Source organism: Candidatus Margulisiibacteriota bacterium (genome assembly GCA_041661965.1).
Taxonomy (GTDB): domain Bacteria; phylum Margulisbacteria; class WOR-1; order O2-12-FULL-45-9; family XYB2-FULL-48-7; genus XYB2-FULL-45-9.
Map to the genome: position 1 here is coordinate 371535 of JBAZTH010000003.1, position 105898 is coordinate 477432.

Annotated in this window: 103 protein-coding genes, 7 tRNA genes and 1 pseudogene (1 of these 111 running past the window's edge); 82 read left to right on the plus strand and 29 right to left on the minus strand. The window is 52.6% G+C overall.

Translation table 11 applies throughout. The features are described from left to right. Positions 1 to 724 carry the 5' portion of an ROK family protein gene (locus WC772_07605; protein ID MFA6170616.1) on the minus strand. 149 nt of this gene lie to the left of the window's left edge, so the window shows 724 of its 873 coding nt (coding positions 1–724); the start codon lies at positions 722 to 724; its stop codon lies beyond the left edge, outside the window. 157 nt (positions 725 to 881) lie between these two features. On the opposite strand from WC772_07605, the gene groES reads away from it, so the two are divergent. From groES to WC772_07700, 19 genes are all read left to right on the plus strand, one after another. Further along, positions 882 to 1178 (plus strand): co-chaperone GroES, encoded by a 297-nt coding sequence (groES, locus tag WC772_07610; protein ID MFA6170617.1) that lies wholly within the window; start codon positions 882 to 884, stop codon positions 1176 to 1178. 15 nt (positions 1179 to 1193) lie between these two features. Then, a complete protein-coding gene (gene groL, locus WC772_07615; GenBank protein MFA6170618.1) occupies positions 1194 to 2846 on the plus strand; it encodes a chaperonin GroEL in 1653 nt (550 codons plus the stop codon). Positions 2847 to 3027: 181 nt separating this feature from the next. Further along, positions 3028 to 4164, plus strand: coding sequence for a transcription termination factor NusA (gene nusA / locus WC772_07620; GenBank protein ID MFA6170619.1), 1137 nt, complete (start codon positions 3028 to 3030; stop codon positions 4162 to 4164). Continuing rightward, positions 4165 to 6300, plus strand: a complete 2136-nt coding sequence (infB, locus tag WC772_07625; GenBank protein MFA6170620.1) for a translation initiation factor IF-2 — start codon at positions 4165 to 4167, stop codon at positions 6298 to 6300. It abuts the gene before it with no gap. Beyond that, complete coding sequence (rbfA, locus tag WC772_07630; protein ID MFA6170621.1) at positions 6297 to 6677, plus strand: 30S ribosome-binding factor RbfA; 381 nt, start codon at positions 6297 to 6299, stop codon at positions 6675 to 6677. The genes infB and rbfA overlap by 4 nt, the downstream gene beginning before the upstream one ends. After that, positions 6628 to 7614, plus strand: a complete 987-nt coding sequence (locus WC772_07635; GenBank protein MFA6170622.1) for a bifunctional oligoribonuclease/PAP phosphatase NrnA — start codon at positions 6628 to 6630, stop codon at positions 7612 to 7614. The genes rbfA and WC772_07635 overlap by 50 nt, the downstream gene beginning before the upstream one ends. After that, entirely contained in the window at positions 7614 to 8399 is a 786-nt protein-coding gene (gene truB / locus WC772_07640; GenBank protein MFA6170623.1) for a tRNA pseudouridine(55) synthase TruB, read from the plus strand. Before WC772_07635 ends, truB begins: the two co-directional genes overlap by 1 nt. Continuing rightward, positions 8396 to 10381, plus strand: a complete 1986-nt coding sequence (ligA, locus tag WC772_07645) for an NAD-dependent DNA ligase LigA (protein ID MFA6170624.1) — start codon at positions 8396 to 8398, stop codon at positions 10379 to 10381. The genes truB and ligA overlap by 4 nt, the downstream gene beginning before the upstream one ends. Before the next feature lie 278 nt (positions 10382 to 10659). After that, positions 10660 to 11226: a hypothetical protein gene (locus WC772_07650; protein MFA6170625.1), complete on the plus strand. Its 567-nt coding sequence runs from the start codon at positions 10660 to 10662 to the stop codon at positions 11224 to 11226. A gap of 65 nt (positions 11227 to 11291) precedes the next feature. Beyond that, a complete protein-coding gene (gene tnpA / locus WC772_07655) occupies positions 11292 to 11720 on the plus strand; it encodes an IS200/IS605 family transposase (GenBank protein ID MFA6170626.1) in 429 nt (142 codons plus the stop codon). Positions 11721 to 11866: 146 nt separating this feature from the next. Next, positions 11867 to 12643, plus strand: a complete 777-nt coding sequence (locus tag WC772_07660; GenBank protein MFA6170627.1) for an RNA methyltransferase — start codon at positions 11867 to 11869, stop codon at positions 12641 to 12643. Position 12644: 1 nt separating this feature from the next. Then, positions 12645 to 13667 (plus strand): phenylalanine--tRNA ligase subunit alpha, encoded by a 1023-nt coding sequence (gene pheS / locus WC772_07665; GenBank protein MFA6170628.1) that lies wholly within the window; start codon positions 12645 to 12647, stop codon positions 13665 to 13667. Continuing rightward, entirely contained in the window at positions 13667 to 15652 is a 1986-nt protein-coding gene (pheT, locus tag WC772_07670; GenBank protein MFA6170629.1) for a phenylalanine--tRNA ligase subunit beta, read from the plus strand. Before pheS ends, pheT begins: the two co-directional genes overlap by 1 nt. Positions 15653 to 15760: 108 nt before the next feature. Then, positions 15761 to 16141 (plus strand): IS200/IS605 family transposase, encoded by a 381-nt coding sequence (gene tnpA, locus WC772_07675; GenBank protein MFA6170630.1) that lies wholly within the window; start codon positions 15761 to 15763, stop codon positions 16139 to 16141. A gap of 119 nt (positions 16142 to 16260) precedes the next feature. Then, entirely contained in the window at positions 16261 to 17145 is an 885-nt protein-coding gene (locus tag WC772_07680; GenBank protein MFA6170631.1) for a restriction endonuclease, read from the plus strand. Between the two features lie 88 nt (positions 17146 to 17233). Beyond that, the gene (locus WC772_07685; protein ID MFA6170632.1) at positions 17234 to 17788 is read left to right on the plus strand and encodes a hypothetical protein; all 555 of its coding nucleotides are present in this window, start codon (positions 17234 to 17236) and stop codon (positions 17786 to 17788) included. Positions 17789 to 18024: 236 nt separating this feature from the next. Then, the gene (gene mutS / locus WC772_07690; protein MFA6170633.1) at positions 18025 to 20532 is read left to right on the plus strand and encodes a DNA mismatch repair protein MutS; all 2508 of its coding nucleotides are present in this window, start codon (positions 18025 to 18027) and stop codon (positions 20530 to 20532) included. A 32-nt stretch (positions 20533 to 20564) separates the two neighbouring features. Then, the gene (locus tag WC772_07695) at positions 20565 to 21119 is read left to right on the plus strand and encodes an arginine decarboxylase, pyruvoyl-dependent (GenBank protein MFA6170634.1); all 555 of its coding nucleotides are present in this window, start codon (positions 20565 to 20567) and stop codon (positions 21117 to 21119) included. Further along, a complete protein-coding gene (locus WC772_07700) occupies positions 21119 to 21841 on the plus strand; it encodes an anaerobic ribonucleoside-triphosphate reductase activating protein (protein ID MFA6170635.1) in 723 nt (240 codons plus the stop codon). The genes WC772_07695 and WC772_07700 overlap by 1 nt, the downstream gene beginning before the upstream one ends. Here the strand turns inward: WC772_07700 and WC772_07705 are convergent, their stop codons facing one another. Beyond that, positions 21842 to 23395, minus strand: coding sequence for a CHASE4 domain-containing protein (locus tag WC772_07705; protein ID MFA6170636.1), 1554 nt, complete (start codon positions 23393 to 23395; stop codon positions 21842 to 21844). A 115-nt stretch (positions 23396 to 23510) separates the two neighbouring features. Between WC772_07705 and WC772_07710 the strand changes: the two genes are divergently transcribed. From WC772_07710 to WC772_07720, 3 genes are read left to right on the plus strand one after another with little or no spacing between them, the layout of a single operon-like run. Next, the gene (locus WC772_07710) at positions 23511 to 24026 is read left to right on the plus strand and encodes a TlpA disulfide reductase family protein (GenBank protein ID MFA6170637.1); all 516 of its coding nucleotides are present in this window, start codon (positions 23511 to 23513) and stop codon (positions 24024 to 24026) included. A 3-nt stretch (positions 24027 to 24029) separates the two neighbouring features. After that, entirely contained in the window at positions 24030 to 24731 is a 702-nt protein-coding gene (locus WC772_07715; protein ID MFA6170638.1) for a cytochrome c biogenesis protein CcdA, read from the plus strand. Beyond that, positions 24731 to 25642 (plus strand): FAD-dependent oxidoreductase, encoded by a 912-nt coding sequence (locus WC772_07720; protein MFA6170639.1) that lies wholly within the window; start codon positions 24731 to 24733, stop codon positions 25640 to 25642. The genes WC772_07715 and WC772_07720 overlap by 1 nt, the downstream gene beginning before the upstream one ends. An 8-nt stretch (positions 25643 to 25650) precedes the next feature. On the opposite strand, the gene WC772_07725 is transcribed toward WC772_07720, so the two are convergent. After that, positions 25651 to 26181 (minus strand): ferritin family protein, encoded by a 531-nt coding sequence (locus tag WC772_07725; GenBank protein ID MFA6170640.1) that lies wholly within the window; start codon positions 26179 to 26181, stop codon positions 25651 to 25653. Between the two features lie 167 nt (positions 26182 to 26348). Between WC772_07725 and WC772_07730 the strand changes: the two genes are divergently transcribed. The 29 genes from WC772_07730 to glgA all read left to right on the plus strand — a co-directional run bounded on the left by WC772_07730 (position 26349) and on the right by glgA (position 56744). After that, on the plus strand, positions 26349 to 27035 hold the full coding sequence (locus tag WC772_07730) for a response regulator transcription factor (GenBank protein MFA6170641.1): 687 nt from the start codon (positions 26349 to 26351) through the stop codon (positions 27033 to 27035). Then, positions 27032 to 28798: an ATP-binding protein gene (locus WC772_07735; GenBank protein ID MFA6170642.1), complete on the plus strand. Its 1767-nt coding sequence runs from the start codon at positions 27032 to 27034 to the stop codon at positions 28796 to 28798. The genes WC772_07730 and WC772_07735 overlap by 4 nt, the downstream gene beginning before the upstream one ends. 138 nt (positions 28799 to 28936) lie before the next feature. Beyond that, positions 28937 to 30238 carry a hypothetical protein gene (locus tag WC772_07740; protein MFA6170643.1) on the plus strand — a complete coding sequence of 434 codons (1302 nt, stop codon included), beginning with the start codon at positions 28937 to 28939 and terminating at the stop codon, positions 30236 to 30238. Positions 30239 to 30250: 12 nt separating this feature from the next. Then, positions 30251 to 31282, plus strand: a complete 1032-nt coding sequence (gene pstS, locus WC772_07745) for a phosphate ABC transporter substrate-binding protein PstS (GenBank protein ID MFA6170644.1) — start codon at positions 30251 to 30253, stop codon at positions 31280 to 31282. Then, positions 31269 to 32189: a phosphate ABC transporter permease subunit PstC gene (gene pstC / locus WC772_07750; GenBank protein ID MFA6170645.1), complete on the plus strand. Its 921-nt coding sequence runs from the start codon at positions 31269 to 31271 to the stop codon at positions 32187 to 32189. Before pstS ends, pstC (WC772_07750) begins: the two co-directional genes overlap by 14 nt. Next, positions 32165 to 33013 carry a phosphate ABC transporter permease PstA gene (gene pstA, locus WC772_07755; GenBank protein MFA6170646.1) on the plus strand — a complete coding sequence of 283 codons (849 nt, stop codon included), beginning with the start codon at positions 32165 to 32167 and terminating at the stop codon, positions 33011 to 33013. The genes pstC (WC772_07750) and pstA (WC772_07755) overlap by 25 nt, the downstream gene beginning before the upstream one ends. Before the next feature lie 13 nt (positions 33014 to 33026). Continuing rightward, a complete protein-coding gene (gene pstB / locus WC772_07760; GenBank protein ID MFA6170647.1) occupies positions 33027 to 33773 on the plus strand; it encodes a phosphate ABC transporter ATP-binding protein PstB in 747 nt (248 codons plus the stop codon). 76 nt (positions 33774 to 33849) lie between these two features. Then, positions 33850 to 34701, plus strand: coding sequence for a phosphate ABC transporter substrate-binding protein (locus WC772_07765; GenBank protein ID MFA6170648.1), 852 nt, complete (start codon positions 33850 to 33852; stop codon positions 34699 to 34701). After that, a complete protein-coding gene (gene pstC / locus WC772_07770; GenBank protein MFA6170649.1) occupies positions 34698 to 35579 on the plus strand; it encodes a phosphate ABC transporter permease subunit PstC in 882 nt (293 codons plus the stop codon). Before WC772_07765 ends, pstC (WC772_07770) begins: the two co-directional genes overlap by 4 nt. Then, the gene (gene pstA, locus WC772_07775) at positions 35576 to 36424 is read left to right on the plus strand and encodes a phosphate ABC transporter permease PstA (GenBank protein ID MFA6170650.1); all 849 of its coding nucleotides are present in this window, start codon (positions 35576 to 35578) and stop codon (positions 36422 to 36424) included. Before pstC (WC772_07770) ends, pstA (WC772_07775) begins: the two co-directional genes overlap by 4 nt. Further along, positions 36418 to 37167 carry a phosphate ABC transporter ATP-binding protein gene (locus WC772_07780; GenBank protein MFA6170651.1) on the plus strand — a complete coding sequence of 250 codons (750 nt, stop codon included), beginning with the start codon at positions 36418 to 36420 and terminating at the stop codon, positions 37165 to 37167. Before pstA (WC772_07775) ends, WC772_07780 begins: the two co-directional genes overlap by 7 nt. Beyond that, positions 37167 to 37922, plus strand: a complete 756-nt coding sequence (gene pstB / locus WC772_07785) for a phosphate ABC transporter ATP-binding protein PstB (protein MFA6170652.1) — start codon at positions 37167 to 37169, stop codon at positions 37920 to 37922. Before WC772_07780 ends, pstB (WC772_07785) begins: the two co-directional genes overlap by 1 nt. A gap of 14 nt (positions 37923 to 37936) precedes the next feature. Beyond that, positions 37937 to 38611, plus strand: coding sequence for a phosphate signaling complex protein PhoU (phoU, locus tag WC772_07790; protein MFA6170653.1), 675 nt, complete (start codon positions 37937 to 37939; stop codon positions 38609 to 38611). A gap of 68 nt (positions 38612 to 38679) precedes the next feature. Further along, positions 38680 to 39057 carry a desulfoferrodoxin gene (locus WC772_07795; protein MFA6170654.1) on the plus strand — a complete coding sequence of 126 codons (378 nt, stop codon included), beginning with the start codon at positions 38680 to 38682 and terminating at the stop codon, positions 39055 to 39057. A 14-nt stretch (positions 39058 to 39071) separates the two neighbouring features. Further along, complete coding sequence (locus WC772_07800) at positions 39072 to 39233, plus strand: rubredoxin (protein MFA6170655.1); 162 nt, start codon at positions 39072 to 39074, stop codon at positions 39231 to 39233. Positions 39234 to 39235: 2 nt separating this feature from the next. Continuing rightward, positions 39236 to 40417, plus strand: a complete 1182-nt coding sequence (locus WC772_07805; GenBank protein ID MFA6170656.1) for an FprA family A-type flavoprotein — start codon at positions 39236 to 39238, stop codon at positions 40415 to 40417. Then, on the plus strand, positions 40414 to 40836 hold the full coding sequence (sixA, locus tag WC772_07810) for a phosphohistidine phosphatase SixA (protein ID MFA6170657.1): 423 nt from the start codon (positions 40414 to 40416) through the stop codon (positions 40834 to 40836). The genes WC772_07805 and sixA overlap by 4 nt, the downstream gene beginning before the upstream one ends. Positions 40837 to 40861: 25 nt before the next feature. After that, positions 40862 to 41263 (plus strand): DUF559 domain-containing protein, encoded by a 402-nt coding sequence (locus WC772_07815; protein ID MFA6170658.1) that lies wholly within the window; start codon positions 40862 to 40864, stop codon positions 41261 to 41263. A 471-nt stretch (positions 41264 to 41734) separates the two neighbouring features. Then, positions 41735 to 42463 (plus strand): ATP-binding cassette domain-containing protein, encoded by a 729-nt coding sequence (locus tag WC772_07820; protein MFA6170659.1) that lies wholly within the window; start codon positions 41735 to 41737, stop codon positions 42461 to 42463. Then, a complete protein-coding gene (locus WC772_07825; GenBank protein ID MFA6170660.1) occupies positions 42463 to 43407 on the plus strand; it encodes a SufD family Fe-S cluster assembly protein in 945 nt (314 codons plus the stop codon). Before WC772_07820 ends, WC772_07825 begins: the two co-directional genes overlap by 1 nt. A 4-nt stretch (positions 43408 to 43411) precedes the next feature. Next, entirely contained in the window at positions 43412 to 44791 is a 1380-nt protein-coding gene (locus WC772_07830) for an FAD-dependent thymidylate synthase (GenBank protein ID MFA6170661.1), read from the plus strand. Beyond that, positions 44788 to 44910: a hypothetical protein gene (locus WC772_07835; GenBank protein MFA6170662.1), complete on the plus strand. Its 123-nt coding sequence runs from the start codon at positions 44788 to 44790 to the stop codon at positions 44908 to 44910. Before WC772_07830 ends, WC772_07835 begins: the two co-directional genes overlap by 4 nt. Next, positions 44907 to 47087, plus strand: a complete 2181-nt coding sequence (locus WC772_07840; GenBank protein MFA6170663.1) for a glycoside hydrolase family 57 protein — start codon at positions 44907 to 44909, stop codon at positions 47085 to 47087. Before WC772_07835 ends, WC772_07840 begins: the two co-directional genes overlap by 4 nt. Further along, complete coding sequence (locus WC772_07845) at positions 47062 to 49224, plus strand: alpha-amylase/4-alpha-glucanotransferase domain-containing protein (GenBank protein MFA6170664.1); 2163 nt, start codon at positions 47062 to 47064, stop codon at positions 49222 to 49224. Before WC772_07840 ends, WC772_07845 begins: the two co-directional genes overlap by 26 nt. Before the next feature lie 28 nt (positions 49225 to 49252). Next, complete coding sequence (galT, locus tag WC772_07850) at positions 49253 to 50293, plus strand: galactose-1-phosphate uridylyltransferase (GenBank protein ID MFA6170665.1); 1041 nt, start codon at positions 49253 to 49255, stop codon at positions 50291 to 50293. A gap of 24 nt (positions 50294 to 50317) precedes the next feature. Continuing rightward, a complete protein-coding gene (locus tag WC772_07855) occupies positions 50318 to 51277 on the plus strand; it encodes a DUF4912 domain-containing protein (GenBank protein ID MFA6170666.1) in 960 nt (319 codons plus the stop codon). Beyond that, positions 51278 to 52864: a 1,4-alpha-glucan branching protein domain-containing protein gene (locus WC772_07860; protein MFA6170667.1), complete on the plus strand. Its 1587-nt coding sequence runs from the start codon at positions 51278 to 51280 to the stop codon at positions 52862 to 52864. After that, on the plus strand, positions 52861 to 55314 hold the full coding sequence (locus WC772_07865) for a mannose-1-phosphate guanyltransferase (GenBank protein MFA6170668.1): 2454 nt from the start codon (positions 52861 to 52863) through the stop codon (positions 55312 to 55314). Before WC772_07860 ends, WC772_07865 begins: the two co-directional genes overlap by 4 nt. Then, positions 55311 to 56744, plus strand: coding sequence for a glycogen synthase GlgA (gene glgA / locus WC772_07870; GenBank protein ID MFA6170669.1), 1434 nt, complete (start codon positions 55311 to 55313; stop codon positions 56742 to 56744). Before WC772_07865 ends, glgA begins: the two co-directional genes overlap by 4 nt. 3 nt (positions 56745 to 56747) lie before the next feature. Here the strand turns inward: glgA and WC772_07875 are convergent, their stop codons facing one another. Beyond that, the gene (locus tag WC772_07875) at positions 56748 to 57506 is read right to left on the minus strand and encodes a hypothetical protein (GenBank protein ID MFA6170670.1); all 759 of its coding nucleotides are present in this window, start codon (positions 57504 to 57506) and stop codon (positions 56748 to 56750) included. 86 nt (positions 57507 to 57592) lie between these two features. On the opposite strand from WC772_07875, the gene WC772_07880 reads away from it, so the two are divergent. From WC772_07880 to rodA, 7 genes are all read left to right on the plus strand, one after another. After that, the gene (locus WC772_07880) at positions 57593 to 58333 is read left to right on the plus strand and encodes a YebC/PmpR family DNA-binding transcriptional regulator (protein ID MFA6170671.1); all 741 of its coding nucleotides are present in this window, start codon (positions 57593 to 57595) and stop codon (positions 58331 to 58333) included. Between the two features lie 28 nt (positions 58334 to 58361). Then, the gene (locus tag WC772_07885) at positions 58362 to 59072 is read left to right on the plus strand and encodes a PHP domain-containing protein (GenBank protein ID MFA6170672.1); all 711 of its coding nucleotides are present in this window, start codon (positions 58362 to 58364) and stop codon (positions 59070 to 59072) included. Beyond that, positions 59069 to 59332 (plus strand): MGMT family protein, encoded by a 264-nt coding sequence (locus WC772_07890; protein MFA6170673.1) that lies wholly within the window; start codon positions 59069 to 59071, stop codon positions 59330 to 59332. Before WC772_07885 ends, WC772_07890 begins: the two co-directional genes overlap by 4 nt. A 92-nt stretch (positions 59333 to 59424) precedes the next feature. Then, on the plus strand, positions 59425 to 60180 hold the full coding sequence (hisF, locus tag WC772_07895) for an imidazole glycerol phosphate synthase subunit HisF (GenBank protein MFA6170674.1): 756 nt from the start codon (positions 59425 to 59427) through the stop codon (positions 60178 to 60180). Next, positions 60177 to 61001 (plus strand): polyprenyl synthetase family protein, encoded by an 825-nt coding sequence (locus tag WC772_07900; GenBank protein ID MFA6170675.1) that lies wholly within the window; start codon positions 60177 to 60179, stop codon positions 60999 to 61001. The genes hisF and WC772_07900 overlap by 4 nt, the downstream gene beginning before the upstream one ends. After that, entirely contained in the window at positions 61001 to 62419 is a 1419-nt protein-coding gene (trpE, locus tag WC772_07905) for an anthranilate synthase component I (GenBank protein ID MFA6170676.1), read from the plus strand. Before WC772_07900 ends, trpE begins: the two co-directional genes overlap by 1 nt. Then, entirely contained in the window at positions 62416 to 63654 is a 1239-nt protein-coding gene (gene rodA / locus WC772_07910) for a rod shape-determining protein RodA (GenBank protein MFA6170677.1), read from the plus strand. The genes trpE and rodA overlap by 4 nt, the downstream gene beginning before the upstream one ends. Here rodA and WC772_07915 read toward each other — a convergent pair. Next, positions 63651 to 64868 carry an LptA/OstA family protein gene (locus tag WC772_07915; GenBank protein ID MFA6170678.1) on the minus strand — a complete coding sequence of 406 codons (1218 nt, stop codon included), beginning with the start codon at positions 64866 to 64868 and terminating at the stop codon, positions 63651 to 63653. The two genes, rodA and WC772_07915, sit on opposite strands and share 4 nt — an antisense overlap. A 123-nt stretch (positions 64869 to 64991) precedes the next feature. Here WC772_07915 and gap point away from each other — a divergent pair, with 123 nt between their 5' ends. From gap to WC772_07975, 12 genes are all read left to right on the plus strand, one after another. Beyond that, positions 64992 to 66056: a type I glyceraldehyde-3-phosphate dehydrogenase gene (gap, locus tag WC772_07920; GenBank protein ID MFA6170679.1), complete on the plus strand. Its 1065-nt coding sequence runs from the start codon at positions 64992 to 64994 to the stop codon at positions 66054 to 66056. A gap of 9 nt (positions 66057 to 66065) precedes the next feature. Further along, positions 66066 to 67265: a phosphoglycerate kinase gene (locus tag WC772_07925; protein ID MFA6170680.1), complete on the plus strand. Its 1200-nt coding sequence runs from the start codon at positions 66066 to 66068 to the stop codon at positions 67263 to 67265. A 49-nt stretch (positions 67266 to 67314) separates the two neighbouring features. Beyond that, positions 67315 to 67387, plus strand: a tRNA-Ala gene (locus WC772_07930). Between the two features lie 26 nt (positions 67388 to 67413). Then, positions 67414 to 67635 carry a preprotein translocase subunit SecG gene (gene secG, locus WC772_07935; GenBank protein ID MFA6170681.1) on the plus strand — a complete coding sequence of 74 codons (222 nt, stop codon included), beginning with the start codon at positions 67414 to 67416 and terminating at the stop codon, positions 67633 to 67635. A gap of 17 nt (positions 67636 to 67652) precedes the next feature. Continuing rightward, positions 67653 to 68306: a hypothetical protein gene (locus WC772_07940; GenBank protein MFA6170682.1), complete on the plus strand. Its 654-nt coding sequence runs from the start codon at positions 67653 to 67655 to the stop codon at positions 68304 to 68306. A 12-nt stretch (positions 68307 to 68318) separates the two neighbouring features. Next, positions 68319 to 68789 (plus strand): hypothetical protein, encoded by a 471-nt coding sequence (locus WC772_07945; GenBank protein MFA6170683.1) that lies wholly within the window; start codon positions 68319 to 68321, stop codon positions 68787 to 68789. 75 nt (positions 68790 to 68864) lie between these two features. Beyond that, positions 68865 to 68937: transfer RNA gene (locus WC772_07950), tRNA-Gly, on the plus strand. A gap of 17 nt (positions 68938 to 68954) precedes the next feature. Then, a tRNA-Cys gene (locus WC772_07955) sits at positions 68955 to 69025 on the plus strand. A 54-nt stretch (positions 69026 to 69079) separates the two neighbouring features. Further along, a tRNA-Val gene (locus WC772_07960) sits at positions 69080 to 69153 on the plus strand. 108 nt (positions 69154 to 69261) lie between these two features. Continuing rightward, positions 69262 to 70173, plus strand: coding sequence for a PAS domain S-box protein (locus tag WC772_07965; protein ID MFA6170684.1), 912 nt, complete (start codon positions 69262 to 69264; stop codon positions 70171 to 70173). Further along, on the plus strand, positions 70170 to 72059 hold the full coding sequence (locus WC772_07970; GenBank protein ID MFA6170685.1) for an ATP-binding protein: 1890 nt from the start codon (positions 70170 to 70172) through the stop codon (positions 72057 to 72059). Before WC772_07965 ends, WC772_07970 begins: the two co-directional genes overlap by 4 nt. Continuing rightward, complete coding sequence (locus WC772_07975) at positions 72056 to 72412, plus strand: response regulator (GenBank protein MFA6170686.1); 357 nt, start codon at positions 72056 to 72058, stop codon at positions 72410 to 72412. The genes WC772_07970 and WC772_07975 overlap by 4 nt, the downstream gene beginning before the upstream one ends. On the opposite strand, the gene WC772_07980 is transcribed toward WC772_07975, so the two are convergent. From WC772_07980 to accD, 19 genes are all read right to left on the minus strand, one after another. Next, on the minus strand, positions 72409 to 73005 hold the full coding sequence (locus WC772_07980; GenBank protein MFA6170687.1) for a sigma-70 family RNA polymerase sigma factor: 597 nt from the start codon (positions 73003 to 73005) through the stop codon (positions 72409 to 72411). The two genes, WC772_07975 and WC772_07980, sit on opposite strands and share 4 nt — an antisense overlap. Further along, positions 73002 to 73211 carry a hypothetical protein gene (locus tag WC772_07985; protein ID MFA6170688.1) on the minus strand — a complete coding sequence of 70 codons (210 nt, stop codon included), beginning with the start codon at positions 73209 to 73211 and terminating at the stop codon, positions 73002 to 73004. Before WC772_07985 ends, WC772_07980 begins: the two co-directional genes overlap by 4 nt. Positions 73212 to 73256: 45 nt before the next feature. Continuing rightward, on the minus strand, positions 73257 to 75341 hold the full coding sequence (locus WC772_07990) for a flagellar biosynthesis protein FlhA (GenBank protein ID MFA6170689.1): 2085 nt from the start codon (positions 75339 to 75341) through the stop codon (positions 73257 to 73259). A gap of 17 nt (positions 75342 to 75358) precedes the next feature. Then, positions 75359 to 76459 (minus strand): flagellar biosynthesis protein FlhB, encoded by a 1101-nt coding sequence (gene flhB / locus WC772_07995; GenBank protein ID MFA6170690.1) that lies wholly within the window; start codon positions 76457 to 76459, stop codon positions 75359 to 75361. A 7-nt stretch (positions 76460 to 76466) separates the two neighbouring features. Next, positions 76467 to 77240, minus strand: a complete 774-nt coding sequence (fliR, locus tag WC772_08000; GenBank protein ID MFA6170691.1) for a flagellar biosynthetic protein FliR — start codon at positions 77238 to 77240, stop codon at positions 76467 to 76469. After that, positions 77237 to 77506 (minus strand): flagellar biosynthesis protein FliQ, encoded by a 270-nt coding sequence (gene fliQ, locus WC772_08005; GenBank protein MFA6170692.1) that lies wholly within the window; start codon positions 77504 to 77506, stop codon positions 77237 to 77239. The genes fliR and fliQ overlap by 4 nt, the downstream gene beginning before the upstream one ends. Next, entirely contained in the window at positions 77503 to 78255 is a 753-nt protein-coding gene (gene fliP / locus WC772_08010) for a flagellar type III secretion system pore protein FliP (protein MFA6170693.1), read from the minus strand. The genes fliQ and fliP overlap by 4 nt, the downstream gene beginning before the upstream one ends. Before the next feature lies 1 nt (position 78256). Then, a complete protein-coding gene (locus WC772_08015) occupies positions 78257 to 78553 on the minus strand; it encodes a flagellar biosynthetic protein FliO (GenBank protein ID MFA6170694.1) in 297 nt (98 codons plus the stop codon). Further along, positions 78550 to 78837, minus strand: coding sequence for a flagellar motor switch protein FliN (gene fliN / locus WC772_08020; GenBank protein ID MFA6170695.1), 288 nt, complete (start codon positions 78835 to 78837; stop codon positions 78550 to 78552). Before fliN ends, WC772_08015 begins: the two co-directional genes overlap by 4 nt. A gap of 13 nt (positions 78838 to 78850) precedes the next feature. Beyond that, the gene (locus WC772_08025) at positions 78851 to 80059 is read right to left on the minus strand and encodes a FliM/FliN family flagellar motor switch protein (protein ID MFA6170696.1); all 1209 of its coding nucleotides are present in this window, start codon (positions 80057 to 80059) and stop codon (positions 78851 to 78853) included. Positions 80060 to 80066: 7 nt separating this feature from the next. Then, positions 80067 to 80876, minus strand: a complete 810-nt coding sequence (locus WC772_08030; protein MFA6170697.1) for a flagellar hook-basal body complex protein — start codon at positions 80874 to 80876, stop codon at positions 80067 to 80069. Then, the gene (locus tag WC772_08035; GenBank protein MFA6170698.1) at positions 80860 to 81609 is read right to left on the minus strand and encodes a flagellar hook-length control protein FliK; all 750 of its coding nucleotides are present in this window, start codon (positions 81607 to 81609) and stop codon (positions 80860 to 80862) included. The genes WC772_08030 and WC772_08035 overlap by 17 nt, the downstream gene beginning before the upstream one ends. Before the next feature lie 61 nt (positions 81610 to 81670). After that, positions 81671 to 81752 (minus strand) — tRNA-Leu (locus WC772_08040). Between the two features lie 5 nt (positions 81753 to 81757). Beyond that, the gene (gene murF / locus WC772_08045) at positions 81758 to 82987 is read right to left on the minus strand and encodes a UDP-N-acetylmuramoyl-tripeptide--D-alanyl-D-alanine ligase (protein ID MFA6170699.1); all 1230 of its coding nucleotides are present in this window, start codon (positions 82985 to 82987) and stop codon (positions 81758 to 81760) included. A 39-nt stretch (positions 82988 to 83026) separates the two neighbouring features. After that, positions 83027 to 84274, minus strand: coding sequence for a transcription termination factor Rho (rho, locus tag WC772_08050; GenBank protein ID MFA6170700.1), 1248 nt, complete (start codon positions 84272 to 84274; stop codon positions 83027 to 83029). 164 nt (positions 84275 to 84438) lie between these two features. Continuing rightward, positions 84439 to 84522, minus strand: a tRNA-Leu gene (locus WC772_08055). A 25-nt stretch (positions 84523 to 84547) separates the two neighbouring features. Then, a tRNA-Leu gene (locus WC772_08060) sits at positions 84548 to 84632 on the minus strand. A gap of 104 nt (positions 84633 to 84736) precedes the next feature. Then, positions 84737 to 85705 carry an acetyl-CoA carboxylase carboxyltransferase subunit alpha gene (locus WC772_08065; protein MFA6170701.1) on the minus strand — a complete coding sequence of 323 codons (969 nt, stop codon included), beginning with the start codon at positions 85703 to 85705 and terminating at the stop codon, positions 84737 to 84739. Between the two features lies 1 nt (position 85706). Beyond that, a complete protein-coding gene (gene accD / locus WC772_08070; GenBank protein MFA6170702.1) occupies positions 85707 to 86573 on the minus strand; it encodes an acetyl-CoA carboxylase, carboxyltransferase subunit beta in 867 nt (288 codons plus the stop codon). Between the two features lie 56 nt (positions 86574 to 86629). Between accD and rpsT the strand changes: the two genes are divergently transcribed. Genes rpsT through WC772_08085 form a run of 3 tightly spaced genes read left to right on the plus strand, consistent with a single transcriptional unit; the run spans position 86630 to position 88327 of the window. Then, on the plus strand, positions 86630 to 86914 hold the full coding sequence (gene rpsT, locus WC772_08075) for a 30S ribosomal protein S20 (GenBank protein ID MFA6170703.1): 285 nt from the start codon (positions 86630 to 86632) through the stop codon (positions 86912 to 86914). Beyond that, positions 86914 to 87735, plus strand: coding sequence for a 4-(cytidine 5'-diphospho)-2-C-methyl-D-erythritol kinase (gene ispE / locus WC772_08080; protein MFA6170704.1), 822 nt, complete (start codon positions 86914 to 86916; stop codon positions 87733 to 87735). The genes rpsT and ispE overlap by 1 nt, the downstream gene beginning before the upstream one ends. After that, positions 87722 to 88327 (plus strand): DNA-3-methyladenine glycosylase, encoded by a 606-nt coding sequence (locus tag WC772_08085; GenBank protein ID MFA6170705.1) that lies wholly within the window; start codon positions 87722 to 87724, stop codon positions 88325 to 88327. Before ispE ends, WC772_08085 begins: the two co-directional genes overlap by 14 nt. Before the next feature lie 5 nt (positions 88328 to 88332). On the opposite strand, the gene WC772_08090 is transcribed toward WC772_08085, so the two are convergent. Continuing rightward, a complete protein-coding gene (locus tag WC772_08090; GenBank protein ID MFA6170706.1) occupies positions 88333 to 89046 on the minus strand; it encodes a nucleotidyltransferase domain-containing protein in 714 nt (237 codons plus the stop codon). A gap of 85 nt (positions 89047 to 89131) precedes the next feature. Between WC772_08090 and WC772_08095 the strand changes: the two genes are divergently transcribed. From WC772_08095 to WC772_08105, 3 genes are read left to right on the plus strand one after another with little or no spacing between them, the layout of a single operon-like run. Continuing rightward, a complete protein-coding gene (locus WC772_08095) occupies positions 89132 to 89647 on the plus strand; it encodes a hypothetical protein (GenBank protein ID MFA6170707.1) in 516 nt (171 codons plus the stop codon). A 46-nt stretch (positions 89648 to 89693) separates the two neighbouring features. Further along, positions 89694 to 90707, plus strand: coding sequence for a Fic family protein (locus WC772_08100; GenBank protein MFA6170708.1), 1014 nt, complete (start codon positions 89694 to 89696; stop codon positions 90705 to 90707). Between the two features lie 25 nt (positions 90708 to 90732). Next, the gene (locus WC772_08105) at positions 90733 to 92658 is read left to right on the plus strand and encodes a DUF2207 domain-containing protein (GenBank protein ID MFA6170709.1); all 1926 of its coding nucleotides are present in this window, start codon (positions 90733 to 90735) and stop codon (positions 92656 to 92658) included. Here WC772_08105 and WC772_08110 read toward each other — a convergent pair whose 3' ends face one another. From WC772_08110 to WC772_08125, 4 genes and pseudogenes are all read right to left on the minus strand, one after another. Then, positions 92659 to 93441, minus strand: coding sequence for an ABC transporter permease (locus WC772_08110; GenBank protein MFA6170710.1), 783 nt, complete (start codon positions 93439 to 93441; stop codon positions 92659 to 92661). A gap of 71 nt (positions 93442 to 93512) precedes the next feature. After that, a pseudogene (locus WC772_08115) lies at positions 93513 to 94184 on the minus strand (ATP-binding cassette domain-containing protein). Positions 94185 to 94202: 18 nt separating this feature from the next. Further along, positions 94203 to 95582, minus strand: coding sequence for a PAS domain-containing sensor histidine kinase (locus WC772_08120; GenBank protein ID MFA6170711.1), 1380 nt, complete (start codon positions 95580 to 95582; stop codon positions 94203 to 94205). A gap of 280 nt (positions 95583 to 95862) precedes the next feature. After that, a complete protein-coding gene (locus WC772_08125; protein MFA6170712.1) occupies positions 95863 to 96498 on the minus strand; it encodes a hemolysin III family protein in 636 nt (211 codons plus the stop codon). Positions 96499 to 96574: 76 nt separating this feature from the next. Here WC772_08125 and WC772_08130 point away from each other — a divergent pair, with 76 nt between their 5' ends. The 6 genes from WC772_08130 to WC772_08155 form a co-directional block, all read left to right on the plus strand. Next, positions 96575 to 97225: a hypothetical protein gene (locus WC772_08130; GenBank protein ID MFA6170713.1), complete on the plus strand. Its 651-nt coding sequence runs from the start codon at positions 96575 to 96577 to the stop codon at positions 97223 to 97225. 237 nt (positions 97226 to 97462) lie between these two features. Continuing rightward, entirely contained in the window at positions 97463 to 97759 is a 297-nt protein-coding gene (locus tag WC772_08135; GenBank protein MFA6170714.1) for an RNA-binding protein, read from the plus strand. A gap of 139 nt (positions 97760 to 97898) precedes the next feature. Continuing rightward, the gene (gene carA / locus WC772_08140) at positions 97899 to 99023 is read left to right on the plus strand and encodes a glutamine-hydrolyzing carbamoyl-phosphate synthase small subunit (GenBank protein ID MFA6170715.1); all 1125 of its coding nucleotides are present in this window, start codon (positions 97899 to 97901) and stop codon (positions 99021 to 99023) included. 83 nt (positions 99024 to 99106) lie between these two features. Next, the gene (locus WC772_08145) at positions 99107 to 99745 is read left to right on the plus strand and encodes a hypothetical protein (GenBank protein MFA6170716.1); all 639 of its coding nucleotides are present in this window, start codon (positions 99107 to 99109) and stop codon (positions 99743 to 99745) included. A gap of 98 nt (positions 99746 to 99843) precedes the next feature. Then, entirely contained in the window at positions 99844 to 103047 is a 3204-nt protein-coding gene (gene carB / locus WC772_08150; GenBank protein MFA6170717.1) for a carbamoyl-phosphate synthase large subunit, read from the plus strand. A gap of 97 nt (positions 103048 to 103144) precedes the next feature. Next, on the plus strand, positions 103145 to 105898 hold a 2754-nt coding region (locus tag WC772_08155), incomplete at its 3' end, for a DUF1565 domain-containing protein (protein ID MFA6170718.1).

Consider the following 105898-nt stretch of genomic DNA (forward strand, 5'->3'; position numbering starts at 1 on the left):
CGCCGCCGCCGACGATCACCAGTTCCGGATTGAAGATATTCACGAGATTAGCGAGCCCGACCGCTAAGTAATGGGCGGTTTCGTCAATTACCGCCAGCGCTTTCTTATCTCCCTGGCGGGCGGCCAGCTCCACCGATGCGCCGTCCATCCCGGCCCGCTTCCGGATCGCCGTCCCTGAAGCCATCGCTTCAAAACAGCCGACATTCCCGCAGCCGCAGGTAAAGCCTTGCGGATCGATAATCATGTGGCCAAACTCGCCGGCCGAGCCGTTAGCTCCGCGGTAGAGTTGGCCGTCAATAATGATCCCGCCGCCGATCCCGGTGGAAACGGTGATGTAAATAAAGTGCTTGCGGCCGATGCCGGCGCCGAATTTGGCTTCGGCCAGCGCGGCGCAGTTGGCGTCATTGTCGATATTAACCGGAAGCTTGAATTCCTTTTCCAGGATCTGTTTGAGATTGACCTGTTTCCAGCCGGGGAGATTGGGCGGGCCGATGACGACCCCTTTTTCGTAGAGGATCGGCCCGGGGACCCCGAGGCCGATCGCTTTGACCGGTTCTTTACTGGTACAGATCAAATGGCTGATCGCTTTTTTGATCGCGCCGATGACGTGCTTTTTACCTTTATGCGCTTCGGTCGGGATATTGACGTCCGTGACGATCTTGCCGGTCTCGGCGACCAGCGCGGCGGCGATCTTCGTTCCCCCAAGATCAACTCCAATGAACATTATCTTAGTATAACCAGTTTTTTTTCCTCGCGCAACAGATTAGTGGACCCAAGTCGGGCGTATCAGCTTCGCTTGACAAGAAAAATCCGCTCATGCTAAGATGTTAGCACTCGATCATGGAGAGTGCTAATAAGAAATCAAGGAGGTGAGTTCAGGTATGGCAAAGGTGAAGTTAACCCCGATTGGCGACAAGGTGGTGGTGAAGCAGGACCCCGAAGAGATCAAGACCAAGTCCGGCATCGTTCTCCCTGAAACGGCGAAGGAAAAACCGTCGGAAGGGACGATCGTGGCGGTAGGGACCGGTCGGATCCTCGATAACGGCCAGAAAGTTCCGCATGAAGTTAAAATCGGCGACAAGGTCTTGTACAGCAAGTACGGCGGGACCGAAGTCAAAGTTGAAGGCGAAGAATTTATTATTTTGTCCGAAAGGGACATTTTAGCGATCAAAGCATAAAGGAGGCGACTTTACATGGGAGCGAAAGAGATACTGTTTGGAGACGAAGCGTGGAAAAAGCTCGAAAAAGGAGTCGCCAAAGTAGCCAACGCGGTTAAGGTTACTCTCGGCCCGCGCGGACGAAACGTGGTATTAGAGAAGAAATGGGGATCGCCGACGATCACCAATGACGGCGTGACCATCGCCAAGGAGATCGATCTGGAAGATCCGTACGAGAACATGGGGGCCCAGCTGTTGCGGGAAGTGGCCAGCAAGACCAACGATATTGCCGGTGACGGAACGACCACCGCGACCGTGCTCGGCCACATCATATTTAAGGAAGGGCTGAAGAATGTGGTCTCCGGCGCCAACCCGATGTCGATCAAACGCGGCATCCAGACGGCGGTTGACATGTCGGTCGAAGATCTGAAAAAGATCAGCAAGACCGTTGATTCCAAGGAAGCGATCGCCCAGGTCGCCACGATCTCGGCCAACAACGATTCCGTGATCGGCGCCCTGATCTCCGACGCGATGGAAAAAGTCGGCAAGGACGGGGTTATCACGGTTGAGGAATCAAAAGGGATCGAGACCACTTTGGACGTCGTTGAAGGGATGCAGTTTGACAAGGGGTACGCTTCTCCATACATGGTTACCGACCGGGAAAGAATGGAGTGCGTCCTCGAAGACGCTTTTATCCTTTTGAGCGATAAGAAGATCAGCGCGATCAAGGACCTTTTGCCGACCCTCGAAAAGGTCGTCCAGCTGGGGCGGCCGCTGCTCATTCTGGCCGACGAGATCGAAGGGGAAGCCTTGGCGACCCTGGTCGTCAATAAACTGCGCGGCACCATTAACGCCGTCGCGGTCAAAGCCCCGGGTTTCGGCGACCGGCGGAAAGCGATGCTCGATGATATCGCGGTCCTGACCGGCGGCGAAGTCGTGGCCGAAGAAAAGGGGATGACCCTCGAAAATATCAGCGACGCCTGGTTGGGTAAGGCTAAGAAAGTGGTCATTCGGAAAGAATCGACCACGATCATTGAAGGGGCCGGCACCGCCAAAGCGGTGAAGGACCGGATCGCCCAGATCAAGAAAGAAGTCGAAGCCTCCGACTCTTCTTATGATAAGGAAAAACTTCAGGAACGGTTGGCCAAACTCTCCGGCGGCGTCGCGGTCATCAAGGCCGGGGCGGCGACCGAGACCGAACTGAAGGAAAAAAAGCACCGGATCGAAGACGCCCTGTCGGCGACCCGTGCCGCGGTTGAAGAGGGGATTATTCCGGGGGGCGGTTCCGCTTTTGTCCACATTGTTTCCGATCCGAAGTCGAAACTGATGGAATTCTGGGCCGGCGCGCAAGGTGATGAAAAAGTAGGCGCGGCGATCGTAATCAGGGCGCTCGAAGAACCGCTCAAGCAGATCGCCTTCAATGCCGGATTAGAAGGTTCCGTGGTTGTCGAACGGGTCAAAAAAGAAAAGACCGGGATCGGTTTCAACGCCCAGTCGCTTGAATATACCGATATGTTCAAGGCGGGGATTGTTGATCCGCTTAAGGTCACCCGTTCCGCGCTGCAAAATGCCGCTTCGATCGCTTCCATGCTCTTGACCACCGAAGCTTTGGTGGCCGAGATGCCGGATAACGATAAGAAGCAGGCCCCGGCGATGCCGGGTGGCGGCGGCTATGGCGACATGATGTAGTTTTCGGCTGAATTCAGGCTGTTTTAGGGAGGGTCGGAGCTTATTCCGACCCTCCTTAATATTCCAGTCCGGTTGACATTGGAATAGGCGGTTGCTATAATTCTTGTGCAATCAACGGGAGTCGAATTTTATTGAAAGGAGTGGGATTTTCTTCCCACTTTTGCGTTTATAGGGGGACAAAATGAAGATCGAAAATTTTGGGGCGATGCTGGAAGAGATCCAGAGGGAACGGGGCCTTTCCAAAGAGGTCCTGTTGGAAACTATTAAAGCCTCCCTCCTTTCGGCCGCAAAGAAAAGATTTAATGAAGGCGATAATATTGACGTCCACATCTCTGATGATGGGGAGGTTAAACTTTTAAAGATCGTTGAAGGGGTGGAACCGGAAGATGTTACTCCGGCTGATTTCAGCCGCTTTGCCGCCCAAACTGCCAAACAGGTAATTATTCAACGCTTAAGAGAAGCCGAAAAAGAAGAGACTTTTGACGAGTTCACCAAAAAGCAGGGGGAGATCGTCAATGGGATCGTGCAGCGGAAGGAATTCGGCGGTTACCTGGTCAATCTTGGCCGGTTGGAAACTATCTTGCCGGTCACCGAACAGATCCCGGGGGAAGCTTTCCGGGAGCGCGACCGGGTCAAATTCTACATTGTCGAAACTAAAAAAACCTCAAAAGGCCCGCTGGTCATTATTTCCCGCTCTCATCCCAACCTGGTCCGGCGGCTCTTTGAAATGGAAGTGCCGGAGATCAAAGAAGGGATCCTGGAGATCAAAGGGATTGCCAGAGAACCTGGCAAGCGGACCAAGGTCGCGATCTTCTCCAACGACCCGAACGTTGGCGCGGTCGGGACGTGCGTCGGTAAAATGGGCCAGCGGATCCAGAACATTGTTCGCGAACTGGGGCCCGAACGGATCGATATCGTGGAATGGAGCGATAATCCTAAAACTTTTATTTCCAACTCCCTTAGCCCGGCCAAGGTCAATAAAGTTGAATTAAATGAAGCGGAAAAAAGCGCTAGAGTCCACGTTTCCGATAAGGAAGTTTCGCTGGCGATCGGCAAAGAAGGCCAGAACGTCCGGTTGGCGGTCAAGCTGACCGGTTGGAAGATCGATCTGATCTCTGAAGGGCGGGAAAACCCGCCGGCCAGCCCAGCCGCGCCGACCGAAAATTATAAGGTCCATGAATTAGCGAAAGAACTTGAACTTGCCAGCAGTGATCTGATCCAGAAACTGCGGGAAATGGGTTTTTCCGTGAAAGCGGCGAACTCGACCGTGCCGCCTGAAGCGGTCGTCAAAATAAAAGCAGAGCAGAAGGGGAACTAAGTGGCAAAGATTACCAAGACCGAAAAAGCTCCCAAGAAAGCGGCCGGAAAAACTGTTAAAAAGACCGAAAAAGCCCCGGCAAAAAAGGCCCCGGCTAAAGCGATTGTTAAGAAAGTTGAAGAAAAACCGGTTGAGAAACCGAAAGCAACCCCTAAAGTTGCTGAGAAACCGGTTGTTAAGCCGGTTGAAAAGCCAGTCGTTAAACCGGTCGAGAAACCAGTTGTCAAAGCGGTTGAAAAACCGATCGTAAAACCAGTTGAAAAACCAGTCGTTAAATCGGAGCCAAAGCCGGTCGTTCCTGTTCCAGCTCCAGTCCCACCACCAGTAGTCATCCCGCCGCCAGAACCAGTTGTTGTCGTCAAGCCGGCTCCGGTCGTGCCGCCAAAACCGGCCGCTCCGGCGATCGTGATTACCGGTGATGATATCTCGGTCAAAGATCTTGGTGATAAACTGCAGATCAAAGCCTCCGACCTCATTAAGGAATTGATGAGAAAGGGGATGATGGTGACGATCAATCAGCGGATCGCGGCCGAAGTCGCGAAAGAGGTTGGCACTATTTTGGGCAAAGAAGTCGTCCTCCAAGCGGCGCAGGAAGTGACCATCACCCATCGCCAGCATAATATTGAAAAACGGGCCCTTCGTCCGCCGGTCGTGACCGTTATGGGGCACGTCGACCACGGTAAGACCAAACTCCTTGACGCGATCCGCAAAACCAAAGTTGCCGAAAGCGAAGCCGGCGGCATTACCCAGCATATCGGCGCGTATCAGGTCAAGGTCCAGGGACGCAAAGTGACCTTCCTCGATACCCCGGGCCACGAAGCTTTTACCGCCTTGCGTGCCCGCGGCGCCAAAGTTACCGACATCGTCATCCTGGTCGTGGCGGCCGATGACGGGGTCAAACCGCAGACGATCGAAGCGATCAACCATTCGAAAGCGGCCGGAGTGCCGATCATCGTGGCGATCAACAAGATGGACAAACCGGACGCCAACCCTGACCGGGTCAAGGCCCAACTGGCCGAACACGGGCTGACCCCGGAAGATTGGGGCGGACAAACCGTGACGGTCCCCGTTTCCGCCCGGCAGTTGACCGGGATCGATGAACTGCTGGAAATGGTCCTTTTGGTGGCCGACCTGGCCGAACTGAAGGCTGATCCGGAAGCCAAGCCGATGGGGGTGGTTATTGAGTCGCGGCTCGATAAAGGGCGCGGTCCGGTAGCGACCCTGCTCATCAAGAACGGGACCTTAAAGATCGGTGATATTTTTGTCGTTGGGTCAACCTACGGTAGAGTGAGAGCGTTATTTACCGATACCGGCGCGAGGTTGGAAAAAGCCGGTCCGGCGATGCCGGTCGAGCTCCTCGGCTGTGCCGAAGTCCCGGCCTCCGGCGATGTCTTGGAATGGATGCCGACCGAAAAAGAAGCCCGCCAGATCGCCGAACAGCGGAAAGATTCGCAAACCAAAGCGTCGCGCAACAAAGTCGTCTCGCTCGAAGATTTCTCCAAACTGGTCAAAGAAGGCGAGAACAAAGACCTGCCGCTGGTCATTAAAGCCGACGTGCAGGGTTCGATCGACGCGATCACCCAGTCGTTGCAGGATGTCCGGGTCGGGGGGATCGGCGTTCACATCGTCCATGCGGGGGTCGGCGGGATCAATGAATCGGATATCATGCTGGCCAAAGCTTCGGGGGCCATTCTGGCCGGCTTCAACGTCGGCTTTGAAGGAAATTCCGAAGTCATGAGCCTGGACGAAGGGGTCGAAGTCCGCAAGTACAATATTATTTACAACCTCCTCGACGACGTTAAACTGGCGATGGAAGGGACCCTGGAGCCGGAATACGAGGAAGTGGTCATCGGCCACGCCGAAGTTCGCCAGCTCTTTTCCTTCTCCAAGGTCGGGACGATCGCCGGTTCTTTCATTACCGACGGCAAGATGGTCAGAGGGGTCGGGATGAGGATCTTCCGCGGCAAAGAAAAGATCTATGAAGGGAAGCTGGAAGCGCTCAAGCGCTTTAAAGAGGATGTCAAACAGGTGGAGCAGAACTATGAATGCGGTATTTCCATCAATGGTTATACCGATTTCAAGGTCGGAGATATCGTCGAAGCTTTTGAGACAAGAGAAAAACCCCGCCAAAGATGACAAGAGTTGAACGAGTCGAAGAAGTGATCCGGGACGAAGTCAGCAAGATCATCAGACAGGAAGTCAATGATCCGCGCATCGGCTTTGTCAGTATCACCAAAGTCGAGATGTCCCCCGATCTGCGCAACGCCAACATCCACGTCAGTATTTTCGGCGATGAAAAACAAAAAACGGAAGCGATGGACGGCCTGCGTTCAGCCACCAGATTTATCAGAGGAGAGCTGGGGAACCGCGTCGATTTTCGGGCGACCCCGGAGATCCGCTTTGTCCGCGACGACTCGTTGGAGAAAGGGAGCCGGGTCTTAAATCTTATCCGTAAGCTGAAAAATGAAGAACATCCCATTCGAACAAATAAAAGAACTTCTAAGAAAGGCTAACACGGTCCTGGTCGCCGGGCACAGCGATCCCGACGGCGACTCGATCGGTTCGATGCTGGGGCTGGGTCATCTGCTCCAACTGTCGGGTGTTACCGTCCACTATCTTTGCGTCGACGCCGTTCCCAGGGTTTACGGCTTCCTCCCCGGCGCCGACAAGATCAAAAAGAACCTCCCCTTTAACCAGATATTCGACCTCCTGTTCGTCGTCGACTCTTCCGACCTTTCCCGCATCGGCGATAAGACGACCGATTTCCGGGCCGTCGCCAAAAAGATCGTCAATTTGGACCATCACCCCGACAACACCAATTTCGGCGATATCAACTGCGTCGGCAGCGCTTCTTCGGCCGCGGAGGTGGTCTTTGACCTGGCGGCTTACCTAAAACTGCCGTTTAATAAACAGATCGCCGAATGCCTCTATGTCGGTCTGATCACCGACACGGGTAATTTTCGCTACGAAAACACCTCGGTGAAAACTTTTTGCATGGCGGCGGAACTGATGAAGTACGGGATCAACACCCATGACATTACTACCCGCATTTACGACACCCGCACCGTCAAGGCGGTGAAAATAGCCGCGTTGGCCCTGGCGAACGTTCAGTTCGCGGGAGAGGGGAAGATCTGCTGGTCGGCGATAACCGGCGAAATGATGGAACAGGTCGGCGCGATGGGGGAAGACGTGATCGGGATCGTCGATCATCTCCGGTCGATCGAGGGGGTGGAAGTGGCGATCTTTTTTCGGGAAAAAGAAGGGATGGTCAAGATGAACTTCCGCTCCAAGAGCCGGGTCAATGTTTCGGAGATCGCCCGGAAATTCGGCGGCGGCGGGCACATTAAGGCGGCCGGGGCCGGGATGGCCGGCCCGATCGAAAAAGTAGAGGCGCTGGTGATCGCGGAAACGGAAAAGCATATCCAGGCCCTCAAGTATTTGGTCACTTAATGGACGGGATAATTATTGTCAATAAACCTGCCGGCTGGACCTCGTTCGACGTCGTCGCTAAGATCCGCAACCTCACCAAAGTCAAAAAAGTCGGTCACTCCGGGACCCTCGATCCAATCGCGACCGGGGTCTTGCCGGTCTTTCTCGGCAGCGCGACCAAGCAAATTGAACGGTTCCTGAACGGGGACAAAGGGTATTTGGCTGAGATGTTGTTAGGAGTTAAAACTGATACGGGTGATGCTGACGGAAAAGTCATAAGACAAAATGAAAAATGTAAAATTAAAAATGAAGGAATAGAGAAAGCATTTGAAAAGTACAGGGGTAAGATCAAACAGGTGCCGCCGATGTATTCGGCGATCAAGATCAAGGGGCAGAAGCTGTATGAGTTGGCTCGTAAGGGGATAGAAGTTGAGCGGGCGCCCAGGGAGATCACGATCCATAAGCTGGAATTGATCCGGCCGGACGGAAAGAGGCCCGATTCAGAGCTGATCGCCGGGCTGGTTGACGGGTGGCCGGTGTCTGGTCCGGATGAGTTTCAGAGGGTCGTCTTTTACGTGGAGTGTTCTAAAGGGACTTATATCCGGAAGCTGATCGAGGACGTAGGTGACGATTTGGGGTGCGGCGCCCATATGACCAGATTGGTCAGGACCTACGCGCATCCTTTCCATTTATCGCAGGCGCTGGACCTGGAAACAATCGTCACCATGGGCCAACACGACCAATTAGCGACGGTGATAATCAAACCGGAAGAAGTCCTCACCTCAAGCGGAAGCGGAGCCCAATGAGCAAAGAAGAAGCAAAGAAGAAGATCGAGAAGTTACGGCAAGTGATTCAGCACCACGACAATCTTTACTATGTTCAGGACCAGCCGGAGATTGCCGATTCGGAATACGATAAGCTCTTCCGCCAACTGGTTGAGCTGGAGAAGGAATATCCCGATCTGGTGACCCCCGATTCCCCAACCCAGCGGGTGGGGGGCGAGCCGCTCAAAGAGTTTAAGCCCTACCACCATAAAAAGCCCCTTCTTTCCCTAGATAACGCCATGAACCTGGAAGAACTTGACGACTTTGACCGGCGGGTCAGAGAGGCCTTGGGGGAAGAAAAGATCGAGTACGTCGCGGAACTGAAGATGGATGGGTTGGCGGTCGCCTTGGTCTATAATAATGGTCATTTCACGGTCGGTTCGACTCGGGGGGATGGAGTCCGGGGTGAAGATATCACCCAAAACTTGCGGACCGTTAAAGCGATCCCACTGGGCCTAAAAGAAGAGCTCGATCTGGAAGTCCGGGGGGAGACCTATCTTCCTTACGACGACTTCCTGAAACTGAACGAAGAGCGGCAGGAAAAGGGAGAAGCCCTTTTTGCCAATCCCCGCAACGCCGCCGCCGGATCGGTCCGCCAGCTAGACCCAAAGATCACCGCCGGACGGCCGCTCGATATTTTTCTTTATTACGGCGAGGTGCCAGAAATGGCGACCCATCTCGAAACCCTCAAGTATTTGAAAAAACTTGGCTTTAAGACCAATCCGAACACCCGGCTTTGCCACGGTCTCTCCGAAGTTAAAGAATACATCAAGGAGTGGGAGAAGAAACGGGAAAAGCTCCCTTACGAGATCGACGGGATCGTAATCAAGGTCAACAAACTAGCCGACCAGAAAAAACTCGGCTTTACCGCCCGCGCCCCGCGCTGGGCGATCGCTTTTAAATACCCACCGATGCAGGCAGAGACGGTGATCGAAAACATTGAAGTCCAAGTCGGCCGGACCGGGGCGATCACGCCGGTCGCCCACTTAAAACCGGTCCATCTGGCCGGAGTTGTCGTTAAACGGGCGACCCTCCACAACGAAGACGAGATCCGCCGCAAAGAGATCAAGATCGGTGACCACGTGAAGGTCCAGCGGGCGGGGGAAGTGATCCCCGAAGTGGTTGAAGTCGTTAAGAACAAACGGAGCGGCCACGAGAAAGAGTTTCATATGCCGACCCATTGTCCGGTCTGCGGCGGGAAGATCTACCGGCCGGAGGGGGAAGCGATCGCCCGCTGTACGAACGCCACTTGTCCGGCGCAGGTGATGGGGCGGGTCCGCCTTTTTACCTCCCGCGAAGCGATGGACATTGAACATGTCGGTTGGGCGCTGATCGATCAGCTGGTCGAAAAGAAACTGATCGCCGACGCGGCCGATCTCTACACTCTCACTAAAGAAGCTATCCTTAAACTTGAACGGATGGGGGAGAAGTCGGCCCAAAACGTGATCGATTCGATCCAGGGGAGCTTGTCGCGGCCGTTCGATCGGCTGATCTATTCCCTGGGGATCCGGTTAGTCGGCCGTCGGACCGCCCAACTCTTGGCCGATCATTACGTTGATATCGATGAGCTTTCTAACGCGACCGCCGAAGAGTTGGGGAAGATCCACGAGATCGGACCGAAAGTCGCGGAAGGGATCGTCGTTTTCTTTAAGGAAAAAGCTAACCGCCATTTAATTGAAAAACTAAAAAAGGCGGGGGTGAAAGTCAAAGGTGGTGGCCAGCGGCAGAGTGGCCCGCTTAAGGGGAAGAAGTTTGTTTTCACCGGCGGGATGGAGTACTACACCCGGCCGGAAGCGGAAGATTTGGTCCGCCAGCTTGGCGGCTCGGCCAGCTCCGCAGTCTCTAAAGAGACTGACTACGTCGTCGCCGGGACCGATCCCGGCTCCAAGTACAATAAAGCGAAAAAATTGGGCGTGACGATTTTGACGGAAGAGGAGTTTGTGAAGCTCACAAAGAGATCTTAACGATTCATGGAAGCCGGCGAATGAAGGCGGAAACCTGCGGCAATATCGCCGCGGTTTCCTTGGGTTTATGTAGGGACAGGGCTTGTCCCTGTCCGAAGGATCAGAAAGACTGGGAAGACCGCGAATGAAGGCGGATTGCGGCTTCCGAGAAAAGCTGAGCAGACCGACGGAAACCTGCGACAATATCGTCGCGGTTTCCTTGGGCTTATGTAGGGACAGGGCTTGTCCCTGTCCGAAGTAATGGGAAGACCGGGACGCTGTCCGCCGAGGCGGATCGCGTGCTTCCTAGAATAGCTGAACTTAATGCGGAAACCTGCGGCAGTATCGCCGCGGTTTCCGGGGGGAGTAAAAAAGAATTCAATATGAATGAGCAGAAGAGTCTGTATGATGTCTTGATAGTTTTGATCCAAATGGGAATGCCAGTTGTGACAGCTGCTTTTGGCTTTTTAATTGGTAAATGGTGGGACGATAAAACAAAGAAAAATGATTTTAAAAGGGAAATATTATTTAAGGCAAACAGAGGTTTAAGTAGGTTTGTGTATTTTTATATTACTTCCTTTGCTTATCGCGATAATAATAATGAATTTGAAAAAGAATACGAACAAGAAACGTCTCAATTTGATGAGATAAAAGCTGATTTAGAAATATTTGTTGGAATTAATGTTTATAATATATTCTTAGAATGTGCTAGTTGTGCGAAATTATGTGGGGAAGAGGCTTATGAGCGAATTAGAAAGGGTGAGTTTGTTACTAAACAAGAAGAATTGATTAATTTTAAGGCGTATTCAATAAGTCATTATAAATGGATTCAAGCAGTTAGGGATGAGTTGAAAATTAGGGATTGATTGCCTGGAAGCTGCGACGATAGTGTCGCATGCTTCTGTCAGTGGTGGGGAGGGAAAGTGGCAGTATGGGGAAGTATGTTCATTATGTCTTTTCGACTTATAAAAGAAGGCAATTGATATCGGAAGACGTTGCCGAATGCTTAAAAACAGCGTTTGCCGATATTTGTAGGGGGAAGGGCTTTAGGATCGAATGTTATGATATTTTGATAGATCATGTTCATTTGCTCATTGAAAAACAGGATAACGATAGCAATGAGTATGTAATGAAGATGGTCAAAGGACTTAGCTCCAAAGCAGTGTTGGCTAAGTTTTCGACCAATCGTTTTGATAATCGGAAGCTCTGGGGAAGAGGCTATCGGGCTTACGAGATTATTGATTCAGATTCATTGCGAAAAGTGATAGATTATATAAAAGGGCAGAAGGCGAATGGTGAAGACAAACGATTTTTACAGCTTGGAAACCGCGACGATATTGTCGCAGGTTTCCAAGCGTGATATGGCCACGTTTGAGTTAAGCAGGTTTCTAGGTGCAATGGAGCGATGTGTAGGTTGTTCGCAGGTTTCCATGCGTAGAAGGTAGATAGACCCGGAAGCCGCGACGATATTGTCGCTGGCTTCCGATAAGAAAGGGTAAGATATAAATGCAACAACAACTAAAATTAATTAAAAATCTCCTCGAGACCCGCAAGGCGCGGCGGAAGGAGAAGCTCTTCGTTGTTGAAGGGGTGAGGATGGTCGAAGAGGCGGGGGAGCGGGTAAAAACGTTCTTCTACTCCGAAAACCTGCCGATCGTTAAGAAGCTGGAAGAACAGATGAGTGTCGGTTACAAAGTCTCGAAAAAACAACTGGCCGAGATTTCCCAGGTGGAAACGCCGCAAGGGATCGTCGCGATTGTTAGAGAACAGGAATACTCCTTAGACCAGATAGATACCAAGGGAGTGATCGTTTACTGCCTCGGTGTCCAGGACCCGGGGAACCTGGGGACAATCATCAGGACCGCCGACGCTTTTGGGGCGAGCGGAGTGATCCTTTCTAAAGGGACCGTCGACCTCTATAACCCGAAAGTGGTTCGCGCGACGATGGGCTCGCTCTTTCACCTGCCGATCGTCATGGCGGCCGATGACGCCGAAACTATTAGTCAATTAAAGGGGAAAAATGTTAAAATAGTAACAACCGATCTAAAGGCGACGAAAACCGCGGCCGCCGGGGATTACCGGGGCGGGGTCGCTTTCCTGGTTGGGAACGAAGGGGCCGGGTTGCCCCCCGAGATCGTCGCTCTGGGCGAAGCGGTCAAGATCCCGATGCCGGGAAACGCCGAATCGCTTAATGTCGCCGTCTCGACCGCGATTCTTTTATATGAAGCGACAAAACAAAGACTAGGAAACCGCGACGATATTGTCGCAGGTTTCCAGGGATAACATGGAAAAGATTAAACAACTACAGGACGAAGCGCTTGGCCTGATCCGTCAGGCGAAAGATCTGGCCGAGCTCGACTCGGTTAGGATCCGCTTTCTCGGTAAAAAAGGGGAACTGACCGAAGTCCTCAAGTCGCTTGGCTCACTTTCACCGGAAGAACGGCCGAAGGTCGGCGCCCTCGTTAACGAAGCCAAAGTTGTGGTTGAAGTTGCCTTGAACGATCAGAAGGTCAGCCTCTTGGCGCAAGCCCAAAAACAAAAGATTGCCGCCGAAAAGATCGATATCACTCTCCCCGGGAAAGGGATCAAACTCGGTAAACTCCACCCGCTAACCCAGACGATGGAACAAGCCAAAGATATCTTTTTACGCCTTGGCTTTGAGATCGCGGAAGGGCCGGAAGTCGAGCTGGAGTATTATAATTTCGACGGCCTCAATATCCCGGCCCACCATCCGTCGCGCGACGTTGATTCAACTTTCGTCATTAAAGACGAGGTTGTTATGCGGACCCACACTTCGCCGGTCCAGGTCCGGGTGATGGAAAAGAGACAGCCGCCGCTGGCGATCATCGCTCCCGGCCGGGTCTTCCGCCGTGATTACGACGCCACCCATTCGCCGGTCTTCCAACAATTGGAAGGGTTCCTGGTCAATAAGAACATTACTTTCGGCGACCTCAAAGGGGTTCTCACCGAATTCCTCCGCCAGATGTTCGGCTCGGAGAAAAAGGTCCGCTTTCGGCCGAGCTTTTTCCCCTTTACCGAACCGTCGGCTGAAGTTGACGTTGAATGTTTGAAATGCGGGAGTGAAGGGCAGAAAGGGTGCAACATCTGCAAAGGGACCGGCTGGCTCGAGATCCTCGGCTCCGGGATGATCGACCCGAACGTTTTTAAAGCGGTTGGCTACGACCCGGAGAAATACACCGGCTTTGCTTTTGGGGTGGGGATCGAACGGATCGCGATGCTGAAATACGGGATCGATGACATCCGCCTATTTTACGAGAACGATCTTCGTTTTCTGGAGCAATTTTAATGAAAGTGCCAATAGAGTGGCTTAAAGAACTGGTCCCCATTAAAGCGACGGCCGAGAAATTGGCCGAACTGATCGCTTTAGGCGGGCTGGAAACGAATCTGATCGCCGAGGATATCCTCGAAGTCGATATCCTGCCGAACCGGGCCGACTGCTGGAGCCTGCGCGGGATCGCCCGGGAAGTCGCGGCTCTCACCAAAGTTAAAGTTAAAGCCGACAAACCGAAAGTCAAAGAGACGGCCGAGAAGACCAAAAAATTTGTCCAGGTCGATATCCTGGAGCCGACTCTGTGTTCCCGTTACATGGCGCGGGTGATCAAGAACGTTAAGATCGGCGACTCCCCAGAGTGGCTTAAACGCCGCCTGGAAAAGGCGGGGGTCCGCTCGATCAATAACGTCGTTGACGTGACCAACTACCTGATGCTGGAGATCGGCCAGCCGATGCACGCTTTCGACGCCTCGCTGGTCAAAGACCGGCACATTGTCGTCCGCCGGGCCGAACCGAAAGAAAAAGTCCTTGCCCTCGATGGTAAAGAATATGAACTCGATTCCGAAGTCCTGGTCATTGCCGATCCGGACAAGGCGATCGCCATTGCCGGGATCATGGGCTTGGCCAACAGCGAAGTCCGGCCGACCACGACCACCATTATTTTAGAATCGGCCTCCTTCGATCCGGTCTCGGTCCACGAGAATTCCAGAAAACTTCGGCTGCGGAGCGAATCGTCGGTCCGCTTCGCCCACGGTCTTGATTGGCTGGGGGTGGAAGAGGCGCTTGATCGCGGCGCCGCTTTGATCGCCGAGCTGGCGGGGGGCGAAGTCTTCTCCGGTAGTGTCGATGCCAAAAAGAAAGACCCGACCCCCAAGAACATCCTCCTCCGCCCCGCGCGGGTCGAAAAAGTTCTAGGCGAACATCTCGCGGTCGGGACAATGACCAGTATCCTCAAAGGGTTGGGGTTCGGGGTCAAAACGAAAGGGAACGACCTAATGGTCGAGATCCCATTGTTCAGGGCGATGGACGTGGAGCGGGAAGCCGACCTGATCGAAGAGCTCGCCCGGATCAACGGTTACGACAAGATCAAACCGACTATGCCGGATACTTCTTTTGCCGGTAAAAAAGCGCCGGTCGAAGACTTTTTAAAACTCCGCCAGGTTTTGACCGGTTGCGGCTTAAATGAGGTCCAGTCCTATACTTTAGTTTGTGAAAAGGACCTGGAACTGTCGACTTTTCCGCTGGCAGGGACGATCCAGACCGTTAATCCGCTCAATAGCGATCAGGTAATATTACGGCCGAGCCTACTGCCTGGACTACTGAAGATCGCCCAGTACAACCAGAACCGCCAGATCGAGAATGTCCTGATCTTTGAGATCGGCAAAACATTTAAACAAAGCGGGGAGAAGCTTCCTCATGAGAACTGGCGGATCACCGGTGTTTTAATGGCATCGCCGTTCCAGAGCTTACTGGATAAAGGGACGGTCGATTACTTCTTTGTTAAAGGGGCAATGGAAAGTCTGTTTAGCGCGCTTGGGTTGAACTTGCCGGAACAAAAAGAAAGTTCCAGCTCGTTCACGCAATACGGGAGCGCGGCGGAAATTCCGGCCGGGTTCTTCGGCGCGCTGAATCCAAACCTTCAACGCAATTATGATTTTAAAAAACCGGTCTTTGTTTTTGACCTCGATCTTGATCTGCTTGTGGCGCAAGCAAGACATGACCGGCACTATCAACAGCTTCCCAAGTTCCCCTATGTGACGAGAGATATCTCTCTTACCATGCCGGACGACGCGGCCAATCAAAATGTGATCTCTTTGGTGAAAGAGCTGGGCGGCGGACTGGTTGAAGCGGTCTTTCCGTTCGATAAGTATAAGGAGAGCGTCGCTTACCGGATCATTTACCGCCATCAGGAGCGGACCCTCACCGAAGAGGAAGTTAACCAGAAGCACCAATCGATCGTTGACGCTTTAGTCTCGCGGCTGCACGTTAAGTTGAGGTAGCTACGCTTTTCCGCCCGATTGAACCGGCTAATCTGTCGGTAGGCTTGAGAAACCCGCGGCTGAATAAGTTGTATGCCCCGCGGCTAAACGCCGCGGTTAATCCTAACAATGTTTTACCACTATATTTTTAATACTTATAAAGGGAAATCATCACTTCTTGAAAAAGAGATGCGGCAATTTCTTGAGGCTGAGTTTAAGCAGATAGCCCAAAAGAGAGGACTTGGGCTACTTGCTTCAAATATTCTCGAAGAACATGTTCATTTGTTAGTGGAGCAAGAAGCGACTGATTCCACCGAGTATGTTATGAAAATGTTTAAGGGGAGTTCTTCTAGGGCATTTTTTCTGGAATATCCATCAAATAGATTTGTTGATCGGAAATTATGGGGAAGGGGTTATTTTGCCCGTAAAATAAGTGAAAAAGACCTTCCTAAAGTGATACAATATATTAACGAACAGCATGACGCTGCTGGCGTAGACAAAAGATATTAGCCTTAACCGCGACGTTCAGTCGCGGGGCTGGTGACGGGATTCGTAACCAGCAGCTGAGCGCTGCTGTTCTGTTAAGCTTTGAGTGATGGTTGTCTGTGAATATTTGCGAGGAGGGGTTTATGAAAAAAATATCATATGAGCGAATTGGTTTATTTTGTCAGGCAGCATTAAGGATAATCTTAGAGCAAGGCGGATCATGTCCGGTAAAGAAAATTCACGAGGAAATTGAAAAGAAAATCGAATTTAATGAATACGAAAAAGGGCTTTATGAAAAGAGTGGCTATATTCGTTGGCAATCAATTTTGCATTTTTATTCAATTGATCTTGTTAAGGCTGGATGGTTAAGGAAACATAAAGGGACCTGGTTTATTACCGAAGAAGGCAAGAAGGCGCTTGAAATGACGCCGAACCAATTTATTGATGTTGCAAGAAAAAAATATATGGAATGGGCTGAGGCGAGAGAATTAATTAGGCAAGAGTCAAATGAGACAGATAATGAAAATCATTCGCTTGCAACAACATATGAGCAGGCGCAATCAACATCAAGAGAGGAAATAAAAGAGTACATTAGAAATATTAATCCATATGATTTTCAGGATCTAGTTGCGGCCTTATTTCGAGGTATGGGGTATTATACGCCATTTGTTGCGTCAAAAGGCCCAGATGGGGGCATTGATATTGTTGCATACAAAGATCCCATTGGTGCTCAATCTCCAAGAATACGTATACAAGTTAAGCATAGAATGGAAACAAAAGTTGGGAGGCCAGAGGTCGCCTCATTAAACGGCGACTTGCAGAAAGAAGGGTATATTGGAGTTATTGTTTCTACTGGTGGTTTTTCTGCTGATGCTTTGGTCGAAATTAGGAAGGCAAATAAACATATTGAAAAAATTAATTTCGATGAATTCATCGATCTTTGGGAAGAACACTATGATAAGTTATCTGATGAAGATAAAAACTTATTGCCACTAAGAAAAGTGTTGTTTTTGGCTCCAGAAGAATAGATGTAACCGCGACGGTCAGTTGCGAGCGGGGATTTGTAAAACAATAGAAGCATAAACAGCAGTTGAATGCTGCTGTTAAAGTTAACAAATGAATAAAACAGAGTTGAATAAATTGATCAATAAAGAGGCTCATGGGGAAATTAACTACAACAGAAGTGTGGTTAACCAGTTGTTGTATTTTTCGATTATGATAATTGGTGCTTATTTTTGGCTTATAATTAATGTTGAGGACAAGGTCATCCTTGAATTGAATCCGAATGTTGTTATTCTTTTACTTTCAATATGCATAATAATAATTATTGGTTTAATTGGTGTTTCTATAAGTAAGCAGCTTCAACAAGAAAATGTGCAATGGAAGCGAATTAATGAAATCGAAAAATCCCTAGATAGCCAGCTTAGTTATGACGGTTATAAAATAATTCCAAGATTGTATTCGTGGATATTGTTGATAATATTTTGTTTTCTGTCTTTTATCAATATTACTATTTTTAATTGGTGTGTTTTGATTGTTTATGGATGGACTGCTTGCCAAATAATAGTTGCAGGTGCTTTATATGTTTTAATACCAATTTATGGGTATTTCTTTTATCAAATAGGCATTAAAGAGGTTGAATTGAAGCCAGCAGATAAAGGCTGTGATTAATTATAAATCCCTAACCGCGACGTTCAGTCGCGGGGGAAAAAATAGTTGTTGGGGTAGGATCGTCAGCGGATTAGCCTCGTAACCAGCAGCTAAACGCTGCGGTTAAAGGAAAGAATATAACCGCGACGTTCAGTCGCGGGGGCAGTGAAAGAGAATCTAACCGCGACGTTCAGTCGCGGGGAGATTGGTAGTCAGTCGCGGTTGATACATTAGCTAGGAGAGAAAAGGATAAAATAATGACCGACCTCACCCCGATGATGAAACAGTACCAGGAGATCAAGGCCCGGCACCAGGACGCGATCCTCTTTTACCGCCTCGGTGATTTCTACGAAATGTTTTTTGACGACGCCTTGCTTGCGTCGCGCGAATTAGACCTGACTTTAACCGGTCGCGGCAAAGACGACAACCGGATGCCGATGTGCGGCATTCCGTACCACGCCGCCGAAGGGTATCTGGCCAAACTTATCGAGAAAGGGTACAAGGTCGCGATCTGCGAACAGGTTGAAGATCCAAAATTCGCCAAAGATAACCTTGTTAGACGGGAAGTGATTCGGATCGTCACCCCTGGGACGGTGAACGAGCCGTCGATGCTTTCGGCCAAAGCGAATAACTATTTGCTGGCGGTCAATCAGGACAAAGGGAAATACGGCCTCGCTTACGTTGATTCAACGACCGGGGAATTCAAATTGACCGGTTTTAATTCTCTCGACGGGCTTCTGGACGAGGTCCGCCGGATCGCGCCGGTAGAATTGTTGGTTTCCGATCTCTTTGAACCAGAAGGAGCGGCCGCCCTCAAAGAGCTTCGGCTGAAAAGCCAGTCTTCCTTCAAAGATATTTACGACAGCGAGACGGCGGTTAGGAAAATTAAAGGGCAGTTTAACCTTCATTCGCTGGAATCGTTTGGTTTGAATGAGGATGAGGTTTCGCTTGGCGCGGCGGCGGCGATCCTAGATTATCTCCGGGAAACGCAAAAGACCGCTCTCCGCCAGATCGGCGCGCTGAAAAAATACCAGGTCGGCGATTACATGTTCATCGATAACGTTACCCGCCGCAATTTAGAATTGACCCAAACAGCCCGCGACAAATCGCACCAGGGGAGCTTGCTCTGGGTCATTGACCGGACTAAAACCCCGATGGGCGGAAGACTGCTTCGCCAATGGCTGGTCCAACCATTATTAAATCAAGCCGAGATCGAACGGCGCCTCGACGCGGTTGAAGTTTTTACTAAAGACGCGATCCTCCGGAGCGAACTGGCGGCCGCCCTTGATAAAGTCTTTGATGTGGAGCGGCTGACCGGCAAAGTTGCGACCGGGACCGCCAATCCGCGCGACTTGGCCGCGCTGAAGGAATCGCTCTTTCAACTTCCGCTGATCGAGAAAGTCGTTCAAACGAACGTCCCTCTGGCCGGTTTTGTCGCGCCGATCAAAGAGTCCCTGGCGGTCCGGCAGGCGGTAGTTGAGCTGATCGGCAACGCGATTGTCGCTGATCCTCCGTTCACGATCAAAGAAGGGGGGATCATTAAGGACGGCTACCACGCGGAGCTCGACGAACTGAAGAAAGGGAGCCGCGGCGGGAAGCAATGGATCGCCGAGCTGGAAGCGTCGGAGCGGAAACGGACCGGGATCAAATCGCTCAAGGTCGGCTACACTAAAGTTTTCGGTTATTTCATTGAAGTGACCAATTCCAATCTTGACCAGGTGCCGCCCGATTATATCCGCAAGCAAACGTTAGTGAACGCCGAACGGTTCATCACGCCGGAACTAAAAGACCGGGAGACGATGATCCTGAACGCGGAAGTCAGGACCAAAGAGCTGGAATACCAGCTCTTTACCGAGGTCCGGACCAAAGTCGCGGAACATACCCGGCAGCTGCAGTCGCTGGCTGGCGCGCTCGCCAGTCTTGATGTCCTTTTATCTTTAGCCGAAGCGGCGGTGGAAAATAAATACAGCCGCCCGTCGTTTAGCGACCAAAAAGCGATCACGATCAAACAAGGGCGCCATCCGGTAGTTGAAAAGATGCTGGGTGAATTTAAATTTGTCGCCAACGATACCGATCTTAACGAGGCACGCCGCTTTCTGCTGATCACCGGCCCGAATATGGGCGGTAAGTCGACCTACATGCGCCAGACGGCGCTGATCTCTCTCCTGGCCCAGATCGGCTCTTTTGTTCCCGCGGCCAGTGCCAAGCTTTGCCTGATCGACCGGATCTTTACCCGGATCGGCGCGATGGACGATATCTATTCCGGCCAGTCGACTTTTATGCTGGAGATGACCGAGACCGCCAACATCGTCAACAACGCGACCGAGCGGAGCCTGGTGATCTTAGACGAGATCGGCCGGGGGACCTCGACCTTCGACGGGATGTCGATCGCGGCGGCGGTGGCCGAACATATCCACGCCAAGATCGGGGCGCTGACCTTATTTGCCACTCATTATCACGAGATTACTCAACTGGCGGACAAACATCCTGGCATGGTCAACGTTAACGTGACCGTCCGCGACCAGAATGGCGAGATCACTTTCTTGCGCGTCATCGCCGAAGGACCGGCCGATAAGTCTTACGGCATCCAGGTCGCCAAGCTGGCCGGTATTCCGGCCGAAGTTCTCAAACGGGCCGAGGAGATCTACGCCACGCTCGAAATGGTCGAGAACGACCTGGGAGCGGAAAAGAAAAAAGCCCTTCGCAAGAAGCACGGTCTTTACAAAACCCCCGACGACCAGCGCGAACAGGCGAGTTTGTTTTGATATTTAGAAAAAAGCTTGTATAATAATAACCAATGAATTTAGTACCGACGAAAGTATTTTTTACCAAGGGAGTGGGCCGCCACCGGGAAAAGCTGGCCAGTTTCGAGATGGCCTTGCGCGACGCGGGGATCCAGGCGGTCAACTACGTCCAGGTTTCCAGCATCTTCCCGCCGGGCTGTAAGATGATCACCCGGGAGCAGGGGATGAAACTGATCAAGCCGGGCGAGATCACTTTTATCGTCATGTCGCGCAACGATACCAACGAGTCGCACCGCCTGATCTCGGCTTCGGTCGGGATGGCGATCCCCTCGGACCCGAATTCCTACGGTTATTTGAGCGAACACCATGGCAACGGGATGACCGACGAAGAATGCGGCGATTACGCCGAAGACATTGCCGCGCAGATGTTAGCCACAACCCTGGGGGTTCCTTTTGACGAGGATTCCAGCTGGGACGACCGCCAGGAGCTGTGGAAAGTTTCCGACCGGATCGTTCGGACCACCCATATTACCCAAAGCGCCATTGGCCAGAGGAACGTCTGGACCACGGTTATCGCCGCGGCTGTTTTCCTCTTTGACGAAAACTAATGACTGCCGCCGACCAGCTGGTGATCAAAGGCTTTCTCGAAACTTCTTTCGTCGACTGGGACGGGAAGATTGTCGCGGTCGTTTTTCTCCCGTATTGTAATTTCCGCTGTCCCTTCTGCCATAACGCCGGGCTCGTTAACCAGCCGGACAAATATGAAACTATTCCCGTTGCGCGGATCTTTTCTTTTTTGAAAGAACACACGGATTTTCTGGATGGGGTCTGTATCACCGGCGGGGAGCCGGTCCTGCACGTCAACCAGGGGCTGGTCGAGTTTATCGAAGAGATCAAAAAACTGCCTCTGTTGGTCAAGCTCGACACCAACGGGACCGATCCGGAGCTGATCAAGCGTTTGCTCGACCGCAAGCTGGTCGACTTTATCGCCATGGACGTCAAAGCGCCGCTGGATGAGCGGTATTATAAGCTCTGCGGGGTGGAAACCGATCTGGCCAAGATCAAACAGAGCGTCGCGCTGATAATTAAGAGCGGGATCGAAAGTGAATTCCGGACCACGGTCGTTCCAAATCTCTTGTATTTAAAAGATATCGAGGACCTGGCTCGGGGGATCAAAGGGGCGAAAAAATTCGTCCTGCAGCAATTTGATCCGCGTAACACTTTGGATCCGGCCTTGGCTGCTTATGAGCCTTATCCGCTGGAAAAACTGCAGGAAATGGCCGATCTTGCCAAACGCTGGGTTCAGAACGTTCAGATCAGAGGAAAGTAGCTACTTATATTTGGGCGGCTGACCGAGTTTCTTGAGCAATTCGTTGATCTCTTTTTCCATTTCCGTCATCTTCAATTCCCGCCCGACCGCCAGCAATTGGAATTCTTCCAGCTCTTTAACTTTTTCGTTCAGTTGTTTTTCGAAGCGTTTCCGTTCGGTCACGTCGCGGGCGATCCCGAAGACCGCGACCGGTTTGCCGTTTTCGAGCTGGACCTGGCTGTTGATCTCCAGGGTCAGGACACGTCCGTCTTTTGTTTTGATCGCCGCTTCATAAGAGGTCCGCTGCTGCTGGCCGGAGATCTTTTCATCGAGTTTTGCCTTGAGGACGGCCCGCGAATCAGGCGTGGCCAAAAAATCGAAAGGCCGGCCGATGATGTCTTCCGGTTTATAGCCGAGGATTCTTTTAGCCGCTTTATTGATGGAGGTGAATTCTCCTTTTAAGTTCGCGGTAAAAACGATATCATTGACGTCTTCGAAGATGGCGTTATAAGACTGCTGGCTTTGAAAAAGCATGATTTGCGCCTGGTTGAGCGACCGAAGGGTTGCATTGATCGACCTTTGCAGTGAGGTGATCTCGTCGTTTCCCTCTTCCGGCACGGTCAGGTTGAGCTTCTCTTTTTTACCGATGGCGACGATCGCTTCGGCCAGCTTGGCGATCCGGGTGGTGATCAGCCGGTCAAGGGCGGTCAGGATGACCGCGCCGAGCAGAAAGCCGACACCAACAATGATCGCGATAAAAACAGTGATCGTTCGTTCCAGCTTATTGTAAATGATCCGAGAAACCGTCCGGGTGATGACCGCGACCGGTTCGCCGTTAAGGTCCCTTAAAATAGTGTAGCCCATGATCGTCGTGTCGTCGATCGATTCGATTGACAGGTCGTTCCGGCTTTTACCGACAATCTCCTTGAACTTTTCCAGGGAAAGGTCTTTGCTGCCCGGTAATTGAACTCTAATGTTTAGTTGCAGGCTTTTAGCCAGATAGTTTGTTTCGGTGTCATTTAGGAACCGGCCAAAGATCAAGGTCCCACGGACCGGTCCTTGATTATTGCTGGTTAGGATTGGCTGCGCGGCGAAGAGCAGCGGCCCTTCCGGCAGGGAAATTAAGCCTTTGGTCCCTTCTTTTCGCGTAATTTGAGACAGCTTTTTAAACTGCGCGTTGAACTGGGCGGGGAGCGGCGTCCTTATCTTTTTTACCAAGTCATAGCCGGCCCCGTAAACCAGCTTGCCGTTCAGGTCGAGAAATAAAAGGGCGTTGAGCCGCAAATTGCCCATAGTGGAGTCGGAGATGTTAACCTCGACGAATTTCTTGTTGCGATCGACAACGAATTGGTAGGCGTCGTCCCAAATCGACCAGTCAAGGAGCATGTATTCCAGCGTCTCAAGTTCGATCGCCTGGAAGGCTCCCTGGATCCTCTCGGTCCGGCTAACGGCGTCATTCAGTTCCGCTTCCAGAAAATTAGGGACCAGGATCAAGCGCACTCCCAACAAGACGACTAAAATGGCAGTGATCATGGTCAGGGCGGTGAAGATAATGAGCTTGGTTCTTAATTTCATAACTCTGAACTGATTATGACATCATCAATTTAAGAATTCAATTCAAAATTGACTTTATGGAAAGCAATGGCTATACTTCGAAAAAAGAGGGGGACAAATTATGTGTGGAGCGGTTATGAAAAAAACATTTTATTTGCTTTTCCTGGTTGTTTGTCTGGCCGGCTTGGTTTGGGGAATGGGAGAAAAAGAGCCGGCCGCGTCGAAGAAAGAACTCCTTGATTTTACTTTGCCCGATCTGGCCGGTAAGCCGATCAAGCTCTCTGATTATCGTGGGAAAGTGATTATGCTTAATTTTTGGGCGACCTGGTGTCCTCCCTGCCGTTCGGAAATGCCGATCATGCAAAAGCTCCATGAAAAAATGGCCGATAAACCGTTTGTGATCGTTGCCGTCAATCTGGAACGGGGTGCGGGGGACGCGGTCTGTAAATTTGTCGCCAAGGAAGGATATACTTTTAAAGTTTTGCTTGATAACGAGGGTGAAGTCGCCGGCCGCTATTCAATTTACAGTATTCCCACTACTTATGTCATTAATAAGAAAGGGAAGGTGGTCGACAAACTGATCGGCGCCCGAGATTGGTTGAGCGATGAATACCTTAAAGCTTGGTCAAAATTGATCGAGCAGGCGAAATAAGCGATGGCCGGCCTCTCTTTTGCCGTTGCTTTTGCCGCCGGCCTGTTATCTTTTCTTTCGCCCTGCATTCTACCCTTGATTCCTTCTTACATCCTTTTTTTGACCGGCATCTCCCTGCATGATTATCGCCTGTCGGTCGGGGAAGCCAGGCTGAAGACTTTGCTCAACGCCCTTTTCTTCGTTTTCGGTTTTTCTCTGGTCTTTATAGCCCTTGGGGCGACTGCCAGCGTGCTTGGTCAGGCGCTCATGGAATTCCGCGGGGTGATGCGGATCGTTGGAGGATTGATCGTGATCGGCCTGGGGCTTTTTTTGCTCAAAATTATCAGGCTGGATTTTCTGCAGTCGCATTTTGGCTGGCAGTTAAAATTTAAACCGGGGAGCTATCTTGGTTCGTTCGTGTTCGGGATGGCCTTTTCCGCCGCCTGGGTCCCGTGCGCCGGCCCGATCCTCGGTTCGATCCTGGTCCTTTCCAGCGTCTCGTCGACCATGTGGAACGGGGTGCTGCTGCTCGGTTTTTATTCGCTCGGCCTGGCGATCCCTTTTCTTCTCACCGCCTTAATGCTTGACCTGGCGATCGTTTACATTAAAAGGATGGAGAATATCCTGCACTATGTTGAGATTTTCAGCGGGGTTTTGCTTATCTTGATCGGCCTGATGATCCTGACCAACTCCCAGCAGGTCGTTTCGCTCTGGTTGAGCCGCTGATGCCGCTCGATCTGGTGATAATCGGCGGCGGCCCGGCCGGCATTACTGCCGCGGTCTACGCCGCCCGCAAAAAAATGAGCTTAGCAGTCGTGGCCAAGGAGATCGGCGGTCAGGCCGCTTGGTCATCGAATGTCGAAAATTACACCGGCTTTCAAGTTATTACCGGCCCCGAGCTGGTCAAAAAGTTTTCCGATCATTTAAGCCAATATAAGTTTGAAATGCGCGAGGGGGTCGAAGCGACGTTGGTTGAGCGCGCGGGCTCTAATTTTCAAGTCAAACTATCCGACGGTCAAGCGCTTGCCGCCAAGTCGGTGATCATTGCTTCCGGGAAGCGGCCGCGCCCCCTAAACGTTCCCGGTGAGCGGGAATTCCGCGGTCGCGGCGTGGCTTACTGCGCGACCTGCGACGGCCCTCTTTTTGCCGGTAAAACGGTCGCGGTCGTCGGCGGGGGGAATTCCGCCCTCGACGCGGCATTGCAGATGGAGCGGATCGCCGCCAAGGTCTATTTGATCAATCTTGCTCCGGCCCTGACCGGCGACCCGGTCATGAGCGAGAAGCTGGTCGGACTGCCGAAAGTTGAGATCATGAACTCCGCCAAGATAACGGAAATTTTCGGCGATCAATTTGTCCGCGGCCTGAAAATCGACCGCGCCGGCCGAATCGAGGCCCTGGCGCTGGAGGGGATCTTTGTCGAGATCGGCCTGACGCCTAACTCCGCGCTGGTCGATTGCGTGTCTAAGAATGAACTGGGGGAGATCGAGATCGATTGCGCCGCGCGGACCTCTTGTCCCGGACTTTTTGCCGCCGGGGATGTGACCGCTGTGCCGTCCAAGCAGATCATCATTGCCGCCGGTGACGGGGCCAAAGCCGCCTTGTCCGCTTTTACCTACTTAAATACCCGCGGCGGCTAAAAGTCCGGTTACCCTTCGACGATCCAGTGTTCTTGTTGTTTGAACCATTCCGTCGGATCGTTTAAGTAGAGCATTGTTTCGTCCAGAATAGCGAAATGTTCTTTCTCTTCCCGGGCGAGGGCGGCGTAAAAAATATTCGCGGTTTGATCGGTGCTTTCCGCCGCGATCTTATCGTATAAAGTGTAACTGTCCCTTTCCAGTCCTTCGGCGACCAGGTAAGCGTCGTTAATGTCCTTTTGGGTCTCAAAATTTCGGTCGAGGCTTTTTTGCAGTTTCTTGAGAATTATTTTCAAGAGGTCCTCTTTGGTCGGCGCAACCTCCACGTCTTTCAGCCAGTCCGAGGCGAGTTTTTTTTCGCCGGTCAAGTTGCGGTAGAACTCCTTGATCTTTTCCAGGTGGACCAATTCCCTTTCCGCCAGGCTGGACAAGGTCGCGGCCGCGAGGGGGTTACCGGTCCTCTTGGCGGTTTGAGTGTAAAAATCGTAGCCTTTCTTTTCCAGTTCGATCGAGAGCTTGACGTCGGCAATTAGGTCGTTCATAGGTGGGACCTCCTTTAATTATCGCTAAAAGTTTAGCAGTTGTAAGATATAATGACAAGGGATACGTTTCCAGCTGTAAGCTCCCAGCTTTAAGCTTACAGCTTTAAGCTTAAAGCTGGGAGCTTTCTTGCTTGGCAATATTTGAATGGGCTGCTACAATTACGATCATGAAGGAAATATTGGTGGTTGACGACGAAAAGGATATTGTCGAGGCGATCGAATACAACCTGAAGAACGAAGGTTATAAGGTCGCCAAGGCTTTTGACGGGCCGTCCGCCGTCAAAATGGCCAAAGAAAAAAATCCCGCTTTGATCTTGCTTGATCTCATGCTGCCCGGGATGAACGGTCTTGACGTCTGCAAAACCTTGAAAAATAACGCCGCGACCGCCGCTATTCCTATAATTATGCTGACCGCCAGAGGCGAAGAGGCGGACAAGGTCATCGGGCTTGAACTGGGGGCCGACGATTATCTGACCAAACCGTTCAGCATGCGCGAACTAACCGCCCGGATCAAAGCGATTCTGAAGCGTTATGGCGGGGGAGCGCCGGCCGGGAAAAAGGTCTTTAAAGCGCCGCAACTTGAATTGGACGTTGATAAGCATGAGGTTCGCGTCGCCGGTAAAGCGATCGAATTGACCGCAAAAGAATTCGCGCTGTTGTTGTACCTTTGGGAAAATGAAGGGAAGGTTTTCAGCCGGGAGCGGCTGCTCGATACGGTCTGGGGGATCGACGTCGCGATCGAAACCAGGACCGTCGATGTGCATGTCCGCCGCCTGCGGGAAAAACTTGGTAAAGCGGAAAAATATATCCACACCCTGCGCGGGGTTGGTTACAAATTCGAGGCGAGGCCGTGAAGCTTTTTAATAATTTCCGCTTCGCCCTTTTCTTTTCCTTCATCGGGATCGTCGTTATTAGTTTCGCGATCCTGATCTCGATCGCTGTTCCCCGCCTAAAAACGATCGAAGTTAGCCGCGAGAGCGAGGCCCTTTCGCAGCAGCTCTTTCTCTCGGCCAATGATTTTTCCCGGGTCCTGGCCCGGCCGAAAGAGCTTCAGGGTTTGAGCCTGGAATACGCCAATATTCTGGGGAACCGGATAACGGTTGTCGATCTTAACGGTCGGGTCCTGGCCGATTCGCAGGTTAAGGCGGCAGGGCTTGAAAATCACCGCGATCGGCCGGAAATCATCGAGGCTCGGGAAAAAGGGCTGGGGAAGGCGATCCGCTACAGCGCGACTTTACGCAAAGAGCTGATCTATGTCGCCGTGCCGATCAAAAAAGACGGCCAAAAGATCGGGTTCCTCCGGTTTGCCGTCCCCTTAAATTACGCCACTAATGTTTTTCGTTTATATAAATCGGTCTGGCTGGCTCTGTTTATTTCGGTGATCGTGGCGGTTATTTCGAGCGCCTGGCTGGCCCGCTCGTTCGCCAATCCGATCAGCCGCTTATCGGACGTCGCCAAGCGGATCGCCGCCGGCAAATTTGAGAACCGGTTCTTCCGCCGCTCCCGTTACGAAGTCGGGGAATTGGAGCGGGCGATGGAGCGGATGAGCCAGTACTTAAGGATCACCTTCGATAAACTTTCGGCCAAGAAAAGCCAGATCGGCGCGGTCCTATCCAGCCTGAACGAGGGGGTCCTGGCGGTCGATCGCGAGGGGAACGTGATCCTGGCCAACCCGGTCATTGAAAAAATTCTCGGGGTGACCGAACCGGAGATCAAGGGGAAAACGATCCGTGAAGTCGTGCGGAACAACGAGATTACCGAGCTGATAACCAAGGCGCTGCGGACGGGAGAACGGGTTAGGGAGGAGATCCAGGTTTTTCACCCTTTTGAAGGGATCTTTGACGCCCACGCCGGGCCGGTCTTAAACGAAGAGAATATCGTGATCGGCGTGGTCTGTGTTTTGCATGACATGACCGACTTGCGCAAGTTGGAGAAGATCCGTTCGGAATTCGTGGCCAATGTTTCCCATGAGTTGAAAACACCGCTAACGGTGATCAGGACGAACGTGGAAAATCTTCTCGGGGGCGCCCTGAACGATCCGGCCCATAACGCCGAATTCGTGAAAAAGATCGATAAGCACGCCCGCAATCTGTCGGTTTTGATCGATGATATTCTGGAGCTTTCCCGCCTGGAAGCGAAGAAGGAGCTCGGCCCGTTCACCCGGATCAATATGGAGGAGATCATGATCAAAGCGATCGAAACGATTGCCGAAAAGGCCCGCCAGAAAGAGATCGGCATTGTGACCCAATGCCCCGGTGAACCGGTCATCATCAATGGGATCGAAGATCATCTCTACCGGGCGATCCTTAATCTGCTGGAGAACGCGGTCAATTATTCCGATCCTAAGGCGCAGATCTCGATCAGTTGCCGGAGAGAAGCCGACCGGGTTAAGATAATGATCGCCGACACCGGGGTCGGGATCGCCGAACATCATCTTCCCAGGATCTTTGAGCGTTTCTACCGGACCGATGTCGCCCGCTCCCGGGAGCTTGGCGGGACCGGCCTGGGGCTGGCGATCGTCAAGCACGTTATCAACCTGCACAATGGAACGATCGAAGTTAAAAGCGTCGAGGGGAAGGGGTCGACCTTTATCTTAACTCTGCCGATTGTAACCTAGTATTTTACCTGCTTGTAACAAATTATTCATTATCCCTTAACCTTGTTAATCCATAATCAACTTGCAAGCTCTGATAAAGGAGGAGGGCGGCAATAACCGGATCGTTAACCAGGTTAATAATTGAAAAGGAGTGAAGCGATGAAAAAAATGATTGTCCTAACTTTTTTATTGATCCTGACCGTGACGCTGACCGCTTCTTTGACATCGGCCCAAACCGCGGAACAGAAAAAAGTTGAAAATTATATTGACGGCTTAAAAGTGAAGTTGGCGGCGGCCCAAAAGATACGAGATAATAAAAGAATAACTATCCTGCGGCAATTGATCGGCGACGCCGGGCTTCGTTTGGACAAGATCAAAGCTACGGAGGCTTCGGTCGCGGCGGCCGAAAAGGACGATCAACTGACGGAGTTGAAAGAAGAGACCAACGCGGCGCTGGTCAGCTTAAAGAGCGAATTAGAAAAGGTGAAAGCGGAAAATAAAGACGCCAAAGTTGGCGGCGTGATATTTTTCCACTGGCAGAAATACACCCAGAATGCCGGCTCGTCAAATTATAATCAGTTTGATGTCAGCCGGGCTTATTTGGATTTCAAGAAGAAGTTGGGTGATGACGCCGGTGTCCGGGTGACCCTGGACGTTCGGCGGCTGGACACTTCCTCTACCGGGCCCGATCCGAACAAAAAGACCCAGAACCTGTTTGATTACCTTAAATACGCCTATCTCGAAAAACCGGTCCCGGTTCCGGCCGCCATTCAGTTGGTTCCGTTCACCTTGACCGCCAAGATCGGCTTGCAGCACACCGCCTGGATCGATTGGGCGGACAAGCTACTCAACATCCGCTTTATTGCCAAGACCCTGCTTGATAATGAAGGGGTGATGAGCTCTTCCGATTTTGGGTTGGGAGCCTTGGGGAAAGTCAGCGTCAGCGGTTTCCCGGAGGTCGAGTACCACGCGACCCTCCTTAACGGGGCGGGTTACGCCAAGCCGGAATCCGACGCGCGCAAAGACCTGGGCTTGCGGCTTAACGCGACCGTTTACAATGATGATAATTTGGGGGGCGTGATCGTCGGCTTGTTCGGCAATGTCGCCGGCCTAAAGACCGACGCTTCAATGGATAGCCACACCAAGAAGCAGGCGGTCGCTTTGCTGGGACTAAAAAATAATACTTACTCCGCCGGGATCGAATACCTTTATGGGACCAATATTTCCGGCTACAGCGTCGGCGGGACATTTTTAGTCAATCCCGGCTGGACCCTTTTAGCCAGGCTGGACAACTATGACCCTTCTCGGAGCGCCGGCAATAATGAAGTTAGCCGGTCGATCTACGGTTTGATCTATGACTGGGGGAAAGATGTCAGGATCGCGGCTGACCTGCAGAATTCCAAGACCGGGACCGGCTTGGCGACCAGCATCTTTTACCTGCACAGCATGATTACGATCTAAGGAGGGAAAATTATGATTAAGAAAACAGTTGCCATTGTCATCTCCCTGGTCCTGATTGCCGGCGCGGCGCTGGCCGTTTCCCTGAACGGGGCGGGGGCGACCTTTCCTTACCCGATCTATGTTAAATGGAACAAGATGTTTGCCGACAAAACCGGGACCCAGGTCAATTACCAGGGGATCGGGTCGGGCGGCGGGATCCGTCAGTTTGCCGCTAAGATCACCGACTTCGGCGGGAGCGATGCTCCGATGACCGAGAAGCAGATGTCCGATGCCGGCGGCGATATTCTCCATATTCCGACGGTTATGGGGGCGGTTGCCGTTTCCTATAATCTTCCGGGCGTAAAAGGCTTGCGACTCGATCAAGATACGCTTGGCCGAATATTCCTCGGTCGGATTAAAAAATGGGACGATCCGGCGATCGCCGCGCTTAATCCCGGGGCCGACTTGCCGAGCAAAAGCGTTTTGATCGCGCACCGGAGCGATGGCAGCGGGACGACTCATATTTTTACTTCCTATTTAGCCAAGGTCAGCACTGCCTGGGCGGCCGAAGTGGGGGCGGGGAGCGCCGTCTCCTGGCCAACCGGGATCGGCGGCAAAGGGAATGCCGGCGTCGCGGGAGTGATCAAGGGAAATGAGGGGGCGATCGGTTACGTTGAGCTTTCTTACGCGATCAGCAATGATTTGCCGGTTGTTTCCCTCAAGAACCGGAGCGGTAAATATGTTAAGCCGTCGATTGCTTCAACTACGGCGGCGGCCGACGGAGCGCTCGGTTCAAGCAAGCTGGCCAAACAGATCGCGGCCGGTGATTTTAGGCTTGATCTGACCAACGCTCCCGGCAAGGATTCTTATCCAATAGTCGGGATGACCTGGATATTGGTCAGACAGAAATTGGCGGACGCGGAAAAAGGGAACGCGTTGAAAAACTATCTTAAATGGGCGTTAACGGAAGGACAGCAATACGCTGGTTCGCTTCTTTACGCTCCTTTGCCGGAGAGTATGGCCGACAAAGTTTTGAGGCTGATCAATTCAATTGAGATCGAATAAAGCAATAAGATCGGGGGATGCGGCTTTTAAAGCGATTACTTTGGTTTTCGCGGCCAGCATCCCCTTGCTTCTTTTTTCGCTGATAGCGGTCCTGCTCTTCTGGGCCTGGCCGGCGATCCGTCATTTTGGCTGGGGTTTTATTTTTAGCTCCGCCTGGGACCCGCTGGCCGACAACTACGGCGCGCTCCCTTTTATTTACGGGACCTTGATGTCATCGCTCATTGCCCTGCTGATCGCCGTGCCGCTCGGGCTGGGCTGCGCGATTTTTATTTCGGAGATCTATAGGTCGAAAACGCGCGAGTATATCGCCTTAATGGTGGAACTGCTGGCGGCGATCCCTTCGGTTGTTTACGGCCTCTGGGGGATCTTTGTCCTGGCCCCATTTTCCGCCGCCTATATCCAGCCGGCGCTTAAAAGCGCGTTCGGTTTTTTGCCGTTTTTTCAGGGGCCTACTTCCGGGCCGAGCCTTTTGACCGGCGGGATAATTTTAGCGATCATGATCCTGCCGACCATTACCGCGCTGTCGCGCGAAGTGCTTCAGGCGGTCCCTTACAGTTTGCGGGAATCGGCCATGGCGCTCGGCGCCACCAGGTGGGAGACCTTTAAAACGGCGGTCTTTGGGCCGGCCCGTTCCGGGATTATCGGCGCGATCATTCTTGGCTTAGGCCGGGCGCTGGGAGAGACCATGGCGGTCACGATGGTGATCGGCAATCGGCCGCAAGTTTCCGCGTCGGTCTTCGCGCCGGCTTATTCTCTGGCGGCGGTGATCGCCAACGAGTTCGCTGAAGCGGGGACCGAATTGAACCTCGCGGCCCTGATCGAGCTCGCGCTGGTTCTGCTTATCATTACGATCGCGGTCAACGGTTTGGCAAGGTATTTAGTATGGCAAACGACACTCAAAAGCTGATCCGGGAGATAAAGGAGGGCTGTTTTTTGACGGCCGTTTTTTTAAGCGCGGTGATTGCGGTCCTGCCTTTGATTGCGGTCCTCGGCTATGTTTTTGTTAAAGGGATCGGCGCTTTCGATTGGGCTTTTTTTACCAGACTGCCGGCGCCGGTCGGCGACCCCGGCGGCGGAATGGCCAACGCGATCGTCGGGACTTTTATCCTGGTGGGGCTGGCTTGCCTGGTCGGACTGCCGATCGGGATCTTCGGCGGGATCTGGCTGGCGCAGTACGGATCGGGGAAACGGGGCTTTTTTATCCGCTATTCGGCCGATGTCCTTTCAAGTTTGCCGAGCATTGTCATCGGCATTTTCGCTTACGTGCTGATTGTGGCGACGATGAAGCGCTTTTCGGCGATCGCCGGCGGCTTCGCGCTGGGGATCATTATGATCCCGGTCGTGACCCGGACCACTGAAGAGATGGTGAAAATGGTCCCGCGCACCCTTTATGAGGCGGGTTTGGCGCTCGGTTTGCCGGAGTGGAAGGTTTCCCTGTGGATAGTTTTTCGCACCGCCTGGAACGGGATCTTTACCGGGGTGATCCTGGCGGTAGCCAGGATCATGGGGGAGACCGCTCCGCTGATCTTTACCGCCTTCAATACGATGTATTGGAACCTGCGGATCGATCAGCCGATGGCTTCCATGACCGTGCAGATCTACAATTACGCGATCTCGCCGTTTGACGAGTGGCAGGCTAAAGCCTGGGCCGGCTCGCTCACTCTGGTCTTTATCATATTACTGGTTACGCTGGTCGTAAGAAAATTTTCAAAGAGGGTATATTATGGATAAATTGCCGATCAAAATGAAAGCGTCCGGCTTGAACGCCTGGTTTTCCGGCAAACAGGCGCTCAAAGAAATAAATATGGAGATTTACGCCAACAAGGTAACGGCGGTAATCGGTCCGTCGGGCTGCGGTAAATCAACTTTTGTCCGGAATCTCAACCGACTTCATGAGACGATCCCGGAAGCGGCCGTGGCGGGGCAGGTATTTTTGGATGGGGAAGATATTTTTCGGCCCCGCTATGACCTGGTCGCCCTGCGGCGCAGAGTCGGGATGGTTTTCCAGAAGCCGACCCCGTTTCCTACCATGTCGATTTACGACAACGCGGCGGCGGGGATAAAAATTGCCGGTCGGGTCGACCGGGGGATCCTTGACCAAACGGTCGAGACCGCTTTGAAACAAGCGGCGCTTTGGAGCGAGGTCAAAGACATTCTGGATAAGCCGGGGATCGGCCTTTCCGGCGGACAGCAGCAGCGTTTGTGCATTGCCCGGACCCTGGCGGTCAAACCGGAAGTAATTCTTCTTGATGAGCCTTGCTCCGCGCTCGACCCGATCTCGACCGGCAAGATCGAAGAATTGATCCAGGAGTTGAAGAATGACTATACGATCGTGATCGTGACCCACAACATGCAGCAGGCGGCGCGGGTCGCCGATTTTACCGGGTTTTTCCTGCTCGGCGAACTAATTGAGTTTGGCGTTACCGGTAAAATTTTCACCGCTCCGATCGATAAGCGGACCGAAGATTACGTGACGGGAAGGTTCGGCTAGTTACCGGGTTTTAACATTTATGTAACCTGGATTTAACATTGGTATAAGATAATGAAAACAAAAGATGTCAGGCAAGATGCTCAAAACTATGTTGTTGCTGATCTTGTCGGCCGGTCTGCTTATGACGGCCGGGTGCGGCCGCGGCAACAAGGCTATCCAGATCAAAGGATCGGATACCATGGTTAACCTGGCGGAGGCCTGGACCGAAAGTTATCTGGAAAAATCACCGGAGAGCGCGGTTGCCGTTACCGGCGGTGGTTCGGGCGCCGGGTTTGCTTCCTTGATCAGCGGGACGACCGACATTGCCCTGGCTTCCCGGGAAATGCATCATAAAGAGATCCTGCTGGCCAATAAAAGAGGGGTCTATCCATTGGAGCTGCAGGTCGCCAGCGATGGCATTGTCGTTGTTGTGCACCCTTCGAATCCGATCGAACGCCTGACGATCAAGCAGCTTTCCGACATTTTCACCGGCAAGGTCACCAATTGGCGATCGCTTGGCGGACCTGATAAAAGGATCGTTGCTTTGTCGCGTGAGCGGAACTCCGGCACCCATGTCTTTTTTTTGGAAACGATCGTTAAGCTCGGTCAAAAGAAAAACCCCAACGAATTCGCTTCCGGCGTCCTGATGATGCCGTCTTCCCAATCGGTCGTCGAGGAAGTGATTTCCAATCCGTCGGCGATCGGCTATATCGGGCTCGGTTATTTAAACAAAAAACAAAAAGCCCTGGGGGTCGGCCGAACAGACGCCGGCCCGTTTGTCGTCCCGAACATGTTGACGGTCAAAGAGAACAGGTATCCGATCTCGCGCTCGCTCCTTTTCTACACGAACGGAACGCCGGAGGCCAGGGTCCAATCCTTTATTAATTATGTTTTGAGCCCGGCCGGCCAGGCGATCGTCAAAAAAATGGACTTTGTGCCGATAAAATGAACAAGTGGTTGGAAAAAATAATTGAAAAGTTGATCTTTATTTCCGGGATCGGCTCGATCGTCTTCGTCCTGCTGATCCTCTTTTTCCTGCTTAAAGAAGGGTTGTCGCTTTTTTCTTCGGTCAATGTTCTGGCTTTTCTTTTCGGGACCAACTGGTATCCGATCTCGGAGCCGCCGCAATTCGGGATCCTGCCGCTGATCCTCGGCTCGCTCTGGGTGACTCTCGGGGCGGTCGTGATCGCCGTGCCGCTGGGGATCGGGTCCGCTCTCTACGTGGCGGAAGTCGCCCCCGGCTGGCTGAAAGAGATCTTAAAATCCGGGATCGAGCTCCTGGCCGCCATTCCCAGCATCGTCCTTGGCTTCATCGGGATCGCGACCCTGGCCCCTTTTCTGAAAAACATTTTCAACCTGCCGAGCGGCCTAACGGCGCTGGCCGGTTCGATCATGCTCGCTTTCATGGCGATGCCGACGATCGTCTCGATTATCGAAGATTCGATCAACTCTGTTCCGAAAAGTTACCGCGAAGGTTCGCTGGCCCTTGGCGCGACCCGCTGGCAGACGATCTACCGGGTCATTTTGCCGGCCGCGTCGTCCGGCATCCTGGCGGCGATCATGCTCGGGATCGGCCGGGTAGTGGGTGAAACGATGGCTGTTCTGATGATCACCGGCAATGCGGCGATCCTGCCGACCAGTATTTTACAGCCGGTTCGGACCCTGACGGCGACGATCGCGGCGGAAATGGGAGAGGCGGTCTCCGGCAGTTCCCATTATTACGCTTTGTTCGCGATCGGGATCGTTCTTTTTGTCATCAGCTTTTTAATAAACCTGGTCGCTGATTTCTTCCTGAACCGCGGCAAGAAAAGGAACCGGAAACGATGATCGATTCCAAACTAAAAGAAAAGATCGCTTTTGTTTTGTTGCTGGCGGCGACCATTATCGTGATCGCGCCGGTCGTCTTGATCATGGCCCTTCTTCTTTTTAACGGCTTGCCGGCGATCAGTTTCGACTTTTTGTTTTCCATTCCCAAAGATGGGATGAGGGCGGGGGGGATTTGGCCGGCGATCGTTGGGACCTTATATTTAATGGCGGTGACGGCAGTTTTTTCCATTCCTTTTGGGATCATGGCGGCGATCTATCTGAACGAATACGCTAAACGGAACTGGCTGACCCGGGCGATCGAGCTGGCGATCATCAATTTGGCCGGCGTTCCGTCAATCGTTTACGGTCTTTTCGGCTTGAGCCTTTTCGTCGAATTCCTCGGCTTCGGCGCTTCGATCCTGGCTGGGTCGCTGACCCTGGCGATCATGACCCTGCCGGTCGTTATTACCGCGACGCGGGAGGCGCTCGGTTCCGTTCCCCGTTCTTTCCGCGAAGTCAGTTTTTCTCTTGGCGCTTCGCGCTGGCAGACGGTCCGGCACGTTGTTCTGCCGAACGCGATCCCCGGGATCCTGACCGGGACGATCCTGGGTCTTTCCCGGGCGGCGGGAGAGACCGCGCCGATCCTTTTTACCGTGGCCGCTTTCTATCTGCCGAAACTCCCGACTTCGGTTTACGATCAGGCGATGGCGCTGCCTTATCATATTTATGTTCTTTCCACCCAGGTGCCCAACGTCAGCGTTAAAATGCAGTATGGGACGGTGCTTGTCCTGGTCGGCATCATTTTTATCTTGAACATCGTTGCTTCATACATCAGATCATATTTCAGGAAGAAGAAAACATGGTAAATAAACTTGAGATCAAAGGTTTGAACGTCTGGTATGACGGGGTCCACGCCCTTAAAGAGCTCACCCTCGCGGTCCAGGCCAACGAGATCCTGGGCGTGATCGGACCGTCCAACAGCGGCAAGACCTCGTTTCTCCGCTGCGTTAATCGGCTGAACGATTTGCATAATCATTTTCGGATGGACGGAACGATCAGTCTCGACGGGAAAAATATCCGCGAGCTCGACATCCATCTATTGCGTAAAAGGATCGGGATCGTTTTTGCTTTGCCGTTGCCGCTCCCTTTGTCGGTCTTTGACAATATTGCCTACGGGCCCCGGATGCACGGCGTTAAAAACCGGACCAGGCTTTTGGAAATTGCCGAACGATCACTGCGGGCGGCCGCGATTTGGGATGAAGTTAAAGACCGGCTGGATTGCTCGGCTTTTAAATTATCGGGCGGCCAGCAGCAGCGGCTCTGCATCGCCCGGACCCTGGCGGTCGAACCGGACGTGATCCTCTATGACGAACCGTGTTCCGCGCTCGATCCGATCTCGACCCTGAAGATTGAAGAAGCGATGCGGAATTTAAAAGATTCCTACACTCAAATCCTGGTTACGAACAACGTTAAACAGGCGGCCCGGGTTGCCGACCGGACCGCTTTCTTCCTGATGGGTGAGATGATCGAACTGGCGGAGACCGGCAAGCTCTTTACGACCCCGGCCGATAAACGGACCGAAGATTACATTACAGGCAGGTTCGGCTAATGAAACCGATAATCGAAACGAAAAAACTAAATTTTTACTATGGGTCATTCCACGCTTTGATCGATGTCGAACTCAAGGTCGGACGGAACAGGATCACCAGCCTGATCGGTCCGTCGGGTTGCGGCAAATCGACCTTGCTGCGGGTCTTTAACCGAATGAACGATCTGATCGACGGGGTGACGATGAACGGCAGCGTGACGATCGAAGGGGCGGAGATCGTTGGTCCGCAAGTCGATCTGGTCGATCTGCGCAAGCATGTCGGCATGGTCTTTCAGCGGCCCAACCCGTTTCCCCTCTCGGTCTTTGAAAACGTCGCTTTCGGCTTGCGGATCAGGGGCGAGCGGCGCAAGAGCGTGCTGGAAGAAGCGGTCTATAAGAGCCTGTCGGCGGTCCTGCTGTTCGACGACTTGAAAGACCGGCTGTCACAGGATGCCCTGGAGCTGACCCTGGAGCAGCAGCAGCGGCTTTGTATCGCCCGCTTGATCGCGGTCACGCCCGATATTCTGCTGATGGACGAGATCTGTTCGGCCCTCGATCCCATGGCGACCATGAAAATTGAATCGCTGATGCTGGAATTGAAAAAACAATATACAATAGTCATTGTCACGCACAACATGCAGCAGGCGGCCCGGGTTTCCGATGAATGCGGCTTCATGCTGCTGGGCGAGTTGATCGAGTTCGGCGACACCAAGAAGATTTTTACTTCGCCGGCCGATAAGCGGACCGACGATTACATTACCGGACGGTTCGGTTAATTAAGGAGGAAAAAATGGACCATAAAAGAGTTTTCGATCATGAGATGGGGGAATTAAAAGATACGATCCTGAAAATGGGGGTGATGGTCCAGGGTTTGATCCACAAATCGGTCGAATCACTAAAAAAACTGGACAAGGAGATGGCGGAAGAAGTCGTGAAAGAAGATGAGAACGTCGACCAATTGGAGCTGGAGATCGATGAGAAATGCATTCAGTTGGTCGCCTTGCGCCAGCCCGAAGCCTCGGACCTGCGCTTTTTAATGACCGGGATGCGGATCGCCAACGACCTGGAGAGGATCGGCGACCTGGCGGAAGATATCGCCCAGCGGGCGATCGAACTGGCGGGACGGCCGCTCCTTAAACCGCTGATCGATATCCCGAAAATGGCCAGATTGGCCCAGGAATCGGTCGCCTTAGCCCTAGACGCCTTCGTCAATCGTGATTCGCGAAAGGCCCGGGAGATCTGGGTCAAAGAGAAAGAAGTCGATAAATTACGCGACCTGGTCCACGACGAACTGATCGAGATCATGGGGAAGGATTCCACGGCCGTGCCGCGCGCTATTCCTTTGCTTTTGGTTTCGCGCCATCTGGAGCGGATCTCCGACCACGCGACCAATATCGGCGAGGATGTCGTTTATATGGTGGAAGGCCGGGTGGTTAAGCACAGCGGACGGCAAGACGATCAGTAACTTGAACAAAACGGCGATTTTAGCTAAAATACAGCCGGAAATAACGGCGGACATAAGGGGGATAAATCATGGCAAAACAAATGGGTATTTATAAGTGTGAAGTGTGCGGCAATATCGTGGAAGTCCTGCATAGCGGCGACGGCGAACTGGTCTGTTGCGGTCAGCCGATGAAGGAGATGATTGAGAACACCGTCGATGCCGCCAAGGAAAAACACGTGCCGGTGATCGAAAAAACGCCGAACGGATCTTTGGTCAAGATCGGCGCCGTACCCCATCCGATGGAAGAGAAGCATTACATTGAATGGATCGAGCTGATCGCGGACGGCAAGGCTTACCGGAAATTTCTCAAGCCCGGTGATAAGCCCGAGGCGGAATTTTGTTTGACCGCTGCCGAGGTTGCCGCCCGGGAGTACTGCAACCTGCACGGGCTTTGGTCCGCTAAATAAAAAGGAGACGAGTTGTGAAGAAATATATCTGCACGGTTTGCGGTTATGTTTACGATCCGGCGAAAGGGGACCCCGATTCCGGGGTCGCGCCGGGGACGTCGTTTGAAAGTCTGCCGAACAGCTGGGTCTGCCCGGTCTGCGGCGCGAGCAAAGATCAGTTTAAACCAGAGGGGTAATCATGGCTGTCAGGAAAATTAAAGCCGATATATTTTCAGTTGGAGCGATCGATTTTGACCGGCGGCTGTTCGATGAGCTGATCCCGCTTCCGGAAGGGACCAGCTACAATTCATATTTGATCGTCGGCAGCGAAAAGACCGCTTTGCTCGATACGGTCGATCCGACGAAGGTCGGCGCGCTGGTCGAGAACCTGAACGAATTAAACGTCGGGAAGATCGACTATCTGGTCGCTCATCACGCCGAACAGGACCATTCCGGCTCGATTCCGTTCCTTTTGGAGCTGTTCCCAATGGCCAAGGTCGTGACCAATGCCAAATGCGGGGAGCTTTTGATCTCCCATCTCCGGGTCCCGGCCGAAAAGATCCAGATCGTGGCCGACCGGGAAAAAATATCGTTGGGGAACAAGACCCTGGAGTTTATCCTGGCCCCCTGGGTCCATTGGCCGGAGACGATGTTTACCTACGTCGCGGAAGACAAGATCCTTTTTACCTGTGACTTTCTCGGCTCGCACCTGGCGACCAGCGAACTTTTTGTGTCCGACGAGGCGCACGTCTACCGGGCGGCCAAGCGTTATTTTGCCGAGATTATGATGCCTTTTAGGACGTCGATCAAACAGCACCTGGAAAAATTGAAAGGGCTGAATTTTGAGATCGCCGCCCCCAGCCACGGGCCGGTCTATCAGAACCCTAAAATGATCCTTGAGGCTTACGCTGATTGGGCGGGGGACGCGGTCAAAAACGAGGTTCTCCTGGCTTACGTTTCGATGCATGGCAGTACCCAGGAGATGGCCGAATACCTCATTGATATCCTCATGGCGCGGGGGGTTATCGTCAAGCCTTATAATCTTGCCCGGACCGATATCGGTGAACTGGCGATGGACCTGGTTGACGCGGCGACCGTTGTTATCGGTACCCCGACCGTTTTGGCCGGCCCGCATCCGCTGGCGGCCCACGCCGCTTTCCTGGCTAACGCGCTCCGGCCGAAAACGAAGTTCGTTTCGGTGATCGGTTCGTTCGCCTGGGGTGGTAAGATGGTGGAGAATCTCTCCGCGATGATCGTCAACCTCAAGGTTACGATCATTCCGCCGGTCATCGCTAAAGGGGCCCCCACTGAAACTGACTACGCCGCTTTGGACCGGCTGGCTGATGAGATCGTTAACAACCACCGGGCGATCGGGGTATGAAGCTTTATCTCCTCCGCCACGGCGAAGCGGCCCCAAGCGAAGATTATCCGGACGACTATCTCCGCCCGCTGACCGATAATGGGCGAACGCAGATCCGGGAACTAGCCGGGGAATTGGTGGAAACAGGAATTTCCTTTGACGTTATTGTTTCTTCTCCCTGCGTTCGGGCCTATCAAACGGCGGAGATCGTGGCGGACGCGCTCAAAGAGCGGGACAAAATGTTCGTTGACGACATGCTGGCCCCCGGCTGTACGCTGGGCGATATCCTGGAGATCCTGGAACGAAACCGCCAGTTCGAGCGGATCCTTTGCGTCGGCCATGAGCCGGACTTTGGCGAGATCGCCGGCGAACTGCTTTTCCTCGACGAACCGCGGCCGCTGCGCAAAGGGGAAATGATCGAGATCGAAATCGATAATTAAGCAGCTGCTATTTATCTGAAACCTCATGAAAAAGACTAAAAGAGGCATAATTCCGTACGATGTTAGATTAACCCCAAGGGCTAAAAAACTGCGTCGAGATCAAACCGAAGCAGAAAAAATTTTATGGGAAGTTTTGCGTGGCAAAAAAGTTAACAATTATAAATTCATTAGACAGAAGCCTCTTGGCAGGTTTATCGTCGATTTTTATTGTTCGAAGCTTTTGCTGGGAATAGAAGTTGATGGCAGCAGTCATAACAAAAAGGCTGAATATGACGAGCAAAGAACCGTTTGTTTGGCCAGAAATGGCATAAAAATTATAAGATATTGGAACGAGGAGATCTTTTTTAACTTGGGGAAAATGATTGATGATCTTAACGATAAATTAGCGGCACGTGAAAAGGAATTGAAGGCACTGATAAACCGCTAAATCTTGCCTTACGATTAAAGTGAGAACTTGCGTTTAGCTTTTAACCCCCTGAATCCTGTCTTATCGATTAAAGTAAGAGCTTGCGTCTAGCTTTTAACCCCCTAAATCCTGTCTTATCGATTAAAGTGAGAACTTGCGTTTAGCTTTTAACCCCCTGAATCCCCCTTAACAGGGGGACTTTTTAGTTGGACAATTCCCGTTTAGTTGGTCAATTAATCATTGATCCCTTAAAAAAACTGTTAGTTAACAACAAACTTCCTCCCCTGTTAAGGGGAGGCGCCAAGAAGAGCTGTAAGGGTTGAACATTCTGGTGGGGTTAGTTTCGTTGGCGCAAAACGATAAGTGTAGTGGTTGAACATTCTGGTGGGGTTAGTTCCGTTGGCGCAAAACGATAAGTGTAGGAATTGAATATTCTGGTGTGGTTATTAATGCTACAATACCAGAGGACAGTTATAGGAGATGAGATAATCGGTGGGGTTAAAGATCGAGAATCTAAGTCTGAAGCGGGGCGACAAGCAGATCATCGCCAACATTAGCTTTACGGTCGGCGACGGAGAGATCTTTGGGGTGCTGGGGACCAACGGTGCCGGAAAAAGCTCGTTGGCTTATGTTCTGATGGGGAGCGCCGGTTATGCCCCTGACCGGGGCCGGATTACTTTCAACGGCGAAGATATTACCAATAAAACTATTGATGAACGGGCCAGGCTTGGGCTCACCCTGGCTTGGCAGGAACCGGCCCGTTTCGAAGGGCTTTCCCTCCTCGACTATGTCCTACTCGGCAGCGATAAAAAAGGGCACCTGCTGGCTGAAAAATATCTCGAACAGATGAGGCTTAACCCCAGCGAATACCGGAAACGCGAAGTCGACAAGACCTTGAGCGGGGGCGAGCGGAAAAAAGTCGAATTGGCTTCCATTCTGGCGATGAGACCGAAACTGGCGATCCTGGACGAACCCGATTCCGGGATCGACATGCTCTCGCAAGAGGCGGTCGTCAGTTTGATCAAAGAGATCAAAAATTACGGCGGTTCCGTTATTCTTATTACCCATGACGAAGAAGTCATTAAAGTGGCCGACCGGGCGGCGCTGATGTGCAGCGGCCTGGCTTTTAAGGTCGGCGACCCGCCGGAGATCATCGATTACTACAAACGGAACTGCAAACCTTGTCCGACCAGGGTTTACCCTTCCGCCAAGGATGGCTAATGGATTACACCCAAGAGTATAAAGAATTGCTGGATGTTTATCGACAGGCCGAAGGGAACCCGGCGGTCTTTGCCGATCAGAAAGTGGCCCACTTAGTCGTTCATCAGAACAAGGTGCTGGGCTCTCACCTGGTCCCCGGCCTTGAGGTCTTACCGCGCGAGACCGCTGACGGGGTCGACCTGAAGATCAGGGTCCTTCCCGGAGTGAAGATCGAGTTTCCGGTCCACCTCTGCTTCGGCGTCTTACCGAAAGAAGGAATCCAGCGGATCAACATTGAGACCGAGATCGGCGAGGAGTCCGGGGTTAGCTTGCTTGCCCATTGTATTTTTCCGAACGCTGTCAAGGTCCAGCACCTCATGGAAGCGACGATCATGGTCCGCAAGAACGGCTTTTATCGTTACAACGAGACCCATTTTCATGGGGAAGATGGCGGGGTTGTGGTTGTTCCCAAAGCCCGGATCACTTTAGAAGAAGGCGCTCGTTTGGAGACTTATTTTCAATTGACTAAGGGGAAGGTTGGCCGGCTGGAGATCGATTACGAAGTGGAAGCGGGGGAGAACGCGGTGGCGGAGATGATCGCCAAGGCTTACGGCTACGGCCGGGACCTGGTCAAGATCAAAGAACGCTGCGTTTTAAAAGGGGCCGGTTCACGCGGCATTATTAAAAGCCGGGTCGCGGTCAAAGAAGACGCGGTCAGCGAAGTTTACTCCGAGATCGCCGCTTACGGCCGGCAAGCCAGAGGCCATGTCGACTGCGTCGAGATCATCCAGGGGAGAGCGCGGGCCAGGGCGGTGCCGGTCGTCGATGTCTTTGAGGAGAGCGCGAAGATTACCCACGAGGCGGCGATCGGCAGCGTCGATAAACAGCAATTAGAAACGCTGATGGCCAGGGGAGTGCGTCAGGACGAGGCGGTGGATATCATCATTAAAGGTATGCTAAAATAGCCGCGTGAAAGTACTCCTGGCCGGCTATAACGTTGATGCCGATATCCTGGCTGAATTGACCCGCGGTTCGACGAGAGTTGACCTGACCCCGGAAACGATCTCGGCCGCTTATGCCAGGATCTCTCGCGATCCCCGTCCGGTCGATGAACTGCGAACTATTTCCCGGGCCGAAGTCGAAAAAGCCCGCCGCTCCAACACTAAAATCGTTTTTGATATGGGTCATTCCTCGGTCGCCGAACACGCCGTTTTTAATTTCGATATTATCGACCTTTCCCGCCTGGCGATGGAAGAGCTGGAAAAATTCCGTTTCGCTTCCTACACCGAAAAATCCCAGCGTTATCAAAAACTGGAAGATAATTATCATTTGCCGGAGGAGTTTAAAGGGACCGATTTCGAGAAGCCGTTCGTCGCGCTGGTCGAAAAACAGAACCAAACTTACAAAGCGCTGCTCGACCGGGGGATCGAACCGGAAGACGCCCGCTATGCCACTTCGCTTGCCACCAACGGCCAGCTTGGCCTGACCGTTAACGCCCGGACCCTGGAGCTGATGATCCGGCGGTTCGCTTCCAGCGAACTGGCTGAAGTCAGAACTCTGGGTAAAACATTGTATGAATTGGCCGCCAAAGTCGCGCCGTCGCTGATCCGCTACACCGAAGCGACCGCTTACGAATCGCTGACCGCCCGGGAATTGCGGCAATATTTTGCCGGACGTTGGGAGCGAAAACGGCGGGTTTCCCAGGTTTGCGACTTGATCGATTACAGCAAAGACGCCGATTTGAAACTGGTCGGCTCCCTGCTCCATTCAACTTCGACGATCTCTTTCCGCAATTGCCGCCGGATCGTAAAAGAGATGTCAAAGGCTGAACGGGAAGAAGCGGTCAAAAAAGCCTGCCGCCACCTAAAGCTTTACCATGGTGTTTTGCGTGAGTTCGAACATGTCACCTTAACTTTTGACCTGGTGATGTCGGCTGGTTGTTTCGCTCAAATGAAACGTCATCGCCCGGCGACCCTGACCGCCCAGCGTTACGAGCCGGCTTTGGGGGTGACGGTCCCGGCCAAGATCAAAGGCGGCGAGTTTGCCGAACTGATTAAAGAGACCGACGCATTATACAATAAGCTGGTCAAACAATTCCCGGCCGCCGCGCAATATCTTTTGACCGGCGCCCATCGCCGCCGGGTTTTGTTGTCTCTTAATGCCCGGGAGCTCTATCATATCTCCCGTTTGCGGGAAGACGCCCACGCCCAGTGGGATATTCGCGACCTGTCCGCGGCGATGACCAAATTGGCCAAAGAAGCGATGCCGTTGACAATGCTGCTCATTGGCGGCAAGGACCGTTTTGCCGAGATCCATCAAGCTGTTTATGGAGGAGGTGGTGGCGAATGAATACGGCAATTGTTATAACCTTGATTATTTGCGGGACGATTTTTATGATCACGGTCGTGGCGCTGATCTTCGCGATGTGGGTGATCAATAAAGGGGTTGCGATGTCGGAGAAGAGATGAAAAATCCGGTTTCTTTAGCGCTGGTCTGGCACATGCACCAGCCGTTTTACAAGGATCTGGTGACCGGGGAGTACGTCATGCCCTGGGTCAGGATGCACGCCGTCAAGGATTATTACGACATGGTCGCGGTCCTCGACCGCTTCCCGGAAGTTAAGGTCACTTTCAATCTCGTTCCGTCGCTTCTTTTGCAGATCGAAGATTACGTCACCCACAACGCTACGGACGTCCTGCTCGATCTGACCAGAAAAAATCCCTCCGATTTGACCCAGCACGATCGGGTCCTGATGCTGCAGTATTTTTTCATGGCCAATTGGGACACGATGGTCCATCCTTATCCCCGTTACCGCGATCTCCTTTTGAAGCGCGGCCGTTTCGTTTCCCAGACGGAGCTGGCCAAGGTCGCCAAGCGCTTTTCGCCGCAGGAACTGCTCGACCTTCAGGTCTGGTTCAACCTGACCTGGTTCGGTTTTATTTACCGGAACGAGGACGAGGAGATCAAAGGTTTGATCGCCAAAGGGAAATATTTTTCCAGCGAAGACAAGAAGGTCGTCATTGCCAAACAATGGGAGGTCATGGGGAAGGTCATTCCGAAATATAAAGAGCTTAGCGGGCGCGGACAGATCGAACTGACCACGACGCCGTTTTATCACCCGATCCTGCCGCTCCTTTGCGATACCAATGTCGCCAAAGAGGCGATGCCGTTCATGAAGTCGCCGCCGTCGGCCTTTCAGCACCCTGAAGACGCCGCCGCCCAGATTCAGCAGGCGGTCGATTTTTTTGCCGACCGGTTTGGGGACAAACCTGTTGGGATGTGGCCGTCGGAAGGGTCAGTCTCGGAGGCGATGGTCCCGCTGATCGCCCGCTCCGGTTTGAAATGGATCGCGACCGACGAAGGGATCCTGGAACGCTCCCTTCACAAGATCGAGATGCGGGCCAGGACCTTAGCCGCTGCCGATCTTTATCAGCCTTATCTGGTCGAACAGGACGGGACCCAGGTCGCCATGATCTTCCGCAACCACTTCTTGTCCGACCAGATCGGCTTTGTTTATCAGCGCTGGAACGTCCACGATTCGATCCGCGATTTTTCTTCCCATCTTCATAACATTCGGATCAGCTTGCCTGATGACGGCAAAAACTATCTGGTCCCGGTCGTCCTGGACGGCGAGAACGCCTGGGAGTATTATCCCGACGGCGGCAAGTCTTTCCTGGAAAGTTTTTACGCCAATTTGGCCGCCAACCACGAAATCCGCTCGGTTAGGGTCTGCGATTACATTAAGGAAAATCCGCCGCAAAAGAAACTCTCCCGGCTTTTTGCCGGTTCCTGGATCAACAGCAATTTTAAGATCTGGATCGGGCATGACGAAGATAATTCGGCCTGGGACTATCTCAATAAAGCCCGGTTGGCTCTGGAGCCGTTCAGTAAAGCGGATTTCCCCGCCGCCTGGCAGGAGCTCTACATTGCCGAAGGATCCGATTGGTGCTGGTGGTACGGCGACGACCACTCGTCCGAGAACGACGCGCTTTTCGATTCGCTTTTCCGCAAACACTTAAAGAATATTTATACGCTGATCGGCCGGACCCCCCCCAAATATCTGGAGTCGCCCATCAAGCAGTTGTCGCGGCCGATCCGTCCGTTAAAGGAACCGGCTTATTTGATCAATCCGGTCCTCGACGGAGAAGTGACCAGTTATTACGAATGGCTGTCGGCCGGTCTCTTTGATATCTCGAAAGCGCGCGGCGCGATGCACCAGATCGAAACGCTCCTGCGCGAGATCCATTACGGCTTCAGCATGAGCGACCTTTTTGTTCGCCTCGGGCTCAATATTTCGATGTATTCCGAGGAAGCGAAGACCTTCTCTTTCGCGGTTATCTTTTCTCACCCGGCGGAAAAAAAGTTCGAGATCTCATACGATCCGGAATTGAAGTACTTTGTCGCTAAATTATATAAAATGGACAACCACTGGGTTTTTGAGCGGGAGATGCGCTCCTTCGGCATTGCCCGGATCATCGAACTGGGGATCCCTTTCAGTTATCTTGAGGCCAAGCCGAACGATCCTCTTGAATTCGTCGTCGTTGTTTACAAGGACGGCCAGGAAGTCGAGCGCTGGCCCAAAGGCGGTGGTATAAATGTCGCCGTGCCGACCGACACCTATGAACAAGAACAGTGGACCGTCTGAAATGCGGCAAGTCGACCTGCTTTTCGCCGTCCATTGCCATCAGCCGGTAGGGAACCTCGAGTCGGTCATTGAAGAGGCCTACGAGCGATCTTACCTTCCCTTTATCCAAACGATGCGGGAACATCCCCGGATAAAATTTGCCGCCCACTACAGCGGGATCCTCCTGGAATGGTTCAAGGAAAAGCACCCTGAATTTATCGATTTGTTGAAAGAACTGGTCAAAAAAGGGCAGTTGGAGCTTTTAACTTCCGGTCATTACGAGCCGATCCTCTCTCTGATCCCGGACGAAGATAAACTGGGGCAGATCAAACTGCAAAATGACACTTTAAAGACGATGTTCGGGCTCGCGCCGCGCGGCTTCTGGCTTTCCGAGCGGGTTTGGGAACCGCAACTTCCCAAAGTCCTGGCCCAATCCGGCGTTGAGTATACGCTGCTTGATGATTCGCATTTCCTGGCGGCCGGGTTGGAAAAAGAAAAGCTGAACGGTTATTACATTACGGAAGAGGAGGGGGAAGTCGTCAGGGTCTTCCCGATCAGCCGGGCCCTTCGCTACGCCATTCCCTTCAAAAAGCCGGATGACGTTCTCGATTATTTAAAATCAATGTCGGAGCGGGGCCAAACCCTGGCGGTCATTGCCGATGACGGAGAGAAATTCGGACTCTGGCCGGGAACGCAGAAAAAAGTTTTTGCCGGCGGTTATCTTGAGAAACTGCTGACCCTGATCGAAAAGACCGGCTGGCTGCGGACCACCAGTTTTTCCGATTATCTGGAAGAGAACCAGCCGGTCGGCCGGGTCTATTTGCCGGCCAGCTCCTATTTTGAGATGATGGACTGGTCTCTTCCCCCCGCGGCCGAGAAAAAATTCAAACAGATTACCGACGACCTGAAGCAGAACGGCCTCCTGGAAGATTTCCTGCCGTTTCTAAGCGGCGGTTCCTTCCGCAACTTTCTGGTTAAATATCCGGAGTCGAACCTGATGCACAAGCGGATGCTCCAGGCCAGCGACCGCCTTGCCCGCTTAAAAAAGGGGAAGTCTCTGCTGGGAGAAAAAGAATTTGAAAGCCGGATCAAGGAAGCGGAAATAGCCCTTTACAAGAGCCAGTGCGGTTGCGCTTACTGGCATGGCGTTTTCAGCGGGATCTATTTGAACTTTCTGCGCCACGCGGTCTACGAAAACATTCTCAAGGCGGAAGCGGTCATGGAAGGGCAGGCCAGAGGGAAGGATGATTATGCCGACGTGGCGATCACCGATTTTGACCGGGACGGTCGGGAAGAAGTAGTGCTGGCCAACAGTTTTCTTAATCTTTATTTTTCTCCGGAGCAGGGGGGGGCGCTTTTCGAGCTCGATTATAAACCGAAAAACTTCAACCTGATCAACACGCTGGCCCGCCGCGAGGAAGCCTATCATGAAAAGCTTAATCCTCCGGTCTGGGAAAAACAGCCGGAATTTCCGGAGTCGACCAAGAAGATAGTCGAGCAGGCGAAGCTTAAAGGCTATGACAAATTGCTGACCTATGACCGCCACCCCCGGTTTTGCCTGATCGACCATTTTTTAGGCGAGGGGACCAGCTTGGACAGCTTCAGCCGGAATAAATTCCGGGAAGAAGGGGATTTCGCGGGGAGCCGGTTTGACTATATGCCGCAGCGGCGGGGGAACGAGGTCCTTATCCGCTTAAAGCGGGATGGGAAGGTCGGCGGCAATGCGGTCCGGGTGGAAAAAGAGATCTCGATCCTGGCCAAGCAATCGATTGTCAATATAATGTATGATCTTAGCAATATCAGCAGTGAAGTCGTTCACCTCTGGTTTGGGACGGAGTTTAATTTTTCTTTTTTAGCGGGAAATTCCAGCGATAGGTATTATAAGATCGACGGAGTGGACAACTCGATCCTGGAAAGTTCCGGTCGTTCGGAGAATGTTTCCCTGGCTGGAATTGTTGACGAATGGAAAGGTTTTAGTGTATCATTGGCCCTGGATCGACCGGCCGCGCTGTGGCGTTTTCCGATCGAAACAATTTCCGTTTCCGAGTCCGGTTTTGAAAAGAATTTTCAGAGTTCGGTCTTGTTTCCGAATTGGAAGATTAGCCTTCAACCGGGCGAAAAATGGAAGATAAAGATAGCCTTGCGTATTGAGAGTTGAGCCTTTATTTCTAAAAGGAGGATTTTAAATGCCAGAGCTTCGAAAAGATCCGATATCCGATCGTTGGGTGATTGTTTCCACCGAAAGGGGACGCCGCCCATCCGATTTTGGTGCCACCCCGACTATTGAAAGCGCGGCTGAAGCCGCGAAGTTCTGCCCTTTTGATGAAGGGAACGAAAGCAAAACCCCCAAAGAGATCATCGCCTGGAGAAAACCCAATACCGCGCCCGATACCCCTGGCTGGGATGTTCGCGTTACCCCCAATAAGTTCCCGGCGCTGGTGATCGAAGGGGAGGTCAACCGGACCGGCATGGGGATTTTCGACATGATGAGCGGGATTGGCGCGCATGAAGTTATCATTGAAACCCCCAACCACAATCTGGGGATTGCCGACATGGAAGAAGCTCATATCGAGAAGATCCTCTGGGCCTATAAACAGCGGATCGTTGATCTGGAAAAAGATAAACGCTTCCGCTATATCCTGGTCTTTAAGAATTACGGGACCGCGGCCGGGGCATCCCTGGCCCATCCTCATTCCCAGTTGATCGCCACGCCGATCACCCCTCGCTACGTTAAGCTCGAGTTGGCCTCGGCCCGTTCTTACTTTCTGGAGAAAGAGCGCTGTATCTTTTGCGACATGATCCGCCAGGAACTGGGGACCGGCGAGCGGATGGTCTACGAGAACGAGTATTTTGTTGCCTTTACTCCCTTTGCTTCCCGCTTTCCGTTCGAGATCTGGCTGATGCCGCGGCGCCATGAATCCGGGTTCCAGGAGTTGCCGGATGAGGAACGGATGCAGCTGGCCCGTTGTCTAAAAGATGTCATGCTCCGCTTGAAAAAGACCTTGAACGATCCGCCGTATAATTACGTCGTTCATACCGCGCCCAACTCGGTCCCGCGGCCGGGTAAACCTGATTACTGGGGGACCATCGGTTATGATTTCCACTGGCATATCGAGATCATCCCCCGCTTAACCAAACAAGCCGGCTTTGAGTGGGGGTCTGGACTGTACATCAATCCGACCGCGCCGGAAGAAGCGGCCAAGTATCTCCGGGAGGTCAAGATTTAGACCCGATCAAAGAGGTGGTTACCAATGCCCAGAAAGAAAAAAGTTATTACGGCCGAAACGATCATTACCAGGAAAAAGTCGGCTAAAAAAAAGTCTCCGGCCAAGAAACTGACCGCGCTGGCCGCCGCTAAACCAAAACGCAAGCCACGAATAAAAAAACCAGCAGTTATTCCTTTTCCGATCGGGAATGAAGAACGGATCGAAGAGAGCAAGTATTACGCCGGGCCGGTCATGCAGAAGTTCGCTCCGGAAAAAGGTTTTGAGTTCCCGGCCAGTTACGGCGATAACCGGATCGTGGCGATGGTCCGCGATCCAGCCTGGTTTTTTGCCTATTGGGAAATCAGCCGGCAGCGCCGGGATGAGATCCGCCAAATGGTTGGTCACGATCAGTTTGTCCGGTCGCGCGAAACGCTCCGCGTCTATGATACCGAAAACTGGAATTATTTTGATATTCACCTCGCCGGCGGCGCGACCAGCTGGTATATCAAGGTTGCCCCCAACCGGACTTATTGCGTCGACATCGGCTTTCTGCTCCCAGACGGCCGCTTTATCGCCGCCGCCCGTTCCAATTGGGTGACTATGCCGCTTGACCGGATGTCCGATATCATCGATGAAGAATGGCTGACCCTTGATTGGGACAAGCTCTACGCGCTTTCCGGCGGCTTCGGCCAAGGCCTCGGCCAAGGGTCGCAGGAGATCAGGAAGTCCGCTTCCGGCTGGGTCTCTTCCGGTTCCGCCCAGGCGCCAAAGCCGGAGCGGCCGTTCTGGCTGGCCGCCAACTGCGAACTGATCGTTTACGGCGCGACCGAACCGAGCGCGACCGTGACGATCCAGGGGCGCAAGATCGACCTGCGTGACGACGGGACCTTTAGTCTCCGCTTTTCTCTCCCCGACGGCAATCAGGTGATCCCGATCGAAGCGATCCGCGATGACGGCGCCGAGCGCCGGCAGATCACCCCCAAAGTTGAGAGAAGAACCGAATAAATGGAAAAGGGTTATTTAGCCTTAGTCCTGCACGCCCATTTACCGTTCGTCCGCCATCCCGAACACGAAGAGTTCCTCGAAGAAGATTGGCTGTTCGAGGCGATCACCGAAACATATATCCCGCTGTTAAAGGTTTTTGAAGGGCTGGTTAACGACGGGGTTGATTTCCGCCTGACCATGTCGATCACGCCGACCCTTGGCTCGATGCTGATGGACCCGCTCCTCCAGGAACGCTATCTGAAACATATCGAGAGCCTGATCGAGTTGAGCGCCAGGGAAATGGAGCGGACCCGCTGGCAGCCGGAATTTTTCTCCCTGGCGGAAATGTACCATCACTTGTTCCTCGATTGCCGCGACCGCTTCGTCAATAAATATCACCGCAATCTGGTCCACGCTTTCAAAAAATTCCAGGACCTCGGCAAACTGGAGATCCTTACCTGCGGCGCGACCCACGGTTTCCTGCCGCTGATGGAAAACAATCCGAACGCGGTTAGGGCGCAGATCAAAGTTGCCGCCGCTCATTACGAGCAGCTGTTCGGCCGCCGGCCGCGCGGCATCTGGCTGCCGGAATGCGGTTATCAGCCGGGGCATGATGAATTCTTAAAGGAAGAGGGGATCGGATTCTTTCTAGTCGATACGCACGGAATTCTGCACGGGACCCCGCGGCCGAAGTACGGGGTTTTCGCGCCGGTCTACTGCCGCTCCGGCGTGGCCGCTTTCGGCCGGGACATGGAGTCGTCCAAAGCGGTTTGGAGCGCCAATGAAGGGTATCCCGGCGATTACAACTACCGGGAATTCTATCGCGATATCGGCTTCGACCTTGATTATGATTATATCCGGCCGTACATCCACAGCGATGGGACCAGGATCAATACCGGGATTAAGTATTACCGGATCTCCGGCCGGATGGACCTGGCCCAGAAACATCCTTATGTCCGGCAGTGGGCGCTCGATCGGGCAGCCGACCATGCCGGTAATTTTCTTTTCAATCGGGCCAAGCAAGTTGAGCATCTTTACAATTATCTTGGCCGGAAGCCGATCGTGGTCTCGCCGTATGATGCCGAGTTGTACGGCCACTGGTGGTACGAAGGCCCGGATTGGCTGAACTTCCTTTTCCGGAAAATGTATCATGACCAGGATGTCATCAAGCCGGTCACCCTGGCCGAATATTTGGAAAACAATCCCAAAAACCAGGTCGTGACGCCGTCCTTTTCTTCCTGGGGGTGGAAAGGATACAACGAATATTGGCTCGAAGGTTCAAACGATTGGATCTACCGCCATCTCCATAAAGCGGCCGACCGGATGGTCGAGCTGGCCAAACGCCATCCCAATGCCGACGGGGTTTTGCGCCGGGCGCTAAACCAGGCGGCGAGAGAGGTCCTGCTCGCCCAGTCGTCCGACTGGGCCTTCATCATGAAGACCGGGACCTGCGTTTCCTACGCGGTCAAACGGACCCAAGACCATATTGAACGCTTTACCGTTCTGTACGATCAGATCAATAACAATTCACTCGATGAGAATTGGCTGGGAGATATCGAGTCTAAAGATAATATTTTTCAAAATATCGATTACAGGGCGTATTTATGAGGGCGGTCATACTGGCCGGTGGGCTAGGGACAAGGCTTCATCCGCTGACGGTTAATCTGCCGAAGCCGATGGTCCCGGTCATTAACCAGCCGTTGATGCAGTATGCCCTGCGTCATCTGAAGGAAAATGGTTTCGGCGAGATCACCGCCATGCTTTACCATCAGCCGGAGATCATAAAAAACTATTTTGGAGACGGGGGGAAGTTCGGCGTCAAACTCTCATACCTGGAGGCCAAAGAGGACCTCGGCACCGCCGGCGCGGTCCGTTTGGCGGCGGTTAACTTTGACGACACTTTCCTGGTCAGCAGCGCCGACGTCCTCACCGATTTTGATCTTACGGCGGCGGTCGACTTCCACCGGGCGAAAAAATCGCAAGCGACCCTGGTCTTGACCCGGGTGAAAAATCCGGTCCAATACGGGATCGTCATTCTCAATAAAGACGGCAGCGTCAAACATTTCCTCGAAAAACCTTCTCCGAGCGAGATCTTTTCCGATACGGTCAATTGCGGGATCTACATCCTGGAACCCGAAGTCATGGCCCTGATCCCGCCCGGGCGACCGTTCGACTTCAGCCTCGATCTTTTTCCTTTGTTGTTAAGTAAGGGGATCCCGCTTTTTGGTTACATCGCGGAGGGCCGTTGGAAGGATATCGGCAGTCTTTATGAATACGGCATGGCGACGGCCGATATCTTGAAAGAGGATGAACAGTTGATCGATAAAAGCGCTCGGGTCGCCGGTTCGGTGAAAAAGAACAAAATCGTGGTCGTCGGCGCCGGCTCGTTTGTGGCCGACGGCGCGGTGTTGGAAAACGTTTGTATCGGCCGCAACTGCCAGATCGGCCATAATACGGTCTTGCGTTATGTGGTTCTTTGGGATAACGTGATCCTCGGCAATGAAGTGCATTGCGATCAGACGATCATTGGCCGGGGGGCCGTGATCGGCGATGGGAGCTTGATCGAAGAAGGGGTCGTCATCGGCGACGAATGCATGATCGGCAAGGAAACCAACATTAAACCTTACGTCAAGATCTGGCCGAAAAAGGTGATCGAAGAAGGGGCGACCGTTTCGCGGTCGATGGTTTGGCGCGAGCGCTGGAAAAAAGGGATCTTCGGACCGTTCGGCGTCAACGGCCTTTGCAATGTCGAGATAACTCCCGAATTCGCGGCGACCCTGGGGGCCGCCTACGGTTCGACCCTGGGGAAGGGTTCGCAGATCAGCACCTCCCGCGATTCCCATCCCGCCTCCCGGATGATCTACCGGGCGCTTCTCTCCGGCGTCCTTTCGGCCGGGGTCGACGTCTCCGATCTGGAAATGATCCCGATCCCGGTCAATCGCTACGAACTGAAAGCGCTGAAGAACCGGGGAGGCTTTCACGTCCGCAAATCGCCTTATGACAATAACGTGATCGACATTAAATTCTTTGACGAGAACGGGATGGACCTGGCTTCGACCAGGGAAAAGAAAATTGAACGGCTCTTCTTCAGCGAAGAATTTACCCGCGCCGACATCAGTGAGGTCGGTGAACTTTCTTTTCCGTTCCACCGGGTGACCGAATATTACAAGGACGGAATGATCAGCGCTCTGGACAAGGAGCTGATCCGCAACGCTAATCTGCGGGTGGTGGTCGATTACGCCTATAGTTCGGCGTCGCAGATCTTTCCTTCGATCCTGGGGGAACTGGGGATCGACGTTATCGCCCTTAATGCCCACATTGACGAGACCAAGATCACCAAAAGCAAGGCGATGTTCGACAAGGAATTGTCGCAGCTCTCCCAGATCGTGAAATCGCTCAACGCCGACCTTGGGATCATGCTCGATACCGGCGCGGAAAAGGTCTTTCTCTGCGACGAAAAGGGACGGATCCTGGACGGCGACCTGGAACTCGCGGTGATGACGATCCTGATGTGCCGCGGCCGACCGGGGGGGCAGATCGCGGTCCCGGTCAAAGCCAGCCGGGTGATCGACGAACTGGCTGGTAAATACGGCGTTCAAGTGGTCAGGACCCGGACCAGCGTCCGGGCGATGATGGAGAAATGCCAGAAGGGGAACACTTATTTCTTCGGCGAGACCCTGGGCGGCTTTATTTTCCCCGGGTTCCAATGCGCCTTTGACGCGATGTTCACTTCGGTGAAGTTGATCGAGATCCTGGCCAAACAACGGGTCAAGCTTTCGGCCGTGGCCGATGAAGTCCCGAAGATCAGGATGTATTCCAAGGAGATCTCCTGCGCCGCCGAGAACAAAGGAAAGGTCCTCCGCTCGATCGTCGACGGGATCGGCGAGGCGGAAGTTGACCTGACCGACGGCGTCAAGGTCTTTCACGGGCAGGATTGGGTCCTGATCCTGCCGGACCCGGTCCGGCCGGTCATCAATATCTACGCTGAAGCCGATCGGGACGACCAGGCGCAAAAATTGGCCGAACGGTACATTGAAAGGATTGATGCCGTCCTATGAAGATCTTTTATATCTCTTCGGAGGTCGTGCCGTTCGCTAAGACCGGCGGCTTGGCCGATGTGGCCGGCGCCCTTCCCAAGGCCTTGAAAACCATCGGTCACGATGTTCGGATTTTCATGCCGCGTTATAAGGCGGTCGATCAGGAAAAATATGATTTAAAAAAGATCGCGCCACAGATCTTTGAAGGGCGAATTCCCGGCACTGAAGTGATTGTTTATTTTTTCGATGATCCGACGTTCTTTGGCCGGCGCGAAGGTCTTTATCAGCTCAAAGGGGTCGATTACGAGGATAATCTGGAGCGATTTTCCGCTTTTTGCGCCGCCGCCCTCCCATTCCTTAAAACACTGAACTGGCGGCCGGATATTATTCATTGTAATGATTGGCAATCAGCTTTGGTCCTTGCCCACCTAAAGAACCTCTCCCGCGACGACCCATTTTTTGCCCGGACCGCGACCGTTTATTCGGTCCACAACATGGCTTATCTGGGTCTTTTTCCAAAAGAAAAACTGGCGGTGACCGGTCTGGGTAAAGAGGTCTTTAAACAAGACGGCCTTGAATTTTGGGGCCAGATCGCCCTGACCAAGGCCGGCTTTGTTTACGCCGACGTTATCAACACCGTTTCCGAAACTTATGCCAAGGAGATCCAAACGCCCGAATACGGCGCCGGATTGGACGGGCTCCTGCGTGCCCGCGCCAGGGATGTTTTTGGTATCATTAACGGGATCGATTATGAGATCTGGAACCCGGCGACCGATAAGAATATCGTTAAACGTTATAGTCCGGCGACGATCTTCCTGAAAGCCGAAAATAAATTGGAGCTGCAGCGCCAAAACAAACTTCCGGAGAACAAAGAGATTCCGATCATCGGCCTGGTCACCAGGCTGGCGGACCAGAAAGGTTTTGATATTTTTTCCGCCGCGCTTGATGAGATCATGGCGCTTGGCTGCCAGGTGGTGATCCTGGGGACCGGCGATCAGAAGTATCATGAGCTTCTTTTACGGGAGCAAGCCCGTTTTCCGGAGAAGATCGCCGTCAACCTGACCTTTGACGCCTTGCTGGCGGAATTGATCTATGCCGGCGCCGACATGTTCCTGATGCCGAGCCTTTACGAGCCGTGCGGCCTGGGCCAGCTGATCAGTTTTAAATATGGGACGATTCCGATCGTCCGGCGGACCGGCGGGTTGGCCGACACGGTTGGCGATTTCGATCCGGTCATCGGCAAGGGAGAAGGTTTTGTTTTTGCGCAATACAGCGCCGCCGCTCTGATCGACGCGGTCAAAAGGGCGCTCGGGGCTTATCAGAAAAAAGAGTTATGGGAGACCCTGCAAAAGCGGGTCATGAACCTTGATTATTCCTGGGATGCTTCGGCCAAAAAATATGTTTCGCTCTACATGAAGGCGTTAAAGAAGGTCGGGATCGCCGCGTTATAAAAATTAAGGGGCGGTCGGATATTCTCGATCGAAAATATTATTTTGCAAAGAAAAGTATTTAGCCGTCAGGCTTGGCGACTTTTTTGCTTCTTCCGGAGTGTTCGGCTGTTTACAGCCGCTTAAAAAGTAGTCGCGATCGAGCACGAAACTGGCAAAATGATAGGCGAAGTCCTCTTTGGCTTCTTTTAAAGCGGAAACATGAACCTCTTTTGGATAATAGCTGTAAATCAAGAGAAAATCATTTTCAGTAAGATTTTTGCGCGTGCCGTCATGATTAAAAGAGATTGTTTCGAATCCCCCCCGGTCGCAGACGTTATCCCAGGCGTCATGGCCGACTTCGTGGAGCAGGGAATATTCCCAGTAATGCGGGACTCCCGGCGTTACCGGTACGGGCTCTTTTTCCTGCCCAAACCAATTGGTGCTGATATTAATAACGCAGGATCTTGAAGAATTCCCGTTGGACGAATCAATGATGGTGCAAACATGTTCAGCCGCCGCGCCGGGGGTGAGCAGGTTTAGAGTAAAAACTATTTCTTTCACGCTTTGATACGAGCAGGAGGGGATGGCGCGGAGTAATTCATTGGTTCTGTTAGTGAGATAAGCTTGATGGGCTTGGAATGCCGGGTCGGCGACGGTAATCATTACGCTGGCGGCCGGACACTCCATCTTTTTTAAGTTGAGACATTCATCTGGTTTGATCACTTCTCCCGCGCAACCATTAATCGCCAGAGGGAGGGCCATAAATTTGGCCGTTCTAAACATGATATTCGAGATCCTCATGTTATATTATCGTTGGAAAACCGAGAAAATTTCAATTTCACTGTAAATTATGATAAGATAAATACAACATGTCAGGACATTCTAAATGGGCCACGATCAAAAGGTCAAAAGCCAAGACCGATTCCGCCAGGGGGAAGGTCTTTACCAAGATCATCAGGGAAATAACGACCGCCGCCAAGACCGGCGGGGGAGATCCGGACGCTAATCCAAGGCTCCGCCTATCGATCGATAAGGCCAAAGCGGCCAATATGCCCAAGGATAATATTGAAAGGGCGATCGAAAAAGGGGTTGGCGGAGGCGGTGCCGCCATGGAAGAACTGACCTATGAAGGGTTTGGCCCAGGCGGGTTCGCGATCATCGTTAACGTCATGACCGACAACCGGAACCGGGCGGCCGGTGAGATCCGCAATCTTTTTGACAAGCACGGCGGCAACCTTGGCTCGTCCGGAAGCGTTGCCTACCAGTTCAATCGCCGGGGAAGCATAGTTTTCGAAAAGGTCGGGCTCGATGAAGATACCCTGACCATGACCGCCATCGATGCCGGAGCGGAAGATATCTTGTCCGAAGATAAAACGGTGGAAGTCCTGACCACTCCGGATAACTTTGAAAAGGTTAAAAATGCCCTCCAAGCAGGTGGGTTTAAACCGGTCCAGGCTGAAATAGCCATGATCCCGACGACCACGGTCAAACTGACTGGCGAGCCAGCCCAAAAAGCGCTTAAATTGGTCAGCTTATTGGAAGATCATGATGATGTCCAGGAAGTTTTCACTAATTTCGATATTGACGAAGAAGAAATGGAAACTAAGTAAGAACGCTTTTTTATGCTAAAATAACTCCATGAAGTACGTTGCCGATCTTCACCTTCATACCATCTCTTCCGGTCACGCTTATTCGACCCTGGAAGAATACGCCGCCCGAGCGAAAAAAATTGGCCTCAAGTCCTTTGCCTTGACCGACCATGGTCCGGCGATGCCCGGCGGGCCGCACCTCTATTATTTTGCCAACCTGAAAATGGTCCCCGAGAAGATCAACGGGGTCCGGATCTTCCGCGGCTGTGAAGCCAACGTTATCAACGCCGACGGAGGGATCGACCTGCCGGAGTTCGAGCAGAGCGGCCTGGAGATCATCATTGCCAGTATGCATCCCAGGGTTGGCTACGAGAGCCATGGAGAAGAGAAAAATACCGAAGTCCTGATCAAAACGATGGTTCGTAATCCCCGCGTTAATATACTCGGCCATATCGGCAATCCCAAGTTTCCGGTCAATATTCCGGCGGTCTGTGCCGCCGCCAAAGAGCGCCGGGTTCTGATCGAACTGAACAACAGTTCCGTTGTTAGCCGGCCCGGTTCCTGGGAAAAATGTCTCGAAGCGGCCCGGGAGGTCAAACGGCTCGACTGGCTGGTTGCTCTGGGGACCGATTCTCATTTTTCAACAATGTTGGGTGATTTTAAAAAGGTGGAAGAGCTGATCAAAGCGGCTGGCCTTTCTGACAAGCATGTGGTCAATACCTCCTTCGAGAAGATCGAAAAGTATTTATTAAAACGATGAACGAGCCAACGGAATTCGAAAAAAAAGTCTATGCCGCCGTGAAGCTGATCCCCAAAGGGGAGGTCAGGAGCTACGGCTGGGTTGCTCGCCGGATTGGCCGGCCAAAAGCGGCCCGGGCGGTCGGCAACGCCCTCAATAAAAATCCCTTTGCCCCAGTCGTTCCGTGTCACCGGGTCGTGGCCGCCAACGGTCTTGGCGGGTTTGCCGGCGGGATTAAAGAGAAAATTAGATTATTGAAAATGGAGGGATATAAAATGTGATGAAATGTAGGGACAGGGCTTGTCCCTGTCCGCGGACAGCCACAAGGGCTGTCCCTACATTAACGAAACGATATGTCACATTTTAAAATAGCATGCTAGCCAAAAGAATAATTCCCTGCCTCGACGTCAAAGAAGGACGGGTCGTCAAAGGGGTCAACTTTGTCGACTTGCGCGACGCCGGCGACCCGGTCGAGCTGGCCGCCTTCTATGACCAGCAAGGGGCCGACGAATTAGTCTTCCTTGACATTACCGCTTCGTCCGACAAGCGCTACATCATGCTGGAAGTGGTCAAAAAGGTCGCCGAAAAGATCTACATCCCGTTCACGGTCGGCGGCGGCATTAACGATCTGGAAACGATTCGCGAGATCATCGCTGGTGGGGCCGACAAAGTTTCCATTAATACCGCGGCGATCAGGGACCCGTCCTTGATCACGAGAGCAGCGGACAAATTCGGCAGTCAGTGCGTCGTCGTCGCGATCGACGCGAAAAAGAAGGCCGACCATTGGGAAGTTTTCACTCACGGCGGCAGGACAGCGACCGGCCTCGACGCGGTCGAGTGGGCTAAAAAAGCGGAAAAACTGGGAGCGGGGGAGATCCTCCTGACCAGCATGGATCGCGACGGGACCAAGATCGGCTACGACATTGAATTGACCAGGGCGATAGCCGACGCGGTCAAAATACCGGTGATCGCTTCCGGCGGTGCCGGAACTCTAGGCCATATCTACGAAGCCTTTGTCGACGCGCATGCCGACGCGGCCCTTTTGGCCTCACTGCTCCATTACCGGGAGCTGACGGTCAAAGAGATCAAAGATTTCGTCGGCGATAAGGGGATAACGGTGCGTAGGTGAAAGAATATTTAATCGCGAAACGCAAATTGGTCGACCAGACGCTTGACCGGGCGCTCCCCAAAAAGGGGCATTTAGCCGAAGCGATCCGCTATTCGATCTTTGCCGGCGGCAAGCGCTTCCGCCCGATCCTCTGCCTCGCGACCGCCGCGGCGTTGGGCGGGAGTGAGAAAAAAGTTTTGCCTTACGCCTGCGCGGTCGAAATGATCCACACTTTCACCCTGATCCATGACGACTTGCCGGCGATGGACAATTCCGATTTCCGGAGGGGAAAACCCTCTAACCATAAAGTTTACGGCGAAGCTTTGGCGATCCTGGCCGGGGACGCGTTAAGCGCGCTGGCTTTCAAGGAGATTGCCGACCAGCCGGCCGCCTTGCTGGAACTATCCACCGCCTTGCTGGAGGTCGTGGCCGGACAAGTCGCCGATATTGAAGCGCCTAACAAACCGCCGACCGTCAAAGCGATCCGTTCGATCCATAAATGGAAGACGGCCGCGCTGCTCCGTGCCTGCGTTAGGGGGACGGCCTTGATCTGCGGGGCCGAGTCTTCCGTGATAAAAGATTTGACCAAATACGCGGAACATTTGGGGTTGGCTTTTCAGATCGCCGATGATATCCTGGATACGACCGCCACTAAGAAGCAGTTGGGTAAACCGGTTCGGGCTGACGTGAAAAAAGGGTACCCGTACTTTTTCGGCCTTGACCGTTCGCAGGAGCTGGCGGCCAGGGAAAAAACGCTGGCGGTCAAAGCGTTGGACGGTTTCGGGCCAAAAGTCAGAACGCTGGTCGGACTGGCCGGTTATGTCGTGGAGAGGACGTTCTAATGTATTATCCAAGCGAAAAGGATTTTCTCAAACTGGCCAGGAAAGGGAACCTGGTCCCGGTCTATAAAGAGATCGTGGCCGACCTGGAAACCCCGGTCTCGGCCTATAAAAAGATCGAAAGCGAGTACTCTTTTCTCCTTGAATCGGTCGAGGGAGGGGAAAAGATCGCCCGCTATTCTTTTTTGGGGGCGGTCCCCCGAGCGAACGTTATTCAGCCGCAAACGCTCGACGAACTGAACGGCTTGCTGAAAAAATACCGGCCGGTCAAACTGCCGGGGCTGCCGCCGTTTTGCGGCGGCTTGGTCGGCTATGTCAGCTACGACGCGGTCCGCGAGATCGAAAAGATCCCCGACCGGAATCCCGATCCGTTAAAACTGCCGAAGATCTCTTTTCTGCTGGCCGATACTTTGTTGGCGTTCGATCACGTTAAGCATAAGATCCTGATCATTGCCAACGCTCATCTTGAAAAGGGGAAGGACCCGCGTCAGGCCTATCGTTTTGCCTGCGCCAGGATCGAAGCGCTGGAGAAAAAGCTCCGGGCGCCGCTCACCGATCAGATCCGGGAGATCACTCTGCCGATCAAACTCCCCGATCAGAAAGTGACTTCCAACCTGAAAAAGGCGGAATATGAAACGATGGTCAGGAAAGCGAAAGAATATATCCGGAGCGGCGATATCATTCAGGTTGTCCTTTCCCAACGGCTGGAAGCGGCCTGCCAGGCCGATCCGTTCGATGTTTATCGGGTCCTGCGGATGATCAATCCTTCGCCGTATATGTACTTCTTTAAAATGGGCGAACTTAAGATCATCGGGTCTTCGCCGGAGGTGATGGTCCGCCTGACCGGACGGACGGCGACCGTGCGGCCGATCGCCGGGACAATGCCCCGGGGGAAAGATGAGGCCGAGGACAAAAAGCTGGAAGAGAGCCTCCTGGCTTCTAAAAAAGAACTGGCGGAACACGTCATGCTGGTCGACCTGGGACGGAACGATCTGGGACGAGTTTGCGATTACGGGTCCGTCAAGGTAACCGAACAGTTGGCGGTCGAACGCTACTCCCACGTCATGCACATCGTCAGCAATGTCTCCGGCAAGCTTCAGGCAAAAAAGACGGCCATCGATCTCCTTAAGGCCTGTTTTCCCGCCGGGACGGTTTCCGGCGCGCCGAAAGTCCGGGCGATGGAGATCATCGACGAACTGGAAAATCTCCGTCGGGGATTATACGCCGGCTGTGTCGGTTATTTAAGTTTTTCCGGCGATCTTGACACCGCGATCACCATTCGGACGATCCAGGTCTTGGACGGCCGCGCCTATTTGCAGGCGGGGGCGGGGATCGTCGCCGATTCCGATCCGGCCAAGGAATATCAGGAAACGATCAATAAAGCCAAAGCGCTACTTTCGGCGGTCGGCTATTTCGCATGATAAATTTCCGGATGCTCAAGCTCTCCGATCTTCTGATCTGGGGAGCGGTCGCTTTTCTCGTCACGATCAGCCTGCTGGCGATCTTCAGCGCGACCTATCATCTGCAGATCAGGATCGATGGCGATCCATACATCTTTGTTAAACGGCAATTCTTTTCTTTTCTGATCGGCTTTGTCTTTATGTGGCTTTTTGCCTACCTTGATTATGAGCATCTGAAAGCCGCCGCTCCCTGGTTTTATGTCGTGGCCATTATGCTGCTTTTTCTGATCCTCTTTACCGGTTCGACAGCCATGGGGGCCCAACGCTGGCTGCAGATCGGTTTTTTTACTTTTCAACCGTCCGAGTTTTCCAAGCTGGCGATTATTATGATCCTGGCGTATTATCTTTCGCTTAACCGCGATCTTAATACCTGGCAGGGGTTAGTCTCGGTTGGATTGTTGGTAATGGTCCCAATCCTGTTGATCTTCAAGCAGCCGGACCTGGGGACGGCGCTTGTGTTTTTCGCTATTCTGCTCGGGATGCTGATCGAAGGGGAGGTTTCTCTCTGGACGATCTCTTTTTTGCTGACGCCGCTCCTTTCCCTGCTTTTCCGTCCGCTGCTCCCGCTATGGATCTTTTATCTGCTGCTTGTTTATCTGGGGCTTTTTCTGGCCCGGGCCAATTTCTGGCAGTGGCTGGTGATCTTTGGCTCCAATTTGATGATCGGCCTGGCCCTGCCGGTGATGTGGGGAGTGCTCAAGCCCTACCAGCAGATGCGGATCATCTCTTTCCTCAATCCGGCGGCCGATCCGTTGGGGGCGGGTTATCATACCTTGCAGAGTTGCATTGCCATCGGCGGAGGCGGTTTTCTGGGTAAAGGATTTTTGCATGGGACCCAAACGCAGCTTCAATTCATTCCGGAACAATTCTCCGATTTTATCTTTTCGGCGATCGGGGAGGAGTTCGGTTTTATCGGGGCCGTTGGTGTTTTGGCCGCTTATGCCTTGCTGGTCTGGCGGGCGGTCGCGATCGCTTTGCAGGCGCGCGATCTTTTCGGCCGAATGCTCGCGATGGGGATCGCGGTCATGTTCACGTTCCATTTTTTCGCCAATGTCGGGATGGCGATCGGGATCCTGCCAGTCGTGGGAATCCCGTTGCCGTTTGTCAGTTTCGGCGGCTCTTCCCTGATCGTCAACCTGATCTGCGTGGGGATCCTGCAAAGCATCGCGATGAGAAGGCAAAAACTGATCTTTTAAAGTTCAAACTTCGCTTCGACCATTCCTTCGGCTTCAAAGACCTCGCGGCTGATATAAACGGTTATTTTTTTACAGCTTAGCCAATCGGTCCCTTTTTTCATTTGGACCGACCCCTTCATGGTCAGGATCTCGCGCTTGTCGTCATAATAGGCCGATTCCGCCTTGGCTTCTTTTCCCTTTTGAGTGACAACGACGTTCCCGGCCGCCCGGGCGTTGCCGCTCCGGGTGGAGAACTCGATACTGTCGGAGGTGATGTAGGTCCTGGCGCGGAGGAATTCGACGTCGTGGATCTTCCGGGCTGTTTCCTGCCTGACCAGCGCCTGGGCTTTTTCAATGATCGTTTTGGTCTCGCCGAAAAGGAAGAGCTTCTTCCCTTTCCGGGAATAGATCCCATTTCCGGCCAGCGAGACTTTTTTCCCCTGGACCGCTTCCACTCCGCCATAGAGCTCAACGTCTTGGTTGGGGTCGTTGAAAAGGATTGCCCGGCCGCAGCGGATGGTTGTCGCTTTGCTCCCTTTGTCTTTGACCTCGAAGGTAACGCTGCCGTAAACGTCGAGTTTTTCGCTCTCGCCGTAATAATCGGCAAAGAACGCTTTCAGCAGGCCGTCCTGGCGTTGCAGTCGCAAGTGGCCGGAGATCCGGGCGATCTTCTTTTCATGGTCGATTCCGATGGCGTCGGCCAGCAGGCGGGAATTTTTTTTGATCAGGAACGCGCGGCCGGTCATTTCCGAATTGCTCTGCTGGGCGCGGTAGATGATGTAGTCGGCAATAATAGTGGTCCAATCCTGTTTATTTTTAGAGGAAAACTTCCCCAGATCGACGACCGCTTTGAGTTTGCTTGGTTTATTGACCCCTTCAGGTTGTCCGAATGCCTCGATGATCTCGGTCCGGGGGTTGACGATCGCCCGGGGAGCGACCAGGCTGGCGACGACCAGAGCCCCTTTTTTATTGAAAATCCGGCCGTTTTTGACGTTGATCAACTGGGAGGCATCCTGGTTCTTGAGCGTCCAGCCTTTTTCAGCGGTAAATTCCCATAATTTTCGGCCCTCTTTTCGACCCGTGACCCGGGTATCATAGAATTCGGCCAACTTATCGGTCTTTTCCTGTGAATAGAGCTCGGCATCCCTCGGCACCATTAAATAGTAGGCCAGACCGAGGACGATCAGCGAGAAAATAGTGGCGAGGTAGACGATTTTCCAGGCGTTATTTTCCACGGGGGCGATTATAGCACGATTGACACCATTTTTGCATTGATGATATAATCGATCAGACGAATAAATACCGGCCCGGAAATGAAAAAAAGCGTCTAATTTAATAATATGAAAGGGGATAGTCACATGGCAGTTAAAGTTGGGATCAACGGTTTCGGCAGGATCGGTCGGCAGGTTTTGAGCGCGATGGTCGATAAGGGGGTCCTGGGGAATGAGATCGAGGTCGTCGCCGTCGTTGACGTCAGCACTGACGCCAAATACTTCGCTTACCAGATCAAATATGATTCGATCCACGGCCATTTTAAGGGGACCTTGTCAACGGAAAAGAGCAGCCCCGCCGCGACGGAAGACGATGTCATCGTGATCAACGGCCAAAAGATCAAATGCGTCATGGCGACCAAAGACCCGAGCCAGCTTCCCTGGAAGGACCTGGGCGTTGAATACGTGATCGAATCGACCGGTCTTTTTACCGATTCCGAAAAGGCCAAAGGCCACTTAGCGGCCGGCGCCAAAAAAGTCATCATTTCCGCTCCCGGCAAAGGGGAGGTCAAGACGATCGTTATGGGGGTCAATGACAACGAATACGATCCGACCAAACATAACATCGTTTCCAACGCTTCCTGCACCACCAATTGTCTGGCTCCCGTCGTGCATGTCTTGCTGAAAGAAGGGATCGGCGTTGAGACCGGTCTGATGACCACCATCCATTCCTATACCGCGACCCAGAAGACCGTTGACGGCCCGTCTAAAAAAGACTGGCGTGGCGGCCGGGCGGCGGCGATCAACATTATTCCATCTACTACCGGCGCGGCCAAAGCGGTCGGCGAAGTTCTGCCGGCGACCAAAGGCAAAATGACCGGGATGTCTTTCCGCGTGCCGACGGCCGATGTTTCCGTGGTTGACCTGACCTTCCGGGCGACTAAAGATACTTCGATCGAAGAGATCGACGCCTTGTTGAAAAAGGCTTCCCAGACCTACCTGAAGGGGATCCTTGGCGTCGCCGACGAAGAAGTGGTCTCCACCGACTTTATTCATGACAATCGCTCCTCGATCTATGATTCGCTGGCCACGCTTCAGAACAATCTGAAGGGGGAAAAGCGCTTCTTCAAGATCGTTTCCTGGTACGACAACGAATGGGGTTATTCCTGCCGCGTCGTCGACCTGGTTAAAATGATTGCCGCCAAAAAGTAAGGAGCAGCCATGGCCAAGAAGACAATTGAGGATATAAAGGAACTTAAAGGGAAAAAAGTCCTGGTCCGCGTCGATTTCAATGTTCCGCAGGATGAGAAGCAGAACATTACCGACGATACCAGGATCCGCGGCGCGATCCCGACCATTAAGTATCTTTCCGATAAAGGGGGACGCGTGATCCTGGTGTCCCACCTTGGCCGGCCGAAAGCCGGACCGGATGATAAGTTTCGGCTGGGGCCGATCGCAAAAATGCTTTCCCAGTTGATGGGTAAGAACATCGGTTATGTCAAAGACTGCATTGGGCCGGAAGTCGAAGCGGCTGTCTCCGCTCTTAAGGATGGCGACATTCTTCTCCTGGAAAACGTCCGTTTCTATAAGGAAGAGGAAAAAAACGACCCCGCGTTCGCCAAAAAACTAGCCGCGCTGGCCGATGTTTACGTTGATGACGCCTTTGGCACCGCTCATCGGGCGCATGCCTCGACCGAAGGGGTGACCAAGTATCTAAAGGGGTACGCCGGTTACCTGATGGAGAAGGAGATCAAATTCCTGGGGAAATTGCTCGAAAATCCCGGCCATCCGTTCGTGGCGATCCTGGGCGGGGCGAAGATTTCAGGGAAGATCGACGTCATAACCAATCTCCTGCCCAAAGTTGATACTTTGATCATTGGCGGCGGTATGGCTTACACTTTCTTTAAAGCTCGCGGGATCAGCGTCGGCAATTCCCTGGTGGAAGAAGATAAGGTCGGACTGGCCAGAGACGTCCTTAAAAAAGCGATCGATCTTGGCGTGCCGATCATGCTTCCCATCGATCACATCGTCGCCGATAAGTACGACGCCAACGCGAATTCACAGTTGGTCACGAGGGCCGGTATTCCCGATAATTGGCAGGGGATGGATATCGGGCCGGAAACGATCACCAAGTTCAGCCACGCCGTTAAGAAAGCGAAGACAATTTTCTGGAACGGTCCGTTAGGGGTCTTTGAGTTCGATAAATTTGCCAATGGGACCCTCTCGATTGCCAAAATGGTGGCGGTCGCGACCGAACAAAACGGCGCGATCTCGGTTATTGGCGGCGGTGACTCGGTCGCGGCGGTCGAAAAGGCCAAATTGGCCGATAAGATGACCCATATCTCGACCGGCGGCGGCGCCTCCCTCGAATTTGTCGAAGGGAAAACGCTCCCCGGCATTGCTTGTCTGCAAGACAAGTAGTTTAGAGTTTCGTTGTTTAGTCTTTAGGATTTGCCGCGAAGCGGTCCTTGGGGGTGTAGCTCAGTTGGGAGAGCGCAGCGTTCGCAACGCTGAGGCCAGCGGTTCGATCCCGCTCACCTCCATTTGAATTAAAAAAAGTGAGGTATTCATGGTAGGTTTATTGATTTTCTTACAGATCCTGTCCGGCGCGTTGCTGGTGATAGCCGTATTGCTCCATACCGCGAAAGGGGAAGGCTTGGGCGGGATCGGCGGTTCGGCCCGTCTTTTCGGCACCCCAAAAGGAATGGAAGAGGGGCTTGACCGTTTGACCTGGGGTTTGGCCGGGGCCTTTATGTTGTTTTCTTTGTTCCTGGCGATGTTGAAAGCGTAATAATAAGGAGAATGATAATGGGGAACCTGCTGACCGCGATCGCTACTGCCTGGCAGTTGTCCGCTCCGGTTATTTTTAATTTAATCTTTGCTCTGCTTCTTTTTTTACTGGTCTTTATTGCCGCGAAGCTTTCGGTGACCGGCTTATCGGCCATCTTTAAAGTCGTAAAGTTTGACGAATTGGCCGGAAAATTAGGCTTCAAGCAGATCCTGGAGAAGGGGGGGGTCAAACAAACTCCCGCGGAGTTGCTTTCCAGCGGCCTTTACTGGGCGGTCATTTTTATCGGTACGATCGCCGTCGCTGAAAATTTTCAGTTGGCGATCGGTCCGGTCTTGACCCGTTTCATCTCTTTTGTCGGGTTGGTCTTTTTAGCTTCGATAATTCTCGGGGTTGGGGTTTTGTTTGCCTCCCTGGTGTCGGGCATTGTCCGGGTCCTGGCGGCAAATTTTGGGATCGAGAGCGCCCGGACGATCTCGAAGGTTGTGTTTTATCTGGTCGTGCTGATCGCTTTCCTGGTGGTGTTGGAACAGTTTGGCGTGAGACGGGAAGCCTTTATGCCGCAGCTTGGGGTGATCATTGGCGCAGTCGGCTTAGCCGCGGCGATCGCTTTTGGCCTGGGCTGCAAGGATATGGCGGCCGATTTCTTTTACGGGATCTTTAAGGGTAAATAAGGAGGAAAAAAGATGAAAAAGTTAGTTTGCTTCTTGGTTGCGCTTTTATTGGCTTCGGCTTCTTTCGCGGCGACGAAGACGATCCAGCAATCGGGAATGAAGCTGGGGATCGGTTATGACGATGGAATGTCAGTGCTTCGTTTTGCCGGGGATACTTTTAACACTTCGATCGGTCTGATGTACCAGAATCAAACCCAAAACAATAATTCCGCCTCGACTTTCGGAGTGGGCGGGAAAATGACCTTCAACCTTACTGCCGGCGAGCGGCCGACCCATGCCGGAGCCTCCCTGGCTTATTTTAGTTTGCCGAACTCGGTTTCTGCTTTTGTCATAAAGGCAATATATGGAGCGGAAGCCAATGTGACCAATAATTTTGTGGTCGGGGTTGATATCAATCCCATTTCGTTCACTTCCGTTTCCAACAACGGGGGGACGACCATTGCGCTTCTGACCGGTTGCGTCTACGGCTATTTCTACCTGTAGAATAAAAGGCCCTCTCTGTCGTCAGGCGGAGAGGGCTTTTACTTGCGACGATTTTATTGTAGAATGTCTTACCATGCGGGAGTAGCTCAGCTGGTAGAGCTTCTGCTTCCCAAGCAGAAGGTCGCGGGTTCGAACCCCGTCTCCCGCTATTTTTTTTGTCCTGACGGCGGCATGGCCGAGTGGTTAGGCAGCGGTCTGCAAAACCGTTTACTCCAGTTCAAATCTGGATGCCGCCTTATCTTATGATATAATATTTATGGTCGGGGACGTGCCCGGCCGGTTCCTTTAATGCGCGCTTAGCTCAGCTGGTTAGAGTACTTGCTTGACAGGCAAGGGGTCACTGGTTCGATCCCAGTAGCGCGCATTGAGGGAATTCACTTTTGCCTAAGCACTTTAGTTCCTTTGCTTTTTTCCGCTTGACTATCCTCAATAGCAGTCTAAAATTCTCTAAGAGGCCCATCAGAGGTGAAAAATGACTGGCAACCAGGACCCTGTAGTTGGAATTCAAGATAAAATTTCCTTAGATAAAGTTTTTGCCCAAATTCCCGGGATGGTCTATCAATTCTTAAGAAAACCGGACGGAACTTATACCGTTCCCTTCGCCAGCGAAGCGATCCGCGGCATTTTCGGCTGTTCCCCGCAAGACGTGCGCCATGATTTTTCACTCATAATCAAAGCCCTTTATCTTGAAGATAAGGAAAGGGTCATTCAATCCATTGAAGATTCCGCCGATAAATTAACGCCCTGGCAATGCGAATATCGGGTTCAGCTGCCAGGACAACCGATCCGCTGGATGTTGGCTCGATCGGTCCCGGAAAGGCAAAATGACGGCAGCATCATTTGGTTTGGCTACAATGTCGACATTACGGAGCGCAAAATGGCCGAAGAAGCGGTGCGTCAATCCGAAGAGAAGTTCTCCGCCGCTTTTAAGGCGTCCCCCGATTTGATGAGCATCACCCGTTTAAGCGACGGACAGATCCTGGACGTCAACAACGGTTATTCGCGGTTGCTGGGTTACGCGCGCGATGAGACCGTCGGCAAGACCACCGCCGAACTTTCGATCTGGGCGGATGCGGCCGAGCGGGCAAAATTTATCGCGTTATTGAAAGAATCCGGCGAAGTTAACGACCTTGAAATAACGCTTCGCCGCAAAGATGGGACCTTGGTGCCGTGCTTGGACTCGGCCCGGACCTTCAATCTCCAGGGAGAGCCTTGCGTTCTCTCGGTCGTTAAAGATATTACCGGGCAAAAAAGAGCGGACAATGACTTTTCGAAGAAGGTTAGTGAACTTGAACGGTTCAATAAGGTTGCCATGGAGCGCGAAGATCGGATCATCGAGCTGAAGCAGGAAGTTAAAAAGCTTAAGGAACAACTGATGAAATGAACTATAGTTTTGCCGTACTTGATTTTTTGGGCGCGTTTTTGGCCGCTTCCAGCGCGATCGTTATAATTGCCCGCAATCCTAAGGATAAACTTTGCCAGGCCTTTTTCGGCTATGCCATGATGATCGGATTTTTTAACCTATTTAACGCTTTAATGATGACCGCGGCGTCCATGACGGTGGCTTTTCTGCACACGAGATTTGCGGTCGTCTTTTGGATCTTATTTTTGTTGTTCTTTGTTCAGTTTTGCCTGATCGTGGCGAAGTTGGACCGCGACAAATATTACCGAGCGGGCCTTTTCGTGATAACGCTTGCCGCCGCGTCGGTTAATTATTTGAACTTTACGACGGATTGGTTTTATAAAATTCCGGTTATGACCGCTTACGGCTACTCCGACTTGTTCGGCCGCTGGTACTGGGTATTTGTGCTTTGTTCCATCGTCATGGTCTTGATCCCGATCTATTTATTGACTAGAGCCTGGCGGGAAACAAAAAGTAAACGGGAAAAGAGACAGAGCCAAACTATCCTGGCGGCCCTTATTATAGGGCTCCTGGTCGGCGCCTTGCTGGATGGTTTTTTGCCGACGCTTGGGGTTTTTGTTCAAAGCACGGCACCGTTTATTTCCACGCTCTATGTGCTGGTCTTTGCCTACGCGATTACCCGCTATGGCCTGTTGAACGTGACGCCGGCCAATCTTGCCAACGACATCCTGAATATGATCCCCGGTTTATTGCTGTTCGCCGATGTCGCGCGAAAGATCCGACTGGCCAATCACAGCCTTCTTAGGAACCTCGGCTACTCGCGCGATGAGATTATCGGGCAGGATTGTTCGATCCTCCATGCCGATCAAAAAAATCACGAGGAGCTGCATCTTGAACTGGCGAGAGTCGGGACGTTCAGCCAAAAGAAAGCTTTGCTTTTAACGAAAACCGGGGAGCCGATGCCGGTCAACGTCGAAGCGGCCGAGGTCAAGGATGTTTCCGGCGAGAAGATCGGCGAGATCTTCCTGTTTATTGACGCTCGTAAAGAGGAGTCCTTGCTTAAAAAACAGCAGGTAATGATCGAGGAACTGACCAAGACCAAAGAACGGATGTTGAGCATTCTGGAAGACACGACCGAAGCCAGGGATGACGCCAAAAATAAATCCGAGGAATTGGCGCTGGCGATTGGGAACTTAAAGGAAGTCGATCGGATGAAAAATCGCTTTATGACGGTCATGTCGCACGAGCTTCGGACGCCGCTGACCCCGATCAAGGGTTTTTCTTCCATGCTCCTTGACGGGCAGCTCGGCCAATTATCCGAACCGCAGGCGAACGCCGTTACTTCCATCCAGCGGGAAAGCGATCATTTATCGTTGTTGATCGACAGCATTCTTGATTTGGCTAAATTAGAGAGCGGCCGGCGGCTGGAACTGAACACCGAACCGATTTCGATGAGGCGCATGCTTGATGAATTCGCGCTGATCGTGAAGCCGCAATGCGCGCTGAAAGAGCAAACTCTGGAACTTGTTGTCCCGGATGATTTCAATACGATCATCGGCGATCGGAGCAAACTCCACCGGCTCTTGACCAATGTTATTGGGAACGCGATCAATTTTACCCCGAACGGCGGCAAGATCTCGATCGTCGGCCAAAACGTCGAGAACGGAGTCGAATTGCGGGTGATCGATAATGGGATCGGGATCGAAGCGCAGTATTTGGAGAAGATCTTTGAGCGGTTTTTTCAAATTGATAATTCATATTCCCGGGCGACCGGCGGGGTCGGTTTGGGGCTCGCGATCTCCCGGGCGATAGTCGAGGCGCATGGCGGCAAGATCCGGGCGGAATCAAAAGGGATCGGCTGGGGAACAGCGATTATTATAAATCTGCCGGTTGGAGGAAACAAATGAAAAAAATATTATTAATTGAGGATTACCAGCCGACCGTCGAGATGATCAATCTGATGCTGAAGATGCAAGGCTACGAGGTCGAGATCGCTTATTGCGGGAAAGAGGGACTGCAAAAAGCGGCCGCTGCCGATTTGATCCTGCTGGACGTGATGATGCCGGAGATGGACGGACTGGAAGTCTGCCGGAGATTAAAAAGCGCGGACTCGACCAAGCATATACCGGTGATCATTGTTTCGATCAGGGCCGACGATCTTGGCAAAGAAGGCCGGGAGATAGGCGCGGCCGCTTATTTGGCTAAACCGTTTGAACCGGAGAGATTGCTTGATTTGATCAAAAAACATTTACCCGGTTAAGCCGGCGTTTCTCCTGGCGAACTCATGTGTTCTTTCAGCTTGATCGTGGCGTCTTTGCAGATCCGGGAAACCTGCGATTCGGAAAGTCCGATCTCCCTGCCGATCTCCTTGAAAGTCTTATCTTGGCGGTAATACTGATCGATAACGGTCTTTTCTTTGGTAGAGAGGTCTTTCATCGCGGTATCAAGATGCATATCTTTGTCGACGTCTTCCTGGGCGATCTGTTTGCTGTTGAAGGCCATATAAACATTGGCCGCGGAAGTTATGAACTCGTACATGCCGACGACCGGGTCGTTGCCTCGTTTACGGAGGTAATCCTGCATCGATCCCTTGAGGCGGACGGAGACGTAGGTCCAGAGCTCGCCCTTGCGCGGGTCCCAAGTCTTGATGCAATCGAGAAAGGCGATCTTGGCCTCTTGTTCCAGATCGTCCGCTTCGGCTTTGGCGACGTGCCGGGGAAGGGTCGAAACATACCAGCGGACCAACGCCTTGATCTTATCGGCGTATTTTTCCAGGGTTTCATCGCTGTATTTGAGGAATTGCTCGCGCAGGATGTTAACGATCCGATCTTCAATTTCTTTACGGCTGATCATCGGAATTTTTTGATTACTTCCTTTACGTAGGCTTCTTCACGTTCGGCGGCTTTCTCTTCCCGTCCTTGCTTGGCGAAGCGGTTGGCGGTGTCTTTTAAAAATTCCCAGGAGGCGCGCAGAATGGGAGGAAGTCCGGCCGGCGGGGCGCTGGGCGCGGCTCGTCCGACCTTGCCTAATTTACTGGTTTCAACTCTTCGAATGGTCATTGCCACGTCTATTATAGCGAACGGGTCGGCAAATGTAAACTACTACTATTCGATGGAGATCATGCCGATCGACTGGACCTTGACCTGCGGAACGATCTCGTTGTAGGAGAGGACGGCGACGTCGGGGAAGCTCCGTTCGATAAACCGTTTAAAGTGAGGGCGCAGTCTCGGCGAGCAAAGAATGACCGACTTAAGCTTAAGCCGTTTGAAGTTGTTCATGTGGTTGGAGATCTGGACCAGGACCCGCTCGCCGACCGTCGGGTCGACCGCCAGGAAGGAGCCGTATTCCGATTGGTGGATCGCGCCGACCAGCGTTTCTTCCAGGGTCGGGTCGATCGTGACGACGGTAATGATCCCGTCCTTATCGGTGTAGGCTTCGCAAATTTGCCGGGCGAGCGACTGGCGGACGTATTCGGCCAGGATGTTGATGTCGCGCGAAAGATGGGCGTAATCGGCCAGACGTTCCAGGATGGTCGAGAGATCGCGGATCGAAACCCGTTCGCGGACCAGGAGCTGGAGGACCTTGTGGACCTGGCCGAGCGAGAGGAGGTCGGGGATCAGTTCGCGGACGATCGCCGCGTTGGTGTTTTTCACCAGTTCGATCAGCGATTGGACGTTCTGGCGGGTCATGATCTCGTCGGCGTAGCGCTTGATGATCTCCGAGAAGTGGTCGGAGATGACGTCGACCGGCGGCTTGGCCGGCAGACCGAGCTTCTGGAGCTCGGGGAGGTTTTCATCCGGCACCCAGGTCACAAGGTCGTTATTAAGCGGGTCATGCGATTCGGTGCCGGTCAGCTTGCGGGCTTTGATCTGCGCCAGCGGCAGGTCGACCCGGTGGTTGCCGAGGAAGGCTTCGCCGATCGAGACTTTCGTTCCCCTGATCTCGACCACATATTGATTAGGCGGCAAACTCAAATCGTCCATGACCCGGACGCCGGGAATGACAAAGCCGAGGTCCTGGCCGATATTGTAGCGGATGAGGGTGATCCGCTCCAGGAGCGGGCCGCGCTGGGTCGGATCGATTAGCGGGATCAGATTGCGGCCGGTCTTAAGCGACAGGGGATCAAGGCCGAGTGTTCCCAAAATGCTTTCCGGTTTTTTCAGGACGTCTTTGGCCGAGACTTCTTCGGTCACGACCTGGGCTGATTCTTTAGCGCCCTGTCGCTGCAGCAGGACGAGAGCGAAGAGCCCAGAGGCGAGGGCCATCGACATGAAAGGGACGCTCGGCATTCCCGGGACAATAGCGAAGAGCCCCAGGATAATGGTGACGAAAGCAAAGGCCCGCGGCTGGCCGAAGAACTGGACAGCAACATCGTTCCCCAGGCTCATTTCCGAGGCCGATTTGGTGATGATCAGACCGGTGGCGATCGAGATCAAAAGAGCGCTGACCTGAATGACCAGCCCGGCCCCGACGGTCAACAGCGCGTAGGTGGCCAGGGCATCCATAATGCTCATCCCGAGATTAAGCCAGCCGACCAGGATTCCGGCCAGAATGTTGACCAAAACGATGATGATGCCGGCGATCGAATCGCCGCGGACGAATTTGTTGGAACCGTCCATGCTGCCAAAGAAGGTCGCTTCGCGTTCGATCTTGCGGCGGCGGTTGCGGGCCTCGGTCGCGTCGATCAGGCCGGCGTTCAGGTCGGCGTCGATCGACATCTGTTTACCGGGCATGGCGTCCAGGGTGAAACGGGCGGCGACTTCGGCCACGCGTTCCGAACCCTTGGTAATAACGACGAACTGGACGATGGTGATGATCGCGAAGATAATCACCCCGACGATGTAGTTTCCCCCGACCACAAAATTACCGAACGCCTGGACGACCTGGCCGGCATAGGCCTGGGTTAGGATCAACCGGGTGGCGGAAATGTTCAACCCAAGTCGAAAGACGGTAATGATCAGGAGGACCGACGGAAAGGAGGCCATTTCCAGCGGCTCCTTCAGGTACATGGCGACCAAAAGGATCACCAGGGCGAACGCGATGCTGAAAGTAAAGAGAATATCAACGATGAAAGGCGGCAGAGGAAGGAGCATCATGGCCAGAGTGACGACAATCGCTCCCGCCAGCAGGAAATCGTTCAGGGAAAAGAGATTTCTTACGTCCTTGACGCTAAAACTTGGCGCTGCCATTGCTGTCGATTATATACCTATCGCGGCATGAGGGCAATAGAGGCTTTACGGCGTTCTTTGCGTTCCCGCTTGATCTTGTAGACGTGAGCTAAGACCTCGGCGACCGCCTGGTAGAGTTCGGCCGGGATCTCCTGATTGACCTTCACCGTCTTATAAAGAGAGCGGGCGAGTTCGACGTTTTCCACGATCGGGATCTCGTGGGCTTCGGCGATGTTGCGGATCTCTTCGGCGTTCTTCCGTTCCCCCTTGGCCAGCAGGACCGGCGCTTTCATCCTGGAGGTGTCGTATTTTAAAGCGATGGCCAAATGGGTCGGGTTGGTGACGACCACGTCCGCTTGCGGGACCGAGCCCATCATTCGTTGGTGGGCCGTTTGGCGCTGCAAGTCGCGGATCCGCTGTTTAACCTGCGGGTCCCCTTCGAGCCGCTTATATTCCTCCTTGATCTCCTGCTTGGTCATTTTCAGGTTGCGCATATATTCCCAGCGGCGATAAAAGTAATCGGCGATGGCGATCAAGATATAAAAGATGCCGACTCGAATGGCGATCCGGTAAGCGATCTCACCGGCCAAAAGAAGGGCTTGCCAGGGATGGGCCTCCATTAGCACGATGATAAATGGAATATCGTCTTTCATGGCGGTCCAGGCGATGTATGCGACGACCACGATCTTCAGGATCGATTTAGCCAGTTCGACCAGTCCTTGAATACCGAACATTTTTTTGAAACCTTCCAAAGGATTAAGTTTTTCGAGCTTTGGCGTGAGGGCTTCACTGGAGAAGAGAAAACCGGTCTGCATGACTTCGGCGATGAAAGCGCCGATAAATGTAATGGCGAAGACCGGTCCCAGGACGAAGGCGAAGGCCCGCAGGCCAAGAAGGAGGACGTAGCCGGCAAAGCCCATGTTGAACTCTTTGGTTTCCGGGATCAATTGGAGAATCGCCTGGGTGAACTCGGCCAAATTTTTGTACATGAACTCGCCCAGATATCGAAGGACGTAATAGGACAATAGAAGCAGGATCGCAGTCGTTACTTCCTTGCTTTTGGCGACTTGCCCTTTTTCCCTCGCCTCGCGCAGGCGATGGGGGGTCGGTTCTTCTGTTTTATCTCCGCCTTCACCCATGGTTAGCTCACTTTATGAATTGCAGTAGTTTGATGAGTTCTTCTCCGATAGTTTCGATCAGCTTCGAGATATATCTTACCAGGAAAGGGGCGGTTAGGGAAAGGCCGAAGAGCCCGACGACCGGCTTCAGCTGGAAGCCGAGCTGGAAAACGTTGACCTGCGGGGCGACCCGGGAGACGATCCCGAAAGCAAAATCGGTCAGGAAGATCATTAAAATTATCGGCGTCGCCAATTTGACCGCGGTCAGCCAGAGGGCGCTCCCCAGCGACATCATTTGCATCATCAGGTCCGGGCCGGCAAAATTAGGCGCTTTGCCGGCTGGAATGACCGTAAAACTTTGGTTCAGGGCCGAAAGGATCATGTGGTGCCCGTCAAAGATCAGGAAAACGGTGAGCGCCAGCATGAAGGTCAGGCGGCCGATCACCGAGATCTGGGCGCCGAAGACCGGATCGAGCGAGGAAGCGACCGACAATCCCATCTGAGTGTCGATCAGTTCGCCGGCCGACTGGATCGCGAGGAAGAGAAGATTGCAGACAAAACCGATCGTAAAGCCAACCGCGACTTCCAGGCCCAACGCGATGACAAAACCGAGAATGGTCGTCGGTAATTCAGGGTTGACCGGCACGATAAAAAGCAGGACGAAAGAAAGCCAGACGATAAAAGCGTTTTTGCCGAAAGTCGGGAAACTGCGGGCGCTTAAGACCGGCGCCTGGATAAAGATCCCGGTGATCCGGCCGAAAATCAGGAAGAAAGCGATGACCAGATCCAGCGGAATGATCATTGGACCATGTTCGGGATGGCGCTCCAGAGCGTGACGGTAAAATCGATCATCATGGAGATCATCCACGGGGAAGTAAAGACGATCATCAGCAGCACCGCGATAACTTTCGGCACGAAGGTCAGCGTTTGTTCCTGGATCTGGGTGACCGCCTGGAAAAGACTGATCATAAAGCCGACCAAAAGACCGATGCCGATCGCCGGCATTGAGACCAGGAGGCAGACATTGACCGCCTGATAAATTATTTGAGTAACGAAATCCTGGCTCATCTAAAACTCATCAGCAGTCCGCGGATGATCAGTCCCCAGCCGTCGACCAGAACAAAGAGCAGGATCTTAAACGGCAGGGAGATCATGACCGGGGAAAGCATAAACATCCCGAGAGAAAGGAGAATGTTGGAGACGACCAGATCGATGATGATAAACGGAATAAAGAGCAAAAAACCGATTTGGAACGCCGTTTTCAGTTCCGAGATCATAAAAGCCGGGATCAGGACGTAACTTGGGACCTGTTCCGGAGTTTTGGGGATCGGGATCTTGGCGAACTGGACAAAAAGAGCGAGATCTTTTTCTCTGGTCTGCCGGAGCATGAACTGGTTAAGCGGTTTCATGCCGATCTCGACCGCTTTGGGCATTGAGATCTTCCCCTCATTATAGGGGGTCAAAGCTTTTGTGTTGACCTCCTGCCAGACCGGCGACATGACAAAAACGGTCATGAAGAGAGCGAGCGAGATGACCACCGTGTTCGGCGGGATCTGCTGGGTCCCGATCGCGGTCCGGAGAAGCGAGAAAACGATGATAATGCGCAAAAAGGCGGTCACGGAGATCAGGAAAAAGGGGACCAGCGAGATCATCGATAGGGCGATGATCAACTGAACGCTGTTGCTGAATTGCGGCGCGGCCATGATCTGGCGGAGGTCCAAATTGACCGCCGGCCTAGTCTGGGCCAGCGCCGGAAGAGTGCCAAACAGGATCAGCGCGCAAACGACAAGCCAGGCTCTGTTCTTTAAGAACTTCATTTTATGCCGATAATTTCCCTTCGATCGTGTCGATCTTTTCGATCTGCTTGTTGCTGATAACAATTAAGTACGATTTTTCCCCGGCCTTCAGGACATAGGCGGTGACCTGCGGCTCCAAAATGACCCGGTCGAGGACCTTGATCATTGTTCCCGGGGTCGAGATCTTAAAACGGGGGAGGACGAACTTGGCCGTCACATAAATAATCGCGATAACAATGCCCAGCGACAGAAAGACCTGCATAACGTAACCGATGGTGACGATCGGGGAGCTGTGCAAAACCAGCGGCTCAACCGTCATTTCATCACCACGTTCGTGATCCGGAGGCCGTAGTAATCGTCAACCGCGACGACTTCCCCCTGCGCGATCAATTGTCCGCCGACTTTTAAGTCGAGCGGTTCACCCGCCAGGCGGTTCAATTCGATGATCGAGCCTTCGGCAAGTTCGAGGATCTCTTTTAGGGAGAGTTCGGCGTTCCCCAGCTCCACCGTGACCTTGATCGGAATATCGCCCATGACGCGCGACTCGAAGCGTTCACCTTTGGTCTCGCTAAGTTCTTGGAATTTGACGTTCTTTAAGTCCATCGCCGTTCCCCCTTTATTTTATATTATCATTAAATTCGTTCGCTTGGCTACCCAGATCTTCCAGTTCTTCTTCAGCGAAACTTTCTTTAAGATCTTCGTCGCTTAAATTAAATTCATCTTCCGAGTTCGTCTCGGGGACTTCGACCGCTGATTCTTCGGCGGCCGCCGGCTCTTCGGCCGGTACTTCTGACGGTTCTTCCGCCGGTTCTTCGGCCATTTTTTCTTCTTCTTTAGACAGAGCGAGCGGCGGCATGATCACTACTTCGTCTTCTTCAAAGCCAACCAGGCGGATGGCGTTCTTTGCTTTGACGTGCCCGGCCTGGGAGAGGAGCCGCAGATGCTCGCCGAGCTGCAGGACGATCGGCGACTTGATCGAAGTGTCGAGGGCGATAACATCGCCGGGTTCTAGCGAATTGATCTCGTCGGGCGAAAGGGTCGTCGACCCGAGCGTGGCGGAGAGCGGAACGCTGATCTTGCGCAGGATCGCGTTCGGCAGTCGTTCGATATTCAAGGGTTTCTGGTAATCCTGACTTTCGTAAAGCTTGACCAATTGTTTCGCGGTCGGCGCCTGGTAACCGAAAATGATCCGGCCGGTTGGGTTATCATTGAACGAGACGTCGGCTGAAAAACAAATAAAGGTCGAAGACGGATTGATCGCCGAATCCAAGATGATGTCCGGCGAACTTAGCAGATTGATTTGCGGTTCATCGAAAACCCCGCCGAACGCGGAGACGTAAAGCGGCAGATAGTGGGCGAGGGTCGTTTTGAGGACTTCCCCTTCGGCTTCGGTTAAACCGCGGTTCAAGGGATCCAGGTCGCGGCTGCCGAGCGCGTGGTTGATTAGCGAATTGGCGACGTTAAGATCGACGATCAACTGGCCGGCCTCGTGGATCCCGGGAATTTTCAGGGCCAGCTGGGCGACGTGTCCGGTCAAGGTCCGCAGAAAGTTGAGATAGGTCGTTTGTTCGGCGGAGCAGGCGTAAAATTCGATCCCGAGCCCGAGTTCGCGCCGCAGCTTCTGGAACAGCTCCTGCAGGCAATGATAATGGACCTTGAGAAATTGGTCCAGTTCTTCTTTGGCTAAACGGTCAAAACCAAACAAACCGGTCTTAACTTTTTTGCCGATCGTTTTGGCCGGCCGGTAGGTAGTCCAATCGCCGATCGCCGGCGGCAGCTTGATCGTGATCTTTTGCGAACTAATTTCCGGCGTTCTTTCTGCCATTAACTCCTTATCCTAACTTCTGTATAAAACTGTTGATGACATCGGACGCCATTTTGACCATGTTCAGGTTGCCGCTCATGGCCCGCTGGATCTCCAGCGTATCGATGGTCTCCGCCAGATAAAAGACGTTTGATTGCTCGACTTGTTTCGGGGTGACCGAACCCACGACGCCGCCGGGTCCGGTCGGGATCGCGGCATCGCCGGAAGCCAACGTTTGTTCAAACGCGGTCCCTTGCGCTTGGGCCAGGCCGCCTGGATTGGCGAAATAAGTCAGGGCGATCTGATAACCGGTGCTGGTTCCCTGGTAATAGAGGTACCCGTCCTGTTTCCATTCATAATCATCAACGTTGCCGCTGGGGAGCCCGGCGATGGGGACGACTCTGCCGCCGGAGTCCAAGCCGTAGACCTGCATGCCGTTGGAGGTCAGATTCCGGTTGGAATCAAGTTTAAAATCGCCGCTCCTGGTATAGAGCATCCGTTTCCCTCCATCCGGTGAAATAATAAACATTCCTTCTTCCTGGTCGATCGCCAGGGAGAGGTTTGTCCCTTCGGTCGTTTCCCCCTTGGAGAAGTTAACCGTTACGCCGCTTAAGGTCACTCCCTGGCCAAGCTGTTTGGGGTTGGTGCCGCCGATGTTCCCCTGGGCTTCCGTGCCGCGGCTCAAGACTTGTTCAAACACCGATTGAAAGGAGGTCGAGAGCTGTTTATAACCGGGGACCTGCATGTTGGCGATATTGAGAGAGTGGATCCGGAGCGCTTCGTTATACGCGCCGATCGCCCCTTTGGCCGAAGTGATGATATCAAACATTCCGCCCATGTGCCGCCTCCTTGATTTTAATTTCGTCAAAGTTAATATGGGCCTTTTTCAACGCCGCTTCCAGATCTTCCAGACTTTCGTCGATCAGTTTTTTTGCTTCCGGCTGGGCCATGATCGAAACCGAGATCAGCCCCTGATGATAGGTCAGGGTCAGGAGAATGTTGCCGAGTTCGGCCGGTTTTAAGGTCAGGGAGAGTTCGGTCTTCCCTTTTCCTTTAACTATTTCCAACTGGTCGGCGATCTGGTCGACCAGCGATTGCAGGTCGAGGCTGGGCTGGAGTTTGCCGGCGAGGAACGATTGGTAGAACTGTTGGCTTCCTTCCAGGTTCGGGACCAGCCAATTGGTCTTAAGCAGAAGGTCTTGCAATGACTGGGTCGCTTGTTGGCTAAAACCGGGGAGCGGGGCCGCTTCACTTTGTGCTTGCGCCTTGACCATTTGCTGGGCGGTCAGAGCCGCTTGGGTTGAAGTCGAGGCCGGCTGATACGCGGCCGAACTCTCAACTTGATTGTTTTGATTATCGGAAAAGATCGAAGCACTCCAGCCGGTGTCGCTGGCGGGAAGATAACCGAACAGGCCGGGCATTTGCGCGAAAGGAGAATAAAGTAAACCAAGCCGGGCTTGTTCGTATTTTAATTTTTCTTCGAAGGAATCGTCGGAGTTTTGTTGACTGATGGAGGCGGCGTTCGTCGCCAACGGTTCGGCGGCGTCAATTTGCGATAAGTGGATAGTCATAGCTCCTCCCCCAAACATTTAGTCGTAATCATAAGTAAAAAGCTTGCATAAGTCAAGAAAATGCCTGGGAAGGGAGTCGAACCCTTAAGTCTTTCGACATACGCACCTCAAGCGTACGTGTATGCCATTTCCACCACCCAGGCATGATCTAGTTTATTACTTCGACGACTTCTTCCATGCGCGTGCCGCGCGAACCTTTCACTAAAATTATATCACGGGGCCGGATTAAATTCTTCAGTTTTTTTATCAGGAGTTTCTTGTTTCGGAAATTGCTCCCGGAGCGGGGCCAGAACTCTCCGAAAGTGAAAACAAAGTCGATCTTCAGGTCGCGGGCCAGCTTCAGCGCCTGGATGTGGGCCGACTTCGTCGCCTTGCCCAGTTCGAGCATGTTCCCCAAAACGGCGATCTTACGGCCGTTCATCCCGCCGATAGTTTTAAGGGCCGCCGCCAGCGATTGGGGATTGGCGTTGTAAGTGTCATCAATAATTTTGGTCCCATTAGTGAGATTGAAGACGTGCATCCGCCGGCTGGAAAGCGGGACGGTCGATAGTCCTTTAACGATCGAGCTTCGTTTGACTTTCAGGACCTTGGCCGCCGCGATCGCCGCCAGGGCGTTGTAAATGTTATGGTCGCCGGGGACGGGGAGTTCGATCCCTTTTAATTCATCCGTGCCGACGTTGGCTTTTTCCAGGATGCCGAAGGTGACGACTTTCGCCCCTTGTTTTTTGACCTTTTCTTTTAAATGCTCAAAGAACTCGTCGTCTTGATTGATGATGGCGTAATCGTTTTTGCCCAAGAAGGCGAAGATCTCCGCCTTGGCTTTGGCGACGTTTCTTTTGGTCTTGAGGTATTCCAGGTGGGATTCGCCGATGTTGGTCACGATCGAGATCTTTGGCCGGACGATCGCCGCCAGTTCCCTGATCTCGCCAAGTCCCTGCATTCCCATTTCAATGACCGCAACCTGGTGCTGTTTCGTTAATTTAAGGAGGGTGAGGGGGACGCCGATCTCGTTGTTGAGGTTCCCTTCGTTTTTGAGGACCCGTTTTTCCTGGCCAAGGATCGAAGCGAGCATCTCTTTGGTCGTGGTCTTGCCGCAGGAGCCGGTCACGCCGATAAAAGTGATTTTAAATTTGTTCCGGTGATAAGCGGCCAGGATTTGCAGCGCTTTCAGGCCGTCTTTGATGAAGAGAGCGGAGGCGCCGCGTTTTATGACCTCCGGAATAAATTTAGCGCCGTCGAATTTGTCTCCCTTAAGCGGGATGAACAATTCGCCCGGCGCGGTTTTGCGGGAATCGGTGGAAATGGCGGAAAACCGCAGGCCAGGACCTTCGATCCGGGCGTCGGGGATAAGCCTGATTATTTCCTCTACCGTGAACATAAAGCTATAGTAGCCCACGTCCCAGGTAGGGTCAAGCTCTTACTTCTTGGCCCCCGCCGATTCGTAGAACTGCTTGTTGGTCTTGAATTCCTTCAAGCGCTCGATCAACTGTTCGGTCGCTTCGACCGTCTCGTAGCTGTCCATTACTTTGCGCAGCAGCCACATCGTCTTGAGGTCCTTTTCGTCCATCAACAGCTCTTCGCGGCGGGTGCCGGAGAGCCGGATGTCGATCGCCGGGAAGACCCTTCGTTCAGCGAGTTTCCGGTTAAGGTGAAGCTCCAGGTTGCCGGTCCCTTTAAACTCTTCATAAATGATATCGTCCATCCGGGAACCGGTATCGACCAGAGCGGTGGCGATGATCGTCAAACTGCCGCCTTCTTCAATGTTTCTAGCGGCGCCGAAAAAGCGCTTTGGCCGGTGGAGACAGGCCGGGTCAAGACCGCCGGAGAGGGTTCGGCCGGATGGCGGGGTGACCAGGTTGTAAGCGCGGGCCAGACGGGTAATCGAGTCGAGCAGGATGACGACATCCTTGCCTTCTTCGACCTGCCGTTTGCATGATTCTAAAAGAAGTTCGGCGATCCGGATGTGGTCCTCCGGCGGTTCGTCGAAAGTTGAAGCGACGACTTCCCCGACAACGGAACGCTGCATGTCGGTGACCTCTTCCGGCCGCTCGTCGACCAGGAGGACTTTGATCAGCGCTTCCGGGAAATTGGCGGTGATACTGTTGGCGATATTTTTCAGGACGGTCGTTTTACCGGCTTTCGGCGGCGAAACGATCAGGGCGCGCTGGCCTTTGCCGATCGGGGCGATCATGTCGATCAGGCGGGAAGTGATCGAGGCGCCGGCGTATTCCAAGGTGAACCGTTCGTTCGGGAAGATCGGGGTGAGGTGCTCGAACGGCACCCGGTCGCGGGCCGTTTCCGGGTTAACTCCGTTGATCGCTTCGATCTTCAGCAGGCTGTAATATTTTTCCCCTTCTTTCGGCGGGCGGACCTGGCCGGTGACGTAATCGCCGTTCATCATATCGAAGCGGCGGATTTGGGTCTGCGAGACGTAAACATCTTCGCGGCTCGGCAGGTAGCCGCCGGTCCGTAAGAACCCGTAGTTTTCCGGCAGGATCTCCAGCACCCCTTTGGCGAACATAAAGCCGTTCTTCTGGGTTTGGAGCTCCAAAATCTTGAAAACTAAATCGTGTTTTTTTAACTGGCGGTAATTGGGGAGATCGAGTCCTTTGGCGATTTCGTACAATTGGGGCAGGGTCTTACCTTCTAATTCAACTATATCCATTATTATCCTCCTTAAAAACTTATAGTGCTGGTTTGTTTTGACGAAAAATTGGGTTTACATAAATCGTGAAAAAATGTTAGGACCTCGGGCGGCCTTTATTCACCAGGAACAAACATATCTTACAGCAAATGATCAGCTTTGTCAATCGCTAAAATAAATTGGAATGCCCAGGAGAGGAATTGAACCTCCACGAGTGTGACCTCGCCAGCACCTGAAGCTGGTGCGTCTGCCAGTTCCGCCACCTGGGCAAGAGCCAATTTAATTATCAAAATATGCCGCTGGTCGGAATCGAACCGACACGGGGGTTAACCCCACCTGATTTTGAGTCAGGCGCGTCTGCCAGTTCCACCACAGCGGCACAAATCATTATCAAAAGAACAAAACTACTATTACGGCGCGCCTGCCTGCCGGCAGGTCTGCCAGTTCCACTTGCCCGCCGGAGGCGGGCCACAGCGGCACAAACTACTCGTTGAAAATCCCCATCTTTCGGTACTTATTGTAACGGTCCGCGATCAATTCCCTCGCGGTCAGGGAAAGCAGGGGGTTCAGATTCTTTATTATAGCAGATTTTAAATATTTTGCGGCAAGTTTCGGGTCCTGGTGAGCGGCGCCGAGCGGTTCTTTGACGATCTCGTCGATGATCCCCAGCTCCAGCATATCTTTGGCGGTGATCTTCATGGCGACCGCCGCTTCATTGGCCCGTTTAGCGTCGCGGAAGAGGATCGAGGCGCACCCTTCCGGGCTGATCACCGAGTAGATCGCGAACTCCAGCATCAGGACCTTGTTCCCCATGCCGATCCCGAGCGCGCCGCCGGAGCCGCCTTCGCCGGTAATGACCGAGATGAAGGGGACGGTCAGCTCCGCCATTTCGCGGAGGTTTTTGGCGATCGCTTCCGCCTGGCCCCGTTCTTCCGCCCCAATGCCGGGATAGGCGCCGGGGGTGTCGACGAGAGAGATGATCGGTTTGTTATAGCGTTCGGCCAGCCGCATTAAGCGGAGCGCTTTGCGGTAGCCTTCGGGATGGGCGGTGCCGAAATTGCGGGCCAGGTTTTCTTTGGTCGAATGGCCTTTTTGCTGGCCCATGACGATGACGGAGCGGCCGTCGAGGGTCGCCATTCCCGTAACCATCGCCGGGTCGTCCCCGAAGTTCCGGTCGCCGTGAAGTTCCACAAAGTCGTCAAACATCAGGCCAAAATAATCGAGGGCGGTCGGCCGCTGAAGGAAGCGGGCGACCTGGACGATCTGGATCGGGTTAAGGCTGGAATAAAGCTGTTGGCGGACCGCTTCGATCCGCTTTTCCATGTGTTTGATCTCTTCGGTCATATCAAACTTGCCGGAGTCGCTCATTTCCTGGAGCTTTTCCAGTTTATCGTAGAGCTCGATCAGCGGTTTTTCAAAGCTAAGCAGAGGTCTTTTAATTTTTTGTGTCATCTTAGTTTTTAAAGAACTTCAACAGTTTGGTTAAAGTCTCCTTCATAAGGTTTCGGTCGATGACGATATCGAGCATGCCGTGCTCCAGCAGATATTCCGAGCGCTGAAAACCGGGCGGTAGTTTTTGCCTGATCGTCTGCTCAATAACGCGGGGACCGGCGAAACAGATCAGGGCGTTCGGTTCGGCGATATTGACGTCGCCGAGCATCGCGAAACTGGCGGAGACGCCGCCGGTCGTCGGGTCGGTCAGGACCGAAACATAGGGGAGGCCGGTTTCGCGCAGGCGGCCGAGGACCGCCGAGGTTTTGGCCATCTGCATCAACGACATAATGCTTTCCTGCATCCTGGCGCCGCCGGAAGTCGAGAAGATGATGACCGGAAATTTATTTTCGATTGCCGCCTCGACCAGCCGGGCGATCTTTTCACCGACCACCGAGCCCATGCTGCCGCCCATAAAAGAAAAGTCCATGATCCCCAGGGCGACGTCGTAGCCGTTGATCTTGGCCAGACCGGTCCTGATCGCGTCTTTCAAGCCGGATTTAAGGATTGAATCCTCGATTCTGGCGGTATAAGATTTGGCATCGGTAAAGTTCAGGAAGTTTTTGGAGGTAAGGTTGGGATTGATCTCTTCGAATGTTTCTTTATCGGTCAGCTGGCGGATCCGTTCGGCTGAGGTCAGCTTGAAGTGATATTGGCACTTCGGACAGACCTTGGAATTAGCTTCCAGGTCCTTGGCATAGATCGCTTGTCCGCACTTGAAACACTTTACCCAAACATTGCCTGGAATATCAAGTCTTTCGCGGGAATAAGCGGACTTTTGCTGTTGTTTTCGCTTGAACCAATCGTGGATACTCAAAGTGCTTGCCATCGTAACCTATTTTATGGTATATTGTCAAGGTAACCAAATCACACGGAGGGGCATAAATGGCAGAAGCAGCAAAGAAAAAGAAAAATATTTTACGGCGGGGGATTAAAAATGTCCGCAAGGCCAAGATCCGCACCGAACGGAACCTCATAGAGAAGAAAAAGCTTAAATTAGCGATAAAAACAGCGCGTAACGCTATCCTCAAAAAGACCGCTGAAATGGGGAACTTGGTCCAAACGGCGGTTTCGGTCATTGATAAGGCGGCGGAACGGAAGCTTATCTACCGGACAAAAGCGGCCCGAATGAAGTCCCGGTTGATGCTCGCCTTAAACAAAGCAAAATAGTGCGGGTCAAAGCTTACGCTAAAGTAAACTTATCATTAAAGGTCCTCGCCAAACGCCCCGACGGCTATCATGAAATTGAATCGTTGATGCAATCCGTTTCTCTATCCGATGTCATTTCCCTCGAACCGGCCCTCTCCGGCATAACGCTGACCACAAATAACCCCGACTTGCCTGGTGACGAGAAGAATTTAGCCTATAAAGCGGCCGGGTTATTCTTTACCGAACTGGAAAAAAAAGGTTTTGAACATAACGGTATTACCATCAAACTCGAGAAGCATATCCCCATGGCGGCCGGTTTGGCCGGTGGATCAGCAGATGCCGCGGCTGTTCTTTATGGCTTAAATAAACTAGCCGATAAACCATTTAACGATGAAGAGCTGGCCATTCTTGGCGCCCACCTTGGTTCCGATGTCCCTTTTTGTCTGAAGGGGGGACGTTGTCTGGCGACCGGTCGGGGAGAAAAGCTCAATCCCAGGCCGATTGCCGGTAAGGAATTTTACGTTTTGGTTGTTCCGCCGGTCGAGGTTAAAACTCCCTGGGCTTACCAGGAATTCGACCGGATGGCGGAGCGCGAACCGTTGCTGATTGACGGTCACCGGAACGATCTCCAACCGGTCGTGGTCCGGCAACATCCGATCATTTCCGAGATCATCGGCAAATTGGTCGAAGCGGGGTGCGAATGGGCGCAAATGTCGGGGAGCGGCCCCAGCGTTTTCGGGCTGGTCCGCGATCCCAACCTCGGCCGCTTGATCGCGACTAAAATGAAACACGCTTACACCCGTAGTTTTTTTCTGGAAACCGTCGACCATGTCCGCTCCTAGGCTGCCGCGCGAATTTTTTACCCGGCCAACCCTTGAAGTCGCTAAAGACTTGCTCGGCAAATATCTTGTTCACGAAGAACATGGCCAGCGTTTATGCGGCATGATCGTCGAGACCGAAGCTTACGTTGGCCGGGAAGACGCCGCTTCGCACTCATATGGCGGCCGACGGACCGGACGGAACGAAATTGAATACGGGCCGGGCGGCCATGTTTATATTTACCTCGTTTACGGGCTCCATTGGCAGTTGAATTTTGTGACCTCGGTTGCCAATGAACCGGAATGCGTCTTGATCAGGGCCTTGGAGCCGGTCGAAGGGGTTGCCAAAATGAAAACTTATCGCCATACCGACGACCCGGCCAAACTGACCAATGGCCCGGGCAAGCTTTGCCAAGCCTTGCATTTAAACAAAAGTTTCAACGGTTACGATCTCTGCGACAAAAAAGCTAAGTTCTTTGTCGAAGATCGGGGGATCGAAGTCGCGGCTGAAGCGGTCAAACGCGGGCCGCGGATCGGGATCGATTACGCCGGGCCGCGTTGGTCGAAGATCGACTGGCGCTTCTGGATTAAAGACAATCCGTACGTTTCAAAATAAAATGATTAGTTGGGAATAGGGAGGCGGCTCGAGACTAGGCGGCGCAAATAATCCGGCTGTTGCCGGAGGAAGAAATGGTCATCCCGGTTCAGCCAAATTACCGGATAACCCTCGGAGTAGATAAAAAGATCAGCTTCGCTGTAGCGAATCTTGCTTCGTAAGCGTTCTCTGACCGATTCCGTCAAAAGCCCCGGACTAACCGCCAGATCGAGGTCGGAAAAAGCCCCGAAGTTGCCGCTGGCCAGACTGCCGACGATCCCCAGAGCATGAGGCCTTGACAAGGCCAAACTAAAGAAGAACGGGACGGTATATAGCGACTGTAAATTGCCTCCGAGACGGTCGTAATTTTCCCTGATCTCCGCGTTGGTTGAGGGGCGGCAAAGAGCTTTAATGACCGAAGTAAAGGTTGGGCCGCGAACCCCCTTGTTGGTGGTCCATTCGTCGTGAGCTTGAAGCAAAGGGATTTGATAGGCGCTGTTCCAAGGTTGGTTTTCATTTTCCCGGCTGATCCCGGTATAGTTTTGAAATAGAGTCTTGATCGACCAGAGCGCCTCGATATCTTTTTCCTGGTAAACGGTAGTTGGTCCGCGCATTGCCGCCAGCCCGCGGGCCAGACCGATCCGGTATTCGCTGAATTCACTGCCGACACAGCCTTGTTTTATTGTCAGGGCCTGCGCCAGGTGGAGCGGAGTTGTCGGCTTGGCTTGGACTTTAAGCATATATATTTATCGATCAAAAAGTTGGATTATTTCATTTCTTCTGAAATTCTTCTCTGGTGGTTACGATACTATTCTGGAAACCCTAATGAAAATCAATGGAAATAGAGTCCAATCATGGTGGCCGCCTCATGTTAATGAGATCCGGATAATCTGTCCGTTGCCGGCCAGATTGCAATCCGGCCGGATCATTGCCGAGCTGACAGCGATTGGTCTGGCGGCTCACGATAAGCTCAAAAATGGTTCGGATCTCCTGGCTCCTGATTATACCCGGGGACGGAGTCAGGCGGCCAGCGATGAACTCCAAAAGCAGCTCGAGCGAAAAGGGGTGCTTGTCCCATTGTCCTTCAGCTTGGAAAAAGTGATCGGCTCCAATTTTTCCAGGTCGATTGATCCCCTGGGGAGAGTCGGGGAACATCACCTCCTGATGGTCAAGTTCAAAGAAGGAGCGGTTTTAGTCGATATTACGGCGGCAGAATTCGAAGGCCGGGGGCGCCAATTTGCCAATACGAATGTTCTGCTGATCCCTACGACCCATGAGGAGATCCTCACTAATCTTGCTCGGGTCTACGGTGGAGAGTGGCGGATCAAAGGGCAATCTTGACGAGACGCTTGACGTAAACTTGACGATGTTGTATAATCACTAGGTCATGTACAAGCCAACTTACCGGATAACGCCGTATTTACTGAAGCTGATTGAAGAAGCGGGGAGTCTCCGCTTCTGGATCGAGCAGATGCCTCTTAAAGTTACCTGGCTGCCACTCCTACAACATGAAGCCCGGGTCAGGTCGACCCATTCTTCCACCGCGATCGAAGGGAACCCGCTGACTTTAGCCCAGGTTAATGCCGTAGCCAAAGGGGAGACGATCGGCGGACCGGACAAAGATAAGCTGGAAGTTGAAAATTACATCAAAGTCCTTCACTGGGTCGAAAAAAACCACACTACGGAAATCAACGAAGCGGCGATTTTTAATCTCCACAAGATCTTAACTAAAGGTTTACTGCCGGAAGAACGTTCCGGCCGCTACAAAGACAAGCAGAACTATGTGCTCGACGAGCGGAAGGTCAAGATCTTTACCCCTCCCAGTCCGCAGGAAACTCCGTCCGTTGTTCGGGAACTTTTGGCCTGGCTGGATTCATCGGCCCGGGAATTGCCGCCGGTCCTGGTCGCCGCGATCTTTCACCATCGCTTTGTTTCCATTCATCCCTTTGTCGATGGGAACGGCCGGCTGGCCCGCGCCCTGGCCGCCTGGATCCTTTACCAGCATGGCTATGATACCTACCACATCTTCAGCCTGGACGATTATTTTGCCGGCGACCGCCAGCGTTATTACCAGAAACTCCAGCAGGCTAGGGAATTGGATGATGAGTTGACCCACTGGATCGAATATGTCGCCGAAGGGGTGGTCAAAACTTTAAAAGATGTTAAGGTCCGGATCGAAGACCTGCAGGTTTCGACCCGCCATAACATAACCCTGACCCCGGGACAGGAAGAATTGATCCGGGTACTCCGGTTAAGAGATTCCGTGACCTCGGCCGACCTGCGGCAAACCTTCAAAGTCTCGCGGGCGCGGATCCACCAGATCGTCAATCCCCTGGTCAAATCCGGTTTGGTCAAGACCACCGGCCAGGGACGGTCGACCAGATATCTCCTAGTCCTCTAGATCTTTTGATGTTAAAATCCGGGGTATGATAAGAAAAGTATTTGTTCTCGTCTTACTGACCGGCCTCATTTTTTTCGGCGGCGCGGCCTCGGCCCGCTCTTTATATTGGGACAAGATTGCCGTCGACCTCACTCTTAACCGCGATTCCAGCGTCGATATCGTTGAAACCCAGACCTACGTTTTTGACGGCGCTTATAACGGCGGCTATCGGGATATTAAGCTTAAAGGGTTTGACTCTATCTCCAACATCGAGCTCTATGAGGACGAGATAAGGTATCAGGAAGGGAGTCTCGATAAATACCATTTCACTGTCGGCAATGAGAACGGCGCTCGGCGGATAAAATGGCGTTCCCGCGACGTTGACGAACCGGAATACAGCCGGACCCCTAAAACCTTTACCATTAAATACCGGGTCAACGGCCTGATCGACCACCAGAAAGGGTTCGATGAGCTCTACTGGAAGGCGATCTTTGAAGACCGTGACGGGATGGTTAATATAGCGGAAGCGGTCCTGCATCTCCCGGTCCCGGTTGAGCCGGAAAAATTGAAGGTTACTCTCTACACTAATGTTTCCGGCGCGGTCTGGCAGGTTACCGGTCCGCAAACCATCATTTTCCATGGTGAGAACCTCCCTCCGGGAGAGTTGTTCGAGATCAAAGTTGATTTTCCGCCCGGACTGGTCGCCAATGTCTTTTTCCTGAAAAAAGCGACCAAGACCTATGTTTCACCTTATCTCCCCTGGTTGATCGCCGGGGGAGTGTTCTTTTTTATGCTGTCACTCTATCTCCGGCTTGGCCGCGATTATGAAGTCAGCGGCGTGGCTAAGGTCATGGCGAACCCGCCGACCGATCTGTCGCCGGCGCTCGCGGGGACGGTTATTGACGAAGAAGCGGGGATGAAGGAGATCATTGCCACGATCCTCGACCTTTCCCGGCGCGGTTTTATCGAGATAACGGAAAATGTCAGCCAAGTTTGGCTCTTTACCATGCGCGACTTTGAATACCGGCTCAAGGCGATGCCGGTCGGGCTTAGCGATTATGAGGACAAGCTCATCCAGGGCTTATTTAGCGCGCCAAAGGTCGGAGACAAAGTAAAGCTTTCCGACCTGCGGAATAAGTTTTACAAGCATGTCGACGGGATCGTTGATCTGATCTTTAAACAAACGGTCAAACGGGGCTACTTTGAAGGCAACCCGCGTGAAGTGAAGAGTAAATATTACTTGGTTGCCGGCGGAGTTTTTCTTTTGGGGCTGATCATTTCCGCCCTGGGGTCTTTTGAAGTCGCGATCGTTAACGCCATGATCGCGATGTTCTTTTTCCTCCCTGGTTTTTTCTTTGTCCAGGCGGTCAAAGAACGCCGGTTGGTCCAGCTGATCTTTATGCTCCCGTTCTTTCTGGCGGCGGGGATTATGATCGGGCCGTTCACCCAATTGTTTTTTGACACGACTTCCGTTTTATTGGTTCCTCTCGGCCAGGGTTGTTTGTTCGGCGGGATCATCGTCGGCCTCTTCGCGCCGCTCATGCCCAGGAAAACATTGGCCGGGTCCAAAGCGAAAGAAGAATGGCTGGCTTTCCGGAATTATTTAAAAACCGTGAAGGGGGACCCCAAGAATTTCGAGCAATACTTGCCCTACGCGGTCGCTTTCGGGGTGGAGTCGGCCTGGATGAATAACCTGGCTGAACATTCGCTGGCGGCGCCGCTCTGGTACCATTCAACTTTTACCGATCTTAGCGGCGGGAGGCTTAATACCGACTCAAAGGGGAGTTTTGGCGGCGGAGAGAGCGGCGGCGGCGGCGCGGGCCGGAGCTTCTCCGTGGCGCAGATGTCGGGAAGTTTTAGCGGCATGGTTTCCAACATGTCTTCATCGCTTAGCAGCAGCCCAACTTCAAGCGGGAGCGGCAGTGGTGGCGGCGGAGGAGGCGGCGGGGGTGGCGGAGGTGGTGGTTGGTAGTTAAACGCTTTCGCTCCGGTCGAAGAAGAAAGCGGCAATTGAGACCATAATAATTGAAGCCACTACGCAAAGAAGTAGATCATAGGCCAAAGAGAACATTGACGCGCCTATTAGCGCCCGCCTGATGCCGTCCACCCCATAAGTGAGGGGGTTAAGATATGAAAGGACCAATAATGGGAAGGGAAGGTTGACGATCGGGGAAACCGCGCCAGAGAGAAAAAAGAGCGGGAACATTACGAAATTGATGATCAATTCAAACCCCTGGGCGTCTCTCATGTTGGACGCGAACGAGAGCCCAAGGGAGATAAAGACTAGTGAGATCAAACCCATAAAGATGAGCATTAACAAAAAACCGCCAGCAATCCGATAAAGCGGCCAGGTTGCTGGAAAGGCGAAACCGAAAAAGAAGGAGAGGGCAAAAAGGATCAGCCCCTGGATCAAACCGGTCGAGGCGCCGCCGGCGATCCGGCCGAGGGCGATTGAGATCCGGCTGACCGGGGCGACCATTATCTCCTTTAAGAAGCCGAACTCCTTGTCCCAGAGGACCGAGATCCCCGAAAACATCGAGCCGAAAAGCATGTTCATCCCGATCATACCCGGAACGAGGAATTTAATATAGTCGACCCCGTTCAACCCGGGGATCGCCATTTTTTCGAAACCGAACCCGAGAAAGGTCAGGAACATCAGCGGCATGGCGACGGAACCGATGATCCGTTCTTTTTCCCGGAAAAGTTTTTTGATCTCGCGCAGCCAGAGGACATAGATCGCCATCAGTTCTACCATACTTTCTCCCTGACCTCCGTATTACGGATCTCTTTGCCGGTATATTCGAGGAAGATATCTTCCAGGCTTTTACCGCCATGGGTCGCTTTAAGATTGGCCAAAGTGTCGAGGGTCGCGATCTTACCGTGGTCGATGATCCCGATCCGGTCGCAGAGGAACTCCGCTTCTTCCATATAGTGAGTGGTTAGGATGATCGTCACCTTAAGTTTTTTGATGTATTCCCAGATCAGCCGCCTTGTCTGCGAATCGAGCCCCAGCGTCGGCTCATCTAGAAAAAGGACTTTTGGGGTATGGATCAGTCCCCGGGCGATCTCCAAACGGCGTTTCATCCCGCCGGAATAATTCCGGACGAGGACGTTGGCTTTTTCAGCGAGTTCAACCAGGTCGAGGAGTCCCTTGATCCGTTGATTACGGGTCGTTTTATCGATCCCGTACATCATAGCGTGAAACTCGAGGTTTTCCCGGCCGGTCAGCCGGGAGTCAAGAGCCGGTTCCTGAAAGACGATCCCGATGTTTTTGCGGACCTCATTCCGGAATTTGGTCACGTCAAAACCGGCGACCGAAGCAAACCCGCTGGTTGGTTTTAAGAGGGTGGCCAGGATGTTGATGGTTGTGGTTTTACCAGCCCCGTTGGGGCCGAGCAGGCCAAAGCATTCACCTTCGTCGACCGAAAAAGAGATGTTGTCGACCGCCATAAATTCTTTGAATTTTTTGACCAGATTTTTAACTTCGATTGTGGGCATAGAGCTATTATAGCAAAATTAAGCGGGGAGAGAAAAATAAAAGCGGGAGCCTTTGCCGACCGTGCTTTCAACTCCGATCTTACCGCCATGGGCTTCGACCGCCAGTTTACAGAAAGTCAGCCCAAGACCGGTGTCTATTTTTGTTTTCATAGTCTGGTCCGTGACCTTGAAGAATTTATCAAAAACTCGACCCAGGCTCTCTGCCGGGATCCCTTCGCCGGAATCAATGACTTCAAAAAGAACCTGGTTGCCGTCCTTTTTGATCTGCAGATTTATTTTTCCGCCCTGGGGAGTATGCTTGATCGAATTGGAGAGGAGATTTTCCAGGACACGAGTAACCAAGTTCTGATCCGCGGTAATTGAGAGCTCTCCGATCTGATTAAAAACCACTTCTTTTTCTTGCTGTTGGCCCAAGCTGATTATCCAGACCAGGTTTTTGACCAGTTCCTGCGCGGAAAAAGTTGTTTTTGCCAGTTCAAGTTTATTATCTTCCATCTTTTTAATGTCCAGGATGTCCATGATTAAATTAAACAGCTTCTTCGCGCTGGAAGAGACGATTTGAACCAGTTTCTTTTGCCCGTCATTGACCGGTCCGACTTGGCCGGTGAGAAGCAGGTCGGCGGAGCCCTGAATGCCGGTCAGCGGATTTTTGAGATCATGAATGATCATGTGGGTCAGGTCGTCTTGGAGCTTTTCTAATTTAATCCGTTCCGAAACGTCGCTGATCATGGTCAGGTTCCTGATTGGCAGGCCCTTTTCATCTTTCATTGTCGTGTCGACGACTCGGCCATTCATAATTGCCCCATTTCGATTGACAAAGGTTATGTCATAAGAGGGCGAGACCTTACCCAGTAAACGCTGGGAAAAGTTTTTCATCATGGCCGCTTTGCTCTCTTCGGTCAGGAAGGGGAGGAGGATCAAATTCTTACCGAGAATCTCGTCGGTTTTATAACCCAACCAGTCCTGCAGGCGATTATTAGCGGAGAGAACAATGCCGTTGGTGTCGGTCAAAAGGATCGCTTCCGGAGAGATCTCAAAGATGGACTGATATTTTCTTTCGATATCTTGGTAAAACTCGTTGATGGTGGCCGCTTCTTTTGTCCACTGCCGGATGCTGGCATAAATCATTAACATGGAAGCGGCCCAGACCATAAAGATCGGGAAAACATATTCGACCCCGATTCTAACATCGAGATACATGGCCAAAGTCGCGATGATACCGAGGCAATACATGGTCAATAACCAGCCAAAGGTCATCAAAAGTTCTAATTTACCAAAGATCGACTTGTGGACGTTTAGATAAAATTGGTAAGAGGAAAAAAGAAAGTATAAGCTCCCAACGATTAAACACGGCCAGCCGATTGCTAATATTATCAAGCGCATGATTTCAATGGTCATCGGGGATAATATAGCATGTTTATAAGAAAAACATAAGCTTAGGCTGATGAAAAAGGATATTTTGGAAGCCTGAGACTGCCTACCGGCAGGCAGGCAATATCCCGCCACGGCGGGCAGGCGTCTCGGCTTCCAATTTAACCGCGCACTTAAGTGCGCGGTTAAATAAAACTTCCAAAATAAGTTATTTTAGTCGAGAAACGGAAACCGCGGCGATATTGCCGCAGGTTTCCGTTTCTCATTGACAGTCTTTTTCATCAGTCTAGGCTTGATTTATGGCGGCTTAGTAAGCGACGTATAAGAGGATCGCCAGAAAATGAAGGAACGAGCCGAGCAGAACGAAGAGATGCCAGAGCTCATGGAAGCCGAAAGTTTTGGAAATATTCGGTTTTTTTAAGGCATAAACGATGCCGCCAAGCGAATAAGCGATGCCCCCGGCCAGCAGCAGCCAAAGCCCATTAAGAGGGAGAGCCGAAAGTAACGGGTTAACGGCGATGACGATCATCCAGCCCATTCCTAAATAAATGATGGTGGTAAAGAGCCGATTAACATTAATATAGACCGATTGGATTATTACCCCAAGCAGGGCCAATCCCCAAATAATGCCAAAGAGCGACCAGCCCCATGGCCCTTGAAGAGTGACCAGGCAAAAAGGGGTATAGGTCCCGGCGATTAGGAGATAGATCGATAAGTGGTCGAGTTTCCGCAGGAACGTCAACCGTTCATTCGCCGGACCAGAGACCCAATGGTAGAGGGTGCTGAAGTTATAAAGAAGGATTAGCGTTCCACCATAAAGGGCGAACGAGACGACTTTCCAGGCGGAATCATGCCCGGCGACGACCAGTATGACCAAGGCGGCAATCGATAACAAAGTGCCGATGAAATGGAGCCAACCACTAAGCGGTTCTCTTAAGCGCATAAGACAATTATACACTTATCCTGAAATTATTCGCTTTTAACAGCGATAAAAAAGTGACGATACTAAGGAGTATTCAATGAAAGTTTATTGCGGAACTCATTTTCGGTCCGGCGAGATCATTAAATCTTATATAAACGCGCAAAGAACCTGCCAGCAAAAGGTCCGTTCCGGGTGGCAGGCCAATTTTGCCGGCATAATCTGCCTTGATGCGAACCGCGGGCTTATCCAATTTTCGGCGACGACCGGGACAGACATCGATATCCCCAGCCATAAAATCGGGATCCCGATCTGGACCCATTCCGAGATCGCCCGGCATTCGCTCAACGATTGGGGTAGACTGCCGTTGAAATTTGCCCCCGGCTTACCGCCCCATCATCCTGTCCGTTCAATCAGGGTGATGAGCTTTTCGCCGATCCCGGATGTGTCGCTGACCTTTATTAATACGGCGCCGGAAGCGGGGTTTTTGTTTTCCTGGGAAGAGCAAGTGAGTGGCGGGCCAAGATCCCTCCCTTTTGGGGAATTTTTCCGGGAAGATAACCTTCTCCGTTACGGCGATCGGGCCAATGTTCTGGCTAAGCTGGGGGAAGGGAAGAGCTACAGCGAAAAGTGTGACTTTTTTGTTTTCCCGACCGACCCGGCATCCGATGCTATTCATGTCCACGCCACTAATTATGTCCGTTTGGACGGCGACTTTCGCCGGTTCGCCCTGGAAGTGATTTCCAAATAAAGTGAAATTATCCTTGATAGCTATCGATAACTAATTGAAGAGGTTCAGCTTTGCTGGCTTCTCCGGGAAAAGTCTTGACACGTTTTGCAAGCGATGCTAATATTTCCCCGTAATGGTCGAAGTTAATGCGCTGATGTATAAAGTTACATTTGATGCCCACGGTTCTGCCCCGGTTATCAGTGGTCCCCGTGACCTCACGCCATTAATCGCAGAAGAATCCAAAAGGAGTTTATACGCATGAAAAGTATTTTTGTAGGTAATCTGCCATGGTCCGTGGGCGATGCCGATCTTCAGGCTAAGTTTTCTGAATTCGGCAACGTTATCTCGGCCCGTGTCGTCAACGATAAGTTCTCGGGCAAGTCCCGGGGCTTTGGTTTTGTTGACATGGAAGATTCCGACGCCGAAAAAGCTATTGCCGGGATGACCGGTTATAAGTGGGGCGATCGGGAAGTCACCGTTAACGAAGCTCGTCCGAAGACCGAGGGTGGTCGCGGCGGGGATCGTGGCGGACGCAGGGATTTCGACCGGTTCTAACCGGATTATTTCCTGTAAATCGAACGGTCCGGGGTCAAACCCGGACCGTTTTTTTATGTTTGACAGGCTTTTAGGGCAAGTGCTAGAATACTAAATAGGGAACGCCCCGATCCACGACTCGGGGCTTTTTTTTGACCAAATGAAAGCAATACTCGCACTAGAAGACGGGACAATATTCGAAGGGCGATCTTTCGGAGCGGTAGGGGAAAGATCGGGAGAAGTTGTTTTCAATACCTCGCTCACCGGCTACCAGGAGATCTTAACCGACCCTTCCTATAAAGGCCAGATCGTCTGCATGACTTATCCTTTAATTGGTAATTACGGGATAAATGAGGCTGACCTGGAATCGGCTATCCCCCATTGTGAAGGGTTCGTGGTCCGCGAAAACTCCACCATCGCCTCCAATTTTCGCTCTACCGGCAAGCTTGATGACTACCTGAAGAAACACGGCATTATCGGTATTGAAGGGATCGACACCCGGATGCTGACCAGGCGCCTCCGTTTGCAGGGCTCCCTCAAAGGGGTCATTACCACCGGGGGTGACGATTCCGCCGCTTTGGTCAAGAAGGCCAAAGAGTCGGCTGGGGTCGAAGGGGTTGATCTGGTTAAAATCGTCACCTGCAAAAAGCCATATGTATGGAATGAAACCGAATATGCGAATAAGACCGAATGCACGAATAGGAACGAATACGCGAATAAAAAGTACCACATTGTTGCTTATGATTTTGGGATCAAGTTTAATATTTTGCGTAATTTCCAGCGGCTTGGCTGTAAGGTGACGGTTGTTCCGGCGACGACGCTGGCGGCCGATGTTTTGGCCATGAACCCGGATGGGATCTTCCTTTCCAACGGTCCGGCCGATCCGGCGGCGGTCACCTACGCGATCGAAAACATCAAACAATTGATCGGCAAAAAGCCGATCTTTGGGATCTGTCTTGGCCACCAGCTGCTGGGATTAGCAATGGGGGCTAAGACCTATAAGCTTAAATTTGGCCATCATGGCGGCAATCAGCCGACCCTTGACCTAAACACTCGCAAAGTCGATATTACCTCGCAAAACCACGGCTTCGCCGTTGATCCCAAAACCTTTACCAGCGAGATGGAAGTGACCCACATTAACCTGAACGACGAAACGGTCGAAGGGTTTCGGCATACTAACCTGCCGGTCTTTTCGGTCCAGTACCACCCGGAAGCGGGACCGGGACCGCATGACGCGAACTATTTATTCGCTAATTTTATTAAAATGGTTGAGGCGAATAAATAAATGACCAATGACAAATTTCAAATGACAAATGAAGGTATGGAAACCTGCGGCAATATCGCCGCGGTTTCCATGTGTTTAAATTAATGGCAACGATTATTTCGAGCATTTGGGCCTGCTTAAGTAGTAATGTGCCATTTTTGTCTTTTTTAATATTATTAATTGCTAATTTAATAACTGTAATTATTTGGATTTGGGAACATTATTTCAGGAATTATAGGAATCGCTATGAGTTAAAGCCAAGACATATTCGATGGATTGAAGGCATGAAGGATAGAATATCATTAGAGTTTACAAAAAGAGGGAAATTTGGCGATGATCAGCAGTTTGTAAATTATAAAGGTGGAGCAATATTTTGTTTCTGTTTGATAAATAAAGGAACATCTGATGATTACATTTACAGTGCAAAAATCATTAATGAACAAGGCAAAGAAAAAGATGTATCTACAGAATGTATAATAAAAGGAGTGGAGATATCTGGCCAAAATGATTATGAGTATTTTTATGAGAATTTACCTCATGGCATAAAGGCTCTTCAGGGAGAAGTGTGGTTTGTTGGTGTTGAGGATAACGAATTTGTTAATTGCAAAAAAGGTACGCTTGAAATTGAGACGGCGGCAAAAAAATATCCATTGCAAATTACAGAAGAAATGTTTGTTAAATCAATGGGAACACTTCCGTATAATAAAGATGTGAAGATTCAACATGGAAACCGCGACGTTTAGCCGTGCCTGCCGGCAGGCAGGTCGCAGGTTTCCAGAAAATGTGAAACCAGGAAGCCGCGACGATATTGTCGCGTGCTTCCCGAAAAGGATAGATTAAATTGCCAAAAAGAACTGATATAAAGAAAATCATGATCATCGGGGCCGGGCCGATCGTTATCGGCCAGGCGTGCGAGTTTGATTATTCCGGTTCGCAGGCTTGCAAAGCCCTGCGGGAAGAAGGGTACGAAGTTGTCCTGATCAACTCCAACCCGGCGACGATCATGACCGATCCGGAGCTCGCTCACCGGACCTATGTTGAGCCGATTACCCCGGAGATGTGCGCCAAGATCATCGAAAAAGAACGGCCGGACGCTTTGCTTCCGACCCTTGGCGGGCAGACCGCTCTCAACACTGCCGTTAAACTGGCGGAGATGGGAGTCCTGGAAAAGTTCAAGGTTGAAGTGATCGGTGCCAACATCGCTTCGATCAAAATGGCGGAAGAGCGGGACCTTTTTAAACAAGCGATGGAAAAAGCGGGGCTCGATGTCCCCAAGTCCGGCTTTGCCCATAACATGGAAGAGGCGAGAGCAACGATGGAGAAAGTTGGCCTGCCGGTCATTATTCGGCCGAGCTTTACCCTGGGGGGGACCGGTTCCGGGATCGCCTATAACATCGACGAGTTCGAAAAAGTCGCCAAGCTTGGCCTGGAACTTTCGCCGACCAGCGAGATCCTGATCGAAGAGAATCTGACCGGTTGGAAAGAGTACGAGCTGGAAGTGATGCGCGACAAGAAAGACAACGTTGTCATAATCTGTTCGATCGAGAACTTTGACCCGATGGGGGTCCACACCGGCGACTCGATCACCGTTGCCCCGGCCCAGACCCTGACCGACCGGGAATACCAGAACCTGCGCGACCAGTCGATCGCGGTCATTCGGGCGATCGGGGTTGAGACCGGCGGTTCCAACATCCAATTTGCCGTCCACCCGGATACCGGGCGGGTAGTAATTATTGAAATGAACCCGCGGGTCTCCCGCTCTTCGGCCCTGGCTTCCAAGGCGACCGGCTTCCCGATCGCTAAATTTGCCGCCAAGCTGGCGGTTGGCTACACGCTAGATGAGATCCCCAACGACATTACCAAAGAGACGCCGGCTTCCTTTGAGCCGTCGATCGACTACTGCGTTGTTAAGATCCCGCGCTTTACTTTCGAAAAATTCCCCGACGCTGAACCGGTGATCGGGACCTCGATGAAGTCGGTCGGCGAAACGATGGCAATTGGCCGGACCTTTAAAGAGGCTTTGCAAAAAGGGCTTCGCTCTTTAGAAATCGGCCGGGCCGGGCTTGGGGCCGATGGGAAAGATGAAATCGATCAGCAACTCATTAACGCTAAGCTGACGATCCCGAACCCCGACCGGATCTTTTACGTTAAAGCCGCCCTGCAAAACGGGATGACTCTGGACGAAGTATTTGAACTTTCCAAGATCGACCGCTGGTTTTTGCAGAACATGAAGGAGATTATTGACGAAGAAAAGGTAATTAGGGGATTAGGGAAAAAGGTCTTGGATGACAAAGAATCATTATATAAAGCGAAACAATTTGGTTTTTCCGATAAGCAATTGGCCTATTTGACCGGGGAAACGCCGGAAGAGGTTAGGAAGAAACGGAAGGGGTTGGGGATTGCGGCGGTTTTTAAGCTGGTCGACACCTGCGCCGCTGAATTTGAAGCCTATACCCCTTATTATTATTCGACTTACGAGACCGAATGCGAAGTTCGGATCTCAAAAAAGAAAAAGATCATGATCCTGGGTGGGGGACCGAACCGGATCGGACAGGGGATCGAGTTCGATTACTGCTGTGTCCACGCCTCGTTCGCGATCCGCGAAGAAGGGTTGGAATCGATCATGGTCAACTCTAACCCGGAAACGGTTTCAACCGATTACGATACCTCCGACCGGCTTTACTTTGAACCGGTGACGGTCGAAGATGTCTTGAACATTGTCGATAAGGAAAAGCCGGATGGGGTCATCGTCCAGTTCGGCGGCCAAACCCCGCTCAATATCGCCCTAGCGCTGGAGAAAGCGGGAGTGCCGATCATTGGAACATCCCCAGCCTCGATCGATCGGGCGGAAGATCGGAAACGGTTCGCGGCAATGCTCCGCAAACTAAAACTTAACCAGGCTCCCAACGGGACCGCGGTCTCCAAAGTCGAAGCGAAAAAGATCGCCACCCGGATCGGCTATCCGGTCCTGGTCCGGCCGAGCTATGTTCTTGGCGGGCGGGCAATGCGGCTGGTCTACGGCGAAGATGAACTGGAAGACTTCATGCAGAACGCGGTTAAAGTTTCGCCGGAACATCCGATCCTGGTCGACAAGTTCCTCGATGACGCGATCGAGGTCGACGTCGATTGCGTTTCAGACGGAAAACAAACGGTGATCTGCGGCATTATGGAGCATATTGAAGAAGCCGGGATCCATTCAGGCGATTCCGCCTGTTCGATCCCGCCGTATTCACTAAGCAAAACGGTGATCGAAACGATCAAGAAGAACACTTATGCCATGGCCAAGGAGCTTAAAGTTATCGGCTTGATGAACACCCAGTTCGCAATCAAGGGCGGAAAGGTTTACGTCCTTGAAGTTAATCCGCGCGCTTCCCGGACCGTTCCTTTTGTCAGCAAAGCGACCGGCGTTCCCTGGGCGAAAGTCGCCACTAAAGTTATGCTCGGCAAATCGCTCAAAGAGCAGAAGATCGGCGAAGTCGAGGTCAAACATTTTTCCGTGAAAGAAGCGGTCTTCCCCTTTAACCGTTTTCCGGGCGTTGACGCGGTTCTCGGGCCTGAAATGCGCTCGACCGGCGAAGTGATGGGGATAGACGTCGATTTCGGTTCCGCTTTTATGAAGTCGCAGATCGCCGCCGGCCAGCGCCTGCCGCTGGAAGGAAAAGTTTTTGTTTCCGTGAAAGATAAGGACAAACGCTCGATCGTTTACGTGGTTAAAAAACTGATCGACCTTGGTTTCCAGATCGTCGCGACCCCTGGGACCGCCGATGTCATGAAAAAAGCGGGGATCGAGGTCCAGGAGGTCCAGCGGATCGGCGAAGGCCGTCCCGATATCATGGACCTGCTTAAGAATAACGAGATCAACCTGATCATTAACACCCCTTCAGAGATAAAGAAGCAGAAAGTGGATGAAAGCAAGATCCGCTTCAGCGCGGTCGTTCACGGGATCCCGCTGGTTACCACGATCTCCGGCGCCCAAGCGTCGGTGAGCGGGATCGAAGCGGCCAAGAAGAAGGGCTTTGGCGTGAAGGCGCTTCAGGACTACTAAAACCTCCCGCTCTATAAACTCCCCTTTTATTTTGTTGCCTTAATGTTATAATTCAGCGTTCATTGTTTACATTATATTAGTGAGGTTAATCGGCATAATGCAGTCCAAGCTAAAAAAAATCGGACGCTTTTGCTTTGGTGTTATATTACTTGGGGCTATTTGCCCTGCTGTTTTTGCCGCCGACTATTACGTTGACGCTGCCGCTTCGACCGGTAACTTGACCGGTGATGGAACCTCCGGTAACCCCTGGCAGACCATGACCTTTGCGCTAACCCAAACAACCACCGGCGATGTTATCCACGCCGCCGCCGGGATATATAAAGCTTCGGGGATGACCGGCTCCAATGAAACTTTTCCGCTGACCATAAGCAAGTATCGTACGCTCATAGGCGCCGGAAAATACCTGACCACCATCGAAGCCAGTAATGTTGATATCGTCCAACTGCAAATCGGCACATCGATGGCCAACCTGGGACTAAAATTGACGACCGGCAATTACAAGCTGGCAAAAGTTATGGGGAGCGGCGTTGTTATTGAAAATGTCTATTTTAAGGGGGGCGGTTGGGCAAGCACTCGGGGGACCGGGATCTATTTTGACGGTACCGCTAACAGTGCCGGCGGCAGGGTTACGAGTTGTGAAGTTGTGGATTGCACTTACGGAATCAATCTTTATTATTTCACCTCTAACAGCAACGTGACGATCGAAAGCTCGACCATCAGGAGCAATTATTACCATGGGATCTGGATTGACAGCTGGGGGCAGAGCGGTGGCGGGAAGCTGGTCGATATTCATAATAACCTGTTCAGGAACAACAATGCCAACAACAGTTACGCCGGTATTTATGTCAACATGTATAATCCGGGAAGCACCATCAGCATAGTTAACAATACTTTCAGCGAGAATTATGTTAGCTTGTACTCTAACAGCGCCGATAACAGCATCACTTTCAAGAACAACATCGTGGTCAACTCCCCCCGTTTGAACCGGGGGGCAAAGTATGGAACATACGGGATCTACCGCTCGAGCGGTAGCATCAACGTCAGCTACTGCGATTTTTGGAACGTGCGGAGCGTGTATAACGCGGCGACCGGGATAACGTGGGGGAGCGGGAACATTGCGGTCTTTCCCCGGTTTGTCGACCCGGTCAACGCCGACCTGCGGCTGCATAGCGGGTCAGCGTGTCTGGGAGCGGGAGAGGGGGCGAACATTGGCTATTACGACGGGGCGGGCGAAGCGGGATCGCCGTATCGGGAAGAGTCGTACGTGAACAACGTAACCGGGACCGACCAAACGGCGTCCGGGGAGAGCGCGGCAAGTCCGTACCAGACGATAACGTTTGCCAACCAGTACACGTTGAACACGATCCACGTGCTGGAGAGCGGCCAGAAGTACAACGCCGGCAACGGAGAAAGTTTTCCGCTCGACCTGGGGAGAGACAAGCGGCTGGCGGGAGCCGGTCCGGCGCAGGTGACGATCGAGGGTTATGGGAACGATACCTGGGTGGCGAACACGTCGCTGAACTTCAGCATCGGATTGTACGACAACAGCACGGTGGAAGGGGTGACGATCCAGGGATACAGCGGGTCGAATGCATACTACGGGACCTATATCTACGGCGGCGGGACGAAGCTCTTGAATTCACAGCTGATCGGCGGGGGAAAGGCGGCCAGCCGGGGGACCGCGGTCTTCTACGACGGGCAATTTGGGACTAACACCGGCGGCTTGATCAGCGGCTGTGATATTAACAATTCCTCTTATGGAATCAATCTTTATTATTTCACCTCTAACAGCAACGTGACGATCGAAAGCTCGACCATCAGGAGCAATTATTACCATGGGATCTGGATTGACAGCTGGGGGCAGAGCGGTGGCGGGAAGCTGGTCGATATTCATAATAACCTGTTCAGGAACAACAATGCCAACAACAGTTACGCCGGTATTTATGTCAACATGTATAATCCGGGAAGCACCATCAGCATAGTTAACAATACTTTCAGCGAGAATTATGTTAGCTTGTACTCTAACAGCGCCGATAACAGCATCACTTTCAAGAACAACATCGTGGTCAACTCCCCCCGTTTGAACCGGGGGGCAAAGTATGGAACATACGGGATCTACCGCTCGAGCGGTAGCATCAACGTCAGCTACTGCGATTTTTGGAACGTGCGGAGCGTGTATAACGCGGCGACCGGGATAACGTGGGGGAGCGGGAACATTGCGGTCTTTCCCCGGTTTGTCGACCCGGTCAACGCCGACCTGCGGCTGCATAGCGGGTCAGCGTGTCTGGGAGCGGGAGAGGGGGCGAACATTGGCTATTACGACGGGGCGGGCGAAGCGGGATCGCCGTATCGGGAAGAGTCGTACGTGAACAACGTAACCGGGACCGACCAAACGGCGTCCGGGGAGAGCGCGGCAAGTCCGTACCAGACGATAACGTTTGCCAACCAGTACACGTTGAACACGATCCACGTGCTGGAGAGCGGCCAGAAGTACAACGCCGGCAACGGAGAAAGTTTTCCGCTCGACCTGGGGAGAGACAAGCGGCTGGCGGGAGCCGGTCCGGCGCAGGTGACGATCGAGGGTTATGGGAACGATACCTGGGTGGCGAACACGTCGCTGAACTTCAGCATCGGATTGTACGACAACAGCACGGTGGAAGGGGTGACGATCCAGGGATACAGCGGGTCGAATGCATACTACGGGACCTATATCTACGGCGGCGGGACGAAGCTCTTGAATTCACAGCTGATCGGCGGGGGAAAGGCGGCCAGCCGGGGGACCGCGGTCTTCTACGACGGGCAATTTGGGACTAACACCGGCGGCTTGATCAGCGGCTGTGATATTAACAAT

Bases quoted from the DNA above. Each gene is read 5' to 3' on its own strand.
- groES (MFA6170617.1), top strand. From the start codon at position 882: ATGGCAAAGGTGAAGTTAACCCCGATTGGCGACAAGGTGGTGGTGAAG.
- groL (MFA6170618.1), top strand. From the start codon at position 1,194: ATGGGAGCGAAAGAGATACTGTTTGGAGACGAAGCGTGGAAAAAGCTC.
- nusA (MFA6170619.1), top strand. From the start codon at position 3,028: ATGAAGATCGAAAATTTTGGGGCGATGCTGGAAGAGATCCAGAGGGAA.
- rbfA (MFA6170621.1), top strand. From the start codon at position 6,297: ATGACAAGAGTTGAACGAGTCGAAGAAGTGATCCGGGACGAAGTCAGC.
- WC772_07635 (MFA6170622.1), top strand. From the start codon at position 6,628: ATGAAGAACATCCCATTCGAACAAATAAAAGAACTTCTAAGAAAGGCT.
- truB (MFA6170623.1), top strand. From the start codon at position 7,614: ATGGACGGGATAATTATTGTCAATAAACCTGCCGGCTGGACCTCGTTC.
- ligA (MFA6170624.1), top strand. From the start codon at position 8,396: ATGAGCAAAGAAGAAGCAAAGAAGAAGATCGAGAAGTTACGGCAAGTG.
- tnpA (MFA6170626.1), top strand. From the start codon at position 11,292: ATGGGGAAGTATGTTCATTATGTCTTTTCGACTTATAAAAGAAGGCAA.
- WC772_07660 (MFA6170627.1), top strand. From the start codon at position 11,867: ATGCAACAACAACTAAAATTAATTAAAAATCTCCTCGAGACCCGCAAG.
- pheS (MFA6170628.1), top strand. From the start codon at position 12,645: ATGGAAAAGATTAAACAACTACAGGACGAAGCGCTTGGCCTGATCCGT.
- pheT (MFA6170629.1), top strand. From the start codon at position 13,667: ATGAAAGTGCCAATAGAGTGGCTTAAAGAACTGGTCCCCATTAAAGCG.
- tnpA (MFA6170630.1), top strand. From the start codon at position 15,761: ATGTTTTACCACTATATTTTTAATACTTATAAAGGGAAATCATCACTT.
- WC772_07680 (MFA6170631.1), top strand. From the start codon at position 16,261: ATGAAAAAAATATCATATGAGCGAATTGGTTTATTTTGTCAGGCAGCA.
- WC772_07685 (MFA6170632.1), top strand. From the start codon at position 17,234: ATGAATAAAACAGAGTTGAATAAATTGATCAATAAAGAGGCTCATGGG.
- mutS (MFA6170633.1), top strand. From the start codon at position 18,025: ATGACCGACCTCACCCCGATGATGAAACAGTACCAGGAGATCAAGGCC.
- WC772_07695 (MFA6170634.1), top strand. From the start codon at position 20,565: ATGAATTTAGTACCGACGAAAGTATTTTTTACCAAGGGAGTGGGCCGC.
- WC772_07700 (MFA6170635.1), top strand. From the start codon at position 21,119: ATGACTGCCGCCGACCAGCTGGTGATCAAAGGCTTTCTCGAAACTTCT.
- WC772_07705 (MFA6170636.1), bottom strand. From the start codon at position 23,395: ATGAAATTAAGAACCAAGCTCATTATCTTCACCGCCCTGACCATGATC.
- WC772_07710 (MFA6170637.1), top strand. From the start codon at position 23,511: ATGAAAAAAACATTTTATTTGCTTTTCCTGGTTGTTTGTCTGGCCGGC.
- WC772_07715 (MFA6170638.1), top strand. From the start codon at position 24,030: ATGGCCGGCCTCTCTTTTGCCGTTGCTTTTGCCGCCGGCCTGTTATCT.
- WC772_07720 (MFA6170639.1), top strand. From the start codon at position 24,731: ATGCCGCTCGATCTGGTGATAATCGGCGGCGGCCCGGCCGGCATTACT.
- WC772_07725 (MFA6170640.1), bottom strand. From the start codon at position 26,181: ATGAACGACCTAATTGCCGACGTCAAGCTCTCGATCGAACTGGAAAAG.
- WC772_07730 (MFA6170641.1), top strand. From the start codon at position 26,349: ATGAAGGAAATATTGGTGGTTGACGACGAAAAGGATATTGTCGAGGCG.
- WC772_07740 (MFA6170643.1), top strand. From the start codon at position 28,937: ATGAAAAAAATGATTGTCCTAACTTTTTTATTGATCCTGACCGTGACG.
- pstS (MFA6170644.1), top strand. From the start codon at position 30,251: ATGATTAAGAAAACAGTTGCCATTGTCATCTCCCTGGTCCTGATTGCC.
- pstA (MFA6170646.1), top strand. From the start codon at position 32,165: ATGGCAAACGACACTCAAAAGCTGATCCGGGAGATAAAGGAGGGCTGT.
- pstB (MFA6170647.1), top strand. From the start codon at position 33,027: ATGAAAGCGTCCGGCTTGAACGCCTGGTTTTCCGGCAAACAGGCGCTC.
- WC772_07765 (MFA6170648.1), top strand. From the start codon at position 33,850: ATGCTCAAAACTATGTTGTTGCTGATCTTGTCGGCCGGTCTGCTTATG.
- pstC (MFA6170649.1), top strand. From the start codon at position 34,698: ATGAACAAGTGGTTGGAAAAAATAATTGAAAAGTTGATCTTTATTTCC.
- pstA (MFA6170650.1), top strand. From the start codon at position 35,576: ATGATCGATTCCAAACTAAAAGAAAAGATCGCTTTTGTTTTGTTGCTG.
- WC772_07780 (MFA6170651.1), top strand. From the start codon at position 36,418: ATGGTAAATAAACTTGAGATCAAAGGTTTGAACGTCTGGTATGACGGG.
- pstB (MFA6170652.1), top strand. From the start codon at position 37,167: ATGAAACCGATAATCGAAACGAAAAAACTAAATTTTTACTATGGGTCA.
- phoU (MFA6170653.1), top strand. From the start codon at position 37,937: ATGGACCATAAAAGAGTTTTCGATCATGAGATGGGGGAATTAAAAGAT.
- WC772_07795 (MFA6170654.1), top strand. From the start codon at position 38,680: ATGGCAAAACAAATGGGTATTTATAAGTGTGAAGTGTGCGGCAATATC.
- WC772_07805 (MFA6170656.1), top strand. From the start codon at position 39,236: ATGGCTGTCAGGAAAATTAAAGCCGATATATTTTCAGTTGGAGCGATC.
- sixA (MFA6170657.1), top strand. From the start codon at position 40,414: ATGAAGCTTTATCTCCTCCGCCACGGCGAAGCGGCCCCAAGCGAAGAT.
- WC772_07815 (MFA6170658.1), top strand. From the start codon at position 40,862: ATGAAAAAGACTAAAAGAGGCATAATTCCGTACGATGTTAGATTAACC.
- WC772_07825 (MFA6170660.1), top strand. From the start codon at position 42,463: ATGGATTACACCCAAGAGTATAAAGAATTGCTGGATGTTTATCGACAG.
- WC772_07835 (MFA6170662.1), top strand. From the start codon at position 44,788: ATGAATACGGCAATTGTTATAACCTTGATTATTTGCGGGACGATTTTT.
- WC772_07840 (MFA6170663.1), top strand. From the start codon at position 44,907: ATGAAAAATCCGGTTTCTTTAGCGCTGGTCTGGCACATGCACCAGCCG.
- WC772_07845 (MFA6170664.1), top strand. From the start codon at position 47,062: ATGAACAAGAACAGTGGACCGTCTGAAATGCGGCAAGTCGACCTGCTT.
- galT (MFA6170665.1), top strand. From the start codon at position 49,253: ATGCCAGAGCTTCGAAAAGATCCGATATCCGATCGTTGGGTGATTGTT.
- WC772_07855 (MFA6170666.1), top strand. From the start codon at position 50,318: ATGCCCAGAAAGAAAAAAGTTATTACGGCCGAAACGATCATTACCAGG.
- WC772_07860 (MFA6170667.1), top strand. From the start codon at position 51,278: ATGGAAAAGGGTTATTTAGCCTTAGTCCTGCACGCCCATTTACCGTTC.
- WC772_07865 (MFA6170668.1), top strand. From the start codon at position 52,861: ATGAGGGCGGTCATACTGGCCGGTGGGCTAGGGACAAGGCTTCATCCG.
- glgA (MFA6170669.1), top strand. From the start codon at position 55,311: ATGAAGATCTTTTATATCTCTTCGGAGGTCGTGCCGTTCGCTAAGACC.
- WC772_07875 (MFA6170670.1), bottom strand. From the start codon at position 57,506: ATGTTTAGAACGGCCAAATTTATGGCCCTCCCTCTGGCGATTAATGGT.
- WC772_07880 (MFA6170671.1), top strand. From the start codon at position 57,593: ATGTCAGGACATTCTAAATGGGCCACGATCAAAAGGTCAAAAGCCAAG.
- WC772_07885 (MFA6170672.1), top strand. From the start codon at position 58,362: ATGAAGTACGTTGCCGATCTTCACCTTCATACCATCTCTTCCGGTCAC.
- WC772_07890 (MFA6170673.1), top strand. From the start codon at position 59,069: ATGAACGAGCCAACGGAATTCGAAAAAAAAGTCTATGCCGCCGTGAAG.
- hisF (MFA6170674.1), top strand. From the start codon at position 59,425: ATGCTAGCCAAAAGAATAATTCCCTGCCTCGACGTCAAAGAAGGACGG.
- trpE (MFA6170676.1), top strand. From the start codon at position 61,001: ATGTATTATCCAAGCGAAAAGGATTTTCTCAAACTGGCCAGGAAAGGG.
- rodA (MFA6170677.1), top strand. From the start codon at position 62,416: ATGATAAATTTCCGGATGCTCAAGCTCTCCGATCTTCTGATCTGGGGA.
- gap (MFA6170679.1), top strand. From the start codon at position 64,992: ATGGCAGTTAAAGTTGGGATCAACGGTTTCGGCAGGATCGGTCGGCAG.
- WC772_07925 (MFA6170680.1), top strand. From the start codon at position 66,066: ATGGCCAAGAAGACAATTGAGGATATAAAGGAACTTAAAGGGAAAAAA.
- secG (MFA6170681.1), top strand. From the start codon at position 67,414: ATGGTAGGTTTATTGATTTTCTTACAGATCCTGTCCGGCGCGTTGCTG.
- WC772_07940 (MFA6170682.1), top strand. From the start codon at position 67,653: ATGGGGAACCTGCTGACCGCGATCGCTACTGCCTGGCAGTTGTCCGCT.
- WC772_07945 (MFA6170683.1), top strand. From the start codon at position 68,319: ATGAAAAAGTTAGTTTGCTTCTTGGTTGCGCTTTTATTGGCTTCGGCT.
- WC772_07965 (MFA6170684.1), top strand. From the start codon at position 69,262: ATGACTGGCAACCAGGACCCTGTAGTTGGAATTCAAGATAAAATTTCC.
- WC772_07970 (MFA6170685.1), top strand. From the start codon at position 70,170: ATGAACTATAGTTTTGCCGTACTTGATTTTTTGGGCGCGTTTTTGGCC.
- WC772_07975 (MFA6170686.1), top strand. From the start codon at position 72,056: ATGAAAAAAATATTATTAATTGAGGATTACCAGCCGACCGTCGAGATG.
- WC772_07980 (MFA6170687.1), bottom strand. From the start codon at position 73,005: ATGATCAGCCGTAAAGAAATTGAAGATCGGATCGTTAACATCCTGCGC.
- WC772_07985 (MFA6170688.1), bottom strand. From the start codon at position 73,211: ATGACCATTCGAAGAGTTGAAACCAGTAAATTAGGCAAGGTCGGACGA.
- WC772_07990 (MFA6170689.1), bottom strand. From the start codon at position 75,341: ATGGCAGCGCCAAGTTTTAGCGTCAAGGACGTAAGAAATCTCTTTTCC.
- flhB (MFA6170690.1), bottom strand. From the start codon at position 76,459: ATGGGTGAAGGCGGAGATAAAACAGAAGAACCGACCCCCCATCGCCTG.
- fliR (MFA6170691.1), bottom strand. From the start codon at position 77,240: ATGATCATTCCGCTGGATCTGGTCATCGCTTTCTTCCTGATTTTCGGC.
- fliQ (MFA6170692.1), bottom strand. From the start codon at position 77,506: ATGAGCCAGGATTTCGTTACTCAAATAATTTATCAGGCGGTCAATGTC.
- fliP (MFA6170693.1), bottom strand. From the start codon at position 78,255: ATGAAGTTCTTAAAGAACAGAGCCTGGCTTGTCGTTTGCGCGCTGATC.
- WC772_08015 (MFA6170694.1), bottom strand. From the start codon at position 78,553: ATGACGGTTGAGCCGCTGGTTTTGCACAGCTCCCCGATCGTCACCATC.
- fliN (MFA6170695.1), bottom strand. From the start codon at position 78,837: ATGGACTTAAAGAACGTCAAATTCCAAGAACTTAGCGAGACCAAAGGT.
- WC772_08025 (MFA6170696.1), bottom strand. From the start codon at position 80,059: ATGGCAGAAAGAACGCCGGAAATTAGTTCGCAAAAGATCACGATCAAG.
- WC772_08030 (MFA6170697.1), bottom strand. From the start codon at position 80,876: ATGGGCGGAATGTTTGATATCATCACTTCGGCCAAAGGGGCGATCGGC.
- WC772_08035 (MFA6170698.1), bottom strand. From the start codon at position 81,609: ATGACTATCCACTTATCGCAAATTGACGCCGCCGAACCGTTGGCGACG.
- murF (MFA6170699.1), bottom strand. From the start codon at position 82,987: ATGTTCACGGTAGAGGAAATAATCAGGCTTATCCCCGACGCCCGGATC.
- rho (MFA6170700.1), bottom strand. From the start codon at position 84,274: ATGGATATAGTTGAATTAGAAGGTAAGACCCTGCCCCAATTGTACGAA.
- WC772_08065 (MFA6170701.1), bottom strand. From the start codon at position 85,705: ATGACACAAAAAATTAAAAGACCTCTGCTTAGCTTTGAAAAACCGCTG.
- accD (MFA6170702.1), bottom strand. From the start codon at position 86,573: ATGGCAAGCACTTTGAGTATCCACGATTGGTTCAAGCGAAAACAACAG.
- rpsT (MFA6170703.1), top strand. From the start codon at position 86,630: ATGGCAGAAGCAGCAAAGAAAAAGAAAAATATTTTACGGCGGGGGATT.
- WC772_08085 (MFA6170705.1), top strand. From the start codon at position 87,722: ATGTCCGCTCCTAGGCTGCCGCGCGAATTTTTTACCCGGCCAACCCTT.
- WC772_08090 (MFA6170706.1), bottom strand. From the start codon at position 89,046: ATGCTTAAAGTCCAAGCCAAGCCGACAACTCCGCTCCACCTGGCGCAG.
- WC772_08095 (MFA6170707.1), top strand. From the start codon at position 89,132: ATGAAAATCAATGGAAATAGAGTCCAATCATGGTGGCCGCCTCATGTT.
- WC772_08100 (MFA6170708.1), top strand. From the start codon at position 89,694: ATGTACAAGCCAACTTACCGGATAACGCCGTATTTACTGAAGCTGATT.
- WC772_08105 (MFA6170709.1), top strand. From the start codon at position 90,733: ATGATAAGAAAAGTATTTGTTCTCGTCTTACTGACCGGCCTCATTTTT.
- WC772_08110 (MFA6170710.1), bottom strand. From the start codon at position 93,441: ATGGTAGAACTGATGGCGATCTATGTCCTCTGGCTGCGCGAGATCAAA.
- WC772_08120 (MFA6170711.1), bottom strand. From the start codon at position 95,582: ATGACCATTGAAATCATGCGCTTGATAATATTAGCAATCGGCTGGCCG.
- WC772_08125 (MFA6170712.1), bottom strand. From the start codon at position 96,498: ATGCGCTTAAGAGAACCGCTTAGTGGTTGGCTCCATTTCATCGGCACT.
- WC772_08130 (MFA6170713.1), top strand. From the start codon at position 96,575: ATGAAAGTTTATTGCGGAACTCATTTTCGGTCCGGCGAGATCATTAAA.
- WC772_08135 (MFA6170714.1), top strand. From the start codon at position 97,463: ATGAAAAGTATTTTTGTAGGTAATCTGCCATGGTCCGTGGGCGATGCC.
- carA (MFA6170715.1), top strand. From the start codon at position 97,899: ATGAAAGCAATACTCGCACTAGAAGACGGGACAATATTCGAAGGGCGA.
- WC772_08145 (MFA6170716.1), top strand. From the start codon at position 99,107: ATGGCAACGATTATTTCGAGCATTTGGGCCTGCTTAAGTAGTAATGTG.